A 109,902-nucleotide genomic window follows, 5' to 3' on the forward strand; every position below is an offset into this window, starting at 1 on the left:
GCCGAAAATTTGCAAGAACACGCAATACCAACGGATATCACATACCCAATTCGGGGAAGCGACCTAAACATCGACTCCCCAACCGGATTGCTTGACGACCATAGAGCGTTGGAACCACCTGATCCCATCCCGAACTCAGCAGTGAAACGACGCATCGCCGATGGTAGTGTGGGGTCTCCCCATGTGAGAGTAGGTCATCGTCAAGCTTCTACCAGAAACCCCAGATCTCGACAGAGGTCTGGGGTTTCGTCTTTTCGGCGTGGGAAAACCGGCAGCAGGTCGAACATATGCTGCACAGGCTGCCGGCCACACGTAGGGGCTGGGCTGCGGCCAAGCGCATCGCCGGCAAGGGACAGTGGTGGAAGCGGGACGCGTCTTCCACCCTACGCAGGCGTTGAGGCTCGGTAGACTGGGTTGAGCGAAGCGAAACCCAGGGGCGGTTTGCGGTTCGTTCAAATACCAGCCGCCTACGCACAACGAATGCAGCGAATGCGTTTGCGGCTCGGTAGGCAGCGGCGGAAGGCATCGCTATCATGCGCACCTTATTGCACGGCAGGTTCGGCATGCAGCCTTTATTGCGACTTTTACAAGATGGCCAGTTCCATTCAGGCGAAGAGCTTGGCGCCGCTATTGGTGTAAGCCGCGCGGCCATATGGAAGCGGCTGCAGGCGCTCGAGGCTGAGTTTGATCTCAGTATTCACAAGGTTCGCGGTCGCGGCTATCGCCTCGAGACACCGCTGTCCCTGCTGTCCATCGATGCGCTTGCCCCATCCTCAGGCTGGCCGGTGAAGCTTATGCAGCAGGTCGATTCCACCAATGCGGAAGCATTGCGCCATCTGGTGTCCGGAGCCATACCGCCTTTTCTGATCATTGCCGAACAGCAGACCGCAGGTCGGGGGCGACGGGGGCGCAGTTGGGTCAGTCCGTTCGGCGAGAACCTTTACTACAGTCTGGTTCTGCGTATTTCTGGGGGCATGCGTCAAATTGAGGGTCTCAGCCTGGTCGTTGGTCTCGCCTTGCTGAGTGCCATTCGCGAAACCGGCGTCACCAATGTTGGCTTGAAGTGGCCCAATGATCTGTTGGTAGGGGGGCGAAAGGTCGCCGGCATACTGCTGGAGCTATCTGGTGACCCTGCCGACGTCTGCCATGTGGTCATCGGAATTGGCGTGAATATCAATATGCGGACTGTCTTGGGAGATGCTATCGACCAGCCTTGGATCTCGATCAGGCAGATCCTCGGTGAGCAGGTTGATCGCAATCGCTTCGTTGCTGATCTGAGTGCCCAGCTTGAGCACTACCTGGAGTTGCATCGCCTTCATGGCTTTTCAGCGTTGCGCGAGCAGTGGGAGGTCAATCACCTGTGGCAAGGGCGAACGGTTTCGTTGATGGCAGGCGTGCAGGTAATCGAGGGGCGTGTGTTGGGTGTAGATGATACCGGCGCTTTACGCCTGGAGGTCGATGGTGACGAGCGCGTGTTCAGTGGCGGTGAGCTCAGTTTGAGGTTGCGTGATGATTCTTGAGCTTGATTGCGGCAACAGTTTTATCAAATGGCGTGTCCTGACCGTTCCGGCTGACGCGCATGTGGTTGCCGATGGCGTGGCTGGTGGCGATGAGGAGCTTCTCGATGCCTTGGCCTCTCGCTTTCCTGGAGCGCTGCTCGCCTGCCGCCTCGTCAGTGTGCGTACCGAAGATGAAACGCGGCTTCTGGTGGACGCCTTGAAGGTGCGTTTCGGTATCGATTGCAGGATTGCCGCCCCGGCGAAGGAACTGGCTGGCGTGAGCAATGGCTATGATGACTATCGACGTTTGGGGCTCGATCGCTGGCTTGCAGTGGTCGGCGCTTATAGCCTGGAGCGACGCGCTTGTCTGGTCCTGGATCTCGGCACCGCTATCACCTCCGACTTTATCGATGCGGCTGGTAATCACCTGGGTGGCTTCATCTGTCCCGGCGTGCCGCTGATGCGCAATCAATTGCGCACTCACACGCGGCGTATTCGTTATGACGACGCTGTCGCCGAGCAGGCACAGCACAGTCTGGTGCCTGGCCGCTCGACTGCCGAGGCCGTGGAGCGCGGCTGTCTGTTGATGTTGCGTGGTTTCGTCGATACCCAGGTCGAGCTGGCTCGCCACCAATGTGGGAATGACATGACTGTGTTTCTTGCTGGCGGCGACGCTATGCTCGCTGCGAAGTGGGTGCCTGCCGCCCAAGTGGTGCCGGACCTGGTATTCATTGGATTGGCAATCGCCTGTCCGCTGGCGAGGGAATAGGGTATGCGCTGGATCTTCATGCTCCTGGTGGTGCTGAACGCGTTTTACTATGTCTGGCACCAGCAGCAGGCGCCGATGCATGCCAAGGAAGTTGCGCCGCTTTCGCTCTACCAGGAAAACCGTCGCGACATTCGGTTGCTCAGTGAGTCCGAGCCTCGGCAGCGCCGTGATGCGGCAGCTAAGGAGCCCCTGGCCGAAGAACAGACGGTCTGCCTGTTTCTGGGCAGCTTTGAGGACAATGCCGAGGCTGAGCAGGTCGAGCAGCGTCTTACCAGTCTGGATATCCGCTCGCAGGTGCAACTGGTCGAGTCTGCAGGTGCTGTCGATTACTGGGTCTATCTGCCACCGCTCGCCTCTCGTCAGGCGTCGCTTAGGCAGCTGCGCGAATTGCAGGCGCGCAAGATCGACAGCTACATCATCAGCCAGGGCGATCTGTCCAATGGCATCTCGCTTGGCATCTTTCCTCGCCATGATTCTGCCGATAGCGTGATATCGCGTCTGCGCAGGGCCGGCTACGAGCCGCTACTGCGGGAATTGCCGCGGGCCAATCGCCGCCATTGGGTGCGCATCGCTTCGCAAAGCCGGCGTCTGGTCGATGATTCGCTGCTCGAACGTTTGTCTTTGGACTTCAAAGGCTTACAACATCAATTAATGCCATGCGAGGGGGTTGCAAGCTCCCGTTAGAATGCATAGAATGGCGCCCGCTTCGCAGGGTGGCCACCTTAATCGGTGGGTATGCGAAGTTGCTGTTAGTGTCGCTAAGCTCAGGTTTTTAAATGAGAAAGTGCTTGACAGTAGGGTGGCAGATACTGAGAATGCCGCCTCCTTATGGAGGGATTCCCGAGCGGCCAAAGGGATCAGACTGTAAATCTGACGTCATCGACTTCGAAGGTTCGAATCCTTCTCCCTCCACCAGATTTAAGCGTGAGCTGAAGGCTCCGCGGGCATAGTTCAGTGGTAGAACCTCAGCCTTCCAAGCTGATGATGCGGGTTCGATTCCCGCTGCCCGCTCCAGCTTCGGTCATGCGATGTGTTTTGCTCATGTAGCTCAGTTGGTAGAGCACACCCTTGGTAAGGGTGAGGTCAGCGGTTCAAATCCGCTCATGAGCTCCATTTAATTAAAGGCAGATATGAAAGTATCTGCCTTTGTTTTAATGGCGGTTCGCTAGCTGAATTCTTCGTTCGGAGACGGTCAAAATGGCTAAAGAAAAGTTTGAACGTAACAAGCCGCACGTCAACGTCGGCACCATCGGTCACGTCGACCACGGTAAAACCACGCTGACCGCTGCTCTGACCCGTGTCTGCTCCGAAGTATTCGGTTCGGCCAAGGTCGACTTCGACAAGATCGACAGCGCGCCGGAAGAGAAGGCTCGTGGTATCACCATCAACACCGCGCACGTTGAGTACGATTCGTCCGTACGTCACTACGCGCACGTTGACTGCCCGGGTCACGCTGACTACGTCAAGAACATGATCACCGGTGCTGCCCAGATGGACGGCGCTATCCTGGTTTGTTCGGCTGCCGATGGTCCGATGCCTCAGACCCGTGAGCACATCCTGCTGTCCCGTCAGGTAGGTGTTCCGTAAAAATGACCTGACATGGTCGATGACGCCGAGCTGCTGGAGCTGGTGGAAATGGAAGTGCGCGATCTGTTGAGCACTTACGACTTCCCGGGCGACGACACGCCGATCATCATCGGTTCCGCTCTGATGGCTCTGAACGGCCAGGACGACAACGAGATGGGCACCACTGCCGTCAAGAAGCTCGTCGAAACGCTGGACAGCTACATCCCGGAGCCGGTTCGTGCCATCGACCGTCCGTTCCTGATGCCGATCGAAGACGTATTCTCGATCTCCGGCCGCGGTACTGTAGTGACCGGTCGTGTAGAGCGCGGTATCGTCAAGATCCAGGAAGAAATCGAGATCGTCGGTCTGCGTGACACCACCAAGACCACCTGTACCGGTGTCGAGATGTTCCGCAAGCTGCTCGACGAAGGTCGTGCTGGTGAGAACTGCGGTGTTCTGCTGCGTGGCACCAAGCGTGATGACGTGGAGCGTGGTCAGGTACTGGCCAAGCCGGGCACCATCAAGCCGCACACCAAGTTCGAAGCTGAAGTGTACGTGCTGTCCAAGGAAGAAGGTGGTCGCCACACCCCGTTCTTCAAGGGCTACCGTCCTCAGTTCTACTTCCGTACCACTGACGTGACCGGTTCGTGCGAACTGCCGGAAGGCGTTGAGATGGTAATGCCGGGCGACAACATCAAGATGGTTGTCACCCTGATCAAGCCGATCGCCATGGAAGACGGCCTGCGCTTCGCGATTCGCGAAGGTGGCCGTACCGTTGGTGCTGGTGTTGTAGCAAAGATCGTCGAATAATCGATTGATCTGTCCCCCTCAGGCCGGCATAATGGTCGGCCTGATTTTTGTTCTAGGTCAGTAGCTCAATTGGCAGAGCGGCGGTCTCCAAAACCGCAGGTTGGGGGTTCGATTCCCTCCTGACCTGCCATTTTCTAACGAATTTGGCGTGTCTTCTCACAGGATCCTTTGTTCATGAATGCTAAGGCTGAAGCCAAAGACTCTCGCTTCGATCTGCTCAAGTGGATCGTGGCGGCCCTGCTCGTTGTTGCTGGGGTGGTCGGTAATCAGTACTTCTCTGGTGAGCCGATTCTGTACCGTGTCGTCGTGCTGTTGGTGCTTGCGGTCGTTGCTGCAGCGATCGCTCTGCAGACGGCAAAAGGTCAGGCCTTCTTCGGCCTGGTCAAGGAAGCTCGCGTCGAGATTCGCAAGGTTGTCTGGCCTACCCGTCAGGAAACCACGCAAACCACGCTGATCGTCGTCCTGGTCGTGCTTGTCATGGCCCTGATGTTGTGGGGGCTCGATTCGCTCCTGGGTTGGCTTGTGTCGTTTATCGTTAGTTGAGATAGGGTGTCCCGTGGCTAAGCGTTGGTACGTTGTGCATGCTTACTCGGGTTACGAGAAGCATGTAATGCGTTCGCTCATCGAGCGCGTAAAGTTCGCCGGAATGGAAGATGATTTCGGCGAGATTCTGGTTCCCACCGAAGAAGTGGTGGAAATGCGTAACGGCCAGAAGCGCAAGAGCGAGCGAAAGTTCTTTCCAGGCTACGTATTGGTACAGATGGAAATGAACGAGGCGACTTGGCACTTGATCAAGGATACGCCTCGGGTGATGGGCTTCATCGGTGGTACTGCCGACAAGCCAGCACCTATCACCGAGAAAGAGGCTGACGCGATTTTGCGTCGCGTTGCCGATAGCGGTGACAAGCCCAAGCCCAAGACGCTGTTCGAGCCGGGCGAGATGGTTCGTGTCATCGATGGTCCGTTCGCTGATTTCAGTGGCGTCGTCGAAGAAGTAAATTACGAGAAAAGCCGTATCCAGGTGGCAGTGACCATTTTCGGTCGCTCTACCCCGGTCGAGCTGGAGTTCAGTCAGGTCGAGAAGTCGTAACTGACAACCGCATCCCATACCCCGCAGTCATAGGCTGCGGGGTTTTGTTGTCACTGGGATAAACAGGCAATAGTCGGGGAGCCGCGAGGCGCTAGAACCCGTAACTGGAGTAGCTAATGGCTAAGAAAATCACGGCTTATATCAAGCTGCAAGTAAAGGCCGCTCAGGCCAACCCGTCGCCACCCGTCGGCCCGGCTCTGGGTCAGCACGGTGTGAACATCATGGAATTCTGCAAGGCGTTCAACGCCAAGACTCAGGGCATGGAACCTGGTCTGCCGACTCCAGTGATCATCACGGTATACAGCGACCGTAGCTTCACGTTCGAAACCAAGAGCACCCCGGCCTCCGTCCTGCTGAAAAAAGCAGCGGGCCTGACCAGTGGCTCGGCTCGTCCGAACACGGTCAAAGTCGGCACCGTGACTCGTGCTCAGCTCGAAGAGATCGCCAAGACCAAACAGGCTGATCTGACTGCAGCTGACCTGGATGCGGCCGTGCGTACCATCGCCGGTTCTGCGCGTAGCATGGGCCTCAACGTGGAGGGTGTGTAATGGCTAAGCTGACCAAGCGCCAAAAGGCTATCGCGGCCAAGATCGAGCCAGGCAAAGCCTACAGCTTCACCGACGCAGCTGCGTTGCTGGCTGAAATCTCCGCCGTCAAGTTCTCCGAGTCTGTCGATATCTCGATCAACCTCGGCGTTGACCCGCGCAAATCCGACCAGGTCGTGCGTGGTGCTACCGTTCTGCCGAACGGCAGCGGCAAAACCGTTCGCGTCGCTGTCTTCACTCAAGGTCCAGGCGCCGAAGCGGCTCTGGCTGCCGGTGCTGATCGCGTAGGCATGGACGATCTCGCTGCTGAAATGAAAGGTGGCGACCTGAACTATGACGTCGTCATCGCATCTCCGGATGCCATGCGCGTTGTCGGTCAGCTGGGCCAGGTGCTCGGCCCGCGCGGTCTGATGCCGAACCCGAAAGTCGGCACCGTGACGCCGGATGTTGCCACCGCAGTGAAGAATGCCAAGGCTGGTCAAGTGCGTTTCCGTACTGACAAGAATGGCATCATCCATGGTTCTGTCGGCAAGGTCGGCTTCGAAGCCGACAAACTGAAACAGAACGTGGAAGCGCTGCTGTCCGATCTGAAGCGCCTGAAGCCGTCGACCTCGAAAGGTGTCTACGTCAAGCGCGTGACCCTGAGCACCACCATGGGCCCAGGTCTGCTGATCGACCAAGGTTCGCTGGACGCTTGATGAATGACGGCAGGCGCACCGGGTGCGTCTGCCGCGAAAAATTGGGGTCCCTGCCTGGCGGGGGCTATCCAAGACCGTAGGGGGCGCGAGCCTCAAAACCGAAGAGTGATCTTCCACCCTACGCAGATGGTGCTCCCGATTCTTACCGAATCAGACACCAAAACGCCGTCCGGCTCCGGCTGGGCGAAACGGTAACATCCAGGAGTAAACCCGTGGCAATTAAACTCGAAGACAAGAAGGCCATCGTCGCTGAAGTCAACGAGGCTGCCAAAGCTGCCCTGTCCGCTGTCGTGGCCGATGCCCGTGGCGTGACCGTAGGTGCTATGACCGGACTCCGTAAAGAGGCCCGCGAAGCTGGCGTATACGTACGTGTCGTACGTAATACCCTGCTCAAGCGCGCCGTTGAAGGCACTCAGTACGACGTGCTCAACGACGTGTTCAAAGGCCCGACCCTCATCGCGTTCTCCACCGAACATCCGGGTGCTGCTGCCCGTATCTTCAAGGATTTCGCCAAGGGTCAGGACAAGTTCGAGATCAAGGCAGCTGCGTTCGAGGGTCAGTTCCTCGCAGCCAATCAGATCGATGTACTGGCAACTCTGCCGACCTATGACGAAGCCATTTCCCAGCTGATGAGCGTGATCCAAGGCGCTACCAGCAAACTGGCTCGTACTCTGGCGGCCGTTCGCGACCAGAAAGAAGCCGCTGCCGCCTAAGGCACGTCATTCGTTCTCGCGCTTATTTGTTTAATTTGACGGTCGCGAAGGCTGTCCCCCAATACAGGAATTAGAGTCATGGCTCTGTCTAACGAAGACATCATCGAAGCAATCGGCCAGAAATCCGTTCTGGAAGTCGTTGAACTGATCAAGGCAATGGAAGAGAAGTTCGGCGTTACCGCCGCTGCTGCTACCGTTGCTGCTGCTGGCCCGGCTGCTGCCGTTGCTGAAGAGCAAACCGAGTTCAACGTCATCCTGACCGAAGCCGGCGAGAAGAAAGTGAACGTCATCAAGGCCGTTCGCGAGCTGACCGGTCTGGGTCTGAAAGAAGCTAAAGCAGTGGTTGACGGCGCTCCTGGCGTGGTCAAAGAAGGCGTGTCGAAAGACGAAGCCGAAGCTGCCAAGAAAGCCCTGGAAGAAGCAGGCGCCAAAGTCGAGCTCAAGTAAGCGACGACCTTGCGTCTACAGCCCGAGCGTCTCGCACAAGGCTGACGGCTGGTGGCTTTTGCCACCGGCCTTTTTCCGTTCTAGCTCGGCTGTTCGACAGCCCGGCCCTTGAGCGTGAAAGACCCACCAACGAGGTGGAGCAAACCTAGGGTTTGCACGAGTTTCTGGCTGCTCCCGTCGGAGAAGCCAAATAAGCAGGTGACCAAGCTGGGGAACGCTGATGGCTTACTCATACACTGAGAAAAAACGTATCCGCAAGGACTTTAGCAAGTTGCCGGATGTCATGGATGTGCCTTACCTCCTGGCCATCCAGCTGGATTCGTACCGCGAATTCCTGCAGCAAGGCGCGAGCAAGGAACAGTTCCGCGACATCGGCCTTCATGCGGCCTTCAAATCTGTATTCCCGATCATCAGCTACTCCGGCAACGCTGCTCTGGAATACGTCGGCTATCGCCTGGGCGAGCCGGCGTTCGACGTCAAGGAGTGCGTGCTGCGTGGTGTGACCTTCGCCGTCCCGCTGCGCGTGAAAGTGCGCCTGATCATTTTCGACAAAGAATCGTCGAACAAAGCGATCAAGGACATCAAAGAGCAGGAAGTCTACATGGGCGAAATTCCGCTCATGACCGAGAACGGTACCTTCGTCATCAACGGTACCGAGCGTGTGATCGTTTCCCAGCTGCACCGCTCCCCGGGTGTGTTCTTCGACCACGACCGTGGCAAGACGCACAGCTCCGGCAAGCTGCTGTACTCCGCCCGCATCATTCCTTACCGTGGTTCCTGGTTGGACTTCGAGTTCGACCCGAAGGACGCGGTATTCGTGCGTATCGACCGCCGCCGCAAACTGCCGGCCTCGGTACTGCTGCGCGCGCTGGGCTACAGCACTGAAGAAGTCCTGGATGCTTTCTACACCACCAACGTTTTCCACGTGAAAGGCGAAGGCCTGAGCCTGGAGCTCGTACCGCAGCGTCTGCGTGGCGAGATCGCCAGCCAGGACATCCTGGATGGCAACGGCAAGGTGATCGTCGAGCAGGGCCGTCGTATTACCGCTCGCCATATCAACCAGCTGGACAAGGCTGGCATCAAGGAGCTGGACGTTCCGTTCGACTACCTGATCGGCCGCACCACCGCCAAGGCGATCGTGCACCCGGCTACCGGCGAAATCCTCTGCGAGTGCAACACCGAGCTGTCGGTCGAGTTGCTGGCCAAGATCGCCAAGGCGCAGGTCGTGCGCATCGAGACCCTGTACACCAACGACATCGACTGTGGTCCGTTCATCAGCGACACGCTGAAGATCGACAGCACCACCAATCAGCTCGAAGCGCTGGTCGAGATCTACCGCATGATGCGTCCTGGCGAGCCACCTACCAAGGACGCCGCCGAGACCCTGTTCAACAACCTGTTCTTCAGCGCCGAGCGTTACGACCTGTCCGCCGTGGGTCGCATGAAGTTCAACCGTCGTATCGGGCGTACCGAGATCGAAGGTTCAGGCGTGTTGAGCCGCGAAGACATCGTCGAAGTGCTCAAGACGCTGGTCGACATCCGTAACGGCAAAGGTATCGTCGATGACATCGACCACCTGGGTAACCGCCGTGTACGTTGTGTCGGCGAGATGGCCGAGAACCAGTTCCGCGTTGGCCTGGTGCGCGTCGAGCGTGCGGTCAAGGAACGTCTGTCGATGGCCGAAAGCGAAGGCCTGATGCCGCAGGACCTGATCAACGCCAAGCCGGTTGCGGCGGCGGTGAAGGAGTTCTTCGGTTCCAGCCAGCTTTCCCAGTTCATGGACCAGAACAACCCGCTCTCCGAGATCACCCACAAGCGCCGTGTTTCCGCACTCGGCCCGGGCGGTCTGACCCGTGAACGCGCAGGCTTCGAAGTCCGTGACGTACACCCGACCCACTACGGCCGTGTGTGCCCGATCGAAACGCCGGAAGGCCCGAACATCGGTCTGATCAACTCCCTGGCGGCCTATGCCCGCACCAACCAGTACGGCTTCCTGGAAAGCCCGTACCGCGTCGTGCAGGAAGGCAAGGTCACTGACGAGATCGTCTTCCTGTCCGCCATCGAAGAGGCCGATCACGTGATCGCCCAGGCATCCGCGACCCTGAACGACAAGGGTCAGCTGATCGACGAGCTGGTTGCCGTGCGTCACCTCAACGAGTTCACCGTGAAGGCGCCGGAAGACGTCACGCTGATGGACGTATCGCCGAAGCAGGTCGTATCCGTCGCTGCCTCGCTGATCCCGTTCCTCGAGCACGACGACGCCAACCGTGCACTCATGGGGTCGAACATGCAGCGTCAGGCTGTTCCGACCCTGCGTTCGGACAAGCCGCTGGTCGGTACCGGCATGGAGCGCAACGTCGCCCGTGACTCCGGCGTCTGCGTCGTGGCGCGCCGCGGTGGTGTGATCGACTCCGTCGATGCCAGCCGTATCGTGGTCCGCGTTGCCAACGATGAAGTCGAAACCGGTGAAGCCGGTGTGGACATCTACAACCTGACCAAATACACCCGCTCCAACCAGAACACTTGCATCAACCAGCGTCCGCTGGTGCAGAAAGGTGATGTGGTTGCGCGTGGCGACATCATGGCCGACGGCCCGTCCACCGACATGGGTGAGCTGGCACTGGGTCAGAACATGCGCGTCGCGTTCATGCCCTGGAACGGTTACAACTTCGAAGACTCCATCCTGCTCTCCGAGCGCGTGGTTCAGGAAGATCGCTTCACCACGATCCACATCCAGGAACTGACCTGTGTGGCGCGTGACACCAAGCTCGGCCCAGAGGAAATCTCTGCGGACATCCCGAACGTGGGTGAGGCTGCACTGAACAAGCTCGACGAAGCCGGTATCGTCTACGTGGGTGCCGAAGTCGGCCCTGGCGACATCCTGGTGGGCAAGGTCACGCCGAAGGGCGAAACCCAGCTGACGCCGGAAGAGAAACTGCTGCGCGCGATCTTCGGTGAGAAGGCCAGCGATGTTAAGGACACCTCCCTGCGCGTGCCGACCGGCACCAAGGGTACTGTCATCGACGTACAGGTCTTCACCCGTGACGGCGTTGAGCGTGATGCGCGTGCTCTGTCGATCGAGAAGAGCCAGCTGGACGAGATCCGCAAGGATCTTAACGAAGAGTTCCGCATCGTCGAGGGCGCGACCTTCGAGCGTCTGCGTGCCGCTCTGGTTGGCAAGGTCGCCGAAGGCGGCGCCGGCCTGAAGAAAGGCGCCGCGGTTACTGACGAAGTGCTCGACGGCCTGGAGCGCGGCCAGTGGTTCAAGCTGCGCATGGCTGAAGACGCACTGAACGAACAGTTGGAAAAGGCCCAGGCCTACATCTCCGACCGCCGTCAACTGCTCGACGACAAGTTCGAAGACAAGAAGCGCAAGCTGCAGCAGGGCGATGACCTGGCTCCGGGCGTACTGAAGATCGTCAAGGTCTACCTGGCCATCCGCCGCCGCATCCAGCCGGGTGACAAGATGGCTGGTCGTCACGGTAACAAGGGTGTGGTCTCGGTGATCATGCCGGTCGAAGACATGCCGCACGACGTGCATGGCACGCCGGTCGACATCGTCCTCAACCCGCTCGGCGTACCGTCGCGTATGAACGTCGGTCAGATTCTCGAAACCCACCTGGGCCTCGCGGCCAAGGGCCTGGGCGAGAAGATCAACCTGATGCTCGAAGAGCAGCGCAAGGTCGCTGAGCTGCGCAAGTTCATGCAGCAGATCTACAACGAGATCGGTGGGCGTCAGGAAAACCTCGACGAGCTGAGCGATCAGGAAGTGCTGGCCCTGGCCAACAACCTGCGCAAAGGCGTACCGATGGCGACTCCGGTATTCGATGGTGCCAAGGAAAGCGAAATCAAGGCCATGCTTAAGCTGGCAGATCTGCCGGAAAGCGGCCAGATGCGCCTGATCGACGGCCGCACGGGCAACCAGTTCGAGCGTCCGACCACCGTTGGCTACATGTACATGCTGAAACTGAACCACCTGGTGGACGACAAGATGCACGCGCGTTCCACGGGTTCCTACAGCCTGGTTACCCAGCAGCCGCTGGGTGGTAAGGCGCAGTTCGGTGGTCAGCGCTTCGGGGAGATGGAGGTCTGGGCTCTGGAAGCTTACGGCGCCGCCTATACCCTGCAGGAAATGTTGACCGTCAAGTCGGACGACGTGAACGGCCGTACCAAGATGTACAAGAACATCGTGGATGGCGATCACCGCATGGAGCCGGGCATGCCCGAGTCCTTCAACGTGTTGATCAAAGAGATCCGTTCGCTCGGTATCGATATCGATCTGGAAACCGAATAACACGACGTGAATCGGCAGCGGGGCCATACGCCCGCTGCCTGCTCCGCCAGGAGGAAAGGCCTTGAAAGACCTACTGAATTTGCTGAAAAACCAGGGTCAAGTCGAAGAGTTCGATGCCATTCGCATCGGCCTCGCTTCGCCCGAGATGATCCGTTCGTGGTCGTTCGGTGAAGTTAAAAAGCCGGAAACCATCAACTACCGTACGTTCAAGCCTGAGCGTGACGGCCTGTTCTGCGCCAAGATTTTTGGCCCGGTCAAGGATTACGAGTGCCTGTGCGGTAAGTACAAGCGCCTCAAGCACCGTGGCGTGATCTGCGAGAAGTGCGGCGTCGAAGTCGCCCTGGCCAAGGTTCGTCGTGAGCGCATGGCGCACATCGAACTGGCATCTCCGGTCGCCCACATCTGGTTCCTGAAGTCCCTGCCGAGCCGTATCGGCCTGCTGATGGACATGACCCTGCGTGATATCGAGCGCGTGCTCTATTTCGAGAGCTACGTGGTTATCGACCCGGGCATGACCACCCTCGAGAAGGGTCAACTGCTCAACGACGAGCAGTACTTCGAAGCGCTGGAAGAATTCGGTGACGACTTCGACGCCCGCATGGGCGCAGAGGCCGTTCGCGAGCTGCTGCACGCTATCGACCTGGAGCACGAGATCGGCCGCCTGCGCGAAGAAATTCCGCAGACCAACTCGGAAACCAAGATCAAGAAGCTGTCCAAGCGTCTGAAGTTGATGGAAGCCTTCCAGGGTTCCGGCAACCTGCCAGAGTGGATGGTGTTGACCGTTCTGCCGGTTCTGCCGCCAGATCTGCGTCCGCTCGTTCCGCTGGACGGTGGCCGTTTCGCCACGTCCGATCTGAACGACCTGTATCGCCGCGTCATCAACCGTAACAACCGTCTGAAGCGTCTGCTCGACCTCTCGGCGCCCGACATCATCGTGCGCAACGAAAAGCGCATGCTGCAGGAAGCGGTCGACGCACTGCTCGACAACGGTCGTCGCGGTCGCGCCATCACGGGTTCGAACAAGCGTCCTCTGAAATCCCTGGCTGACATGATCAAGGGTAAGCAGGGTCGTTTCCGTCAGAACCTGCTCGGCAAGCGCGTTGACTACTCCGGCCGTTCGGTCATTACCGTGGGTCCGGCACTGCGTCTGCACCAGTGCGGTCTGCCGAAGAAGATGGCGCTGGAGCTGTTCAAGCCGTTCATTTTCGGCAAGCTGGAAATGCGTGGTCTGGCGACCACCATCAAGGCCGCCAAGAAGATGGTCGAGCGCGAGCTGCCGGAAGTGTGGGACGTTCTCGCCGAAGTGATTCGCGAACACCCCGTACTGCTCAACCGCGCACCGACCCTCCACCGTCTGGGTATCCAGGCGTTCGAGCCGGTACTGATCGAAGGTAAAGCCATCCAGCTGCACCCGCTGGTCTGCGCCGCGTACAACGCCGACTTCGACGGTGACCAGATGGCCGTTCACGTGCCGCTGACGCTGGAAGCCCAGCTCGAAGCGCGTGCGCTGATGATGTCGACCAACAACATCCTGTCGCCTGCCAACGGTGAGCCGATCATCGTTCCGTCCCAGGACGTTGTATTGGGTCTGTACTACATGACCCGTGAAGCCATCAACGCCAAAGGCGAAGGTCGCGTGTTCGCCGACCTGCAGGAAGTCGACCGCGTGTTCCGCGCCGGCGAAGCCTCCCTGCATGCCCGTGTGAAAGTGCGTATCAACGAAGTCATCAAAGACCGTGACGGCACCATCACCAAGAACACCCGTATCGTCGACACCACTGTCGGCCGTGCGCTGCTGTTCCAGGTCGTGCCTGCTGGCCTGTCGTACGACGTGGTCAACCAGTCGATGAAGAAGAAGGCGATCTCCCGTCTGATCAACCAGTGCTACCGCACCGTTGGCCTGAAGGACACCGTGATCTTCGCTGACCAACTGATGTATACCGGTTTCGCTTATTCGACCATCTCCGGCGTGTCGATCGGCGTGAACGACTTCGTCATCCCGGACGAGAAGGCGCGCATCATCGACGCCGCTACCGAGGAAGTGAAGGAAATCGAATCGCAGTACGCCTCCGGCCTGGTCACCCAGGGCGAGAAGTACAACAAGGTGATCGACCTCTGGTCGAAGGCCAACGATGAAGTGTCCAAGGCGATGATGTCGAACCTCTCGAAAGAGAAGGTCATCGACCGCGATGGCAACGAAGTCGATCAGGAGTCCTTCAACTCCATGTACATGATGGCCGACTCCGGTGCTCGTGGTTCCGCCGCGCAGATCCGTCAGCTGGCTGGTATGCGTGGCCTGATGGCCAAGCCGGACGGCTCGATCATCGAGACGCCGATCACTGCGAACTTCCGTGAAGGCCTGTCGGTACTGCAGTACTTCATCTCCACGCACGGTGCGCGTAAAGGTCTGGCGGATACCGCACTGAAGACCGCGAACTCCGGTTACCTGACCCGTCGTCTCGTCGACGTGGCCCAGGATCTGGTGGTGACCGAGATCGACTGCGGCACCGAGCAGGGGCTGCACATGACCCCGCACATCGAAGGTGGCGACGTGGTCGAGCCGCTCGGTGAGCGCGTTCTGGGTCGTGTCATTGCCCGTGACGTGTTCAAGCCGGGCAGCGAAGAAGTCATCGTTCCGGCCGGTACCCTGGTCGACGAGCAGTGGGTCGAGTTCATCGAGCTCAACAGCATCGACGAAGTGGTCGTGCGTTCGCCGATCAGTTGCGAAACCCGCTACGGCATCTGCGCCAAGTGCTACGGTCGCGACCTGGCCCGCGGCCACCAGATCAACATCGGTGAAGCCGTCGGCGTTATCGCAGCCCAATCGATCGGTGAGCCGGGTACCCAGCTGACCATGCGTACGTTCCACATCGGTGGTGCGGCGAGCCGGACCTCGGCTGCCGACAGCGTCCAGGTGAAGAACGGCGGTGCGATCCGTCTGCACAACCTCAAGCACGTCGAGCGTCTGGACGGCAACCTGATCGCGGTATCGCGTTCCGGTGAGCTGGCGGTCGCCGATGAGTTCGGTCGTGAGCGCGAGCGCTACAAGCTGCCTTACGGTGCGGTCATTTCCGTGAAGGAAGGCGACAAGGTCGACGCTGGCGCCATCGTCGCCAAGTGGGATCCGCACACCCACCCGATCGTGACCGAAATGAAGGGTACCGTTACCTTCGTCGGCATGGAGGAGGGGATCACCATCAAGCGTCAGACCGACGAATTGACCGGTTTGACCAACATCGAAGTGCTCGATGCCAAGGATCGTCCGGCTGCTGGCAAGGACATCCGTCCGGCCGTGAAGCTGGTCGATGCAAGCGGCAAGGATCTGATGCTGCCAGGTACTGACGTACCGGCGCAGTACTTCCTGCCTGCCAACGCCCTGGTCGGTGTTGCCGATGGTGCGCAGGTTGCGGTCGGTGACGTTATCGCCCGTATCCCGCAGGAAACCTCGAAGACCCGTGACATCACCGGTGGTCTGCCACGCGTTGCCGACCTGTTCGAAGCGCGTCGTCCGAAAGAAGCTTCGATTCTGGCGGAAATCAGCGGCACCATCGCTTTCGGCAAGGAGACCAAGGGCAAGCGCCGTCTGGTCATCACACCGACCGATGGCAGCGATCCGTACGAAGAGCTGATCCCGAAATGGCGCCACCTGAACGTGTTCGAGGGTGAGCAGGTCAACAAGGGCGAAGTCATCTCCGACGGTCCTAGCGATCCGCACGACATCCTGCGCCTGCTGGGTGTGAGCGCGCTGGCCAAGTACATCGTCAACGAGATCCAGGACGTTTACCGTCTGCAGGGCGTGAAGATCAACGACAAGCACATCGAGACCATCCTGCGTCAGATGCTGCGCAAGGTCGAGATCGCCGAGTCCGGGGACTCCACCTTCATCAAGGGCGACCAGATGGAGCTGACCCAGGTACTGGGCGAGAACGAGCGCCTGGCCATCGATGACAAGTTCATCGCCAAGTACACCCGCGTGCTGCTGGGTATCACCAAGGCGTCGCTGTCCACCGAGTCGTTCATCTCGGCGGCCTCCTTCCAGGAAACCACTCGCGTCCTCACCGAGGCGGCGGTTACCGGCAAGCGCGACTTCCTGCGTGGCCTGAAGGAGAACGTGGTGGTGGGGCGTCTGATCCCGGCAGGTACCGGCCTGGCTTACCACAGCGAGCGCAAGCGTCGCCGCGAGGCCGACAAGCCTGTACGTGTGAGCGCGAGCGAAGTGGAAGCAGCGCTGACCGAAGCGTTGAACTCCAGCGAAAATTGAGCGCGTGCCCCGGCCGCCTGGCGGTCGGGGCCCGTGTCTTGACTGGGGGGGCGAGTCTCTTTAGACTCATGCACCCCTAAATATGGCAGGGCATAAGCCCTGCCATTTATTTATGGTGTAAATAAATAGCGTCGAAAGACGGACAGTGGAGCTAGTAGATGGCAACTATCAACCAGCTGGTGCGTCAGCCGCGCAAGCGTATCGTCGAGAAATCCGACGTACCTGCGCTGCAGAACTGCCCCCAGCGTCGTGGCGTATGCACTCGCGTGTATACCACCACGCCGAAAAAACCTAACTCGGCACTGCGTAAAGTTTGCCGTGTGCGTCTGACCAACGGTTTCGAGGTTTCCTCGTACATCGGTGGTGAAGGCCACAACCTGCAAGAGCACAGCGTCGTGCTGATCCGTGGCGGTCGTGTAAAAGACTTGCCAGGTGTGCGTTACCACACCGTTCGCGGCTCGCTGGATACCTCGGGTGTCAAAGGTCGTAATCAGGGTCGTTCGAAGTACGGTACCAAGCGTCCGAAGTGATCGGTCGTCAGTACTGCATGCAGTTTCTAATTTTATTGAGTCGATAAGAGTAAGGTCGGGCGTAACCAGCTGGTTGCAGTTCCGGGCTAACCTGAAGACCGTTTGAGGGCTTATCAAATGCCAAGACGTCGTGTAGCAGCCAAGCGCGAAGTGCTTGATGATCCAAAATACGGAAGCCAAATCCTGGCCAAGTTCATGAACCACGTGATGGAAAGCGGCAAGAAAGCCGTTGCCGAGCGTATCGTTTATGGCGCCCTGGACAAGGTCAAAGAGCGTAAGAACAGCGATCCCCTGGAAATCTTCGAGAAAGCTCTCGACGCCATCGCTCCGCTGGTCGAAGTGAAGTCGCGCCGTGTAGGCGGTGCTACTTACCAGGTTCCGGTCGAAGTTCGTCCGTCCCGTCGTAACGCCCTGGCCATGCGCTGGCTGGTGGATTTCGCCCGTAAGCGTGGCGAGAAATCCATGGCCCTGCGCTTGGCAGGCGAGCTGTTGGATGCTGCAGAAGGCAAGGGTGCTGCAGTTAAGAAGCGTGAAGACGTGCACCGTATGGCCGAGGCCAACAAGGCGTTCTCGCACTACCGCTTCTAATTTCAGCGTCACTCAATTTGCGAGGGCTTTATGGCTCGTACTACACCGATCAATCGCTACCGTAACATCGGTATCGTGGCTCACGTGGATGCTGGTAAAACCACCACCACCGAGCGCGTCCTTTTTTACACCGGCAAAAGCCACAAAATGGGCGAGGTGCATGATGGCGCCGCGACCACAGACTGGATGGTGCAGGAGCAGGAGCGTGGTATCACCATCACGTCCGCTGCCATCACCGCCTTCTGGAAGGGTTCCGAGAAGCAGTACAAGGACGAGCACCGTTTCAACGTCATCGATACACCCGGGCACGTGGACTTCACCATCGAAGTTGAGCGTTCCCTGCGTGTACTCGACGGCGCGGTCGTGGTGTTCTGTGGTACTTCCGGCGTTGAGCCTCAATCGGAAACCGTATGGCGTCAGGCCAACAAGTACGGTGTCCCGCGTCTTGTTTACGTAAACAAGATGGACCGTGCCGGCGCCGACTTCCTGCGCGTCATCGGTCAGATCAAGCAGCGTTTGGGTCACACGCCTGTGCCTATCCAGCTGGCTATCGGCTCGGAAGACAACTTCCAGGGCCAGATCGATCTGATCAATATGCAAGCCGTGTACTGGAACGATTCCGACAAGGGCATGGTTCCTGTTCGCAAGGATATCCCTGCCGAGTTGCTGGCAGACGCCGAGAAATGGCGCGGCAACATGGTAGAGGCTGCGGCCGAAGCCAACGAAGAGCTGATGAACAAGTACCTCGAAGGTGAAGAACTCACCAACGAGGAAATCAAGTTCGCTCTGCGTCAGCGCACCATCGCTGGCGAGATCGTTCTGGCTGTTTGCGGTTCTTCCTTCAAGAACAAGGGTGTGCCCCTGGTTCTCGACGCCGTCATCGACTTCCTGCCGGCTCCTACCGATATTCCTGCTATCAAGGGTTCCAACCCGGATAACGAGGAAGAGGAAATGGAGCGTCATGCGGACGACAACGAGCCGTTCTCGGCTCTGGCGTTCAAGATCGCTACCGACCCATTCGTGGGTACCCTGACCTTCGTCCGCGTTTACTCGGGCGTGTTGGCTTCCGGCGACGGCGTGATCAACTCGGTCAAGGGCAAGAAAGAGCGTGTGGGTCGTATGGTGCAGATGCACGCGAACGCCCGCGAAGAGATCAAAGAAGTGCGTGCTGGCGACATCGCGGCTCTGATCGGCATGAAGGACGTCACCACGGGTGAAACCCTGTGCAACGCTGACAAGCCAATCATTCTGGTTCGTATGGACTTCCCGGAGCCGGTTATTTCGGTTGCCGTAGAGCCCAAGACCAAGGACGACCAGGAAAAAATGGGTATCGCTCTGGGCAAGCTCGCTCAGGAAGACCCGTCGTTCCGCGTCAAGACCGACGAAGAAACTGGTCAGACGATCATCTCCGGCATGGGCGAGTTGCACCTGGACATCCTGGTCGACCGTATGCGCCGCGAGTTCAACGTCGAAGCCAATATCGGCAAGCCTCAGGTTTCCTATCGTGAGCGCATCACGAAGAACTGCGAAATCGAAGGCAAGTTCGTGCGTCAGTCCGGTGGTCGTGGTCAGTTCGGTCACTGCTGGGTTCGCTTCGCGCCTGCTGACGAAGGTCAGGAAGGTCTGCAGTTCGTGAACGAAGTAGTGGGCGGTGTGATTCCGAAGGAATACATCCCGGCTATCCAGAAGGGCATCGAAGAGCAGATGAAGAACGGCGTTGTGGCCGGCTATCCGCTGATCGGCCTGAAGGCTACGGTGTTCGATGGTTCCTACCACGACGTCGACTCCAACGAGATGGCGTTCAAGGTGGCGGCTTCCATGGCGACCAAGCAACTGGCCCAGAAGGGCGGTGGTGAGTTGCTCGAGCCGATCATGGCGGTAGAAGTTGTTACCCCGGAAGACTACATGGGTGACGTGATGGGCGACCTTAACCGCCGTCGCGGCATGATCCTGGGTATGGAAGACACGATCTCCGGTAAGGTGATCCGTGCTGAAGTACCGTTGGGTGAGATGTTCGGTTATGCGACCGACGTCCGTTCCATGTCTCAGGGGCGCGCAAGCTACTCCATGGAATTCAAGAAATACAACACAGCTCCGTCGCACATCGTCGAGTCTGTAACCAAAAAACAAGGCTGATTCAGCCCCTTTAAGCTAGGAGTTAATTGTCGTGGCTAAAGAAAAATTCGAACGTAACAAACCGCACGTCAACGTCGGCACCATCGGTCACGTCGACCACGGTAAAACCACGCTGACCGCTGCTCTGACCCGCGTCTGCTCCGAAGTATTCGGTTCGGCCAAGGTCGACTTCGACAAGATCGACAGCGCGCCGGAAGAGAAGGCTCGTGGTATTACCATCAACACCGCGCACGTTGAGTACGATTCGTCCGTACGTCACTACGCGCACGTTGACTGCCCGGGTCACGCTGACTACGTCAAGAACATGATCACAGGTGCTGCCCAGATGGACGGCGCTATCCTGGTTTGCTCGGCTGCCGATGGTCCGATGCCTCAGACCCGTGAGCACATCCTGCTGTCCCGTCAGGTAGGTGTTCCGTACATCGTCGTGTTCCTGAACAAGGCCGACATGGTCGATGACGCCGAGCTGCTGGAGCTGGTGGAAATGGAAGTGCGCGATCTGCTGAGCACTTACGACTTCCCGGGCGATGACACGCCGATCATCATCGGTTCCGCTCTGATGGCTCTGAACGGCCAGGACGACAACGAGATGGGCACCACTGCCGTCAAGAAGCTCGTCGAAACGCTGGACAGCTACATCCCGGAGCCGGTTCGTGCCATCGACCGTCCGTTCCTGATGCCGATCGAAGACGTATTCTCGATCTCCGGCCGCGGTACTGTAGTGACCGGTCGTGTAGAGCGCGGTATCGTCAAGATCCAGGAAGAAATCGAGATCGTCGGTCTGCGTGACACCACCAAGACCACCTGTACCGGTGTCGAGATGTTCCGCAAGCTGCTCGACGAAGGTCGTGCTGGTGAGAACTGCGGCGTTCTGCTGCGTGGCACCAAGCGTGATGACGTAGAGCGTGGTCAGGTACTGGCCAAGCCGGGCACCATCAAGCCGCACACCAAGTTCGAAGCTGAAGTGTACGTGCTGTCCAAGGAAGAAGGTGGTCGCCACACCCCGTTCTTCAAGGGCTACCGTCCTCAGTTCTACTTCCGTACCACTGACGTGACCGGTTCGTGCGAACTGCCGGAAGGCGTTGAGATGGTAATGCCGGGCGACAACATCAAGATGGTTGTCACCCTGATCAAGCCGATCGCCATGGAAGACGGCCTGCGCTTCGCGATTCGCGAGGGTGGTCGTACCGTTGGTGCTGGCGTGGTTGCCAAGATCGTCGAGTAATCGTCTGATCTGATGTAAAAAAAGCCCCCGCAATGCGGGGGCTTTTTTATGGGCGCTATCTTCATTGGTTATTTTCTAACCGGGTTGACACCCTCTAGGGGCGTCTATAGAATCACGCCTCCTTTTAACGGGCGTATTGCGTCCGTTGAGTGGGACTCGCAGCTTGGAATCTGAGGTCAAAATGCAAAACCAACAAATCCGTATACGGTTGAAGGCTTTTGACCATCGCCTGATCGATCAATCAACCCAGGAAATCGTGGAAACCGCGAAACGTACTGGTGCTCAGGTGCGTGGTCCGATTCCTCTGCCAACTCGCAAAGAGCGGTTCACCGTTCTGACTTCGCCACACGTCAACAAAGACGCGCGCGATCAGTTCGAAATCCGTACTCATAAGCGCGTACTGGACATCGTCCAGCCAACGGATAAAACCGTTGATGCGCTGATGAAGCTCGATCTTGCGGCTGGCGTGGAAGTGCAGATCAGCCTCGGCTAAAACCTGGCGGTTTTAGTCGTGTAACGCTCTGAAATGGGCGGCCATAGCGGGTGAAAGCCCCGTACACTCATGAGGTTACAACATGACTATTGGTGTAGTCGGTCGTAAATGCGGCATGACCCGTATTTTCACCGAAGAAGGTGTCTCCATTCCGGTTACGGTCATCGAGATCGAGCCGAATCGCGTCACCCAGTTCAAAACTGAAGAGTCCGATGGCTATCGTGCAGTGCAAGTCACTGTCGGTGAGCGTCGTGTTTCTCGTGTCAGCAAGGCGCAAGCCGGTCACTTCGCCAAGGCGAACGTCGCGGCAGGTCGTACCGTTCTGGAATTCCGTCTTGAAGAAGGCGACTACCAGGCTGGCGATCTGATCAACGCTGAAATCTTCCAAGCTGGTCAACTGGTCGACGTGACCGGTCAGTCCAAAGGTAAAGGCTTTGCCGGTACCATCAAGCGTTGGAACTTCCGCGGCCAAGACAATACCCACGGTAACTCCGTGTCCCACCGCGTTCCGGGTTCGATTGGCCAGTGCCAGACGCCGGGTCGTGTCTTCAAGGGCAAGAAAATGTCCGGTCACATGGGTGCTGAGCGCGTGACTGTGCAGTCCCTGGAAGTAGTGCGCGTGGATGCTGAACGCAACCTGCTGCTGGTCAAGGGTGCCGTTCCTGGCGCTACTGGCGGCAACCTGGTTGTACGTCCGGCTGCCAAGGCTCGCGGTTAAGGGGAAGCTGACATGCAATTAAATGTAAATGGCGCTCAAGCGATCGAAGTGTCCGATGCGACGTTCGGTGGCGACTACAACGAGACCCTGGTTCACCAAGCTGTCGTAGCCTACATGGCTGGCGGCCGTCAGGGCAGCAAACAGCAGAAGACGCGTTCTGACGTTTCCGGTGGCGGCAAGCGCCCGTGGCGTCAGAAGGGCACTGGCCGTGCGCGTGCCGGTACCACTCGTGGTCCGATCTGGCGTGGCGGTGGCGTGACCTTCGCAGCTCGCCCGCAGAACCATGATCAGAAGCTGAACAAGAAGATGTATCGCGCTGCGATCCGTTCGATTCTTGCTGAGCTGGTTCGCAGTGACCGTCTGGTAGTGGTCGAAGACTTCGCTGTCGAAGCTCCGAAAACCAAAGAACTGCTGGGCAAGCTGAATGGTCTGGGTCTGAACGACGTTCTGATCGTTTCCGACGCTGTCGACCAAAATCTGTACCTGGCTGCTCGTAACCTGCCGCATGTCGATGTTCGTGACGTGCAAGGTTCCGATCCGGTCAGTCTGATCGCGTACGAAAAGGTGCTGATCACCGTTTCTGCCGTGAAGAAATTCGAGGAGCTGCTGGGATGAACCAGGAACGCGTATTCAAAGTGCTGCTTGGCCCGCACGTCTCCGAGAAGGCCACGACTCTGGCAGACAAGAAAAGCCAGTTCGTTTTCAAGGTTGCGACTGACGCAACCAAGCTGGAAATCAAGAAGGCCGTCGAAAGCCTGTTCAGCGTGAAGGTTCAGCATGTGACGACCCAGAACGTTCTGGGTAAGAGCAAGCGCACCGCTCGCGGTCTGGGCAAGCGTAACGACTGGAAGAAGGCGATCATCTCCCTTCAGCCAGGCCAGGATCTCGATTTCGCCACCAGCAGTGCTGAGTAAGGAAGGGGTGCATCATGGCAATCGTTAAATGCAAACCGACTTCCCCGGGCCGCCGTTTTGTGGTCAAGGTGGTCAATCAGGGGCTGCACAAAGGCGCTCCTCATGCTCCACTGCTCGAGAAGAAGTCGAAGACTGGCGGTCGTAACAACAACGGCCGCATCACCACCCGTCATATCGGTGGTGGCCACAAGCAGCACTATCGTCTGGTCGATTTCCGTCGCAACGACAAAGATGGCATTCCAGCCACTGTCGAGCGCGTTGAATATGATCCGAACCGTACCGCGCACATCGCCCTGCTGAAATACGCAGACGGTGAGCGTCGCTACATCATCGCGCCGAAAGGTGTGAGCGCCGGCGATCAGCTGGTTGCAGGTTCAATGGCGCCGATCAAGGCCGGCAACAGCCTGCCGCTGCGTAACATTCCGGTGGGTTCGACCGTTCACGGTATCGAGCTGAAACCGGGCAAAGGTGCTCAAATCGCTCGTTCCGCTGGTGCTTCGGCTCAGTTGATCGCGCGCGAAGGCGTCTACGTCACCCTGCGTCTGCGCAGTGGTGAAATGCGTAAAGTACTGGCCGAATGCCGTGCGACCCTGGGTGAAGTCTCGAACTCCGAGCACAGCCTGCGTTCGCTGGGTAAAGCTGGTGCCAAACGCTGGCGTGGCGTTCGCCCGACCGTTCGTGGTGTTGCCATGAACCCGGTCGACCACCCACACGGTGGTGGTGAAGGTCGTACCTCTGGTGGTCGTCATCCGGTGTCTCCATGGGGCTTCCCGACTAAGGGCGCGAAGACTCGTGGTAACAAACGCACCGACAACATGATCGTCCGTCGTCGCAAGTAACTAGAGGGATACGACAGTGCCACGTTCTCTGAAAAAAGGTCCTTTTATCGATCTTCACCTACTGAAGAAGGTCGAAGTGGCAGCAGAAAAGAACGATCGCAAACCGGTGAAAACCTGGTCGCGCCGTTCGATGATTCTGCCGCAGATGGTCGGTCTGACCATCGCCGTGCATAACGGTCGTCAACATGTTCCCGTTCTCGTCAACGAAGACATGGTCGGCCACAAACTGGGCGAATTTGCCGGCACCCGTACCTATCGTGGGCACGTGGCTGACAAGAAAGCCAAGCGTTAAGGGGTTAGGAAATGGAAGTAGCCGCTAAGTTGTCGGGCGCTCGCATCTCCGCCCAGAAAGCCCGCTTGGTCGCCGACCAGATTCGCGGGAAGAAGGTGGGCGAAGCGCTCAACCTGCTGGCTTTCAGCAGTAAGAAAGCCGCTGAAATCATCAAGAAAGTGCTGGAGTCGGCTGTAGCCAACGCCGAGCACAACGAAGGCGCAGACGTTGATGACTTGAAGGTCAGCACCGTTTTCGTCAACGAGGGGCGTTCGCTTAAGCGCATCATGCCGCGTGCCAAAGGCCGCGCTGATCGCATCGTCAAGCGGTCTTGCCATATCACTGTCAAGGTTGCGGACAAGTAACGGAGTCGATCAGATGGGTCAGAAAGTACATCCCACTGGCATTCGCCTGGGAATCGTCAAGGAACACACCTCCGTCTGGTACGCAGACGGCCGGACTTATGCGGACTACCTGTTCGCTGATCTGAAGGTGCGTGAGTATCTCCTCGACAAACTAAAAAGCGCGTCCGTAAGCCGTGTCGACATCGCTCGTCCGGCCCAAACCGCACGCATCACCATCCACACCGCTCGTCCCGGTATCGTTATCGGCAAGAAAGGTGAAGATGTTGAGAAGCTGCGTCAGGACCTGACCAAGCAAATGGGTGTGCCTGTGCACATCAATATCGAAGAGATCCGCAAGCCGGAGCTCGACGGTATGCTGGTTGCGCAGAGCGTAGCTCAGCAGCTGGAGCGTCGTGTGATGTTCCGTCGCGCCATGAAGCGCGCTGTACAGAACGCCATGCGTATTGGTGCCAAGGGCATCAAAATCCAGGTGAGCGGTCGTCTCGGCGGTGCGGAAATCGCACGGACCGAATGGTATCGCGAAGGTCGTGTGCCGTTGCACACCCTGCGTGCCGATATCGACTATGCCACGTACGAAGCGCACACCACTTACGGTGTGATCGGTGTCAAGGTTTGGATCTTCAAAGGTGAGGTCATCGGTGGCCTCAAGGAAGAACTGAAACCGCAAGCACCTGCGCCTCGTAAAAAAGCTGCTAAGTAAGGGGTACGCCACATGTTGCAACCAAAGCGTACGAAGTTCCGCAAGCAGATGACCGGCCACAACCGTGGCTTGGCTCAGCGCGGTAGCAAAGTCAGCTTCGGCGAGTTCGCGCTGAAGTCCGTTGCCCGCGGTCGTCTCACCGCCCGTCAGATCGAGTCCGCTCGTCGTGCTCTGACTCGTCACGTCAAGCGTGGCGGGAAGATCTGGATTCGCGTGTTCCCCGACAAGCCTGTTACCAAGAAGCCTCTCGAAGTGCGGATGGGTAAAGGGAAGGGTAGCGTCGAGTATTGGGTAGCCCAGATCCAGCCAGGCAAAGTCCTGTACGAGATCGAAGGCGTTTCCGAAGAGTTGGCGCGTGAGGCTTTCGCCCTGGCTGCTGCAAAGCTGCCGCTCGCCACCACTTTTGTTAAGCGGACGGTGATGTGATGAAGGCGAATGAACTTCGTGAAAAATCAGCACAGCAGCTGAACGAGCAACTGCTCGGCCTGCTGCGCGACCAGTTCAATCTGCGCATGCAGAAAGCAACTGGCCAGTTGGGGCAGTCTCACCTGCTCTCGCAAGTTAAACGCGACATCGCTCGTGTGAAAACTGTGCTCAACCAGCAGGCAGGTAAGTGATCATGGCTGAAGCCGAAAAAACAGTCCGTACGCTGACCGGCCGTGTTGTCAGCGACAAGATGGACAAGACCATCACCGTTCTGATCGAGCGTCGCGTCAAGCACCCGATCTACGGTAAATATGTCAAGCGTTCGACCAAGCTGCACGCTCACGACGAAACCAATCAGTGCAAGATCGGCGACAAGGTTTCGATTACCGAAACGCGTCCGCTGGCCAAGACCAAGTCTTGGGCGCTGGTTGAAGTTCTCGAACGCGCAGTGGAAGTCTAAGGACTAGGGGTCGGAGAAATTATATGATTCAGACTCAATCCATGCTCGATGTGGCCGACAACAGTGGTGCACGCCGCGTCATGTGCATCAAGGTGCTGGGTGGCTCGCATCGCCGCTACGCTGGCATCGGCGACATCATCAAGGTCACCGTCAAGGAAGCAATTCCGCGCGGTAAAGTGAAGAAAGGTCAGGTCATGACCGCAGTGGTCGTTCGCACCCGTCACGGCGTTCGTCGTGCCGACGGTTCGATCATCCGCTTCGACGGCAACGCTGCTGTTCTGCTGAACAACAAGCAAGAGCCGATCGGTACTCGTATCTTCGGGCCAGTGACCCGCGAGCTGCGTACCGAGAAGTTCATGAAGATCGTCTCGCTCGCCCCTGAAGTGCTTTAAGGAGATCCGACATGCAAAAGATTCGTCGTGATGACGAGATCATCGTGATCGCCGGCAAAGACAAAGGTAAGCGCGGTAAGGTGCTCAAGGTTCTCGCTGACGACCGTCTGGTCGTCGGTGGCATCAACCTGGTGAAGCGTCATACCAAGCCGAACCCGATGTCGGGCGTTCAAGGCGGTATCGTCGAGAAAGAAGCGCCACTGCACGCTTCCAACGTTGCCATTTTCAATGGCGAAACCAACAAGGCTGATCGCGTTGGTTTCAAAGTCGAAGACGGCAAGAAAATTCGTGTCTTCAAGTCCACCCAGAAGCCGGTTGGCGCTTGAGAATCATAGGTAAAACACCATGGCACGACTGAAAGAGATTTACCGGAAGGAAATCGCCCCCAAGCTGAAGGAAGACCTGAGGCTGGGTAACGTGATGGAAGTTCCGCGCATCACCAAGATCACCCTGAACATGGGCCTGGGCGAAGCGATCGGTGACAAGAAGATCATCGAACACGCCGTTGCCGATCTCGAGAAGATCACCGGTCAGAAAGTCGTCGTGACTTATGCCCGCAAATCGATCGCTGGTTTCAAGGTTCGTGAGGGCTGGCCGATCGGCGTCAAGGTCACTCTGCGTCGCGAGCGTATGTACGAGTTCCTGGATCGTCTGCTGTCCATCTCCCTGCCGCGCGTGCGTGACTTCCGCGGTCTGAATGCCAAGTCCTTCGATGGCCGTGGCAACTACAGCATGGGCGTGAAAGAGCAGATCATCTTCCCGGAAATCGATTACGACAAGATCGATGCGCTGCGTGGTCTGGACATCACCCTGACCACCACTGCCCGTACGGATGACGAAGGCCGCGCTCTGCTGCGTGCTTTCAAATTCCCGTTCCGCAACTGATTGGAGTAGGAACATGGCCAAGACGAGCATGAAAAACCGCGAGCTGAAGCGTCAGCGCACGGTTGCCAAGTACGCCAAAAAGCGTGCCGAGCTGAAAGCTACCATCGTTAATCCGGAAACCTCTCCGGAAGCGCGTTGGGAAGCCCAGGTCGCCCTGCAGAAGCAACCCCGTGATGCCAGCGCCTCGCGCCTGCGCAACCGCTGCCGTATCACCGGCCGCCCGCACGGTGTCTTCCGCAAGTTCGGTCTGTCGCGCATCAAGCTGCGTGAAGCAGCCATGCGTGGCGACGTACCAGGTCTGGTCAAAGCCAGCTGGTAAGCCGCTGCGGTAAACGCCGGAGTCAGCTCCGGCGGACAAGCAATGTGAATCAAGCCCCTTTTGGGGCTTGATTCATTTTTGATCAGTCTCTAGAATGCCCGGCTCGCCTGAGCCCGGATTTCCGTGAGCGCTGGTGATTCTTAGCCGAGAGGCTAATTCTTTTTGTATCAGGAGCGTCTAGCCCATGAGTATGCAGGACCCGTTAGCGGACATGCTAACTCGTATCCGTAATGCCCAGATGGCTGAAAAGTCCGTCGTAAGCATGCCTTCTTCTACCCTGAAGGTGGCTGTAGCCAAAGTTCTGAAAGACGAAGGTTATATTGCGGGTTATCAGATCAGCGGCGAAGCAAAGCCGCAGCTGTCCATCGAGCTGAAGTACTTCGAAGGCCGTCCGGTTATCGAAGAAGTCAAGCGCGTCAGCCGTCCCGGCCTTCGCCAGTACAAATCCGTCGATGACCTGCCGAAAGTTCGCGGCGGTCTCGGTGTTTCCATCGTCTCCACCAACAAAGGTGTGATGACGGACCGCGCTGCGCGCGCTGCCGGTGTCGGCGGCGAAGTGCTTTGCACTGTGTTCTAAGGGGGGATAAGCATGTCTCGCGTTGCTAAGAACCCCGTCAAGCTGCCTGCTGGTGTAGAGATCAAACTCGCCGGTCAGCAGCTTTCGGTGAAGGGTGCCAAGGGTACTCTGGAACTGAACGTTCACTCGTCCGTTGAAGTGCTGCAGGAATCCGGTGAGCTGCGTTTCGCTGCTCGCAACGGCGACCAGCAGACTCGTGCGATGGCCGGTACTACCCGTGCACTGGTTAACAACATGGTCATCGGCGTAAGCCAAGGCTTCGAGCGCAAGCTCCAGCTGGTCGGTGTTGGTTACAAGGCACAGGCCAAGGGCCAGGTTCTCAATCTGGCGTTGGGCTTCTCTCACCCTATCGACTACCAACTGCCGGAAGGCGTGGTGGCCGAAACCCCGAACCAGACCGAGATCCTGATCAAGGGTGTCGACAAGCAGCTGGTTGGTCAGGTTGCTGCGGAGATTCGTGACTTCCGCCGTCCTGAACCTTACAAGGGCAAAGGTGTTCGTTACGCTGACGAAGTCGTCCGCCGTAAAGAAGCCAAGAAGAAGTAAGGGGCTAGGAAATGACCGACAAAAAAGTTACTCGTCTGCGTCGCGCTCGCAAAGCACGCCTGAAAATGCACGAACTCGAAGCCGTGCGTCTCTGCGTGTATCGCTCTTCGCAGCACATCTATGCCCAGGTCATCTCGGCCGACGGCAGCAAGGTTCTGGCCAGCGCCTCTACCTTGGACAAAGCACTGCGTGACAGCGCCACTGGCAACGTCGACGCGGCCAAGAAAGTTGGTGAGCTGGTTGCCGAGCGCGCGAAAGCCGCTGGTGTGACTCAGGTTGCATTCGACCGTTCTGGCTTCAAGTACCACGGCCGCGTCAAGGCGCTGGCTGATGCTGCTCGTGAAGGCGGGCTGGAGTTCTAAGTTATGGCAAATAACGACCAAAAGCGCGACGAAGGCTATATCGAGAAGCTGGTTCAGGTGAACCGCGTTGCCAAGACCGTCAAAGGCGGCCGTATCTTCACCTTCACCGCGTTGACCGTGGTAGGTGATGGTAAGGGGCGTGTAGGTTTCGGCCGTGGCAAGTCCCGTGAAGTGCCGGCTGCCATCCAGAAGGCTATGGAAGCTGCTCGTCGCAACATGATCCAAGTTGATCTGAACGGCACCACCCTGCAGTACGCCATGAAATCCGCCCATGGCGCTTCGAAGGTGTACATGCAGCCTGCTTCCGAAGGTACCGGCATCATCGCTGGTGGCGCCATGCGTGCCGTCCTGGAAGTCGCTGGTGTTCAGAACGTTCTGGCCAAGTGCTACGGCTCTACCAACCCTGTGAACGTGGTTCATGCCACTTTCAAAGGTCTGAAGGCTATGCAGTCTCCGGATTCGGTTGCAGCCAAGCGTGGCAAGAGTGTCGAGGAGATTCTCTAACCATGGCTAACACCGTCAAAGTGACTCTGATCAAGAGCACCAATGGCCGTCTGGCCAATCATAAAGCCTGCGTCAAGGGTCTCGGCCTGCGTCGCATCAATCATACCGTCGAAGTTCTGGATACTCCGGAAAACCGCGGCATGATCAACAAGGCTTATTACCTTCTCCGTGTGGAGGGTTGATCCATGTACCTGAACGATTTGAGTCCAGCGCCGGGTTCCCGCCGCGAGAAGCACCGTCCGGGCCGTGGTATCGGTAGTGGTTTGGGCAAGACCGGTGGCCGTGGCCACAAAGGTCAGACCTCCCGCTCCGGTGGCACCATTGCTCCGGGTTTCGAAGGCGGCCAGCAGCCTCTGCACCGTCGTCTTCCCAAGTTCGGTTTCGTGTCTCTGAAAGCTATGGATCGCGCAGAAGTGCGTACGTCCGAGCTGAACAAGATCGAAGGCGACGTAGTTACTCTGCAGGCGCTGAAGGATGCCAACCTGATTAATCAAAACGTACAGCGTGTGAAAGTCATGCTGTCCGGTGAGATTACTCGTGCGGTCACCCTTAAAGGTATCGCCGCCACCAAAGGTGCGCGCGCGGCTATCGAAGCAGCTGGCGGTAAGTTCGAGGAATAAATGGCTAAGCAAGGTGCTCTCTCTGCGCTGGCTGGTGGCGGGTTGTCCGAGCTCTGGGCTCGTCTGCGCTTTCTGTTCATGGCGATCATCGTCTATCGAATCGGTGCGCATATCCCAGTTCCAGGCATAAACCCGGATCGTCTGGCTGATCTGTTCCGACAGAATGAGGGGACCATTCTTAGCTTGTTCAACATGTTTTCCGGCGGCGCGCTGGAGCGGATGAGTATCTTTGCGCTGGGGATCATGCCGTATATTTCGGCATCGATCATCATGCAACTGATGACTGCCGTCAGCCCGCAGCTGGAACAGTTGAAGAAGGAAGGTGAGGCTGGTCGTCGCAAGATCAGTCAATACACCCGCTACGGCACCTTGATCCTGGCGTTCGTCCAGGCCATCGGCATGTCCGTTGGTCTGGCGAGTCAGGGTGTAGCGTTTTCGGTCGATTTCGGCTTCCACTTCGTTGCGGTCACCACCTTCGTGGCGGGTGCGATGTTCATGATGTGGTTGGGCGAGCAGATCACCGAGCGTGGTGTTGGCAACGGTATTTCGATGCTGATTTTTGCGGGCATCGTAGCCGGTCTGCCGTCGGCAATCGGGCAGTCTTTCGAGTCTGCTCGTCAGGGCGATATCAATATCTTCGCTCTCATCGCCATCGGTTTGCTGGCAGTAGCGATTATCGGTTTCGTGGTGTTCATTGAGCGTGGCCAGCGTCGCATTGCGGTGCACTACGCCAAGCGTCAGCAGGGTCGCAAGGTCTTCGCTGCGCAGACCAGCCACTTGCCGTTGAAGGTGAACATGGCGGGCGTTATCCCGGCCATCTTCGCCAGCAGCCTTCTGTTGTTCCCGGCCTCGCTGGGTGCCTGGTTTGGTCAGTCCGAAGGTATGGGCTGGCTGCAGGATATTTCGCAGGCTATCGCTCCTGGTCAGCCGTTGAACATTTTGCTGTTTAGTGCAGGAATCGTGTTCTTCTGCTTCTTCTACACAGCACTGATGTTCAACCCGAAAGACGTAGCGGAAAACCTGAAGAAGTCCGGTGCCTTTATTCCGGGTATCCGTCCCGGTGAGCAGTCTGCACGCTATATCGATGGCGTTCTGACTCGCTTGACCATGTTCGGTGCTCTGTACATGACGGCCGTGTGCTTGTTGCCCCAGTTCCTGGTGGTGGCGGCCAACGTACCGTTCTACCTTGGCGGGACCTCGTTGCTGATCGTGGTAGTGGTTGTGATGGACTTCATGTCCCAAGTACAATCGCACCTCGTTTCGCACCAGTACGAATCCCTGATGAAGAAAGCCAACCTGAAGGGCTACGGCAGCGGCATGCTCCGCTGAAGTGTCCATAAGGTTCGAGGAGTTGGTGATGAAAGTTCGTGCATCGGTGAAAAAACTGTGCCGTAACTGCAAAATTATTCGCCGTGAAGGTGTTGTGCGAGTGATTTGCAGCGCGGAACCGCGTCACAAACAGCGCCAAGGCTGAGTGTGATCGAAGCTATAAGCCCGGCAGCTAGTGCGCTGCCGGGTTGATTATTTGTTTCTACAGCGATAATATCTCGCGCCCCATTTCTTGGCTTCCGGGGCGTAGGTAGCTGTCAATTGGAGTTCCACTGAATGGCCCGTATTGCAGGCGTTAACATTCCGGATAACAAGCACACTGTTATCTCGCTGACCTACATCTTTGGTGTCGGTCGCACCACCGCACAGAAAATCTGTGCAGCTACCGGTGTGAATCCGGCAGCGAAGATCAAGGATCTCTCTGACGAGCAGATCGAGCAGCTGCGTGGTGAAGTCGCCAAGGTGAATACCGAAGGTGATCTGCGCCGTGAAGTGAACATGAAAATCAAGCGCTTGATGGATCTGGGCTGCTACCGCGGTCTGCGCCATCGTCGCGGCCTCCCGGTTCGCGGTCAGCGTACCAAGACCAACGCGCGCACCCGCAAGGGCCCGCGTAAGCCGATCCGCAAGTAATCGCGTTCGCGAATCGACAGGAATCTAGTCATGGCAAAACCTGCTGCTCGTACTCGTAAGAAAGTCAAGAAGACGGTGGTTGATGGCATCGCCCACATCCACGCTTCTTTCAACAACACCATCGTGACCATCACCGACCGTCAAGGTAACGCCCTGTCCTGGGCTACCTCCGGTGGTTCGGGTTTCCGCGGTTCTCGCAAGTCCACCCCGTTCGCTGCCCAGGTGGCTGCTGAGCGTGCTGGTCAAGCTGCGCTGGAATACGGCCTGAAGAACCTCGACGTCAACGTCAAGGGCCCAGGTCCGGGTCGTGAGTCCGCAGTCCGTGCGCTTAACGGTTGCGGTTACAAGATCGCCAGCATCACCGATGTGACGCCCATCCCGCATAACGGGTGCCGTCCTTCGAAGAAGCGTCGCGTGTAATCAGGAGACAGTGAGAAATGGCTCGTTACATTGGTCCCAAATGCAAACTGTCTCGTCGTGAAGGCACTGATCTTTTCCTGAAAAGCGGCGTTCGCGCTCTGGAATCGAAGTGCAACATCGAAGCAGCCCCAGGTATTCACGGCCAGCGCCGTGGCCGTCAGTCCGACTACGGCACCCAGCTGCGCGAGAAGCAAAAAGTTCGTCGTATCTATGGCGTCCTCGAGCGTCAGTTCAGCGGTTACTACAAAGAAGCTGCCGGCAAGAAGGGCGCTACTGGTGAGAACCTGCTGCAATTGCTCGAATGCCGTCTGGACAACGTTGTTTACCGTATGGGCTTCGGTGCCACCCGCGCCGAGTCCCGTCAGCTGGTTTCGCACAAGGCAATCAGCGTCAACGGTAAAACCGTAAACGTTCCGTCGTTCCAGGTTAAGGCCGGCGACGTCGTTGCAGTTCGTGAGAAATCGAAGAATCAGCTGCGCATCGTTCAAGCTCTCGAGCTGTGTGCCCAGCGTGGCCGCGTTGAATGGGTAGATGTAGATACCGAGAAGAAGTCTGGCGTGTTCAAAAGCGTCCCGGCTCGCGGTGATCTCTCCGCTGACATCAACGAAAGCCTGATTGTCGAGCTCTACTCCAAGTAAGGGCTAGAAAATAGGTGCATCCATGCAGATTTCGGTAAATGAGTTCCTGACCCCCCGCCACATCGATGTGCAGGTGGTCAGTCCGACCCGCGCCAAGATCACGCTCGAGCCTCTCGAGCGCGGTTTCGGCCATACCCTGGGCAACGCGCTGCGTCGCATCCTGTTGTCCTCCATGCCTGGCTGTGCAGTAGTCGAGGCCGAGATTGACGGTGTACTCCATGAGTACAGCGCCATCGAAGGTGTTCAGGAAGATGTCATTGAAATCCTGCTCAACCTTAAAGGTCTGGCAATCAAGCTGCACGGTCGAGACGAAGTTACACTGACTCTGGCGAAGAAGGGCTCTGGCGTCGTAACCGCTGCCGATATTCAGCTGGATCATGATGTTGAAATCGTCAACGGCGACCACGTTATCGCCAACCTGGCCTCCAATGGCGCGCTGAACATGAAGCTCGTCGTGGCTCGTGGTCGCGGCTATGAGCCAGCTGATTCGCGCCAGAGTGATGAAGACGAAAGCCGCAGCATTGGTCGCTTGCAGCTCGACTCTTCCTTCAGCCCGGTGCGTCGCGTGTCATACGTGGTGGAAAACGCTCGTGTCGAGCAGCGTACCAACCTGGACAAACTGGTTATCGACCTCGAGACCAACGGTACCCTGGATCCTGAAGAGGCCATCCGCCGTGCTGCAACCATCCTGCAACAGCAGCTGGCTGCATTCGTCGACCTCAAAGGTGACAGCGAGCCCGTCGTGATCGAACAGGAAGACGAGATCGACCCGATCCTGCTTCGTCCGGTTGATGACCTGGAACTGACCGTTCGTTCGGCCAACTGCCTCAAGGCAGAAAACATCTACTACATCGGTGACCTGATCCAGCGAACTGAAGTGGAACTGTTGAAAACGCCGAACCTGGGCAAGAAATCCCTGACTGAAATCAAGGACGTTCTGGCTTCCCGCGGTCTGTCCCTCGGTATGCGCCTCGACAACTGGCCGCCGGCAAGTCTGAAGAAAGACGATAAGGCGACTGCCTGATCGTCATCATCACCGAACGTGAAGTTTGGTAAGGAATTGAACCATGCGTCATCGTAAAAGTGGCCGTCACCTCAGCCGCACCAGCGCTCACCGCAAGGCCATGTTTCAAAACATGGCGGTATCGCTGTTCGAGCATGAGCTGATCAAAACTACTCTGCCGAAAGCCAAGGAACTGCGCCGCGTTGCCGAGCCGCTGATCACCCTGGCTAAAGAAGATAGCGTTGCCAATCGTCGTCTGGCTTTCGACCGTACGCGTTCGAAAGCTATCGTTGGCAAGCTGTTCAACGATCTGGGCAAGCGCTACGCCACCCGTCAGGGCGGTTACCTGCGCATCCTCAAGTGCGGTTTCCGCGCTGGTGACAATGCCCCGATGGCTTATGTTGAGCTGGTCGACCGCCCGGTCGGCGGCGCAGTAGAAGCTGCCGAGTAAGGCATCGTTACAGGAAGAACCGGGCTCAGGCCCGGTTTTTTTATGACTCATTTTTAGTTAAAAACTATCACTCTGTAAGCTGTTATTCATTTGTTAGTTCGCTACCGCTCGTCGATACTCAATGCCAATCCCGCTCAGTCGGGAACTGATAATGCCTGGTAAGGAGATAGACGATGAGTGAGAAGACCGAAGGCAAATGCCCTTTCTCGGGAAGCGCTTCTGGAGCAAAGCCGAAGCATACCGCTGGTGGCGGCACCAGCAACCGCGACTGGTGGCCGAACCAGTTGCGTGTCGACCTGCTGCACCAGCATTCCTCCAAGTCCAACCCGTTGGGCGAGACGTTCAACTATGCCGAGGCCTTTGAGTCGCTGGATTACGAAGCGCTGAAGAAAGATTTGCGTACGTTGATGACCGACTCGCAGGACTGGTGGCCAGCAGACTTCGGCCACTATGGCCCGCAATTCATCCGCATGGCCTGGCACGCCGCTGGCACCTACCGTACCGGCGACGGCCGCGGCGGCGCCGGGCGTGGGCAGCAGCGTTTTGCGCCGCTCAACAGCTGGCCGGACAACGTCAATATCGACAAGTCGCGTCGCCTGCTGTGGCCGATCAAGCAGAAGTACGGTCAGAAGATTTCCTGGGCCGACCTGCTGGTACTCACCGGCAATGTCGCTCTGGAGACCATGGGCTTCCGGACTTTCGGCTTCGCCGGCGGGCGCCAGGACACATGGGAACCGGATCAGGACGTGTACTGGGGTACCGAGAAGACCTGGCTGGGCGGCGATAACCGCTACGGCAAGGGCGCGGCCGGCAGTCCTGGCGATACGGGCGTGATCGTGGCAGACGAAGACCTGCATGGCCAGGAACAGGATCGCACCGACAGCCAGGGGCGCAACCTTGAGAATCCGCTTGCTGCCGTGCAGATGGGGCTGATCTACGTCAACCCGGAAGGCCCGGAGGGCAATCCCGATCCGCTCGCGGCGGCCCATGACATTCGCGAGACGTTCGCGCGCATGGCCATGAACGACGAAGAGACCGTTGCACTGATCGCTGGCGGCCATACCTTCGGCAAGACCCATGGTGCCGGTCCGGCGGACAACGTCGGTGCCGAGCCCGAGGCCGCCGGTCTCGAGGAGCAGGGCCTGGGCTGGACGAGTTCGTTTGGTAGCGGCAAGGCCGGCGATGCGATCACCAGCGGCTTGGAGGTGACCTGGACGACCACGCCTGCGCAGTGGAGCAACAATTTCTTCGAGAACCTGTTCAAGTTCGAGTGGGAACTGACCAAGAGCCCGGCAGGCGCTCATCAGTGGGTGGCCAAGGGGGCCGATGCGATCATCCCCGATGCCCACGATCCCTCGAAGAAGCGGCTGCCGACCATGTTGACCACCGACCTGTCGCTGCGCGTGGATCCTGCTTACGAGAAGATCTCGCGGCGTTTCCTGGATAACCCGCAGGCATTCGCCGAAGCATTCGCCCGCGCCTGGTTCAAGCTGACTCACCGTGACCTAGGTCCGAAGTCGCGCTATCTGGGGCCGGAAGTACCGAAGGAAGACCTGCTCTGGCAAGACCCGCTGCCGGCCGTTCACCACCCGTTGATCGACGATGCTGACGTCTCCGGGCTCAAGGCCCAGGTGCTGGCCTCCGGTCTGTCGGTCTCCGAACTGGTCGGCGCGGCCTGGGCCTCGGCTTCGACTTTCCGTGGATCCGACAAGCGCGGCGGTGCCAACGGTGCACGTCTGCGCCTCGCGCCGCAAAAGGATTGGGCCGCCAACCAGCCCGAGCAACTGGCCAAGGTGCTGGCGACGCTCGAGGGCATCCGTGGCGAGTTCAACCGTACCGCCACCGGTGGCAAGCAGGTGAGCCTGGCCGATCTGATCGTGCTGGCCGGTAATGCCGGTATCGAGCAGGCCGCCAGCAAGGCCGGCCACGTGGTAAGCGTGCCGTTTTCGGCCGGGCGGGCGGATGCCTCGCAGGAGCAGACCGATGTCGAGTCCTTCGCCGTGCTCGAACCGATCGCCGACGGTTTCCGCAACTACCTCAAGGGCCGCTACAGCGTACCTGCCGAAGCGTTGCTGATCGACAAGGCACAGCTGCTGACCTTGACCGCGCCGGAATTGACCGTGCTGATCGGTGGACTGCGTTCGATCAATATCAACGTTGGTGGTGCTGGCCACGGGGTGTTCACCGACAGGCCGGGAGCGCTGAGCAATGACTTCTTCGTCAACCTGCTCGACATGGGGACGGCGTGGAAGGCAGTGCCAGGCGACGACAACCTGTACGAGGGGCGTGATCGCCAGAGCGGTGAGGTGAAGTGGACCGGCACGCGTGTCGATCTGGTATTTGGCTCCAACGCCATCCTGCGCGCCCAGGCCGAGGTCTATGCCAGCACCGATGCCCGCTTCATCGAGGACTTCGTGGCTGCCTGGACCAAGGTCATGAACCTCGACCGCTTCGACCTCGCCTGATTCTCTCCGGGCGCTTGCGTCCGGCCTGGTGAGTCGCGGTAACCAACGCCTCCTAACGGGGGCGTTGTGCTTTTTACTTGACCGCGACGGATGATGGGTCGAGCATTCACCTATTCCATCCGCTGCACCAAGGATTTCCCCGCATGAAGGGCCATATCGAAGTCATCGACTACCTCAAAACCCTGTTGAAAGGGGAGCTGGCAGCCCGCGATCAGTACTTCATCCACTCGCGTCTATACGAGGACTGGGGTTTTACCAAGCTCTACGAGCGCATCAATCACGAGATGGAAGAGGAGACGCAGCACGCCGACGCGCTGCTCAAGCGCATCATCTTCCTCGAAGGCGTGCCGGACATGGTCCCTGATGCCTTCACCTTCGGCCAGACAGTGCCCGATGCGCTGAAGCTGGACCTGGCTCTCGAGTATCAGGTGCGTGCAGCGTTGAGCAAAGGCATCGAGCTGTGCGAGCGCCACCAGGATTATCAGAGCCGCGATATTCTGCTGCTGCAGCTCAAGGATACCGAGGAAGATCACGCCTACTGGCTGGAGATTCAGCTGCAACTGATCGGCAAGCTGGGCCTGGAAAAGTACCTGCAGGGCCAGATGTAAGAATCGCAGCAAAAAAACGCCCCGCATCTGCGGGGCGTTTTCGTTTCAGGCCGCTGGGTCAGGCCCGATCACGCTCCAGCAGTGGCTTGAGGAAGTGCCCGGTATGCGACTGCGGCATTTCGGCGATTTCCTCGGGGGTGCCCACGGCGATGATCTGGCCACCCTTGGAACCGCCTTCCGGGCCGAGATCCACCAGCCAGTCGGCGGTCTTGATCACGTCGAGATTGTGCTCGATCACCACCACGGTGTTGCCGTGGTCGCGCAGGCGGTGCAGTACATCGAGCAACTGCTGGATATCGGCGAAGTGCAGCCCGGTGGTCGGTTCGTCGAGAATGTACAGGGTCTTGCCGGTATCACGCTTGGACAGCTCGCGTGACAGCTTGACCCGTTGCGCCTCGCCTCCGGACAGGGTGGTCGCCGACTGCCCCAGCTTGATGTACGAAAGACCCACGTCCATCAGCGTCTGCAGCTTGCGCGCCAGTGCTGGCACCGCATCGAAGAAGGCGCGTGCGTCCTCGATGGTCATTTCCAGCACTTCGTGGATGCTCTTGCCCTTGTACTTGATCTCCAGCGTCTCGCGGTTGTAGCGCTTGCTCTTGCACACGTCACAGGGCACGTAGATATCCGGCAGGAAGTGCATCTCTACCTTGATCAGGCCATCGCCCTGGCAGGCTTCGCAGCGCCCACCCTTGACGTTGAACGAGAAGCGCCCCGGGCCGTAGCCCCGCGAGCGCGACTCGGGGACACCGGCGAACAGCTCACGGATCGGCGTGAACAGCCCGGTATAGGTGGCCGGGTTGGAGCGCGGCGTACGACCGATGGGGCTTTGGTCGATGTCCACCACCTTGTCCAGATGCTGCAGCCCGTCGATGCTGTCGTGGGCCGCCGCTTCCAGCGTGGTGGCGCCGTTCAGTGCAGTGGCGCTGAGCGGGAACAGGGTGTTGTTGATCAGCGTCGACTTGCCCGAGCCCGATACACCGGTCACGCAGGTCAGCAGGCCGATGGGGATTTCCAGGTTGACGTTCTGCAGGTTATTGCCGCGGGCGCCCTTGATCTTCAGCGACAGCTTCTTGTTGCGCGGTGTGCGCTTGGCCGGCACGGCGATCTTGACCCGACCGGACAGGTACTTGCCGGTGACCGAGTCAGGATGGGCCATGACTTCTTCTGCCGTCCCTTCGGCGACGATCCGGCCGCCGTGCACGCCAGCGCCCGGGCCGATGTCGACCACGTAGTCGGCCATGCGAATGGCGTCCTCGTCGTGCTCGACCACGATCACCGTGTTGCCGATATCGCGCAGGTGGCGCAGGGTGCCGAGCAGCCGCTCGTTATCGCGCTGGTGCAGGCCGATGGAGGGCTCGTCGAGGATGTACATGACACCCACCAGGCCGGCGCCGATCTGGCTGGCCAGGCGGATGCGCTGGGCCTCGCCGCCCGACAGGGTGTCGGCGCTGCGATCGAGCGTCAGGTAGTCGAGGCCGACGTTGACCAGGAACTGCAGGCGTTCACAGATTTCCTTGAGAATCTTGCTGGCGATCTCGCCGCGTCGGCCTTCCAGGGTGAGGTTACCGAAGTAGTCGCTGGCCGAACCGATCGGCATGCCGGTCACTGCTGGCAGGGTCTTCTCGCCGACCCATACGTGACGGGCCTCGCGACGCAGACGCGTGCCGCGGCAATCGGGGCAGGGCTGGGTGCTGAGGAACTTGGCCAGTTCTTCGCGCACGCTGGTCGACTCGGTCTCGCGATAACGGCGCTCGAGGTTGGGCAGGATGCCTTCGAACGGGTGCGAGCGCTTGACGATATCACCCCGGTCGTTGAGGTATTTGAAGTCGACCTTTTGCGAGCCGCTGCCAGCGAGAATCACCTGCTGGTGGTCGCCGTCCAGCTCGCCGAAAGGCTTGTCCAGGCTGAAGCCGTAATGCGAGGCCAGCGAGCCGAGCATCTGGAAGTAGTAGACGTTGCGTCTGTCCCAGCCACGTATCGCACCCTCGGCCAGGGTCAGCTCGGCGTTGACCATTCGCTTGGCATCGAAGAACTGCTTAACGCCCAGGCCGTCGCAGGTCGGACAGGCACCGGCCGGGTTGTTGAAGGAGAACAGCTTGGGTTCCAGCTCGCTGATCGAGTGGCCGCACACCGGGCAGGCAAAGCGCGCCGAGAAGATGATTTCTTCGCCTTCTTCGCCTTCCATCGGAGCGATCAGCGCCAGGCCATCGGCCAGTTTGAGTGCCGTCTCGAACGACTCGGCCAGGCGCTGCTGCAGATCGCCACGCGCCTTGAAACGGTCGACCACGGCATCGATGCTGTGCTTCTTCTGCTTGTCGAGTTTCGGCAGTTCGTCCAACTCATAGAGCTTGCCGTTGACCCGTACACGCACGAAGCCCTGGGCGCGCAGCTCGTCGAACACCGCGAGGTGCTCGCCCTTGCGCTCGCGAATCACCGGCGCCAGCAGCATCAGCTTGCTGCCTTCCGGCAGGGCGAGCACCTGGTCGACCATCTGGCTGACCGTCTGTGCCTCCAGGGGCAGGTCGTGATCGGGGCAGCGCGGCGTACCGGCGCGTGCGTAGAGCAGGCGCAGGTAGTCGTAGATCTCGGTGATGGTGCCGACCGTCGAGCGCGGGTTGTGCGAGGTGGACTTCTGCTCGATGGAGATGGCCGGCGACAACCCTTCGATGGTGTCGACGTCGGGTTTTTCCATCATCGACAGGAACTGCCGGGCATAGGCCGACAGCGACTCGACGTAACGGCGCTGACCCTCGGCATACAGGGTGTCGAACGCCAGGGAAGACTTGCCCGAGCCGGACAGGCCGGTGATCACGATCAGCTTGTCGCGTGGCAGGGTCAGGTCGATGTTCTTCAGGTTGTGGGTGCGAGCACCGCGGATCAGAATCTTGTCCAAAAGGAACCTCTAAAAGCTGCCTACGTTGTCATCGCTTCGTAAAAGAAAGGCTCTGGTAGCAGCCTCGCGTGGCGGGCGGATAAACCGCCGAGTATACGGGGGGCGGCAGCCGTGCGGCAAAGCGCCGCTGCTGTGCCAGTGGTGTTTCGACTGGTAGAATCGCCGGCTTGTTTCAACAGGTTATCGACGATGCGAGATTCGCACAGCGAACGCATGAGTGGTGCGGAGACTCGGGCGGCCGGTGGGCTGGCGATGGTGTTCGCGTTCCGCATGCTGGGCATGTTCATGGTACTGCCGGTATTGGCTACCTATGGGCAGGAGCTCGCCGGTTCAACCCCGGCCCTGATCGGTCTGGCCATCGGGGCCTATGGCCTGACCCAGGCCTTTCTGCAGATTCCCTTTGGCGTGCTGTCCGACCGTATCGGTCGGCGGCCGGTGATCTACTTCGGTCTGGTGGTGTTCGCCGCCGGCAGTCTGCTGGCAGCCAACGCCGATTCCATCTGGGGGGTGATCGCCGGCCGCGTGTTGCAGGGCGCCGGGGCGATCTCGGCAGCGGTGATGGCGCTGTTGTCCGACCTTACCCGCGAACAGCACCGTACCAAGGCCATGGCCATGATCGGCATGAGCATCGGTCTGTCCTTCGCCATCGCCATGGTGGTCGGGCCGTTGCTGACCCGCGCGTTTGGCCTGTCCGGCCTGTTCCTGGCCACTGGGGCCATGGCGCTGCTGGGGATCGTTATCGTTGCCGGCATGGTGCCCTCCAGCGCCGGGCCGCTGCAGCACCGTGAATCCGGGGTCGCCAAGCAGGCGCTATGGCCGACCCTGAGGCATTCGGACCTGCTGCGTCTGGACTTCGCCATCTTCGCATTGCACGCCGTCCTGATGGCCAGCTTCATCGCCCTGCCTCTGGCTCTGGTGGAGCAAGGCGGCTTGCCCAAGGAGCAGCACTGGTGGGTGTACCTGACCGCACTGCTCGGTGGTTTTTTCCTGATGGTGCCGTTCATCATCTACGGCGAGAAGAAGCGTCAGATGCGCCGTGTGCTGATTGGCTCGGTGATCGTCCTGCTTTGCTGTGAACTGTATTTCTGGGCGTTCGGCCATGGTTTGCGCAATCTGGTGCTTGGCATCGTGGTGTTCTTCACCGCGTTCAACTTACTGGAAGCCTCGCTGCCATCGCTGGTCAGCAAGGTGGCGCCAGCGGGGGGCAAAGGCACCGCGATGGGGGTCTACTCGACCAGCCAGTTCCTCGGCTCGGCTCTGGGCGGCATCCTGGGGGGCTGGCTGTATCAGCACCATGGCCTAGGCGGTGTATTCGGCGGCTGCGCGTTGTTGACGCTTCTCTGGCTGGGCTTTGCTGTTACTATGCGTGAACCGCCGTATGTCACCAGCCTGCGTTTGCCGCTATCGAACGCGGCCTTGCAGGAAGCAGGTCTGGCCGAGCGAATTCTGGCGGCGCCCGGTGTGGCGGATGCCGTGGTGGTGGCCGAAGAGGCCGCCATCTATGTGAAAGTGGACACCCAACAATTGGATCGCACGTCGCTGCAGCGCTTGATCGAAGCGGCGCCGGTGACGTGCTGAAAGTAGGAGAGCGTTATGGCCCGTGGGGTTAACAAAGTCATTCTGGTCGGTACCTGCGGACAGGATCCGGAAACGCGCTATCTGCCCAGCGGCAATGCCGTGACCAACCTGAGCCTGGCTACCAGCGAACAGTGGACGGACAAGCAGACCGGGCAGAGGGTCGAAAAGACCGAATGGCATCGGGTTTCTCTGTTCGGCAAGGTGGCGGAGATTGCCGGTGAGTACCTGCGCAAGGGTTCTCAAGTCTACATCGAGGGCAAGCTGCAGACCCGCGAGTGGGAAAAGGACGGTGTGAAGCGTTACACCACTGAAATCATCGTCGACATGCAGGGCACCATGCAGCTGCTTGGTGGCCGTCCGGACAACGCTGGCGGTGGCGACTCTGCCCCGCGCCAGTCGCGCCCGGCACCGCAGCGCGAACCGCAGCAACAGGCCCCGCGCCAGTCCGCGCCGCAGCAGCAGAAGCCGCAACCGGCCCAGGACTACGACAGCTTCGACGACGATATCCCGTTCTGAGGCTCACGCCATACTCCCCGCACCGGGAGTCAGCAGTCCGAGAAACCTCAGCGAGCAGCCTGCTCGCTGAGGTTTTTTTTGCCTGGCCAGTCTGGTAAGCCTCGATGCCTCGCTCGCGGGGGATCGCCCTGGCGGCTGCGGCGGCGGTCACGCGTTGTCGGCTGTGCTGATTCTGTTGTGCTTTGCGGCCACGCCATGGGGACAGGTGACAAAATCTGTCCTAATAGCGGCTTTCCGGCCAGCAGGCAGATGACGCCATGATCCGCACCACCTTCGCACTACTCCTTGCCCTGGGGAGCTGCAGCGCCCATGCCGCTGAAGAAGTCCCGCTGTACAGGCATATCAAGGATTGGCTGATCGGTTGCGATAACACGCGCCAGTGCACCGCCATGGGTGCCGTTTCGCCACGCGACGACACCGGTACCATGACCTGGACCCTGCGCGTGACCCGTGAGGCAGGCCCGCAGGGTGACCTGCGGGTGGGCGTGTTCAGTTACAACGCTGCGATCGGTCAGCCTCTGCTCGATGGCAAGCCGCTGAAAACCATGCTGGGGCCAGGCCTGCTCAAGGACGGCGATGTACCTGAGGCTTTCGCCGCGACGGGGGCGACCGCCGAGGCATTGATCGCCGAGTTGCATGATGGCCAGGCCCTGGTGCTGCCGACCGCGGATGGCGACTCCGTCGCCTCGCTCAGCGGCATGAGCGCAGCACTGTTGATGATGGACGCGGTGCAGGGACGGGTGGGAACGTCGACGGCGCTGATCCGCCAGGGGCCGCAGCCTGCCAGCCGGGTGCCTGATGCTGCCGTCGCGCCACCACGACCTGCCTGGCAGGCTTCGCCCGCCTTGAGCGAGGGCGAGGCCAAGCGCGTGCTGGACGCGGTGATGGCTGCCACCCGGCATGCCTGGGAAGCTGACCTGCTCGAGGATATTGCGCCCGAAGGACAGGTCTTTGCCCTGAACGCACGTGATGCCTTGGTGATCATCCAGACTGGCTGCGCCGCCTACAACTGCGCCTACAGTTTGTACCAGGCACCCTTGCAGCATCCTGAACAGGCGCAGCCGTTACTGGTTGCGCAAGTACCGGGCATGCCGGACATGCTGCCGATGGGCAGTATCGAGTTCGACCCGAGCCGCGGTGAGCTGAGCAGCTACGAGATGGCCATGGGCATGGGGGGGTGCGGTACCTCGATGCGCTGGCGCTATGACGGGCATGGTTTCAGCCTGATACGGGTCGCCCGGATGGCGACCTGCATGGGTCTGGACGAGGGCTATTGGCCCATGCTCTGGCGAACCGCCCCGGACCGGTGAGCCGCCGGGAACAGCTTGCCCAGGGTATGCCGTGCCTGGGCCGCGTCCAGGTAGCCGTAGAGGAGGTCGGTCAATGCTGCGAAGTCCAGGCGCTGGCCATCGAGCATCGGGTTCAACAGCCATAGCCTGACCCGCAGGCCTCCCGCTACCCTGGTGGCATCCGGCGCCGCCAATGCCTTGAGCGTCGTCGGTCCGAGCGGTGGGGCGCGGTGGCCCGCCGCGACCGAGAATACCAGGGTCAGGCTAAACGGCCGTTGCTCCAGTTCGAAGGCATCGAAGCTGTGCCACGGGGTGGCGCTGGAAGCATTGGCGAACTGCAGCGTATCGGGGCTGAGCGCCAGCACTGTCTTGCCGTGCCGGCGGCGCAATGCCTCGGCAGCGACAAGGGCGGCCAGGCCGGCGCCGAGTAACAGCCCGCCGGGTATCCAGCACAGCCACTGCCCGGCCTGCATCTGCCACGCTTGTGGCAGGCTGAGCAGCCACAAGCCGCTGGCGATGAGCGCCAGCTATAGCAGGCCGGCCAGCAGGGCCTGGCCCAGCGAGCGTTCGCGGATCTCGCAGGCATGCCGCGGCCCCTCGGCCTGGGCCTGGAGTCGGGTCAGCAGGGCTTCTCCCTTGGCGTCATCCATCCTGGCGCAGCGTGTCGAGCTGCCGCTGGGCATGGGCGGCCTGGACATAGGCATCAAGCAGGGCGGCGGTATCATCGCAGTCGAGCTTGCTGCCGCCGCTCATCAGCCCGGCGGAGTGGATGCGAATGTGCGGCTCGGGTTTCTTGAAGGCCATGGCCTGGTTGCCGAACACCTGCCTGACCGCCCGGTGGGTCGGCAGCGCCGCCGTGGGGCTCAGGGTCAGTTTCTGCAGGGTCAGCAAGCCCTCGTCCTTGACGTAGATGTCGACCACGTCGGCCAGCTCCACCGGGGCGCTCAGCGAATCGACGAACAGCTGGCGACGGGTCAGGCGCATGAACGGCTGCTGACCGGCGTTGCGATGCTGCCAGGTGACCAGGGCGAAAAGCAGCGACATGAAGGCACCGCAGATCAGCAGGCCGGTCTTGCCCTGGACGATGCCGAATGCCAGGAGTGCCAGGGATATCAGGGTCAGGATCGGGCCGAGCACCTGGTAGCGGCGGGTGTTGGTGAATTCGCTCTGTTCGGGGACGCGCTCGATCACCTGCTGGAGTTCGGCGATCACCCGGTCGCGCTGGGCTTCGCGGGACTGCTCGTAGTCGGCGGCAAGGGATTGGGCGAGGTGCGAGAGCGGATCGGGTTGCTTCGGGGTGGTCATGGCAGGCAAGTCCTGGGCGGCTGGGGTGGGTTATGGGGGCTTGGGGCGACGGCAGCATTCACGCCGTTATTGGCCGGCGCGCTGGGCTGCCCGCAGGTCGTGCAGTTCGGCCTCGGCTCGGGTCGCGCCACAGTATGTGTAGAGAATCTGCATGAGCTTTTCCGGCTCGAGTATCTGCCCGTCCAACTCGAGACCGGCCATCTTCAGCTGGATCTGCGTAGGGAGTGGCGTGCTTGATCTGCGCCTTGGGCATCAGCGGCCCGAGGGCGTTGCGCACGCCGGGCAGCGTCGCGCCGTCGTGCAGGTTCAGGGTGATTCGCAGGCTGTGCCGGGCGCGCATGCGTAGCTCGCTGATGTCGCCCAGTTCGACTTCGCGGTCGAGGGCGCGTAACGCCAGGGTGGTAGGGGTCAAGCGCAGCAGCACCGCCTTTCCAGCAGCGCGATGCAGCCACAGGCTCGCCAGAAGGCAGATACCCCCCAGCATCAGCAGCGCACCCAGGTAGGGGACCTTGCCGACTGTCGCGCACAACCCGCCAATGACCAGGAGCAGCACGGCCCTGAGCACCAGTGAGCCGCGTACCTTGCGCGTGCACGGCAACTCGAGCACGGCGGGTACGCTCTGCAACAGGTGCTCGCGCTCTTCGATGGCCGTATGCGACCGTGCGCCGCTGTGGGCATCGAGGTCATCGGTCAGGGACTGTGCTAGGCCGTTCAGGGGATCGTTACTGTCGTTCATTTGCCGGGGTCCCAGGGGCAGTGTACGGCGCGGCTCGAGCAGCGCCGAGCAGGTGGCCAAACCAGTCGCTGTCGCGCTGCTCCGGCACGCGGGTGGCGCGGGCCAGCAGTGCCGTATCCAGGCTCACGCCGAGTCGTTCGAGGCGCTGCGAGGTCGGTGGATGGGTGTCGAACGGGTGGCTGACGGTCCGGCCCAGGCTTGCTTCGTCAAGCGTCAGCGGGCGCTGGCGCAAACGCGCGGCCAACGCCTGGAACCTATCACCAGGGTGACGCTGCCCGATCACCTCGGTGATGGCCTCGGACAGCGCCACCACGCGCAGCAGGGCCTGGCAGAACAGGTGGTGCCCGCTCACCCGCGCGGCGGCGGCGTCGGCGGCGATTTCCTGGTGGCGGCTCCAGTGGTGCACGGCCACCGCGAAGTGGTGCAGGAACAGGCCCGCCACCCAGATGGCCGGCCGCTCGATCCAGGTCGGTTGCTGCTCTTCGCCGGCCAGGCTCCGGTAATGCAGGCTCATCTGGCGGAAGTACGCGGCGCTCGTGCTGCTGCATTCGGTGTCCCGGTTGGCGAAGTGAGCCAGCTCATGGCCGATGATCGCTGCCACTTCTTCCTGGCTCATGGCCGACAGGTAGGTCAGGGGCAGGTACAGGGTACGGCCCTCGAGCACCTGCGCCGATGGCTGCAATCGTACCGGCACGCTGGTGACGAAGAATGACTGGTCGAGCCCGGCCACCAGGTGGTCGGGCATCGGCGCGCCGATACGCTCGGCGAGTTGGCCGATCCAGTTCCACAGGGCCGGCGCGCTGGCGCGATCCAGTGGCCGGCCGAGAAACACCGATGAGCCGGCCTGCAGCTCGTGCCAGCGTTGCCGCAGGCGACGGGTCAGCAGCAGGCCGGCGTACAGCACGGACAGCAGCGGGGCGCAGAACACCAGTGCGGCCCAGGAGCCCTGCTGGCGATTGCTCAATACCCAGCCTGTTTCGTAGAGCAGTATCAGCGTCAGAGCAGCCAGCAGCAGCCCGTTGTAGACCACCAGGCAGTGGCCGAGGCTACGCCAGCTCTGGCCAAGCCTGCGCTGGAAGAAGTCCTGCGAGAGGCGCGCGCGCCAGGCGTCGACGAGTATTTTCAGGCAGGTGGCTGGGCCGCTCAGCAAGGCCAGCAGCGCCAGCCAGAAGGCCAGATGGGCGAGCCACAGGCGCAGTTGCAGGCCGTTGCGGTTGGCGTCCACCCACTCGATCTGTCGCTGGAAATGCGCACGCCGGTCGGCATCGCGTAGCGGCATCGCCCGTTCGTTGGCCGGTAGCTGGGCGAGCAGGGTGTCGGCGGGGCGCGCGATCCACTGCTGCATGATGTGCGCAGTGTCCATCGGGCTGCTGGCGCGCCAGGCCTGCAGGCTGCTCCAGCCCATCAGCAGGAGCGGTAGCAGGCTTACGCAAAGCCCCGCGCGCAAGCCTGCCACGTACTTCATTGTGCCTGGAGGTAATCGGTGAGAAATGCCTGGGCATCGCCCTGGCGAGAGAGGTTCTCGTCGTAGCTGATGCTCATCGTTTGGTCTTCGCCGGGCAGATAGAGTTCGCCCCAGCCATCCTGAAGCACCAGTACCACGTATTTGTTGCCATCGACGCTGGTGAAGTAGCGGGTGCCGCTGGAGGTTTTCTCCATGCTCATTTTCTGAATGCGCAGGTTCCAGTCGTGGTCGATCCCTTCCAGTTGTACCAGTGCCTGGTGTTCGCTGCGTTCGCCGATGCGCAACGTCCAGACTTTCACACCTTGCTCGCCCGAGTAGGCGACCACATCGTGTGCCACGGGGGGACGATCTTCAGCCTGAGCGAGGCCGGCCATGAGTGCCATTGCCATGCCGAGTACGGCTGCCCACTTGCGATAAATCAACATCACTGGTGTTCCTTTACGGTCAGAGGCGGACATTGAAGTCAACGCCCTGCGTATTGGCTAGCGCCGTGGTTGCTGCCCACAACAAAGACGCGCTTTGCCACAATCACTGACGGTCAGCAGCCGATGGCGTTACCATGGATGCCCCCTGTCATCTGGTTCCCACGGACACGCCCCCTTTGATGGACAGCTGGACCCCCTACCTCGATACCCAGTTCTGCTACGACCACCCAGGTGCCATCGCCCAGGCCGGGGTCCTCGACGACAGCGCACGCCGGGTGATCGGCAGCGCCATCGGCCACTACCGGGCACGAACCGTTCGTCCTCACCTGCAGTATTTCGATTGCGACCTGTGTTTTCCCGAGCCCTTGCGCATCGACAAGGTACTGCCTGGTGGCCTGTGTATCGTGCATGTGCTCGATGGCCGGTGGGAGCATCGCGTGGATGGGCAATTGCACAGTTACATGCCAGGTACGCCCCAGGTACTGGGCTTGAACGAGGCCGCCGAGGCGGTGGACCAACTGCCTGCCGGCAGTCACGCGCGCATGGCCGGGTTGCGCATCGCGGGCGACTACCTGCATCAGTTGGTTGAGGAGGATGGCGAGCTGCTGCCACTGCTCGACCTGCTGCAGGCGGATATCCGTTTCACCGAGCTATCGCGTGGTCGGGCGTTGGGTGGCCTGTTACAGCGCTTGTACCAGTCGCCCTATCACGGCGTGATGGAGCGCCTGCACCAGGAGAGCCTGAGCCTGGCGGTGTTGGTCGAGCTGGCCGCACAGCACAAGGGTCGCACGGCCACTGCGCAGCAGCCGGTGCGCGGACAGCTCGACCTGGCCCACGAGGCCCGTCGGTTGCTGGATGACAATCTGGCCGAACCGCCGGGCAGCCAGGCCCTGGCCCGGCAGCTGGGCGTCGGCGAGACCACCCTGCGTCGGGCGTTCGCTCAGGTCTTCGGGCAGTCGATGTTGCAGTACCTGCGCCAACAGCGCATGGAGCTGGCACGTACCCTGTTGCGCCAGCGCAAATGGCAGGTGGCGCAGATCGCCTACCGCCTGGGGTACGCCAACCCCGCCAATTTCAACCATGCGTACAAGGCTCACTTCGGGCACCCGCCGGGCACTGAGTGAGCCCTTGCTGCAGCTGATACGCGGATGGCCCGGGCGAACGGGCAGCGGTTCAGGCCGGCAGTGGCCGGTAGGGGGATTCGTCGGTGGGTGGCCGGGCGAAATGACGTTTGTATTCGCGGCTGAACTGCGAGGCACTCTGGTAGCCGACCCGATGCGCCACCTGTGCCACGCCGAGGCCTTCGCCCATCAGCATCTGCTGAGCCTTGAGCAGGCGAACGCGCTTGAGGTACTGCATCGGCGAAAGCAGCGTGGTGCGCTTGAAATGCTCGTGGAAGGTCGATTGGCTCATGTTGGCGCGGCTGGCCAGTTCATCGATGGTCAGCGCCTCGGCGTAGTGCGTGCGCAGGTGCGTCAGCGAGGCGGCGATGCGCGCGAAGGCGCCCTGCTGTTCGACCAGTGCGCGCAGGGCACTGGCCTGGTCGCCCTTCAAGGCCATGTACAGCACTTCGCGTAGCCGTGCCGACCCCAGCACCCGGCAGTCCTGCTCGTCGTGCAGGCAGCGCAGGAGGCGCTCGACACTCTCGCCCATGGCAGGGGCGAGGGCGACCGAGGTCATCGATTCCGGGGTCTGGGCGCGGATCGCCCGATCCGCTGGCAGGTCCATGCTCTGTACCAGCTCGCCGAGTACCAACGGGTCGATCGCCACCGCCACGCCCAGTAGCGGCGCTTCCTTGGTGGCGAAGGTTTCGCAGAGGAAGGGCACCGACAGCGCCTGCACCAGGTAATGCCCGGCGCCGTATTCCAGGGTGCGTGGGCCAAGACGCGCGAGCTTGCGGCCCTGGGCGAGGATCATCAGGCTCGGTTCGTAGATCTGCGGGCTGCTGGCGACATAGTGATCCCAGGACAGCACCTGCACGCCCGGCAGGCGGGTGTCGACGAAGCCCGGGCGTGTGGCGAGCGGACGGATGAGGGCGCAGAGGGCGGCATTGGTGGCGTCGGACATGGGCTGGTCGCCGGACGATTGGACATGCCTATGGTGGCAGATCTGCTAACTACTTTCGCCGAAACCGATGCATGCCGGAGGATTGGGCATGAGTCGCGGAGAAATGCCCATCGGCACGGGTGTCTTTGGCAGGGACAATGCGCGGCCTTTCCACCCGCGGAGAAGCGCCATGTTCAAAGCCATCGGTTACGCCGCCCAGTCGGCCTCCACCCCTCTCGCCCCGATTACGTTCGAGCGCCGTCAGCCGCGTGCCGACGATGTGGTCATCGAGATCCTCTACTGCGGTGTCTGCCATTCGGACATTCACCAGGCCCGCGATGAATGGGGCATCGCCGTCTACCCGCTGGTGCCTGGCCATGAGATCGTCGGCCGGGTCACCGCCATTGGTGGCGATGTCAGACAGTATGCCGTGGGTGACATGGTGGGGGTCGGCTGCATGGTCGATTCCTGCCGCCAGTGCGAGGCGTGCCGCCGCGACCTGGAACAGTACTGCCTGCAAGGCCCGACGATGACCTATGCCTCGCCGGACCGTATCGATGGCGGCAACACCATGGGGGGCTACTCGAGCAGCATCGTGGTCAGTGAGCATTTCGTGGTACGCATTCCCGAGGGGATGGATCCGGCTGGCGCGGCGCCGATCCTCTGCGCGGGCATCACTACCTACTCGCCACTCAAACTGCATGGGGTCAAGGCGGGGGATCGCGTCGGCATTCTCGGCATGGGCGGGCTGGGGCACATGGGGATCAAGCTGGCCAAGGCGCTGGGCGCGGAAGTGACGCTGTTTACCCGCTCGCCAGGCAAGGCTGACGAGGCGCAACGCCAGGGCGCCGATCACGTCATCGTCTCCACCGACGAGGCGCAGATGCAGGCGGCCGCCGGGCATTTCGATTTCCTGCTGGACACCATCCCGGTGCCCCACGACCTGAATCCCTACCTGGAAACCCTCAGGTTCGACGGTGTGCACATTCTGGTCGGGCTGATCGAGCCGCTGGATACTGCGTTGAAGGCCGAGCTGCTGGTGATGAAGCGACGAGTACTGGCCGGGTCGCTGATCGGCGGCGTCGCAGAAACCCAGGAAGTGCTGGATTTCTGCGCCGCCCATGGCATCAGTTGCGATATCGAGTTGCTCGACATCCGCCGGATCAACGAAGCCTACGCACGCATGATCGCCGGTGACGTGAAGTACCGCTTCGTCATCGACATGGCCACGCTCGGAGACTGAGAGCCAGGCCGGTTCGCGCCGGTCGAGGTGGCTACGGCGTCTCCTTCACGCGGCATCCAGCAGGCGACGGCGCACCTGGTCGTAGGCGATCCACAGGGCCAGGGCGATGCTGATGCCGCACAGGTTGGCGAGGATGTCCAGGTGGCTGAACTCGCGGTGCGGTTGCAGGCTGTGCTGCAGCCACTCCAGCAGCGGCGCCTGGAGGTACAGCAGGCCCCACAGCAGCCAGCCCGGAGTGCGGGCAAAGGCGATGCGGCTGACCAGGGCCAGGCCGGTGAACGCCGCCAGGTGGAGGAATTTGTCCGACTCCTCGAACAGATCCGGCGGCGGTTCCGGGCGGAAAAGGCCGTAGGCCATCACCGCACAGCAGGCCAGGAATAACAGTTTGCTCATGTAGCGTTCCTTTTTCTTCGCGATCCGCGCCGCCGGTTGTTTCGCAGGTGTCTGCAGGCGCCTGTCGGGCGTCAAGATAAAGCCCGTGGGTGACGGCGCCGGGTAAAAACAGCAAAATGCCGGCCATGCCTGGCTGTTGAAAGCCCAAGCGAGGTAGCCAGCGTCAGGCCGGTAACGGCACGAAGGCGCTGGTGGCGAGCGATAAGCAGGTATGTTGGGCCTGTCCTGACACCGATGGCAACGCGCGTTCATGGATGCAGGCGGTAGAGGTAGCGTGGCGCAGGGAGCCAGGGCCGAGGTGGTCTTTCAATGGTTTGTTCGACAGCGAGCCTTATCCGCGCCGCTTGCGTGAGCCTGAACCTGATTGTGGAGTCTTAGTTTCTCTTATGCGCATGCGCCTGTTGTTGCTGGGTGGTGGCAGTACGCTGGGTCGGGCGTTGATTCGCCTGGGAGCCGAAGAAGACATCGGTTTTCTCGCTCCCCGCCCGCCTGCCCAGGGTTGGGATGCTGCCAGCCTGACCCAACTGGTCGACGATACCCGCCCCGACGTGGTGATCAACCTCGCCTATTACTTCGACTGGTTCCAGGCCGAGCAGGTCGGTGAAGAGCGCTTCGCTGCCCAGGAGCGTGCCGTGGAGCGCCTGGCCGAGCTTTGCCAGCACCACGACATTCGCCTGCTGCAGCCGTCCAGCTATCGCGTCTTCGACGGTACCCGTGCCACCGCTTACAACGAAAAGGACGAGGCGCACCCGCTCGGCTTGCGTGGGCAGGTGCTGACGCGCATGGAGCAGAGCGTGCGAGCCTCGTGCCCACGGCATGTGCTGCTGCGTTTCGGCTGGTTGCTCGATGATAGCCCGGACGGCTTGCTGGCCCGTTTTCTGCGCCGTGCGGAAAGCGAGGAGGCGCTGTTCCTGTCTGATGACCGGCGTGGCAACCCGACCCCGGTGGACGACGCCGCCCGCGTCATCCTCGCGGTGCTCAAGCAACTCGACTGTGCCGCGCCGCTCTGGGGCACCTATCACTACGGTGGCCACGAGGCGACCACCTCGCTGGCGCTCGGCCAGGCGATCCTGAGCGAAGCACGGCACCTGCGCCACAACCTGCTCGAGGATATCGCCGGACAGGCTCACGCCGTACGGGCAGACGCCGCCGAGGAGCCACAGCACGCGGTGCTGTCGTGCAAGAAGATCCTTCATACCTTCGGTGTCAAGCCGCGCGCCTGGCGCGCCGGACTACCGAGCCTGCTGGAGCACTATTATCGCCATGTCTGATCGGCCCATCCTGGTTACCGGCGGTGCCGGATTCATCGGCTCCAACCTGGTCGATACCCTGCTGGCGCGCGGACACCGCGTACGCGTGCTGGACAATCTGTCCATGGGCAAGCTGGCCAATCTGCCGGTGAACGATCCGCGGCTGGCTTTCATCGAAGGCGACGTGGCGGACGCCGGGCTCGTCAGTCGGGCCGTGGCCGGCTGTGGCGCGGTGGTGCATCTCGCCGCCGTGGCGTCGGTGCAGGCGTCGGTGGACGATCCGGTCAGCACCCACCAGAGTAATTTCATCGGTACCCTGAACATCTGCGAGGCCATGCGCGAGCACGGCGTGCGACGTATGGTATTCGCCTCCAGCGCCGCGGTGTATGGCAACAATGGCGCGGGCCAGGCGATCGACGAAAGCACCGCCACGGCGCCGCTGACCCCCTATGCGGCGGACAAGCTGGCCAGCGAGCATTATCTGCAGTTCTACGCGCGCCAGCATGGCCTGGAGCCGGCGATCTTTCGCTTCTTCAACGTCTTCGGCCCGCGCCAGGATCCCTCTTCGCCGTATTCCGGGGTGATCAGCATCTTCACCCAGCGGGCCCTGCAGGGCCTGCCGATCAGCGTATTCGGCGACGGCGAGCAGACCCGCGATTTCTTCTATGTCGCCGATTTGGTCGAGTTGCTGCTGCAGGCGCTGGATGCCGAGCAAGTCGCTCAGGGGGCGGTGAATGTCGGCTGGAACGAGACGGTGAGCCTCAAGCAACTGCTGGCGCAGATCGGCGAACTGCTCGGTGGCCTGCCGGCGGTTACCCACCTCGATCCACGCCCGGGCGATATCCGTCATTCCCGTGCAGACAACGGCCGCCTGGCCGAGCACTACCAGTTGCCGGCGCAGACCACGTTGCGCGACGGGCTGGCTGCGTTGCTCAATAGCTGAGCCGCCATATCCCTGAAACGCAGAAAGCCGGCAATGCCGGCTTTCTGCGTTATGGGTCTTTGACAAGACGTAAGGGGGCATTCGATCTGGTGGGCTAAAGCGGATCGCCGCCCGCCCATCCGGGAGCGGGCCGCGCCCGCAATTCGCGCGCATGGCGCGCTCCCACGATGGCGAACGCTGATTGTTCGCTATCGTCTTATGGCGGGCTTGATCAGGTTCTTAGAACTTGTAGCCCAGGCCGACCATGTAGACGAACGGATCGACGTCCACATCGACCTTGGCGCGCACGCCCAGTGCCGTGTTGTTCACGTAGGCGGTGGTATCGATATCGATGTAGCGAGCCTGGGCGTTGATCATGAGGTTGTCGGTCAGCATGTAGTCCGCACCCACCTGCCAGGCCAGGCCCCAGGAGTTCTTCGCCCGGAAGTTGTCGAAGCCGGCCGCGGTGGCGCTGCTGCCCACGTGCTCGTCGTAGATCCAGGTGTAGTTGATGCCGCCGCCGACATAGGGCTGGAAGGCCGACTTGGCATCCAGCGGGTAGTACACCAGGCTCAGGGTGGGCGGCAGGTGTTTGAGGGTGCCGAGTTTGCCGTTGGCGGCGTCCAGCGCCGTACCCTTGATCTTCACGTCGTGCTCGAAGGGGCTGGCGGCGAGGAGTTCGAGGCCCAGGTGGTCGGTGAGCATGTAGGCGAAGTTGAGGCCCAGCTGGGTGTCGCTGCTCATGGTCGCCTTGCCGCCCAGGTCGGCACCGGCGAGACCGCCGCGATCGACCTTGATCGTGGAACTGTCGGCTTCCGGATTGACCGTGATGGCGCCTGCGCGAACCAGAATATCTCCAGCCTGGTGCGCCTGCGCCACAGGGGCCGCCAGCGCCAGGGCGATCAGCGAGGCAGAGAACAGCGACTTGTACATGGTGAGCTCCTAACGGGTCATGCGAGTAATCTCGGATGACTCCAGCTTAGACGCCCTGGTCGGCTATCCCTTGACTCAGCTCAATGCCAGGGGGGGGTACGGGGTGCGACCTTTTGCCACGGTGTCAGTTGGCCGGCAGCTCGTAGGGGTAGATCTTGTCCGCTGCCATCTGGTAGCCGACCTCGGCCAGCTCGCTGCTGCTGTGCTCGACCTTCAGTGGGCCCTCGATCCAGAACGGCTGGTATAGCGCGTCGAGTAGCACGCCCAGTTCGGCGGTGACATGGATGATCTGGTTGGAGGGTGGTGGCGGCACGTGGATGCAGGCGCCGAAGTACGGCACCAGCAGGAACTCGGTGACGCGGCCTTCCTCGGTCACGTCCAGCGGCACGATGTAGCCCGGAATCTTGACCTGCCGGCCGTCCATCGACTGGACCACCGGTGCGGACGGAAACTGCTGCAGAGAAGCGGCGCCCCCTTCGGACAGCGCGTCGCCCAACTGCGACATGTCATGCATCGGCGTCATCTGGGCGATCTGCGGCGGTGCATCCTTGGGGATCAGCTCCTGCCAGTTCAGCGTACGCAGTTCGGCTGCCCACAGCGGAGCCGCCAGGGTCATGAGAAGGGCGATGAGCAGGGCGCGGAACATGGAACTACCTCTTGATTGAAAACGGCCCCGCTGCCGGCTCCGAATATTCAGAACCTATTCACGATTGTGCGAGCTAGAGCCCTGCAAGGCGAAAATAAGCGAGGAAGCGGAGTTTACCGATGTAAATGAGCTTTCCGAGCTTGTTTTCAACGCCGCAGGGCCGACGCGCAGCCGATCGTGAGTAGGTTCTCAGAGGCGGATGGAAAGACCATCTGCTAACGACTGCCGATAGGCCCGCCAGGCCGGTACGCAGCCCATCAGCAGAGCGGCCGCCAGAATAGCGCCGAGCAGCGTCCACTCATAGGGTGTCGGTGCACTCAATGGCAGATACAGCCCGTAGTTGGCCTGCACATAGCCCTGTGCACTGGCGATGCCGCCGTACAGCAGGGCGACACCGGCGACCGCGCCAGCCACGGCCAGGGAGAAGGCTTCGAGGATCAGCAAACTGGCGACATGCCACGGCCGTGCGCCCACCGAACGCAGGATGGCCATCTCCCGGCGCCGCTCGTTGAGGCTGGTGAGGATGGCCGTGAGCATGCCGATCAATCCGGTCAGCACGACGAACAGCGACACCACGAACAGCGCCTTCTCCGCCGTGCCCATCAGGCTCCACAATTCCTGCAGGGCAACGCCGGGGAGAATCGCCAGCAGCGGTTCGCCACGGTACTCGTTGACCTCGCGCTGGACGGCGAAAGTGGCGATCTTGCTCTTCAGACCGAGCATCACCGCGGTGATGGCCTTGGGCTGCAGATTCATCTCGCGGGCCTGTTCGGCACTGATCTTGCCAGCACTGCGGGCGGGGACACCGTTCTGCCAGTCGACGTGCAGCGCCTCCATGCCCTCCAGGGAAATATGCAGGGTGCGATCCACCGGCGTGCCGGTGCGGGCGAGGATGCCGCTGACCACGAACGGCTTGTCATCGTGTTGCTGCAGGCTGATGGCCGCCACCCCATGGGACAGCACCAGTTTGTCGCCGAGCTTGTAGTTCAGGGCCTGGGCCACTTCGGCGCCAAGCACCACATCGAACAGATCATGAAAGCGTTCGCCCTGGGCAACCTGCAATGCCTGGCCACGACCGTAGTGGTAATGGTCGAAATAACCCACGTCGGTGCCCATCACCCGGTAGCCGCGGTGCGAGTCGCCCAGGGAAATCGGGATGGCCCAGTCGACCTGGCGGTGTGCGGCGAGCTTCTCGAAGCTGTCCCAGCGGATGTTGTTGGTGGCGTTGCCGATGCGGAACACCGAGTACAGCAGCAGGTTCACGCTGCCGGAACGGGCGCCGACGATCAGGTCGGTGCCGCTGATGGTATTGGCGAAGCTGGCCCGGGCTTCGGTGCGCACTCGCTCCACCGCGAGCAGCAGACACACCGACAGGGCGATGGCGAAGATCGTGAGCAGAGCGGTGAAGCGGCGGTTGGCCAGGCTGGCCAAAGCGAGTCGTAACAGGAACACCTCAGACCTCCAGGGGCTTGCTGGCGCGGTTGAGTTCAGCCAGCGACAGGCTGCGGTCGAACAACGTGGCCAGGCTCTGGTCGTGGCTGACGAACAGCAGGCTGGCGCCGACATCACGGCATTCGCCGAACAGCAACCCGAGGAAAGCCTGACGTGCATCGGCGTCCAGCGCCGACGTCGGTTCGTCGGCGATCACCAGTTCCGGTTGGCCGATCAGTGCGCGGGCGGCGGCTACGCGTTGCTGCTGGCCAATGGACAGCGAGTCGGCGCGCCGCTCGAGCAGCTCGGGGCGCAGGCCCAGGTGTTCCAGCAGGCGGCTGGTAGCCTGATCCACGCTGCCATAGCGCTGCGCCGCACGTTGTGCGCGGAGCTTGGAGAAGCGGCAGGGCAGCTCGACGTTGGCGCGAACGCTGAGAAAGGGCAGCAAGTTGAATTGCTGGAAGATGTAGCCGGTGTGGTCGACGCGGAAACGATCCCGGCGCGCGGCCGAGAGGGCGGCGAGGTCCTCGCCGAGCAGGCGAATGTTGCCTCGGCCAGGCTTCTGCACGCCGCCGAGCAGGCCGAGCAGGGTGGTCTTGCCACTGCCGCTGGGGCCCTTGAGGAACAGGGTCTCGCCGCGCTGCAGATGAAAGTTCGGAATATCCAGAAGCTCGTCCTGGCCGGGCCAGGCGAAGCCGAGGTCGGTGAGTTCGATCAGTGCTGAGGTCATGGGGGCTGCTGGCGATGGAGATGACGGGGGCAAGTGTGCCAGTCATGGGCGCGAAATGCTGACCCGAGGGGTGTTGCATGGCATGTGCGAATGCGGACGCCTCCAGCAGGAGGCATCCGCCAAGCGGATCAGAACTTCAGCTGTGCATTGGCCGGCGTCGACTCGACGCCCTGCTGGCCGCTTGGGCCGATCAGTTGCACGTTGATCTTCTGGGTCGCCGGGAACTGTTTGTAGAAGGCCGACAGGTCGAGCGTCTTCAGGGCGTCCGGCTGTTTGCAGGTGAAGCTGTAGTCGGCATCGATATCGCTGTGCTCATGATCGTGATCGTGGCCGGCAGCATCTTCATCGTGGTCGTGGTCGTGGTCGTCGTTGCCGAACAGCGGGCTTTTCAGTTCATGCTCGGTGAGGCTGCAACCGGCAGCAGCGGGCAGGCTGAACAGCGCGAGTGGTTTTTCCAGCAGAGCGCGAGCGGCAGCGACGGTTTTCTTGTCGGCCTCGCTGGTTGCCGCGTGCTCGAAGCCGACGATGTTCATGGCCGGGCTTTCCAGTTCGATCTCCAGCTCGCTGCCCTCGAGCGCGACGTTCAGCGTGGCGACGCCGTGCTCATGCTTGCCGAGGCTACCGTGTTCATGGTCGTGATCGTGGTCATGGTTCTGCGCGTGAGCAGCGGCCAGGGGAAGCAGGGCGAAGGGCAGGGCGAGCAGTAGGCGGCGCATGAGAGGGCTCCGGTGCGTGAAAGGTATTGATACGTTATAACAAATTTATGGGCCGAGATAGAGGGGATGCTTGGTTTGCCTGCCTGTGGGAGCATGGCATCCGGAAAGTTCGGAGGTGGTGATGGTGCGTATACGTGGACGGATCGGCGACTGGCCGGTGGATTTGACGGTGGAGCTCGATCCCCAGGACTGGGCGCAGTTGGCGGCCGCCGTTCCGCTGACCGCGCCGAGCCCGGCCGAGGCGCCGGCGCAGGCCGTTCAGCCTGATCAGGACGGGCAATGGCAAACGGTGCTGGAGCTGTTGCGCCGTGCCGGACGCATCGAGGGGCCGCAGTTGCTGGCGCAACTGGCCGCGCTGGCTGGCGGTGAGGTGGCGGGCAAGCGGTTGTTGGTGCGCCTGCGTCATTGCCAGCAGGTGCGCATGGAAACCGGCCCGGATGCGCCGGTTTATTGCTGGGTCGGGCAGCCAGAGGCCTCGAGTTGACGCGGCAAGAGCCGTGTTTACGCACGGCACGGGCCGCATCTGTAGCCCGCGGTTGAGCTCAGCGATACCCGGGAGAATGTTCGGGTATCGCTGAGCTCAACCCAGGCTACGTGCTGGTAGGTGCCCTGGGTATCGCTGCGCTCAACGCCAGGCTACGTCGGCGGGTTACGGTTAAGGGGCTCAGTAGAGCGCCTGATACACCCGGCGGCGGTAGGTGGTCACCAGTGGATGATCGTTGCCGAGCAGGTCGAACACCTGCAGCAACGTCTTGTGGGGCAGGCCGTCGGCGTAGTTGCGGTTGCGCACGAAGAGTTTCAGCAGGGCGTCCAGGGCCGGCTCGTACTGCTGGCGGGCGAGCTGCTGAATGGCCAACTGGTAGGCGGCTTCGTCATCCTCGGCGTTCTGCGCCAGGCGACTCTTCAGTGTGGCGGCATCCGGCAGCTCGGCCGCTTCACGCAAGAAGGTCAGCTGCGCGCGGGCACCGGCCAGGGCCTGTTTGTGTTCATCACCCTGGACCGCATCGAGTACCTGTTGCGCCTCGCCCAGTTCGCCGCGCTCTGCCAGGCAGCGTGCATACAGAATCAGTGCGCCAGCATTGCCATTGTCCTCGCCGAGCTTTTGCTTGAGCAGGGTTTCGGCCTCGCCGATGCGGCCATCGGCGAAGGCTTGCTGGGCGACTTCCAGCAGATCGGCCTCGGGCGCCTGAGGTTCGGGGACATGGGGTTGCAGCAGGGCGCGGATCGCCGACTCGGGTTGCGCGCCCTGGAAGCCGTCGACCGGCTGGCCATTCTTGAACAGCACCACGGTCGGCAGGCTGCGGATGCCGAAGCGCGCGACGATTTCCTGTTCGATATCGCAGTTGACCTTGGCCAGCAGCAGCTCGCCCTGGTAGCCCTCGGTGATCTGCGTCAGCAGCGGCATCAGCGCCTTGCACGGCGCACACCAGTCGGCCCAGAAATCCACCAGGACCGGCTTGCTGAACGAGTTCTCGATCACCAGCTGTTCAAACTGGACGGCGCCATTGATATCGAAGATGTACGGGGTGTCGCTCATGGTCGGTCTCTGTCCGGGCGAAAAGTGGGTATGACTATAAATCCGTGTGCAGGTGCGCGGCTACAAGGGGCCGCCGTCGGCATGATAGAGGCTGACGTGGCGGAAGGTTTCCGGTTCTGCCAGATCCGGCCAGGTGCAGCCCTGCAGGCCGGCGATGCGGTGGTAGGCGGGGTGACTGAAATCCCGCACTCTTGAATCGGCCACCAGCACCTGGCGGGCATGTTCGAGAACGCGGTCGAGCAGGGGCAGATTGGCGCGGTCGTAGAGTACGTCGGCGACGATCGCCAGGTCGTAGTCACGGCGTTCCGCGAACAGATCGCTCGAGTACTCGAGCTGCACGCCGTTGAGTGCGGCGTTGGCCCGGCAGGCCGCCAGGGCCAGCGGATCCAGATCGCAGGCCACCACCTGCGTCGCGCCTGCCCGCGCGGCAGCGATGGCTGCCACGCCGGAGCCAGCGCCGACATCCAGTACCCGCTTGCCACGCACCCACTCCGGGTGCCGGGCCAGCCAGTCCACCAGTACCAGGCCGCTGGCCCAGCAGAAGCACCAGTAGGGTGGCTTCTCGAGGATCTGCCGGGTTTCCTCGGGGCTGAAGCAGCGATCCATGTTCGCCGGGTCGATCAACCACAGGCGCAGGTCGGTGCCTGGCAGGGTTGTCGCGCTCAGGCGGGCGTCGCCGAGCAGCTCGCCGAGTGCCGCCTGCAGGTGGGGCGGTGGGGTCACAGCGCGGGCGTTACGCGTACTTCGCCGAGCGCCTGGCTTTGTGGCTGGCGGATCAGTTGGCTGGGCATGTGCAGCACCAGCGTGCCCGATTGATGGACGCGACCGCGCAGTTCCACGCGGATGCCCTGATCGAAGTTCTCGGGGTTGAACTGCAGGCGGAATGGCAGCGGCGCACCGGTGCCGCGCAGCTGGATGTTGCCCAGCAGCTTGTGCGGCAGACCGCGCTCGTTGATGGTCAGCAGCGCCAGTTCCACATCGGCCCCTGCCGGTACGTCGAGTAGCGTGCCGGTGAGTTCACGCAGGTGTGCCGGTGTTGCCGCAGGCTCCTGTTTCGGCACAGGCGCTGCGGGTGGTGGGGCGGGGGGCGGTGTTTCGCTGGCACAGGCGACAAGCAAGGCGGTGAGACTGAGCAGGGCGAGCGGGCGCAATGGCATGGACAGATCCTCGGGGCGATGCCTGGATTCTCCCCATAGCCACCGGCGAATGCAAAGGAAAGTGGCCCCGCGGCGCTTGGCAGCGAGCCGGGGGGATGCGCTACCATGCGGGCTTTCCCGCCTGGCTGTCCCGACCATGCATTGCCCGTTCTGCTCTGCCAACGACACCAAAGTCATCGATTCGCGTCTGGTCGCCGAAGGCGATCAGGTGCGTCGCCGCCGGGAGTGCCTGGCCTGTGGCGAACGCTTCACCACATTCGAGACCGCCGAACTGGTGATGCCGCGTCTGATCAAGCAGGATGGCAGCCGCCAGCCTTTCGACGAGGAGAAGCTGCGCGCAGGCATGCAGCGCGCCCTGGAGAAGCGCCCGGTGAGCATCGAGCGACTGGAGGCGGCCATCGCCCATATCAAGCACCGCCTGCGGGCCACCGGCGAGCGCGAGATCAAGTCGCTGGTGCTTGGCGAGCTGGTGATGACCGAACTGCAGAAGCTCGACGAAGTGGCCTACATTCGCTTCGCCTCGGTGTACCGGCGCTTCCAGGATCTCAACGAATTCCGTGAGGAAATCGACCGTCTTTCCCGCGAGCCCAGCCAGGACTGAGATGAGCACCAGCGATCAGGCATTCATGGCCCGTGCCCTCGAACTGGCGCGCAAGGGTCTGTATTCCACCCACCCCAATCCCCGTGTCGGTTGCGTGATCGTGCGCGACGGCAAGATCGTCGGTGAGGGCTGGCACGCCAAGGCTGGCGAGCCTCATGCCGAGGTCCATGCGCTGCGTCAGGCGGGTGACAAGGCACGTGGCGCTACCGCCTACGTCACCCTCGAACCCTGCAGCCACCACGGGCGCACGCCGCCCTGCGCCGATGCCTTGGTCGGGGCGGGCGTCGCCAGGGTGGTGGCGGCCATGCAGGATCCCAATCCGCAGGTGGCTGGCCGCGGTCTGCTGAGACTCATGAACGCCGGTATCTCGGTGTACAGCGGCGTGCTGGAAAGCGAGGCGCGGACGCTGAATGCCGGCTTCGTCAAACGCATGGAAAAGGGCCTGCCGCTGGTGCGGGTCAAGCTGGCCATGAGCCTGGACGGGCGCACCGCCATGGCCAGCGGCGAAAGCCAGTGGATCACCGGGCCCGCCGCACGCGCGGCGGTACAGCGACTGCGCGCGCGTTCGAGCGTGGTGCTCAGTGGCGCCGATACCGTGCTGGCTGACGGGGCGCGCCTGACCGTGCGCCCCGACGAACTGGGCCTGGGCGCCGAGCTCACGGCGCTGGCCCAGGCTCGCCCGCCATTGCGCGTGCTGATCGACGGGCGCTTGCGGGTACCGCTGAGTGCACCGTTCTTCCAGGTCGGGCCGGCACTGGTGGCGACCTGCGCGGCGGCGACGTCGCGCGACCGTTATCTCGACGACGGCCACGAACTGCTGGCGATGCCCGGCAACAACGGCCATGTCGATCTGCGCAAGCTGCTGCTGGAATTGGCGGGCCGGGGCGCCAACGAAGTGCTGGTCGAGGCCGGGCCGAAGCTGGCCGGTGCGTTCGCCCGCCTGGGGCTGGTCGATGAATACCAGCTGTTCGTCGCGCCCAAATTCCTTGGCTCCAGCGCCAGGCCCCTGCTCGACCTACCCCTGGCGCGGATGGTCGAGGCCAAGCCATTGAAGATCGTCGACATGCGTGCCGTGGGCGATGACTGGCGCATCATCGCGGTGCCCGATTCCGGCGACTGAGCGTCGCCGCTGGGGCACGCCCACCGTGCACCGCCACGGCAACTGTGGTAAAACGCCTGTCGGCCGCACAGCGTGGCCAAACGTTCTCAGGGCGGGGTGCGATTCCCCACCGGCGGTAATGGTGCGCAACGCACCTAGCCCGCGAGCGCCCGGTACGGCACCAGCCGCCCGGGGTCGAGCAGATCCGGTGCGATTCCGGAGCCGACGGTATAGTCCGGATGAAGAGAGAGCGGGATTGCCTGACAAGGCGCCCTTGCGGCTGCCGACGTCCGTAATGTCCCTATCGATCCAAGCTGCCCTGTTTTAACCATAAACAGGAGTTGAACATGTCCATTGCTTCTCACGTGCGCCGGGTGGCCTTCGTGCAAGCCTGCTGGCACCGCGAAATCGTCGATCAGTCCCGTAACGCCTTCCTCGAAGAAATGCAGCGCCAGGGCTATGCCGCGAGCGAGATCGACTGCTTCGAAGTCAGCGGCGCCTTCGAAATTCCCCTGCACGCCAAGCGCCTGGCCAGGAGCGGCCGCTATGCTGGCATCGTCGCGGCCGGGCTGGTGGTCGATGGTGGCATCTACCGCCACGAGTTCGTCGCCCAGGCAGTGATCGAGGGCCTGATGCAGGTGCAACTGGAAACCGACGTGCCGGTGTTCTCGGCAGTACTCACGCCTCATCATTTCCATGCCGGTGAAGAGCACCAGACGTTCTTCCGCGAGCACTTCCTGGTCAAGGGCGCCGAAGCCGCGCGCACCTGCGCCGATACGCTGCGCAAGCTCAAAGAACTGCCGGTCTGACGAGGAACCCTTATGTTCACCGGAATCATCGCATCCATCGGCAGCATCGCCGCCATCACTCCCAAGGGCGGCGACGTGCGTGTCTATGTCAAGACCGCCAAGCTCGACCTGGGTGATGTCGTGCTGGGCGACAGCATCGCGGTCAATGGCGTGTGCCTGACCGCGGTGGAGTTGCCGGGCGACGGCTTCTGGGCCGATGTCAGTCGCGAAACCCTGGCGCGCACCGCTTTCATCGACCTCAAGAGTGGCAGCCGGGTCAACCTGGAAAAGGCGCTGACGCCCACCACTCGCCTGGGGGGGCACCTGGTCAGCGGCCATGTCGATGGCGTCGGCGAGATCGTCTCCCGTGAGGAGAACGCCCGTGCCATCCAATTCAGGGTTCGCGCCCCGCGCGAGCTGGCCAAGTACATCGCCCACAAGGGCTCGATCACCGTCGACGGTACCAGCCTGACGGTGAACGCCGTGGATGGCGCCGAGTTCGAGCTGACCATCGTGCCGCATACCCTGGCCGAGACCATCATGGCCGACTACCGCCCCGGGCGTCGGGTGAACCTCGAGGTCGATCTGCTGGCCCGTTATCTGGAGCGCCTGCTGCTTGGTGACAAGGCGGCCGAGCCCAGCAGTGCCGGGCTCACCGAAGGTTTTCTCGCCGAACACGGCTACCTGAAGCATTGAGGACACCGCCACCATGGCACTCAACAGTATCGAAGAGCTGGTCGAAGACATTCGCGCCGGCAGGATGGTCATCCTCATGGATGACGAAGACCGCGAGAACGAAGGCGACCTGATCATCGCCTCGGAATGCGTGACCGCCGAGCACATCAACTTCATGGCGCGCTTCGCCCGCGGCCTGATCTGCATGCCGATGACCCGCGAGCGTTGCGAAATCCTCAAGCTGCCCCTCATGGCGCCGCGCAACGGCTCGGGTTTCGGCACCAAGTTCACCGTTTCCATCGAAGCCGCCGAGGGCGTCACCACCGGTATCTCCGCCGCTGACCGCGCTCGCACCGTGCAGGCTGCTGCCGCGAAGAACGCGGTTGCCGAAGACATCGTCAGCCCCGGCCATATCTTTCCGTTGATGGCCCAGCCCGGCGGCACCCTGGCGCGTGCCGGGCACACCGAGGCGGCCTGCGACCTGGCTCGGATGGGGGGCTTTGAACCGAGCGGAGTGATCTGCGAGATCATGAACGACGACGGCACCATGGCGCGGCGCCCGGAGCTGGAAGCGTTCGCCGAGCAGCACGGCATCAAGATCGGCACCATCGCCGACCTGATCCACTACCGGCTGATCCACGAGCGCACGGTGACGCGTATCGCCGAACAGCCGCTGGACAGCGAAGTGGGCCAGTTCAACCTGGTGACCTTCCGTGATTCGGTGGAAGGCGACGTGCACATGGCCCTGACCCTGGGTAGCATCTGTCCGGAACAGCCGACCCTGGTGCGGGTGCACAACATGGATCCGATGCGCGACCTGCTGATGGTCCGCCAGCCCGGCCGCTGGAGCCTGCGCGCGGCGATGACCGAAGTGGCCAGTGCCGGCAGCGGCGTGGTGCTGCTGCTCGGCCACTCGCTGGATGGCGACGAAGTGCTGGCGCACATCCGCGAGGCGGATGGTGCCACCAGCAAGGCGCCGAGTACCTACAGCACGGTCGGTGCCGGGTCGCAGATCCTGCGTGACCTCGGGGTGCGCAAGATGCGCCTGATGAGTGCGCCGATGAAGTTCAACGCGATATCCGGTTTCGACCTGGAAGTTGTAGAATACCTGCCCCCGAAATAACGGGTGACCCGCGCGGTGGGCCATGCCTGCCTCACCGACACCATTTTCAGGGCCTGCCACGGCATGCCCTGGCTCTTTAAAGACAGCTCGAGAACTCGCTATGACACTAGAGACCATCGAAGGTACTTTCATCGCTCCCGAGGGCCGCTTCGCCCTGGTGGTCGGCCGTTTCAACAGCTTCGTGGTCGAAAGCCTGGTCAGCGGCGCCGTCGACGCCCTGGTGCGGCATGGCGTCAGCGAAAGCGACATCACCCTCATCCGCGCGCCGGGCGCTTTCGAAATCCCCTTGGTCGCGCAGAAAGTCGCCCAGCGCGGCGAGTACGCCGCGATCATTGCCCTCGGCGCGGTGATCCGGGGCGGCACGCCGCACTTCGAATACGTGGCGGGCGAATGCACCAAGGGCCTGTCCCAGGTATCCATGGAGTTCGGCGTACCAGTGGCCTTCGGCGTACTGACCGTCGATTCCATCGAGCAGGCCATCGAGCGCTCCGGTACCAAGGCCGGCAACAAGGGCGCCGAAGCGGCCCTGTCCGCGCTGGAAATGGTCAGCCTGCTGGCGCAGTTGGAGGCCAAGTGAGCCAGAACGACAACAAGCCGGTCAAAAAGGGTCCGAGCGCCAAGGTACTGGCTCGCCGCCAGGCGCGCACCCTGGCCATGCAGGCGCTGTACGCCTGGCACATCGCCGGGCAGGCGCTCAACGAGATCGAGGCGCAGTTCCGCGTCGACAACGACTTCAGCGCGGTCGATGGCGCCTACTTCCACGAGATCCTGCACGGCGTGCCGCGTCAGAAGACCGAGATCGACAGTTCCTTCGAGCCCTTGCTCGATCGTCCGCTGGAGGAGATCGACCCGGTCGAGCTGTCCATCCTGCGCCTGTCCACCTACGAGCTGCGTAACCGCCTCGACGTGCCGTACCGCGTGGTGATCAACGAAGGCATCGAGCTGGCCAAGGTGTTCGGTGCCACCGACGGGCACAAGTTCGTCAACGGCGTGCTGGACAAACTGGCGCCGAAGCTGCGTGCTGACGAAGTCCGCGACTTCAACAGCAAGCGCTGAGCGTGTTGGGCGAGTTCGAGCTGATCCGCCATTACTTCGCCGCTGCGGCCTGTGCGCAGGCGGCCGATGGTGTGGCGCTGGGGATCGGCGATGACTGCGCCCTGCTGGAAGTGCCCGCCGGTGAACAGTTGGCGGTCTCCACCGACACGCTGGTCGCAGGCGTGCATTTCCCTGCAGATGCTGCTGGCCGATTGCTCGGCCAGCGCGCCCTGGCTGTTTCGGTCAGTGACCTGGCCGCCATGGGCGCGGCGCCTCTGGCGTTCACCCTGGCCCTGACTCTCCCCGATGTTTCTCCTGACTGGCTGGCGGATTTCACCGCCGGGCTGGAAAGCATGGCGCGCCAGTGCGGCGTGCGCCTGATCGGTGGTGATACCACCCGCGGGCCGTTGAGCCTGACTCTCACCGTATTCGGCCGGGTGCCCAAGGGCCTTGCGCTGACCCGCTCCGGTGCGTGCCCAGGTGATCTGCTGTGTGTCGGTGGCGCGCTAGGCGATGCGGCGGGGGCCTTGCCCTTCGTGCTCGGTGAGCGTGAGGAGCAGAGCGGTAGCCGTGAGTTGCTGGCGCACTACTGGTCGCCGTCACCGCAGTTGGTACTTGGCCAGGCCTTGCGTGGCGTGGCCACGGCGGCGCTGGACATCTCCGACGGCCTGCTCGCCGACTGCGAGCATATCGCCCGCGCATCGGGTGTGGCATTGATCGTCGAACAACAACGCCTGCCTCTGTCGGCAGCCCTGCTGGCCTGTGCTGGCGACGAAACGGCCCGCCAGCTGGCGCTTGCCGGTGGCGATGACTACGTGCTTGCCTTTACTCTGCCTGTCGAGGCACTGGACGGGCTGCGTGCCATGGGGCAGCCTGTGCATGTGATCGGTCGCGTCGAGGCCGGGCAGGGCGTGGTCCTGCTGGGCGCAGACGGCCGAGCCATCCAGCCGCTGGTGCGGGGCTACCAACATTTCGGATCGCAACGTGACTGATCATCCCAAGCAAGTCCCCGCCGAGTTCGTGCCGCCCTCCGTGTGGCGCAATCCCTTGCATTTCCTGGCCTTCGGTTTCGGCTCCGGCACCCTGCCGAAAGCGCCGGGCACCTGGGGTTCGATGGTCGCGGTGCCGTTCATTCCGCTGTGGCAGATGCTGCCCGACTGGGGCTACTGGCTGATGCTGGGGGTCACCATGCTGTTCGGTGTCTGGCTGTGTGGCAAGGTGGCCGAGGATCTGCGCGTGCACGACCACGAAGGCATCGTCTGGGACGAGATGGTCGGCATGTGGATCACCCTGTGGCTGGTTCCGGAAGGGTGGGGTTGGGTGTTGGTGGGGTTCCTGGTCTTCCGCTTCTTCGATGTGCTCAAGCCGTGGCCGATTCGCTGGATCGACCGGCACGTGCACGGTGGTTTCGGCATCATGCTCGACGACGTGCTGGCCGGGGTGTTCGCCTGGCTGGCCATGCAGGTACTGGTGTGGGGATGGAGCAACGGCCTGGCGGCCAACCTGGGCTTCGCCTGAGCCTGGGGGTACGATGATCCGCGGTTTCTGGCTGGCCCTGCTGCTGGCGCTCGGCGCCTGCGCTCAGGCGGGCAGCGCCCTGCCCGGCAACATCCGCATGGCCAGCGATGTCTGGGTTGATCGTATCAATGCCGACGGTACGGGGTTGTCCTGGGACGTGTTGCGTCTGGTGTTCGAGCCTGCGGGCGTCAGGCTGGACATGCAGATCGTGCCCTATACCCGTTCCGTCGGCCTGGTCAAACGCGGCGAGGCGGATGCCTGGGTGGCGTCTTACCAGAACGAAGTCGACGGTAGTGTGGTGTACCCGACCTGGCACTACGATTCGGACCTGATCAGCGCCCTGAGCCTGACCAGCAAGCCCCTGCCGGACCGCGAGACGCTGGCCACTTCGCGTCTGGTGTGGATGCGCGGCTACGAGTACCAGCGCTATATTCCCGGCCTCGGCCACTACGACGAGCTGTTGCGCCGTGGCGGCATCCTGCCGATGCTCGCGTACGACCATGCCGACTATTACATCGACGCCCAGCCCGAGGTCATGGCCGTGCTCGCGGGGGCTGCCGACGCCTCGAAATACCGGGTCACCGACCTGATACGCCTGCCCTTGTACATCGGCTTCGCCGATAATGCGCGGGGCCAGGCCCTGGCGAAGCTGTACGACCAGCGGATGGCCGAGCTGGTCGAACGGGACGCCTTGCGCCCGGTCTTCGAGCGCTGGGGCCAGCACTATCCCTTCGATTAGATGAGAGAGGCAAGGATGCGTCAGGTGTTCTGTGGTCTGGCCGGCCTGCTGGCAGCTTCGTTGGTGCTGGCTGCACCGCAGGTCCAGGTGGTCGGCCTGTTTCCAGGCGCCGCGGTGATTTCGGTGGACGGCCAGCGCAAACTGGTGCGCGTTGGGCAGAGTGGGCCGGGCGGCGTGCAGGTGGTGAGTGCCGACAGCCGCAGCGCCGTGCTGCGGGTCGACGGCGTGGAGCGCAGCTACGGCCTCAGCCGTGAATACAACACCAGCGGTTTCGCCGAAGCGCGCAAGCAGACCCTCAGCATCGCCCGCGGCAACGGCGGGCATTACTGGGCCGAAGGCGCGATCAATGGCCGCTCGCAGCAATTCCTGGTCGATACCGGTGCCACGTCGGTGGCCCTCAATGAAAACCACGCCCGTCGCCTCGGCATCGACTACCGCACGCGTGGCCAGCCGATCCAGGTCAGCACCGCCAGCGGCACTGCCCGTGGCTGGCGCGTGACCCTGGACAAGGTAAGCGTCGGGGCGCTGCAGGTGCTGGGTGTCGAGGCGGTGGTACTGGAGGGCGCCTCGCCGAGCGAAGCGCTGCTGGGCATGAGTTTTCTCAACCGGGTCGGCTGGCGAGTGGAGAACAACCTGCTGGTACTCGAGTCTCGCCTTTGAATTGAGGCTGGCGATAGCTTCATCGCCAGCCTTCCTGGTCAGTGGTGATCGTCGACAGGCGCTCGCGGCACGTCGCGGTACAGCCGGCTGACCAGCGGGCCTATGGACAATCCCTGCAGCAGGATCGAGGTGAGCACGACGATGTAGGTCAGGCTCAGCAGCAGGTCACGCTCCTCGCCCAGCGGCAACGACAGTGCCAGGGCCACCGACACGCCACCGCGCAAGCCGCCCCAGGTGAGGATACGGATCGCCCCGTGGGATACCTGTCGGCGCCCGCCAGCGCTGCGGCGCATGATCACGATGGCCGGTGCCACGGTGAGCAGGCGCGCCACCAACACGGCGGCGCCGAGTACCAGGGCGGCGACGATGTGCAGCCAGGAAAACGGCAGGAGCAGCAGTTCCAGGCCGATCAGGGCGAACAGCAGGGCATTGAGGATTTCGTCGATCAGCTCCCAGAAGCCGTCCACGTAGCGGCGCGATTCGTCCGACATCGCATGCTTGCGGCCCAGGTTGCCGATGATCAGGCCGGCCACCACCATGGCGATCGGCCCGGAAACGTGCAGGCGCGAAGCCAGTGCCGCACCGCCGAACACCAGGGCCAGGGTGAGCATCACTTCGACCTGGTACTGATCGATGCTGCGCAGCATCAGCAACACCCCGTAGCCCAAGGCCGCGCCGAACAGCAGGCCGCCCACTGCCTCGTGGATGAACAGCCAGCTCACCGCGCCGAGCGTCGGTGTGCTGCCCAGTTGCAGGATGCCGAGCAGGATGGTGAACACCACCACCGCCGTGCCGTCGTTGAACAGCGACTCGCCGACGATAGTGGTCGCCAGCGGCTTCGGTGCGCCCGACGACTTGAGAATGCCCATCACCGCGATCGGGTCGGTAGGCGAGATCAGTGCGCCGAACAGCAGGCAGTAGATGAAGTCCACGTGCCAGCCGAACAGGGCGAAGATGGAGTAGGCCAGGGTGCCGATCACACTGGTGGCGATCAACACGCCGACGGTGGCCAGCAGGCCGATGGGCCACTTGTAGCTGCGCAGGTCGCTGAGGTCCACGTGCAGCGCTCCGGCGAACAGCAGTGCCGGCAGGAACCAGGTCATCAGGATGTCGGAGAAATCGATACGGCGAATGATCTGCTGCGCCTCGAGCTCGATCAGCGGGTAACCGAGCTGGCTCAGGCCCTGAGCGATCAGCGAGAAGATCAGCGCGGTGGCCATCACCCCGATGGCAGGCGGCAGGCGGATGAAGCGGTAGTTGACGTAGGTGAGCAGGGTGGTGAGAACGATGAAAGCGGCTACGAGGTCGAGCACGGGGTCTCCTTCGGGGGCTGGTGCGCGCCGTCCCGGCGAACACCCTTGAGGCCTTATGATAGCTGTCTTGTAACCGGATGTGTGGCAGTGCTGCATGGCAGAACAATGGCAAGAAGGTTGAACCAGGGCGGTGCATAAGGGTCGAGTACACGTGGGCCGGGAGGCCGCCGGTGCTGTTTGCAGATGCATGCAGGCTATCTGGCAAACGAGTTTCTCCTTCCGGTATTTGATGGCTGGCGCGCAACGCGTATGGCCAACTCGACGGGCCTCTGCCCGTCGTCGATTGGAGTCAAAACATGCTGAAAAGCTTGGGCAAGGTGCTGCTGGGCGCTGTGGCGCTGGTTGCGGTACTGGCCTTGCTGATCCACTGGATCACCCCCGCAGTGCTCGCTTCGCACCGCGAAGACCTCATCTTCTACCTGCAGGCGCACCTGTACCTGGTGTTCCTGTCGATGTTCGCAGCGTTGGCGGTGGGAGTCCCCGCCGGCATCCTGCTCAGTCGACCGGGGCGCGAGCACAGTGCCGAGCGCATCATGCAGGTGTTCAACGTGGGCAACACCGTGCCGCCGCTGGCGGTGCTGGCGATCGCCCTGTCCATCGTCGGGATCGGCAATGGCCCGGCGGTGCTCGCCCTGTTTCTCGCCTCGTTGCTGCCCATCGTGCGTAACACCTATGAAGGTCTGCGCAACGTGCCGGGTTCGCTGAAGGAAGCGGCCACCGGTATCGGCATGACACCCGGCCAGGTGCTCTGGCAGGTCGAGTTGCCCAATGCCGTGCCGATCATCGTTGGCGGCGTGCGGGTTGCGCTGGCGCTGAATGTCGGCACGGCACCACTGGTTTTTCTGATCGGTGCCAACAGCCTGGGCAGTCTGATCTTTCCGGCCATCGCCCTGGAAGATCAGCCATTGCTGATTCTGGGCGCGGCAGCCACTGCCCTGCTGGCGCTGCTGCTCGACGGCCTGGTGGCCGCGGTCAGCCGTTTCTGGTTCGAGCGAGGCCTGGCCCGCTAATGGAGACCTTGATGAAGTCATTTGTTGTTGGCCTCGGCATGCTGCTGGCCGCTGCCAGCCAGGCAGCGGAAATTCGCATCGGCGCCAAGGTCTTTACCGAGCAGGCGATCCTTTCCGAACTCACCGCACAGTACCTGCAGCCCCACGGCTATCAGTCGCGCATCGTCGGCAATCTGGGCAGCACCATTGCCTGGAATGCGATGAAGAACGGCCAGCTGGATCTGACCTGGGAATACACCGGTACCTCGCTGGTGGCCTACAACAAGGTGACCGAGCGCCTCGACAAGGAAGCGGCCTACGCACGGGTCAAGGCGCTGGATGCCAAGACCGGTGCGATCTGGCTGGCGCCGTCCCGCTTCAACAACACCTATGCCCTGGCGTTGCCGGAAAAGGTCGCCGAGGAACATCCGGATATCAAGCGCATCAGCGACCTGGCAGAGGCTCTGCAGCAGCCGGGCAAGGGCAGTCGCCTGCTGGCGCTGGATATCGAGTTCGCCAACCGCTCCGATGGTCTCGACGGGCTGGTCAAGGAATACGGCCTGACCTTCACCCGCAACGAGATCCGCCAGATGGACCCGGGCCTGGTCTACACCGCGCTGCGCAACGGTCAGGTGTTCGTCGGCCTGGTGTACACCACCGACGGCCGTCTGGACTCCTTTGGCCTGCGCCTGCTCGAGGACGACAAGGGCTACTTCCCTGACTACACCGCAGCCCCTGTGGTGAATGCCGACTACCTGAAGGAGCACCCTGATCTGCAAGCCCTGCTCAAACCCCTGGCCGAGCGCCTGGACGACGCCACCATGCGTCGCCTCAACGCCCGCGTCGATGTCGAGCGCGAGACACCCGCTGCGGTGGCCGTCGATTTCCTTCGTGAACAGAAACTGATCGGGGGGGATCGCTGATATGGATTTCATGACCGCTTTTCAGCATATCGACTGGGCACAAGTCGTCAGCCTGACCGGTGAGCACATCGCCCTGGTCGGCATCGCCGTCGGCCTGGCGATCGTCATCGGTGTGCCGCTGGGCATTCTGATGACCCGCTTCCCATGGATTGCCGGGCCGCTGCAGGGGGCCGCCACCGTGGTGCTGACGCTGCCAGCCATCGCGCTGTTCGGCCTGCTGCTGCCGTTCTACTCGCAGTTCGGTCAGGGCCTCGGGCCGCTGCCGGCCGTCACCGCCGTGTTCCTCTATTCGCTGCTGCCGATCCTGCGCAACACCTACCTGGCGTTGAGCAGCGTCGAGCCGGGCATCCGCGAGGCGGGTAAAGGCATCGGCATGAGTTTCTGGCAGCGCCTGCGCATGGTCGATCTGCCGATTGCCGTGCCGGTGATCCTGGCCGGCGTGCGCACCGCCGTGGTGATGAACATCGGCGTGATGACCATCGCCGCCACCATCGGCGCCGGCGGCCTTGGCGTGCTGATTCTCACGGCCATCAGTCGCAGCGACATGGCCACCCTTTTCGTCGGCGCGGTGCTGGTGAGCCTGCTCGCCATCGTCGCCGACCTGTTTTTGCAGTGGCTGCAGAAAACGCTCACTCCCCGTGGCCTGAAAGCCGCCCACTGAGGACTCGAACATGATTCAACTCGATAGATTGACCAAGAAATTCCACCAGAAAGGCAAGGACGTCGTAGCCGTCAACGAAGTCAGTCTGACCGTCGACGAAGGGCAGATCTGCGTGTTCCTCGGTCCGTCCGGCTGCGGCAAGAGCACCACCCTGAAGATGATCAACCGACTGATCGAACCGACCTCCGGGCGGGTGCTGATCAACGGCGAGGACACCACTGGGATCGACGAGGTGACCCTGCGCCGCAACATCGGCTACGTGATCCAGCAGATCGGTCTGTTCCCCAACATGACCATCGAGGAAAACATCACCGTGGTGCCCAAGCTGCTCGGCTGGGACAAGAAACGCTGCCACGAGCGGGCGGTCGAGCTGATGAGCATGGTGCAACTGGAGCCCAAGCAATACCTGTCGCGCTATCCCCGTGAGCTGTCCGGTGGCCAGCAGCAGCGTATCGGCGTGATCCGCGCCCTGGCAGCCGACGCGCCGGTTCTGCTGATGGACGAACCCTTCGGCGCGGTCGACCCGGTCAACCGCGACGCCATCCAGAACGAGTTCTTCCAGATGCAGCGGGCGCTCAACAAGACCGTGATCATGGTCAGCCACGACATCGACGAAGCCATCAAGCTGGGCGACAAGATCGCCATCTTCAAGGACGGTACGCTGCTCCAGTTCGATCACCCGGATACCCTGCTGGCGCATCCGGCCGACGACTTCGTCAGCGGTTTCGTCGGTCAGGACAGCACCCTCAAGCGGCTGCTGCTGATCCGCGCCGAAGACGCTGCCGACGATGCCCCCTCGGTGCTGCCGGAAACCTCGGTCGCCGATGCCGTGGAACTGATGGAAGAGCACGACCGCCGCCACCTGGTGGTGACCGATGCGCAGAAAAAGGGCCTGGGCTACATCCGTCGCCGCGACCTGCGCGGGCAGGGCGGTTCGGTGCAGCCATTCCTGCAGCCGTTCAACGCCACCGCCTCCCACGACGAACACCTGCGCATCCTGCTGTCGCGCATGTACGAGTTCAATCGCTCCTGGTTGCCGGTGCTCAGCGCCGACAACGACTTCCTCGGTGAGGTCACCCAGGAGTCCATCGCCGACTACCTCAGTTCCGGTCGCTCGCGCGGCAAGAGCAGCATCGTCTCGCCGGCGGAGCAGGTGGCGATCTGAGGAGCGCCGGCACGCCGAGCGAGAACGCTCGCTCGGCGTGCCGGCAGTCGTTCAGGTCATGGCGCGGCCTGGAACACCACGTACACCTTGCGGCACGGCTCCAGTACTTCCCAGGTGCCGACGAAGCCGGCCGGGATCACGAAACGGTCGCCGGCGCGCACGGTTCTGGCGTTGCCTTCTCGGTCGCGCAGCACGGCCACACCCTGAAGGATCTCGCAGTATTCGTGCTCGCTGTAGTCCACCGTCCACTGGCCGATAGCGCCTTCCCAACTGCCTGCGTTGAATTGGCCGCACGGGCTGGCGTAGTGGTTGCGCAACTGTTGCAGCGGGTCGCCCTTGAGGATCTTTTCCGCTGCGGGCCGGTAGTCTTCGGCGCTGCCGCCGCCGTTGGCCAGGTCGACGATCTGTTCGATATTCATGTTCGCTTCCATGGTCCGTCCGAGAGCCTGTTGCGCCCAGCCCATGGCCTACGACGGCCTGGGGCGATGTGGCGGGCGATTGATGGGCGGTCTGCATCGTGCGACGACGAGATGACGATGCGCTTGAGTCTATGTTTAATAAATCGAACGCGGCAAGGGTGTATGCCGACCCAGTGTCAATAATATTGAAAAGTCTGCTGGCGCTGGTTTAGTGTGATCCGCAAATTCCGGCCCGTCAGGGGCCGCCGAGGCGCCCGGCGCTTCATCGACTGAGAGGATGATCGAATGACCCGTTTGACTCGTGCCGACTGGCAGCAACGTGCCAAGGATCTGCAGATCGAGACCCGTGCCTTCGTGCAGGGCGAATACCAGGCTGCTCGCAGTGGCGAGACCTTCGACTGCATCAGCCCGGTGGACGGCCGGCTCCTGGGCCAGGTCGCCAGCTGCGACTTGGCCGATGCCGAGCTGGCGGTGAAATCCGCCCGTGCGGCGTTCGATGCCGGGGTCTGGTCGCGCATCGCCCCGGCCAAGCGCAAGCAGAAGATGATCCGCTTCGCCGAACTGCTGCTGGCCAATGCCGAGGAACTGGCGCTGCTGGAAACCCTCGACATGGGCAAACCGATCAGCGATTCGCTGGGCATCGACGTCCCGGGGGCGGCCAACGCCATCCGCTGGAGCGCCGAGGCCATCGACAAGGTCTACGACGAAGTGGCCCCGACGCCCCACGACCAGCTCGGCCTGGTCACCCGCGAGCCGGTCGGTGTCGTGGCCGCCATCGTGCCGTGGAACTTCCCGCTGATGATGGCCAGCTGGAAACTCGGCCCGGCCCTGGCCACGGGTAACTCGGTGATCCTCAAACCGTCCGAGAAGTCTCCGCTGACCGCCATTCGTGTCGCCGCCCTGGCCGTGGAAGCGGGTATTCCGGCCGGCGTGTTCAACGTCCTGCCCGGCCATGGCCACACCGTGGGCAAGGCGCTGGCCCTGCACATGGACGTCGACACCATCGTGTTCACCGGTTCCACCAAGGTCGCCAAGCAACTGATGATCTACGCTGGCGAATCGAACATGAAGCGCGTCTGGCTGGAGGCGGGCGGCAAGAGCCCGAACATCGTCTTCGCCGATGCGCCGGATCTGCAGGCCGCTGCCGAATCCGCCGCCAGCGCCATCGCCTTCAACCAGGGCGAAGTGTGTACTGCGGGCTCGCGCCTGCTGGTGGAGAACGCCATCAAGGAGCGCTTCGTGCCGATGGTGGTCGAGGCCCTGAAAGGCTGGAAGGCCGGCAACCCCCTGGACCCGGAAACCAACGTCGGCGCGTTGGTCGATACCCAGCAGATGAACACCGTGCTCGGCTACATCGAGGCCGGTCACAAGGACGGCGCCAAGCTGGTGATCGGTGGCAAGCGCACCCTGCAGGAAAGCGGCGGCACCTATGTCGAGCCGACCATCTTCGACGGCGTGACCAATGCGATGACCATCGCCCGCGAGGAAATCTTCGGGCCGGTGCTTTCGGTGATCGGTTTCGACAGCGCCGAGCAGGCCGTGCAGATCGCCAACGACACCGTTTACGGCCTGGCCGCCGCGGTGTGGACGGCGGACATCTCCAAGGCCCACCTGACGGCCCGCGCGCTGCGCGCCGGCAGCGTCTGGGTCAACCAGTACGATGGCGGCGACATGACCGCGCCGTTCGGGGGCTTCAAGCAATCGGGCAACGGCCGTGACAAGTCGCTGCACGCGTTCGACAAGTACACCGAACTGAAAGCCACCTGGATCAAGCTCTGATCCTGCACGGATAAGCTCGCCAGCAGGCGGGCTCGATCGACTCGGCGGCCGGGCTCCATGGAGCCCGGCCGCTGTGCTTTGTCTCTGGAGTCAGCAATGCGTTGGGGAACCTACTTCGCCGTTTGCGCGGCGGTGATCAGTATCGGCCTGGCGATGGGCACCACCATGCCGCTGGTGTCCTTGCGCCTGGAAAGCTGGGGCTACGGTTCGTTCGCCATCGGCATCATGGCGGCGACGCCGGCCATCGGCGTACTGCTCGGCGCGTCGCTGGCCGGTCGGCTGGCCTCGCGCTGTGCCACGCCACGCCTGATGCAGCTATGCCTGCTGGTCGGGGCGCTGTCGGTTGCCGGGCTGGCGCTGATGCAGAATTACGCGGTGTGGCTGCTGCTGCGGCTGCTGCTTGGCGTGACCCTGACCGTGGTGTTTATCCTCGGTGAAAGCTGGATCAACCAGTTGGCCGTGGAAAAGTGGCGTGGCCGTCTGGTGGCGCTGTATGGAACCGGTTATGCGTTGAGCCAGCTGTGCGGGCCGTTGCTACTGAGCGTACTTGGCACCGATACCGACCTGGGCTTCTGGTTCGGCATCAGCTTGCTGATCGCTGGAGCGCTGCTGCTGATCGGCCGTACCGGCGCGCCGGTGGTCGATGCCCACAGCGCTTCGGGACGTGGTTTGCTGGTGTTCTGCCAGCGCATGCCGGCAATCGCCTGGGCGGTGATGCTGTTCGCGGCCTTCGAAGCGATGATGCTCACCCTGTTGCCGATCTACGGCCTGCGTCAGGGCTTCACCCAGGACGTCGCGCTGTTCATGGCCAGCGTGGTGGTGGTCGGTGATGCGGCGCTGCAACTGCCCATCGGCCTGCTCGCCGATCGCATTTCGCGGGTCACGCTGTTCCGCGGCTGCGGGGTGGTTCTGCTGTTATCCAGCCTGGGGATTCCGCTGCTCCTGCATACACCGGTGGTCTGGCCGGTGCTGGTGCTGTTCGGCGCCAGTGCCGGCGGCTTGTTCACCCTGTCGTTGATTCTGATCGGCGAGCGCTTTCGCGATGATCAGCTGGTTCGCGCCAATTCCCACGTTGCTCAGCTATGGGGCATCGGCTGCCTGGTCGGCCCACTGGCTACCGGTGCGGTCAGCCAGTGGGTCAGTGGGCATGCCTTGCCGATGCTCATGGCGCTGGGGGCAGCGGGATTCGTCTGGCTGGCCTGGCGGCGTGACGCATTCGTCACGCCTGCGGCGCTATAGCATCTTTTCCAGCCCGATGGTTTGCGCGAACCAGGCGTTGAAGCGTCGCCAGCGGCTGCCGGGCTCTTTATCCAGCACGAACGCCTTGCCATCGTGCTCACCGACCCAGACCATGCGCGTGCCATGGCCGTCGGGTTGCAGGCGCACTTCATAGCTGACCGACGGCTGCATGCCCAGCAGCGCCAGTTCACGCAGGTAACCGGCCAGTTCGGGACTGTCGACCAGCACGCCCACTTCGGTGTTCCAGAGTACCGAGCGGGGGTCGACGTTGAAGGAGCCGACGAAGGACTTCTGCCGGTCGATCACCAGTGCCTTGCTGTGCAGGCTGGAGTTGGAACTGCCGCTGAAACTGTAGGCCGGGGGGGAGTCATCGCCTGGCTGGCTGCGCAATTCGAACAGGCGGATGCCGTGCTCGAGCATTTCCTGCCGGTAGGGCGCGTAGCCACCGTGCACGGCGGGTACGTCGGTAGCCTCCAGCGCGTTGGTCAGCATACGGATGTCCACGCCCCGGTCGGCCAGGCCGGTGAGGAATTCCAAGCCCGCCTGGGCTGGCACGAAGTAGGCAGAAACCATCACCAGATCACTCTTGGTGGCCTGCAAATGGGGGCCTAATTGGGTGGTCAGCAGCAGGTGCGGGTCCGGCTCGCCGCTGGCCAGCACCTTGCTCGGTGCATCCCACAGGGCGGTGGCGGGGGCCCAGATCAGCTCTCCCAGCCATTTCTGCAACTGTGGCTCCTGTTGGTAAGCGAGCAGGCGCTTGTAGAGCGTCGGTTGCTCCACACGGGCGGTGTCCAGGTAATCGCGCAGCCCCTTGCGTGCCTTGTCCAGGTCCTTTTGCGAAGGTCGCTGCCAGACGAACTGCCCGATGGGTCTGCTCAGGGAGCTGTTCCAGTACTGGTCGAAACTCTGCGACAGATCCCGCGCCACCGGGCCGACGGCAAGCAGGTCGATGTCGGTGAAGTTCATGTTCGGCTCGGCGTCGAAGTATTCGTCACCCAGGTTGCGGCCACCGACGATGGCCGCGGCGCTGTCGGCCAGCCACAGTTTGTTGTGCATGCGCCGGTGTTGCCGTGACAGGTTCAGGCCCCTGCCGAGCAGACGCGTGACGCCGGTCATGCGGCCGAGTTGCAAGGGGTTGAACACCCGCACCTGGATATTCGGGTGGGCCGCCAGCAGGGCGATCTGGTAATCCTTGCCATCGCTGCTGGTGTCGTCGAGCAGAACGCGTATGCGCACGCCACGGTCCGCCGCCTGCAGCAGCTCCTTGACCAGTGCCCGGGTGCTCAGCCCGTCATGGACGATGTAGTACTGCAGGTCGAGGCTGCGCTGCGCGGCACGGATCAATTCAGCCCGGGCAGCGAAGGCCTCGTTGCTGGCGGGCAGCAGGCGAAACCCCGAATGCCCCTGGTGTTCGGCGGCCTGTGCTGCAAGCGCCGCGCCGAATGAAGAGTCAGCCGCGGCAATGGCCTGGCTGGGTACGATGGGCGACTGGTTGGCGCAACCGCCGAGGCTCAGTAAAACGATAAAGAGCAAGCGCAAGTGCACGGGGGCAGCCTCCATCGGCTGTCAGGGAAGTGCTGATAGGACGCCGTTGCACTGGAAAAGATTCAGCCGCCGCAAGGTGTCGACTCCGCCAGCATGGCCAGCACGGTTTCGCCGACCTTGCGAACAGCCGCCTCGATGCTCGCGGTATGCCGTGAGGCGAAGTTCATGCGCAGGCAGTTGCGGTATTTGCCGGCTGCGGAAAAGATACTGCCCGGCGCGATCTGCACCTTGTGCACCGCCAGTTCGCGGTTCAGGCGCTGGCTGTCGAAGCCTTCCGGCATTTCCACCCAGATCATGAAGCCGCCCTGGGGCCGGCTGACCCTTACCGAAGGAGGAAAGTAGCGGCTCACCCAGTCGCTCATCTGATCCAGACCACGGGCGTACTGCGCGCGCATGCGGCGCAGATGGGGCTCGTAATGACCGTCCTCGATGTACTCGGCCAGGGCCAGCTGCGGCAACTGGGCGGTGGCGCCGGTGCCCATGTACTTCATGTGCAGCACCTGGTCCAGATAGCGCCCGGGCGCTATCCAGCCGATGCGCAGGCCTGGCGCCAGGGTCTTGGAAAAGGAGCTGCACAGCAGCACCCGGCCGTCGTCGTCATAGGATTTGATGGTGCGCGGGCGCGGGTAGTGAAAGGCCAGCTCGCCATACACATCGTCTTCGATGATCGCCACGTCGTGGCGCTGGGCGAGGGCCAGCAGGGCGCGCTTGTTGGCCTCCGGCATGATGTAGCCCAGCGGGTTGTTGCAGGTCGGGGTGAGCTGTATGGCCTTGATCGGCCATTGCTCCAGGGCCAACTCCAGGGCTTCCAGGCTGATGCCGGTCAGCGGGTCGGTGGGCAGCTCCAGGGCCTTCATGCCGAAGCCTTTGAGCGCTTGCATCACACCATGGAAACTCGGCGAGTCGACGGCGACGATATCGCCCGGTTCGCAGATCGCGCGGATCGCTGCCGATAGCGCTTCGTGGCAGCCGGTGGTGACGACGATGTCTTCATGGCTCAACTGGCAACCCGAATCCAGCGTCAGGCGGGCGATCTGCTCGCGCAGGCGCTGGTCGCCGTGGATGCTGCCGTAGGTCAGGGTCTGCAGATCCTGCTTGCGACTCAGGCGCGACAGCGAGCGCAGCAGTGGCTTGAGGGTCGGGCTGTCGATGTCCGGTCGGCCGCGACCAAGCTGGATGAAATCGTTGCGCGGTGCAAAGGCGATCTGCTCCAGCACTTGATCCCACTGCGACACCTCCACTGGGCGCTGCGGTGCCCGGCTGATCTTCGGCAGCGCCGGTTTGGCGCGGCCCTGGGGGACGAAATAGCCGGATTTCGGCTTCGGCAGGGCGAGGCCGCGATCTTCCAGATGCCGATAAGCCTGCTGCACGGTACTCAGGCTGACCCCGTGTTCCTGGCTGAGGGCGCGTACCGATGGGAGGCGATCCCCCGGGCGATACAGGCCCTGTTCGATACGCTCGCCAATCAGCTCGGCCAGGTTGGTATAGAGGGTCATGGTCAGCACCTGTATGCAGAAAGTGAATCGGAGACCGGTACAGATAGCAGCGTAACCGACCATTCAGTTGGGTTTCGCCGATATCTGTATGGATTTAATTCCGTTTTTTTGGATCTGTCATGCATTTTTCTCCCTTGCCATCATGATCTCCCATGACCAGCCGGTGCAGGAGAGCGAGATGAACGGATTGAGCGATGTGCGATTGACCCTGAAGAGCCGCGAGCTGAGTGGCTCGGCACGGCAGCGTGTGGCGGCGCTGGAGCCAGCGCGTGAGGCACTGGCCCATCGCTGGACGCTGTTCTTCCGCCGCCTGGTGACCCGTCGCGCGCTGCTCGAGCTGAGCGATGTGCAACTTCGTGATATCGGCCTTAGCCGTGACCAGGCCAGAGAGGAGGCTTCGCTGCCGTTCTGGAAGCTCTAGATATGGGCCACTAGCCCGGCGTTGAGCGATACCCTGAATCGGATGCCCTGGGTATCGCCGCGCTCGAGCGCAGGCTACGTGGCGGCATCAGGCCAGCTCTTTGAGCCGGTGCCAGAGCATGCCCAGTGCCAGCAGTGGCGAGCGCAGGTAGCGGCCGCCGGGGAAGGTCATGTGCGGCACCTTGGCGAACAGTTCGAAGCCGCCGCCAGCCTGCCCGGCGATGGCCTCGGCGAGCAGCTTGCCGGCCAGGTGCGTGGCGTTCACGCCGTGGCCCGCGTAGGCCTGGGCATAAAAGACCTTGGGCTGATCCTTCAGTTGGCCAATCTGCGGCAGGCGGTTGGCGCCGATGCCGATCATCCCGCCCCACTGATAATCGATGCGCACGTTCTGCAATTGCGCAAACACGGCGAGCATCTTCGGCCGCATGTAGGCGGCGATATCCGAGGGATCGCTGCCGGAGTAATGACAGGCGCCGCCGAACAGCAGGCGACGGTCGGCGGACAGGCGGTAATAGTCCACCGCCACACGTTGGTCACAGAGCGCCATGTTCTGCGGGATCAGCGCGCTGGCCTGCTCCTCGCTCAACGGCTCGGTGGCGATGATGTAACTGCCGGCCGGCAGCACCTTGCCACCCAGGGTCGGGTTCAGGTCGCGGATGTAGGCGTTGCAGCCCAGCACCAGTTGCCCGGCACGCACCACGCCCTGAGCCGTGCGCACACGGATTTCACTGCCGTAATCGATGCGTGTGACCGCTGACTGCTCGTGCAGACGCACGCCCAGGCTGTGCGCGGCAGCCGCCTCGCCCAGGGCCAGGTTGAGTGGGTGCAGGTGCCCCGAGCCCATGTCGATAAGGCCACCGACATAGCGGTTGGAACCGACCACTTCGTGCATCTGTTCCGGTTGCAACAGGCGCAATTCGTGGCGGTAGCCAAGGCTCTGCAGCTCGGCGGCGTCCTCGGCGAAACCGGCGAGGTCGCGGGGCTTGTTGGCCAGGTCGCAATAACCCCAGGTCAGGTCGCAGGCGATGGCGAACTGCTCGACCCGGCGGCGCACGATCTCCACCGCTTCGAGGCCCATCAGTTTCAGCTCGCGTACGCCGCCGGTGCCGATCACCGATTCGAACTGCTCGACGCCGTGGCCGACGCCGCGAATCAGCTGTCCGCCGTTGCGCCCGCTGGCGCCCCAACCGATCCGATGGGCCTCCAGCAACACCACCGAGAGGCCCTTCTGGGCAAGCTCGATGGCCGTGTTCAGGCCGGAGAAGCCACCGCCAACGATGCACACATCGGCACGCTGCTCACCCTGCAGCGGCGGATAATCGACCTGCAGGTTGGCGCTCGCGGCGTAGTAGGACGGGGCATGCTCGGCGCTATGAACCGGTGGGTGGGCACGGGCGGTCATGGGCGAAGTCCTGAATGGTCTGGCGGTGAAAGCTGCGAAGCATAAGCGCTGGCTTTACGCGGTGCCAACTGACGATGGCCTGCCAGGAGGGCCGCTGCCGGATCCTTTGCCGGACGGCGGCGCGCCTGTACCATGCGCGGCACTTGCTTTACGAGCCATGACCATGAGCTGTACCAGCCGCAAGATCGACCTGCTGCGCCGACAGATCCCGCGCTTCGATTGCGTGCCCGGCTGTCATGACTGCTGCGGCCCGGTGACCGCATCGTCGGAAGAAATGTCGCGCCTGCCGCGCAAGACCGCCGCCGAGCAGGAAGCAGCCCTGGCCGAGTACAACTGCGTGCACCTGGGCCCGCAAGGCTGCCAGGTGTATGACCAGCGCCCGTTGATCTGCCGCCTGTTCGGTACCACTCCCAACCTGCCGTGCCCCCATGGGCGTGCGCCCGAGCAGCCTATCGAGGCGAGCGTCGAGCGCCAGGTGCACCAGCTCATCGCGAGTACGCGGCAGGTGCTGGTCTAGGTGTTTGGTCCCGGGGAGAACTTCAACCGGGGGGGCGCTGCGTCCGACATCGAGTAGGGTGGATAACGCGAAGCTTATCCACCCATCACGGCATAAGGCTGTGCCGGCGTTGAGCCAACCGGTGGAAAACGCTTCGCGGTTTTCCACCCTACGGGCTGTATCCCCACGCAGCGCGTGGGAACCATCAGGTAGTTATTCCGGCACCGGCAGCGCCAGGCTCTCCTTCACCTCTTCCATCACGATATAGCTCTTCGACTCGCGCACATGGGGCAGCTTGAGGAGGATGTCACCGAGCAGCTTGCGGTAGCTGGCCATTTCGCTGATACGCGCCTTGACCAGGTAGTCGAAGTGCCCGGACACCAGGTGGCACTCGAGTACGTGCGGCAGCTTGAGCACGGCACGGCGGAACTCTTCGAAGGTGTCGCCGGACTTGTAGTCGAGGCTGATCTCCACGAAGACCAGCAGGCTGGCCTTGAGGTGCTGCGGGTTGAGGCGGGCGTGGTAGCCCATGACGATGCCCTCGCGCTCGAGGCGGCGCACGCGTTCGGTGCAGGGCGTGGTGGACAGGCCGACCCGCTCGCCCAGTTCGGTGAAGGAGATGCGTCCGTCCTCCTGAAGGATGCGCAGGATGTTGCGATCGATCTTGTCCAGCTCGCGGCGGCTCTGGTGTTGCGTACGCATGATCGGCGCCCCTCCATGAAAGGCTGTTAAACCAAGAGTTCTCTTCAAATATAGGCGTGTATACAGTGAAAAGCACTGCTATTCACTTTCTATACTGTGCGCATCGACTTCTCAAATCGTAATACGCCAGTGCATCGTCGCGGCGAGGAGAAACTATGCGGGTTCTGGTGCTTGGCAGCGGCGTGATTGGCACGACCAGTGCGTATTACCTGGCGAGGCAGGGGTTCGAGGTGGTGGTGGTGGATCGTCAGAATGGCCCCGGTCTGGAAACCAGCTTCGCCAACGCCGGCCAGGTGTCGCCAGGCTATGCCTCTCCCTGGGCGGCGCCGGGCGTGCCGCTGAAGGCCATCAAGTGGCTGTTGCAGAAGCACGCGCCGCTGGCCATCAAGATGACTGGCGACATCGATCAGTACCTGTGGATGGCGCAGATGCTGCGCAACTGCACCGCCAGCCGCTACGCGGTGAACAAGGAACGCATGGTGCGCCTGTCCGAGTACAGCCGTGACTGCCTCGACGAGCTGCGTGCGGAAACCGGCCTTGCCTATGAAGGGCGTCAGCTCGGTACCACGCAATTGTTCCGTACCCAGGCCCAGGTGGATAACGCGGCCAAGGACATCGCGGTTCTGGAGCAATCCGGCGTGCCTTACCAACTACTCGACCGCGCCGGCATCGCCAAGGTCGAGCCGGCGCTGGCCGGCGTCACCGACAAGCTTGCTGGTGCGCTGCGCCTGCCCAACGACCAGACCGGCGATTGCCAGATATTCACCCGGCGGTTGGCCGATATGGCTCGCGATCTGGGTGTCGAATTCCGTTTTGGCCAGAATATCCAGCGCCTGGATTTCGCCGGAGATCGGATCAACGGGGTGTGGATCGACGGCAAGCTGGAAACCGCCGACCGCTACGTCCTGGCGCTGGGCAGCTACAGCCCGCAACTGCTCAAGCCGCTGGGCGTGCGCGCGCCGGTGTATCCGCTCAAGGGCTATTCGCTGACCGTGCCGATCGGCAACCCGGCCATGGCACCGACCTCGACCATTCTCGACGAGACCTACAAGGTCGCGATCACTCGCTTCGACCAGCGCATCCGCGTTGGCGGCATGGCCGAGATCGCCGGCTTCGACCTCAGCCTCGATCCGCGTCGCCGGGAAACCCTGGAGATGATCGTCGATGATCTCTATCCCCAGGGCGGTGACCTGAGCCAGGCAGAGTTCTGGACGGGCCTGCGCCCGGCAACCCCGGATGGCACGCCGATCGTTGGCGCAACGCCGTATCGAAACCTGTTTCTGAACACCGGACACGGTACCCTAGGCTGGACCATGGCCTGCGGCTCCGGGCGGTTCCTTGCGGACATCATCGCCCGGAAGCGCCCACAGATCAGCAGCGAAGGCCTGGATAGTTCCCGTTATGGCACAACCAAGGAGTCGAACACCCATGTCCATACAGCGCCTGCGAACTGAACCGCGTCTGAGCGAAATCGTCATTCACAATGGCACCGTTTACCTGGCCGGCCAGCTGGATGAAGATCACAGTGAAGGCATCGAGGCACAGACCAGGGCGACCCTGGACAGCATCGACGCCTTCCTGGCTGAAGCCGGCACCGACAAGACGCGTATCCTGTCGATCACCATCTTCCTCAAGAACATCGATGATCGCGAAGGCCTGAACAAGGTCTGGGACGCCTGGGTACCGGCTGGCCAGTCTCCGGCCCGCGCCTGCGTCGAAGCCAAACTGTATTCGCCGGACGTGCTCGTGGAGATGACCGTGATTGCTGCTTTACCCTAAAGGCCGGCTCACGATCTACACGAGATGTTCCGACTGCAATAAGGCGCTAGCGGAGATTCCCCCCCCCGTAGGGTGGACAACGCTCTTTTTGTCCACCTTTGCAATTGCAGAGCGGTGGACGGATGAAGCGTCGTCCACCCTACGAAAGACTGCTCCCGCCTTAGTAGCGTGTCTTTTTCCGTCAACCGAGATAATCATGCGTCCCGCCCGTGCCCTGATCGACCTGCAAGCTCTGCGTCACAACTATCAATTGGCTCGTGAACTGTCCGCTGCCCGCGCGCTGGCAGTGGTCAAGGCCGATGCCTATGGACATGGCGCGGTACGTTGCGCCCAGGCGTTGAAGGACGCCGACGGGTTCGCCGTAGCCTGTATCGAAGAAGCGCTGCAGCTGCGTGAAGCGGGGATCGGCGGGCCGATTCTGCTGCTCGAAGGGTTCTTCGAGGCAGCCGAGCTGGCGTTGATCGACCGGCACGGGCTGTGGTGCGTGGTGCATGCGCAGTGGCAGATCGATGCCATCGAGCAGGCGACTGTCGAGCGGCCGTTGAACGTCTGGCTGAAACTCGACAGCGGCATGCACCGGGTCGGTTTTCATCCCGACCACTACCAGGCGGCCTACCGGCGCCTGCTGGCCAGTGGCAAGGTGGCGAAGATCGTGTTGATGAGCCACTTTTCCCGTGCCGACGAACTCGACAGCAGCCGCAGCGACGAGCAACTGGCAGTGTTCCAGCAGGCCCGCGAAGGGCTGGCCGCCGACGTCAGCCTGCGCAACTCGCCAGCGCTGCTGGGCTGGCCGAGCATTCCCAGCGATTGGTCGCGCCCCGGCATCATGCTCTACGGCGCCACGCCCTTCGAGCAGGCGCACGAGGTCGCCGCCCGCCTGCGGCCGGTGATGACGCTGGAGTCACGGGTGATCAGCGTGCGTGACCTGCTGGCGGGCGAGCCGGTTGGCTATGGGGCATGCTTCACCAGCGAACGTGCCAGCCGTGTGGGGGTGGTCGCCATGGGCTATGCCGACGGCTATCCGCGTCATGCCCCCACCGGCACACCGGTGTTGATCGACGGCCAGCCGTCGCGGATCATCGGTCGCGTCTCGATGGACATGCTCACCGTGGACCTCAGCGACCTGCCCGCTGCCGGACTGGGCAGCCGTGTCGAGTTCTGGGGCTCGGGCGTGCTGGCCAGCGATGTCGCCATCGCGGCAGGTACCATTCCCTACCAGCTGTTCTGCAACGTGCGGCGCGTGCCACTGGTTTACAGCGAAGGCTAGGGTGTTCAGACTGTTGTAAATACTGAACACTGTTGCCATGATACGGCCAATTCCATGTCTTCCCGGGGGCATCCTGCATTGGACGTCGGTCTACGCCTGCAATCGATCCGTAAGCTCAAGGGGCTTTCTCAGCGCGAACTCGCCAAGCGGGCGGGGGTTACCAACAGCACCATCTCGATGATCGAGAAAAACAGCGTCAGCCCCTCGATCAGTTCGCTGAAGAAGGTGCTGGCCGGTATCCCGATGTCGCTGGTGGAGTTCTTTTCCCTGGAGGCCGAGCAGGACAACCAGGTGCAGGTGGTCTATCGGGCCAGCGAGCTGACCGATATCCACAGTGGTGCGATCACCATGAAGCTGATTGGCAAGGCCCACCCGAGCCGAGCCATTTCCTTTCTCGACGAAACCTATCCGCCGCACAGCGACACCGGCCTGGAGATGTACGCCCACGAAGGCGAGGAGACCGGCATGCTGGTCGAGGGGCGTCTTGAACTCAGCGTCGGCGGCGAGGTGTTCATTCTCGAGAGCGGCGACAGTTACTACTTCGAGAGCAGCAAGCCGCATCGCTTTCGTAACCCCTTCGATCAGCCGGCCCGGTTGATCAGCGCCACCACGCCGGCGAACTTCTGAGGGCAGCGGCAGGCGGTAGCCACGCGTCCGACAAGCCCCCCGGCGCAACGCCTTGGGGGCTTTCTAACCTCCCGTTGATCTGCGTCATGGGATCAATAACCCCGTGACCCGTCGGGTCATTCCGGCCGCCTGGGCCAGTCGTTATAATTCGCGGGCTTGCGAAACCGTGCCGCGAGCGTGACTAGCCACCCATGAGGGCGTACGTGTGAACCCAATCAGAAGCAGGCTCGTAGTGCCGGCAATTGCCCTCGCGCTATGGGCCGGGAATGCCCAGGCGGCCACCGACCAGGCGATTGCCGAACGGATCAGGCCGGTAGGGCAGGTGTGTATCGCCGGGCAGGAATGCAAGGGCGTCGAGGCGGTTGCCGCCACCACCGGTGGTACCGCGCGCAGCGCTGACGATATCGTCGCCAGGCACTGCAACGCATGCCATTCCTCGGGGCTGCTTGGCGCACCGAAGATCGGCGATGCAGCGGCCTGGAAAAGCCGCGCCGACGAGCAGGGCGGCATGGACGGCATCCTGGCCAAGGCGATTGCCGGCATCAATGCGATGCCGCCGAAGGGCACCTGCGGCGATTGCTCGGACGACGAACTGCGTGCTGCCATCGAGAAGATGTCTGGGCTCTAGGGCCTGTTAACACTACCGCACGACCGCGCCGGAGCCCGTTTTGCCGCGATGCAAGGCACGAGCCGCGAAGTTTAGCGGGCTAAATGAGCCGGCGAGAAACGCCGTATCGCGGCAAAACGGGCCCGGCCCTATGGGTGGGGCCGCCTAGGTTGCGCGAAAAATCTCGCCATGCGTTGTTGGAGGACTTGGCAAGGGAAAACGCGGACGGCTAGTCCATTCCCTGCGTCCTCCGCCTAGCGGATCGCCGCCCGGCCTGGCGAGATTTTGCGCAGCAACGCGGCTTGCGCGGTAGCGTTAACAGGCCCTAGCTCCCATCCCTGCCATACCAGAGCCGCCTTCGGGCGGCCTTGTCGTTTCAGGGTGATGACAAAATTGCAGCAAAAGGCCAGCTCGGGCAGTCGAACACAGACTGCCGTGACCATTCCGCCTGGAGAGCTGCATGCCCCAACAGTGTTCCATCGAGCAAGCCGTCGACCGCGTTTTGGATGAGATCGATGGGCCTATCCGTCTGGGCCTGCCACTGGGGCTGGGCAAACCCAATCGCTGGGTCAACGCCCTGTACGCGCGTCTGCGCGACCTTCCAGAGCGCCAGCTGACCATCTACACGGCCTTGTGCCTGGGACGGCCGCGTGCGGGTCAGGATCTGCAACGGCGCTTTCTCCAGCCCTTCGTCGAGCGTGTGTACGGCGATTATCTGGAACTGGATTTTCTCGCCGATCTGCGTGACGACGCGCTGCCGCCCAACGTACAGGTCGAGCAGTTCTTCCTGCAGCCCGGCAGCCTGCTCGACAGCGCCTCGGCACAGCAGCACTACACCAGCAGCAACTACAGCCACGTTGCCCGCGACATAAACGCCAGGGGGGTCAACGTGGTGGCGCAACTGGTGGCCCAGGAGGCAGCCCGGCCCGGGCATTTCAGCCTGAGCTGCAACCCGGACATCACCCTGGATCTGTTGCCACTGTTGCAGGCACGGCGTGAGCGCGGCGAAACCGTCCTCTGTCTGGCTCAGGTACACGACCATCTGCCCTACATGCCCGGCGATGCCGAGCTGCCCCGGGAAACCTTCGATATCCAGTTGCAGGAAGCCGACGCCAGCACGTTGTTTTCCACCCCGAACATGCCGGTAACGGTGCAGGATCATTGCATCGGCCTGCACGCCAGTACGCTGGTGCGCGATGGCGGTACCCTGCAGATCGGCATCGGCGCCATGGGCGACGCGGTCAGCGCTGCCTTGCTGAGGCGTCACACCGAGAACGCCGGCTACCGTGACGTGCTGGCCGACCTGCAGGCCGCTGGTGCTCACCCGTTGACCCAGCGGCTTGGCGATCAGCGGCCGTTCGACATCGGGCTCTACGGCTGCAGCGAGATGCTCGTCAACGGCCTCCTGGCCTTGACCGACGCCCGGGTGATCCGTCGCATCGTTTACCCCGACGTGCGGGTACAGCGTCTGGCCAGCGCCGGAGCGCTGGATACCCATGGCCACCCACGCAGCGTGCAGGCCATGCTCGACGCCGGCCTGCCGGAACGCCTGGATGAAGCGACGCTGAACTGGCTGCAGGAGGCTGGGCTGCTGGATGCCAACCTCAAGCTGCAGGGCGAGAACCTGTTGCTGCCGACCGACCAGCAATGCTCCACCGAGCTCTCCGACCCACTCAGCCAGGCGGCCCTGCGCGATTACCTGACGCCTGCCAGGCATGGCGTGTGGGTACATGGCGGCTTCTTCCTGGGCCCGCAATCGTTCTATCAGCGTCTCGCCGATATGGATGCCGGGCAGCGCAGTCGCTTCGGCATGACCGGCATCGGTTTCATCAACGAGCTGTACGGCGAGGAGGAGCTCAAGCGCCTGCAGCGCGTCGAGGCGCGTTTCATCAACAGCGTGTTCACCGTCACCCTGCTTGGCGCGGCGGTGGCCGATCAGCTTGAAGACGGTCGCGTGCTCAGCGGCGTGGGCGGGCAGTACAACTTCGTCGCCCAGGGGCATGCGTTGCCGGACGCGCGCTCGATCCTGCTGCTGCGCAGCTGGCGCGAATCCGCAGGCGAGGTGAGTTCGAACATCGTCTGGGAATATGGTCACGTGACCATCCCGCGGCATTTGCGCGACGTGGTGATCACCGAATACGGCATCGCCGATCTGCGCGGCAAGAACGATGCGCAGGTGATCGAGGCCCTGCTGGGCGTCAGCGATTCGCGCTTTCAGGCGCAGCTGATCGAGCAGGCCATCGAGGCCGGCAAGCTTCCGAAGGATTTTCGGCTCGATCCGCACTTCACAGACAACACCCCCGAGCGCTTGCAGGCGATTGCCGATCGGCATGGCGCGTCATTCGCGGAGTATCCGCTGGGCAGCGATTTCAGCCCGGAGGAGCAGGATCTGTTGCGCGCCCTGACCTGGCTGAAGGGCAAGTTCCGGCTGAGCGAAGTGCTGGAACTGGGCAAGGCGGCGCTCGATCCACCGCCTGCCGAAGACTTTCCCGCGCACCTGCAGCGCATGGGGCTGGAACAGCCCGACGGCTTGCGCGAGGAGCTGTACCAACGGTTGCTGTTGAGTGGGCTGAAGGCAACGGGCCCTAATCGAGAAAGGTGACCTTGCCACCCGCCAGGGACTGGATGCGTGCCAGGGACTCGATGCGGTAGCCCTCGGCGTCCAGCGCGGCCCGGCCGCTCTGGAACGACTTCTCGATGACCACGCCGATACCGGCGATGCTGGCGCCGGCCTGGCCGACCAGGTCGATCAGTGCCTTGGCGGCATGGCCGTTGGCCAGGAAGTCATCGACCAGCAATACGTGATCGGCGGCGTTCAGGTGCTTGGCGGAAATGGCCAGGGTGCTCTCCGTCTGCTTGGTGAACGAGAACACCTTGGAGATGTAGAGGTTGTCGGTGAGCGTCAGCGATTGATACTTGCGGGCGAAGATCACCGGCACGCCCAGTTCCAGGCCCGCCATCACCGCGGGGGCGATGCCCGAGGCCTCGATGGTGACGATCTTGGTGATGCCCTGATCCTTGAAGCGTTCGGCGAACTCGTGGCCGATCTGCTGCATCAACTGTGGGTCGATCTGGTGATTGAGAAAGGCGTCGACCTTGAGCACCTGCTCGGACAGGACGGTACCTTCACTGCATATCTTCTGTTTCAACGACTCCACGATCGATCCTCTGGGCTGAAGAGCAAAGCGGCGGATTTTCCCTCAAATTGCCGATCTTTTGTAGCGAAACCGCACACCTTGCCACCCGGTGTCCGACGGCTGACTCGCAGGCGCTGCCTGCGCAGGCGAATAATCGCCGCTAGGCACGGCCCCAGCGCTCGAACAGGACCTGTGTGAACGCGGTGATCCGCGGCGAGCGCTGTCGTGAAGGGGGGTAGACGATGGCGATTTCCCGCTGGCGGCCAGCGAAGGGTTGCAGCACTTCAACCAGGCGTCCGGCGGCCAGGTCATCGGCCACCGCGAAGTCCATCAACTGGGCGACCCCCAGCCCAAGGCGAGCGGCTTCGAGCAGGGCGTCACCGTTATCGACGATCAGCCGGCCGCTGGCCTCCACATCCCGTGGCCGGCCAGCGTCGAGCAACTGCCAGGCGACCAGTCTTCCATCCCGTGGATTGCGCACGGCCAGGCAATCGTGACCGGTCAGGTCGTCGAGGTTCTGCGGTACGCCGCGACGAGCCAGGTAAGCAGGCGTGGCCACGCATGTCCAGCGCGCGGCCCTGAGCGGGCGGGCGATCATTCGCTGATCGTCGATACGCCCGGTGCGCACGGCAAGATCGAAGCCATCCTCGACGATATCCACCACCCGGTCGCTCAGGGTACTTTCGATATGCAGCTGTGGATAACGTTGGCTCAACTCGCCCAGCAGCGGCAGCAGCACGATGCGTCCAAAGGCCGAGGGCGCGGTAAGGCGTAACACACCGCTGGGCTCGCAGCGGCGGTCGAGCAGCGCCCGTTCGGCATCCTCAAGGCCCGCGAGCAGGGGCGCACACTGATCGCGCAACAGGGTGCCGTCGGGCGTCAGACTCACGCTGCGAGTATTGCGGTTGAGCAGGCGCGTGCCCAGTTCGCGTTCCAGGCGAGCGATGGCGCGCGACAGCCCGGACTGGGTCAGGCCCGTGGCATGCGCGGCAAGGGTGAAGCTGCGCAGCTCGGCAACCTTGAGCAGCAATTGCACGGCGTTGAGATCCATGATTTTTATCATCGCTGAAAGGATTTATAGGGTATTTATCATCTGTGGCGCATGAATGAAACTGCAGAGCCGTCCATCAGCAGAGTCCTGCGCATGCCGTCTTCCCAACCCCGCCTGATGCTGGCGCTACTCGCCTGCGCCCAACTGATCATCGCCCTGGATGCGACCATCCTGTTCGTTGCCCTGCCGAGCATCGGTGACGAGCTGAGGTTTTCCACGCAGCAATTGCAATGGGTGATCAGCGCCTACAGCGTGACGTTTGGTGGTTGCCTGTTGTTCGGCGGGCGCTGCGCCGACTTGCTGGGTCGCCGCCGCATGTATCGCATCGGCCAGACCCTGTTCGCCGTGGCGTCGCTGGCCGGTGGTTGCACCGATTCGCCACTGCTGCTGGTACTGGCCCGGGCGCTGCAAGGGGTTGGCGCGGCGCTGCTGTTCCCCGCCACGCTGGCCCTGATCAATGGCAACTTCGCCGAAGGAGCCGCGCGTAATCGGGCGCTGGCGATCTGGAGTGCGGCATCGGCTGCCGGCCTGGCATTGGGGGCATTGCTGGGCGGTGCGCTGACCCAGGGCTTTGGCTGGGAGGCGGTATTTCTCGTCAATGTGCCGCTGGCTGGCGGTTGCGCCTGGGCGGCGGGGCGCTGGATCAGCGCAGACGTCGCGCTCGATGGGGGCCGCAGCTTCGATCTGCCTGGGGCGTTCTGCGTCACCGCCGGTGGCAGCCTGCTGGTGCTGGCATTCATCCAGGGGCCGGAGTGGGGCTGGGCGACACCTGGAGCTGTCGGTGCCTTCGTGGCGGCAGTGCTGTTGCTGGGGCTGTTCGTATGGATCGAACGCAGGGCGGCCGATCCCTTGATGCATCTGCAGCTGTTACGCCGCCGCAGCCTGTGGCTGGCGATGCTGATCACTGCGGTGTTCATGAGTAGCTTTGGGGTGCAGTACTACTTCCTGGCCATCTACTACGAGCAGGTGTACGGCTTCAGTGTTCTGCAGACCGGCCTGGCGTTTCTGCCGGCGACCCTGGTGTGTACCCTGGGTATCGCGCTGGCCGAACCGATGCTGGCCCGCTTCGGCCCACGCCTGACACTGATTCTGGGGCTGCTGGCCGGCGCCCTGGGAATCGCCTGGCAGACGTTCGGGCTGGTGCGGGTCGATGGCTATCTGCAGCTGCTGCCGGCCATCACGCTGCTGAGCCTGGGCCAGGGCATGACCTGGACGGCGATGTGGGTGTGCGCTGGGCAGGGCATCCCCGCCGGCCAGCAGGGTGTGGCCTCAGGCATGACGTCTACCGTGCAGCAGATCGGTGGAGCGCTGGGCCTGGCCATTCTGGTGTCGGTTGCCAATGCCACCGAGGATCCGGTGCAGGGGTTGAACCGGGCCCTTTTCTTCAGTGCCCTGATTGCCGTGTCTGGCGCGTTGCTGGCTATGGGCTTGCGCCAGCCGGCGGTGCAGCCGGGGTATCAACCGCAACGTTAGGGTCTGTTGACGTTTCAGCGCGAGCCGCGTTGCCGCGAGAACTCTCGCCAAGCTAGGCGGAGGACGCAGGGAATGGCATTCCCTTTTCAAGTCCTCCAACGACGCATGGCGAGATTTCCCGCGCAACCCGTAGGGCCGGGCCCGTTTTTGCGCGAGACGGCGTTACTCAATGGCTCATTTGGCCCGCCAAACTTCGCATCTCGTGCCTTGCCTCGCGCAAAAACGGGCTCCGGCGCGGCCGTGCGTGAAACGTCAACAGACCCTAGCAGGCCATCCGGCTCAGGCGCTTTTGGTCAGCCGCCGCAGGATGTCCCTGGGGATGCCACGGGTGTCCAGCGGCAGTTTGTCCGGCGCCGGTTCCAGGCCCAGTTCGAACAGCCAGTTGAGGGCGTATTCGCGCAGCTGTTTCTGTTCGTAGTCTTGCCATTGCTGGCGCAGCACGGGGAAGTAGTCGATTTCGTAATCGAAGGCGCGCAGCGGTTTGCGACCGGTCAGGGCGGCGCTGAGCAGGGGGTGCGCGTTGAGGTCGTCGAGGGTGAATAGAAACGACTCGCGCATGGCCACGCGCTGGGCCACATCGAGGTTGGGCACAGCGGCGTAGCGCTCGGGATTCAACTGGAGCTGCTGGCGTTCTTCGCTGTCCTGATCTTCCCGCGACAGGCTCAGTACGCTGCCGGCCTCCAGATCGAGCCAGTGCTCCAGGGTTTCGCGACCGTTGATCAACTGGGTCAGGGTATCGAGGTCGAGAGTGAGCGTGCGCATGGTTCCGGGCCTCTTGGGATATTGGCGTGATGGTGACGGATGGCCGCCAGTAGCGGCCGGCCTCTCACTCTGACTACGAAATGGTTCGCAGGTGCCGGCCGAGGATGAACGCTGGTGATGCGGGCATTGCGCTCGGCTCTGGAGCCGTGCATGACACCCGGGTGTCGCTGCGCCCGCCCCCTCACCTAGGGTCGGGGCGGCTTAGCGCTTGAGCAGGGCGCGCATACTGGCCAGGGCGTCGTTGCCGCGAGCGGCCTTGACCTCCACCGGCGCCTCTTCCATGCCTTCCCAGGTAAGGTCTTCGGGTGGCAGTTCGTTGATGAAGCGGCTCGGCGAACAGTCGATGATCTCGCCGTACTGCTTGCGCTTGGCGGCGAAGGTCAGGGCCAGGTTACGCTTGGCGCGGGTGATGCCCACGTAGGCCAGGCGCCGCTCTTCTTCGATGGTGTCGGCTTCGATGCTGGAGCGGTGGGGGAGGATCTCCTCCTCGAAGCCGATGATGTACACCGAGGGAAATTCCAGCCCCTTGGAGGCGTGCATGGTCATCATCTGCACCCCGTCGGCGCCGTCCTCTTCCTCCTGCTGACGCTCGAGCATGTCGCGCAGTACCAGCTTGCCGATGGCGTCCTCGATGGTCATGTCGCCCTCTTCGTCCTTGTCGAGGGTGTTCTTCAGGGCATCGACCAGGAACCAGACGTTGCCCATGCGCGCGTCGGCGACCTTGTCGCTGGAGGCGTTCTGGCGCAGCCAGTTCTCGTAGTCGATGTCCATCACCATGCTGCGGATGGCGGCGATCGGTTCGTTGACCACGCACTGTTCGCGCACGCCATCCATCCAGCGCTTGAAGCGCGCCAGGCGCTCGGTGTAGCGGCTGTCCAGGTGCTCGCCGAGGCCGATCTCGTCGCTGGCGGCGTACATGCTGATCTTGCGTTCGTTGGCGTAGTTGCCGAGCTTTTCCAGGGTCGTGGAGCCGATTTCCCGGCGTGGCACGTTGATCACCCGCAGGAAGGCGTTGTCGTCGTCCGGGTTGACCAGCAGGCGGAAGTAGCTCATCAGGTCCTTCACTTCCTGGCGGGCGAAGAAGCTGGTGCCGCCGGATAGACGATAAGGAATCTGGTGGTGCTGCAGCTTCAGCTCCATCAGTTTGGCCTGGTAGTTGCCGCGATAGAGGATGGCGAAATCGCTGTAGGGGCGCTGGGTGCGCAGGTGCTCGGTAAGGATCTCCAGGGCCACGCGCTCGCACTCGGCGTCTTCGTTGCGGGTACGGATCACGCGGATCTCGTCGCCCATGCCCATCTCGCTCCACAGCTGCTTCTCGAACGCGTGGGGGTTGTTGGCGATCAGCACGTTGGCGCATTTGAGGATGCGGCTGGTGGAGCGGTAGTTCTGCTCGAGCATCACCACCTTGAGCGACGGGTAGTCTTCCTTGAGCAGGTTGAGGTTCTCCGGCCGCGCACCGCGCCAGGCGTAGATCGACTGGTCGTCGTCGCCGACCACGGTGATCTGGTTGCGCATGCCCACCAGCAGCTTCACCAGCAGGTACTGGCTGGAGTTGGTGTCCTGGTACTCGTCGACGAGCAGGTAGCGGATGCGGTTCTGCCACTTCTCCAGAATGTCGGTGTGTTCCTGGAACAGCTTCACCGGCAGCAGGATCAGGTCGTTGAAGTCCACCGCGTTGTACGCCTTGAGCGTGCGCTGGTAGTGCAGGTAGACGATGGCGGCCGTCTGCTCCTTGGGGCCGCGAGCATTGGCCAGGGCCTCGTCAGGCAGGATCAGGTCGTTCTTCCAGCTGTCGATGGTGTTCTTGACCTCATCGGCACCGTCGTCGCCTGCGTACTCCTTCTGCATGATGTCGGTCAGCAGCGCCTTGATGTCGCCGTCGTCGAAGATCGAGAAGCCGGGCTTGTAGCCCAGGCGCGCATATTCCTTGCGGATGATGTTCATGCCCAGGTTGTGAAAGGTCGATACGGTCAGGCCGCGGGCCTCGGGGCCCTTGAGCAGGGTGCCGACGCGCTCCTTCATCTCGCGGGCGGCCTTGTTGGTGAAGGTCATGGCGACGATGTGCTGGGCGCGGATGCCGCAGTTCTGCACCAGGTGAGCGATCTTGCGGGTGATCACGCTGGTCTTGCCGGAGCCTGCGCCGGCGAGCACCAGAAGAGGGCCGCCGACGTAGTTCACGGCTTCCTGTTGCCGGGGGTTGAGTCGGGACATCGTGTCTATCGCGCAGGGAAATGGCCGCGCATTTTAGCTGAAAGTCGCACCTCGTTCGTGGCTTTGATGGGGCAGCCGACAGCCGCGACCTGCGGGGCTACGGCGGTAATCGATCATTTGCCATTCTGTGACCGGGTAGGCGGCGAGTTTCGCCAATGCACTTGTCGGCTCTGCGCGTTTGTCGCAGGATGTTCCGCGGTTTACACGGAAGTGCTTGATTTGATGCCGGATATGGCGCATCCAGGGGCGAGTTGTCGCCTGTACTTTCGTGCCGCAGGAGAGTTTGCTTGAGCGCATCCGTCGAGCCATTGCGCCTGATCCTGCTGGCTGACACGCCGCAGTGGGGCGAGCTGCTGCACGAGCGCCTGGAGTCCCTGGGCGGTCCGGCACCCCTGACCTGCGCGAGCAGTTGGCCAGCCGCCGAAGCCCTGCTGGGGGACAACCCCGATGTGGTCCTGCTGGCCACGCCAGCCCAGCTGCCAAGCCCTGAACAATGCAGTGTGCCGATCATCCTGTTGCTCGAGTGCGAGCCCGAACAGGCACCGGAGCAGGCCTGCGACTGGCTGGTGCGCGATCAACTGAGCGATGACGTGGTGCGTCGCTGCCTGCGTTACGTGCGTGAGCACGGCCGCCTGCAGGCCACCCTGCAACGCCTCACCGAACAGGATGCGCTGACCGGCATCGCCAACCGCCAGGGCTTCCAGACGCTGCTGGCGGCGCGCCTCGGCGATCATGGCCGGCGGGGCCTGACACTGGTGCATCTGGACTTGGATAACTTCCGCCAGGCCAACGACACCCTTGGGCACCGGGCCGGGGATCAACTGATCCAGCAGGTGGTGGCGCGCCTCAAGCACCACCTGGGCCGAGGCGACCAACTGGCGCGGCTGGGCGGTGATGAATTCGCCCTGCTGCTCGACACCCGTGACGATCCACCGCGCGCCTCGTCCTGGGTACGGCGTGTGGCCGACGCCCTGGGCGAACCCTATTGGGTGGACGGTGAAAGCCTGCTGCTCGGCTGCAGCCTCGGTGTGGCCGAGTCCAAGCCGGCGGGCAATGCCGACACGCTGATGTGGCACGCCCATGTCGCCATGCAGCAGGCCAAGAGTCGCCAGGGCTGCACCTATCACCTGTATGACGAACACCTGGATCGCGGCATGCGCAGCCAGGCCGATCTGCAGCGCGAGTTGCGCCGGGCGCTGCGCCGCGATCAATTGCAGTTGCACTATCAGCCACGGCTCTGTCTGCACAGCGGCGAGATCGTCGGGCTGGAAGCGCTGGTGCGCTGGAAACACGAGAAACAGGGTTTGCTGATGCCCGGCTCGTTCGTGCCGCTGGCCGAGGAGTGCGGGCTGATCGTGCCGCTCGGCTACTGGGTGATCGACCGCGCGCTGCGCGACATGCAATGGTTCAACGGGCGTGGCCAGCCGGCGCTGCACATGGCGATCAACCTGTCTTTCCGCCAGTTCCAGGACAGCCAGTTGCTGCCGACCCTGGAACGCCTGATCGAGAGCTGCGGCATCGACAGCAGCTGGCTGGAGTTTGAACTCACGGAAACCGCCGTGATGCGTCGCAGCGACTACGTGCAGCAGACCATGCGGCGCCTCGGCCACCTGGGCGTGCGCTTTTCCCTGGACGATTTCGGCACCGGGTTCTCGTCGTTCGAACACCTTAGCAACCTGCCCATCGGGTTGCTGAAGATAGACCGCAGCTTCGTCACCGGAATGGAGTCGCGTCCGCAGGCCCAGCAACTGGTGCAGGCGATGATCAACCTGGCTCACAACCTCGACCTGCAAGTGGTGGCCGAAGGGGTGGAGAACACCGAACAACTGCAGTTGCTGCGCCAGTTCGGCTGCGATCAGGTACAGGGCTATCTGGTCAGCCGCGCCGTACCGCGTGACGAACTGGATCGCCTGCTCAGCCGTGGGCGGCTATCACTGCCCGGCTTGCGGGAGGGCTGAGCCGCCTCGCCCAGCATGCGCCCGGCCTTGACCTCGAAGGTCAGGGTCAGGGCGATGGCCGCACAGGCCAGACCGCTGGCCAGCCCCCACCAGACGCCATGGGCACCCCAGGCGAAATGGAAGGTCAGCAGCCAGGCCATCGGCGCACCGATCAGCCAGTAGCAGCCCAGGCCGACGAAAAAGGTGATGTTGGCGGCCTTCAAGCCACGGATCGCGCCCATGGCGATATTCTGGATGCCGTCGAACAGTTCGAACCAGGCCGCAATGGCCAGCAGGCTCACCGCCAGGCTGACCACCTCCGCGTAGGCCGGGTCGAAGCGGTCGATGAACAGGCCGACCACCCAGTGAGGCGCGAGCCAGAACAGGCCGGCGAAACCCAGCATGCATAGCGCGCCGATGGCGATGCCCAGGCGCCCGGCCCAGCGCGCGTGGAGCAGCCGACCGGCGCCATAGTGCTGGCCGATGCGGAAGGTCACCGCGTAGGAAATGCCCACCGGCACCATGAAGGCCACGTAGACCGACTGGATGGCGATCAGGTGAGCGGCCAGTTGCGTGCTGCCCAGCGCGCCCATGCACAGCACCGCGAAGGCGAACAGCGCGGACTCCACGGCATAGGTGCCACCAATCGGCAGGCCGAGGCGCAGCAACTCCCGCAGCTCGGCAGCGGCCGGGCGACGCAGGCCCTGCAACCAGGGGTAGGCGGCGTAGGCCCGGTGACGCAGGGTGTGCGCGGCGAGCAGGAGCGCCATCAGCGTACTGATCAGCGCGGTGACCAGGCCGATGCCGGCCAACCCGAGTGCTGGCAGGCCGAACCAACCCTTGATCAGTACATAGTTGAGGACGAAGTTGGCCAGCGCGCCGCCCAGGCTGATGGCCATCACCGGGCCGGGGCGGCCGATGGCGGCGGTGAAGCCGCGCAACGCCATGAACGTCAGGTAGCCGGGCAGGGCGAACAACAGCGCCTGCAGGAAGGTCATCGCCTTGTCGACGTTGTCCGCTGACTGCCCGGCCCAGAGCAGCGCGGGTGCCAGGTTCCACAACAGTATGCCGGCACCGAGAGCCAGCGCCGAGGCGAGCCACAAGCCGGTGCCGAGCAGGCGGGTGACGCCCGCTGTATCCCCGGCGCCGTGCCGGATGGCCGCCAGGCTGCCAACCGCAGCGATCACCCCGACGCAGAAGACCGACACGAACGAATAGCTGGCTGCACCCAGGCCGCCGCCCGCCAGCTCCTGTGGGCCGAGCAAGCCCATCATCAGCGTATCGGTGAACACCATCAGCACATGGGCCAGTTGCGCGGCGATCAACGGGCCGGATAGGCGCAAAATGGCGATGAGTTCCAGGCGAAGGGTGTGGCGATCCATGAGTTATGCTCAAAGTTTGCAGCTTCCGGGGCTACCCGAAGCCAGGCGTAGAGAACCGCAGGTGATGATCAAGTGCGTGTTTGGCGTGTGTGGAGTCGTTATTCTGGACACACCTGCACACTGCCACAAAAGGAAAAAAGCCATGCAAGGCATGAGTAAAACTCATGGTTCAAGATCGTGAGTCGGCGTTTGCCGGCGTTGTATGCATTGCGTGCCTTCGAAGCGGCTGCGCGACATGGGTCGTTCACCCGTGCCGCCGATGAGCTGGCGATCACCCAGAGTGCGGTGAGCCGGCACATCCGCACCCTGGAGGGGCATTTCGCCTGCCGGCTGTTCGAGCGCCGCGGTCGTTCGCTGCAACTGACCGAGCCGGCCCGGCTGTTGCTGCCCGGCGTGCGAGACGGCTTCGACTCACTGGAGCGGGCCTGTGCCACGCTGCGGGTCGATGACAGCATCCTGCGTCTCAAGGCACCGTCGACGCTGACCATGCGCTGGTTGCTGGCGCGTCTGTCGCGCTTTCGTGCCCAGCACGGGGATATAGAGGTGCAACTCACCAGCGCCTGGATGGACATCGACCGTGTCGATTTCCTCCACGAGCCCTTCGATTGTGCGGTCCTGCTGGGCGACGGCGTGTTCAATGACGACTGGTGCAGCGCCATGCTGTTCGAGGAGTGGCTGATACCCGTCTGTGCGCCGGCGGCCGCGGAGGCTGGGGGCTGGGATCTGCCACGCCTGCAGCAGGCGGAGCTGGTACACCCCACCCCGGATCGTCGCGACTGGCGCCGCTGGCTGCAGGCCATGGGCCTGGAAGACAGCGTGTCGCTCAAGGGCGGCCAGGTCTTCGATACCCTGGAGCTGGGTATCGTGGCCGCGGCCCGGGGCTACGGCGTGTCGATCGGGGACCTGGCGATGGTCGCCGAAGATGTCCTGCAAGGGCGCCTGGGTCTGCCTTGGTCGACTGCGGTGGCCAGCGGCGACAGTTATTACCTGGTCTGGCCGCGGGCGCGGCGCGGTCAGGAACGCTTCGAGCGGCTGCGCGACTTTCTTCTGGAGGAGGTCAGGGCGATGCAGTTGCCAGAGGTCGATATGCGTCGCTGATGTCTGCTGCGCAACATTTTCGTGTCGCCAGGTAAAAAACGCGCCACCGCACCCTTATGGCCATTGACGCACTAAAGTACTCAAGTATTCTCCGCGCTCGTCGAAACACGCGGCTTATCACTCACTCCATTCAAGGGTGATTTGCAGCCCTGGAGATGCTTCATGACACAACCTCGTTCCCGGATCGCCTGGCAACTGGCGACGGCCCTCGCCGCGATGCTGGTGCTGTTGATCAGCGTCAGCACGCTGTTCGCCCTGCGCTCGCTGAACAGCGCCAACCTCGTCACCCGTGAAGAACACCTGGGCAGCGAAGCGCGCTTGCTGGCTGACCAGTTGAGCACCTTCCACGACAGTCTGCGCGAAAGCACCCAGCGCTTGGCGGGGTTGTTCGAACGACGCTTCAGCAGTGGATTGAGCCTCAGCCCGAGCGAGCGGGTAACGGTCGGTTCGCTGCAGGCTCCTGCCCTCTACCTGGGCAGTACGCGGTTGAACAACGAGTTCACCGAGGTCGACGAGTTTCGCCAGCTCACCGCTGGCGTGGCGACCCTCTTCGTGCGCGACGGCGATGATTTCGTTCGCGTGACCACCTCGCTGACCAAGCAGGATGGTGGCCGTGCCATCGGCACCGTGCTCGACCGCCAGCACCCTGCCTACGCACGGCTGCTGGCCGGCAACAGCTACGTGGGCCGGGCGCTGCTGTTCGAGCGTTTCTACATGACCCAGTACACCCCGGTGCGTGACGCTGGCGGTCGGGTCATCGCCGTGCTGTTCGTCGGCTTCGATTACACCGACGCGCAGAACGCCCAGTTCGCCAACCTGCAGCGCTTCCGCATCGGCAGCACCGGTTCCCTGGCGCTGCTCGACGATCAGCACAAGTGGCTGGTGCCTCCCTATGGCGCGCAACGTCCCGAGCAACTGACCGCCACCATGTCCGGCGTGCTGGGCACACCGGGCAAGGGCGGGTTCTGGAGTGATGGCGAGCAGCGTTTCTACAGCGTCGCCGTGCCGTTCGCCGGCGGCCCGTGGACGGTGGTGGCGAGCATGCCGGAAACGGAAATCCAGGCCGTGACCTGGCACGTCGGCAGCCAGCTGGCGATCGGCAGCCTGGTGACCCTGGTGCTTGCCGTGCTCGCGGTGATCTGGCTGCTGCGCCGCAAGCTGCGCCCGCTCGGCGAGCTGGTCCGTCAGGCCCAGGCCCTGGGGGCCGGTGATTTGAGCGTACGCCTGGAGGTGGCCAGCAACGACGAGATCGGCGACCTGTCGCGCAGCTTCAACCAGATGAGCGCCGCGCTGTCGACCATGGTCGAACGCATCCGCGCCGCCGCCGGGCACGTCAGCCAGCGTGCCGAAGCGCTGTCCGGCCTGTCTCGTGGTGCCTACGAGGGGATCGAACAGCAGTCCGGCGAGATCGGCAGCATGGCCGGTGCGGTGGAAGAATTCAGTGCCACCTCGTTGAACATCGCCGACAACATGCGCAGCACCGAACGCATGGCCAGCGAGAATGCCAGCCAGACCCGCATCGGCCGTACCTCCATGGAAGAGGCATCCAATGCGCTGGAGCAGATTTCCTCGTCGTTGAACAGCGCCGCCAAGGTCATCGACAGCCTCGGTCAGCGCTCCCAGGAGATCGGCGGCATCCTCAGCGTCATCACCTCGATCGCCGACCAGACCAACCTGCTGGCGCTCAATGCCGCCATCGAGGCGGCCCGGGCCGGTGAGCAGGGCCGTGGCTTCGCCGTAGTCGCCGACGAAGTGCGCAGCCTCGCCGGGCGTACGCGTGAGGCGACCACCGAGATCTCCAGCATGATCGGCAGCATCCAGGGCGAAACCAGCAGTGCCATCAGCACCATGGAACAGGGGCGCCAGCTGATGCACAACGGCCTGGAGCTGAACGCCAAGGTGGCGGCGGCGTTGACCCAGATCGCCGAACAGAGCAGTGCCGCTGGCGAACAGTTCGCCGCCATCACCACCGCGACCAGCGAGCAGAGCAGCACGGCGACGGTACTCAGCAGCAACCTGCAGAGCATCGCCCAGGCCAACGGCGAGCAGCGCGAAGTGATCGCCAACCTGGCCCATACCTCCAATGAGCTGGAGACCCTGGCCGCCGATCTGCACCGCGAAGTCGAGCGCTTCCGCTAACAGGCCGTTGAAAAACGTAGGCGAGGCAGCGGCAACGCAGGTAGTTTTCAATAGCCTGCCAAGCCCTCTCAGCAGCAGGCGCAACTGACTGACAGTCGTGCCATGGCCGCCTGGCTGACCCACCCGGGGCAATCGAAAGCCCTACTGTCATCGTCATGAAAGCACCCTGTGCCAGGCTCGAGGTCGGGCAGGGCGCGCGCGCGTGGGGTTGCGGCTGTGCAGCATTTCACCGCGTTTCGTGTGGAATCAAAAACGCTCGGCAAGCGCGAGTGCCCTCGAGGGCAATTTTTGATTGATCTGTGCGGGGCATGGTCTTAAAGTCCGCGGCCGAACGTCCATGCTGGCAACGATCCATCCGGCTCAAGTACTGACGACGAGAGGTTGCCGCGCCTGATGCCAGGCCGGTGATTCTCGGCGACATGCCTTGGGAAGTAGGCGAACCAAAGTGGGGAAACTGATCAGACGTTCCAGGCCTGGCAGCAGGCCTTCCGGCCGATTGTCGATGGCCGCCCCTAAGGTTGAACCTGTGCCCGGTTCAACTGCCCGAATCCTAGTGTTCATGGTTTAGCCATCTGGAGCCCCGCATGCCGATCAAGGTCGAAGATTACTACCCACGCGAAACCTTCAACAAAATGAAGGCCTTCGCAGACCAACAGGAAACCCCGTTCGTGGTGATCGACACCGCGATCATCAGCCAGGCCTACGACGACCTGCGCGCCGGTTTCGAATTCGCCAAGGTGTACTACGCCGTGAAGGCCAACCCGGCAGTCGAGATCATCGACCTGCTCAAGGACAAGGGCTCGAACTTCGACATCGCCTCGATCTACGAACTGGACAAGGTGATGGAGCGCGGCGTCGGTCCGGAACGCATCAGCTACGGCAACACCATCAAGAAAGCCCGCGACGTTCGTTACTTCTTCGACAAGGGCGTGCGCCTGTTCGCCACCGATTCGGAAGCCGACCTGCGCAACATCGCCAAGGCCGCCCCGGGCTCGAAGATCTACGTGCGCATCCTCACCGAAGGCTCGACCTCGGCAGACTGGCCGTTGTCGCGCAAGTTCGGTTGCCAGACCGACATGGCCATGGACCTGCTGATCCTCGCCAAGCAGTTGGGCCTGGTGCCCTACGGCATTTCCTTCCACGTCGGCTCGCAGCAGCGCGACATCGATGTGTGGGATGCCGCCATCGCCAAGGTCAAGGTGATCTTCGAGCGCCTCAAGGAAGAAGACGGCATCGTGCTGCAGATGATCAACATGGGCGGCGGCTTCCCGGCCAACTACATCACCCGTACCAACAGCCTGGAAACCTACGCTGAAGAAATCATCCGCTTCCTCAAGGACGATTTCGGCGACGAACTGCCGGAAATCATCCTCGAGCCAGGCCGTTCGCTGATCGCCAATGCCGGTATCCTGGTCAGCGAAGTGGTGCTGGTGGCGCGCAAGTCGCGTACCGCCGTCGAGCGCTGGGTATACACCGATGTGGGTAAGTTCAGCGGCCTGATCGAAACCATGGACGAAGCCATCAAGTTCCCCATCTGGACCGAGAAGAAGGGCGAGATGGAAGAAGTGGTCATCGCCGGGCCGACCTGCGACAGCGCCGACATCATGTACGAGCACTACAAGTACGGTCTGCCACTGAACCTGGCCAGTGGTGATCGCCTGTACTGGTTGTCCACCGGTGCCTACACCACCAGCTACAGTGCGGTGGAATTCAACGGCTTCCCGCCGCTGAAGTCCTTCTACCTGTAAGCCTGTCGCTGCATCGGACGCCCGCACTGGTTGCGGGCGTTTTCGTTTCTGCGGGGCAGCCGATGCCGGTCGGCACCGGTGCCTTGCCAGAGGGAAGCGGGCAGCGCGAGAATGCAGGCACTTCTCTGCGGTATTTAAGGATCCCCGATGCCCGATCCCGTTGCAGCCGGCCTGCGCCTGGCGCCCGATGCACTCACCCGTCCCTTCTCGCCTCAGCAGTTCGCCTTCACCACCACCGATGATCTGGAGCCCTTCCGCGGCGTGCTTGGCCAGGAACGTGCCGTGCAGGCACTGCAGTTCGGCGTGGCCATGCCGCGCCCCGGTTACAACGTATTCGTCATGGGCGAGCCGGGCACCGGTCGGTTCTCTTTCGTCAAACGCTACCTGCGGGCCGAGGGCAAGCGCCTGGAGACCCCGCCGGACCGGGTCTACGTCAATCATTTCGACGAGCCCCGCGAGCCCCGCGCGGTGGAGCTGGCCGCCGGTACCGCTGGCCAGTTCATCGCCGACATCAATGTGCTGATCGACAACCTGCTGGCGACTTTCCCGGCCGTGTTCGAGCACCCGTCGTTCCAGCAGAAGAAGAGCGCCATCGACCGCGCCTTCAACAAGCGCTACGACCAGGCGCTGGATGTGATCGAGAAGCTGTCCCTGGAGCGTGGTATCGCCCTGTACCGTGACAGCAGCAACATCGCCTTCACGCCCATGCTCGAAGGCAAGGCCGTGGACGAGACCGAGTTCGCCCAGTTGCCGGAAGCGGATCGCGAGCGCTTCCATGCCGATATCGCCACGCTGGAGGAGCGCCTCAACGAGGAACTGGCCAGCCTGCCGCAGTGGAAACGCGAGTCGAGCAACCAGTTGCGCCAGCTCAACGAGGAAACCATCACCGTCGCATTGCAGCCGCTGCTGGCGCCGCTCTCGGAAAAGTACGCCGAGAATGCCGGGGTCTGCGCCTATCTGCAGGCGATGCAGGTGGACCTGCTGAAAAGCGTGGTCGACCTGCTCATCGAGGTGGAAAAGGCCGATGCCCAGACCCGCAAGTTGCTCGAGGAGTTGTATGTCCCCAGCCTGATCGTCGGCCACCATGTCGATGGCGGCGCACCGGTGGTGTTCGAGCCTCACCCGACCTACGACAACCTGTTCGGCCGCATCGAGTACAACACCGACCAGGGCGCGCTCTACACCAGCTACCGGCAGTTGCGTCCAGGTGCCCTGCACCGTGCCAATGGCGGCTTCCTGATCCTCGAGGCGGAGAAATTCCTCAGCGAACCGTTCGTCTGGGAGGCCCTGAAGCGTGCCCTGCAGTCACGCAAGCTGAAGATGGAGTCGCCGCTGGGCGATCTGGGTCGTATCGCCACGGTCACCCTCAATCCGGAAACCATCGCGCTGCAGCTCAAGGTGGTGATCATCGGCTCGCGTCAGCTCTATTACGCGCTGCAGGACGCCGATCCGGATTTCCAGGAGATGTTCCGGGTACTGGTCGATTTCGACGAGGACATCCCCCTGGCGGACGACAGCCTGGAACAGTTCGCCCAGTTGCTGAAGACGCGTACCAACGAAGAAGGCATGGCACCGCTGAGCGCAGCGGCGGTGGCACGGCTGGCCACCTACAGCGCACGCCTGGCGGAGCACCAGGGGCGGTTGTCGGCGCGCATCGGTGATCTGTTCCAACTGGTCAGCGAGGCGGACTTCATCCGCAACCTGGCCGGCGAGAGCGTGACCGACGCCGACCATATCGAGCGCGCCCTCAAGGCCAAGGCCACGCGTACCGGGCGGGTCTCGGCGCGGATCATTGACGACATGCTGGCCGGTATCATCCTCATCGATACCGCGGGTGCGGCCATCGGCAAATGCAACGGCCTGACCGTGCTCGAGGTCGGCGACTCGGCCTTTGGCGTGCCGGCGCGGATTTCCGCGACCGTCTACCCGGGCGGCTCGGGCATCGTCGACATCGAGCGTGAGGTCAACCTCGGCCAGCCGATCCACTCCAAGGGGGTGATGATCCTCACCGGTTTCCTCGGCAGCCGGTATGCCCAGGAATTCCCGCTGGAAATCTCCGCCAGCATCGCCCTGGAGCAGTCCTATGGCTACGTGGACGGCGACAGCGCTTCGCTGGGCGAGGTCTGCACGCTGATTTCCGCCCTGTCGCGCACGCCGCTCAAGCAGTGCTTCGCGATCACCGGCTCGATCAATCAGTTCGGCGAAGTGCAGGCCGTCGGCGGGGTCAACGAGAAGATCGAGGGTTTCTTCCGCCTTTGCGAGGCGCGTGGGCTGACCGGCGAGCAGGGGGCGATCATCCCGCATTCCAACGTCGCCACCCTGATGCTCGACGAGCGCGTGCTGCAGGCGGTACGCGCCGGGCAGTTCCACGTCTATGCGGTGCGCCACGTCGACGAGGCGCTGAGCCTGCTGGTCGGCACGGACGCCGGCACGCCGGACGATAAGGGCCGCTTCCCGAACGGCAGCGTCAATGCACGCGTGGTCGAGCGCCTGCGCGAGATCGCCGAGATCGACCTCGGCGAGGAGGACAAGCCCGAACAGGCCAAGGAAGCGCTGACCGCCGCTCTGCCAGCCAAGACGCCGAAAAAACCGCGGGAGAAAAAACCGTCGGTCGAATGATCGGCGGCGGGTGAATCGACCACGTGATGAGCGCCTCGCCTGCGGCGACCCGGTATGCCGGATGCGGGCGCTTGCTCACCTTTCATGCACAGCGTTATCCACAGCTTCTGTGCATAACCCCGCCTTTGCCGATAACGCCTGCGGGTGTAGGCTGCAAGTCTGTTCCCGCGAGGATTGCCGCCATGTCGCGTAGCCTCTGCCTGATTCGTGAATGCCTGGGGGTGACCACCCGTATCGAGTGCGCGGTGTTGCCGCTGGCTGGCGAGCAGGGCCTGTGGACATTGATCTGCATCGCCGGCATGTCGGCCGAACAACCCTCGGCCGTCAAGGCGCAAGGCCCATTCCGTGGGCCTTCGGTGGTCGAGGGGCTGCTCGACGAGATCGCCGAGAGTCTTGCGCTGCAGGGTTACGGGACCTGCAACGAGCCGCCGATCTGGCGCCTGCATGCCCAAGCGGAACTGCGCCGTCTCAATGGCGGCGGCGGTCGCCCGGGCATGTCCCACCTGTCCTGTCCGGATCGCTGAACGCAAGGCCTGCCCCGACGCCGTCCGGGCGCGCAGGCGAGTGTGCTGCGGCGTTGCGTCGCAGGTTATACACAATCTGCATGATGACCACGGTTTACCGGTTGCCGGTGCTTTTCAGGCCGTCAGTGACAGCTTGCCTGCGTGCTGGCGCTGGGTATACTCGCGCGCTGTTTCAATCACTGGTGAGAGCCCATGGAACGCTTTATCGAAAACGCGATGTACGCATCGCGCTGGCTGCTTGCCCCCATCTACCTGGGGTTGTCGCTCGGCCTGCTGGCGCTGGCATTGAAGTTCTTTCAGGAAGTCTTCCATGTTCTGCCCAATGTCTTCGGCATGGCCGAAGCCGATCTGATTCTGGTGCTGCTGTCGCTGGTCGACATGGCCCTGGTCGGAGGGCTGCTGGTGATGGTGATGATGTCCGGCTACGAGAACTTCGTTTCGCAGCTGGACATCGACGAAGGCAAGGAAAAACTCAGCTGGCTGGGCAAGATGGATTCCAGCTCCCTGAAGATGAAGGTCGCGGCGTCCATCGTGGCGATTTCCTCGATCCATCTGCTGCGGGTGTTCATGGACGCGCGCAATCACCAGGCCGATCACTTGATGTGGTACGTGATCATCCACATGACGTTCGTCGTCTCGGCTTTCGCCATGGGCTACCTGGACAAGCTCACCAAGCACTGATCGGCATGCCGATGCGGCCAAGACGCCCGACTTTCTCCTGGAAAGCCGGGCGTTTTGTTATCTGCCTGGCAGCGAACGTATAGTGGTCGCTCCCGCCGTCGAGGACATGCCATGACTCTGCCCGAATTGCTGCGCGCAGCGCGCGAGGGAGCGATAAGCGAGCTGCAACTGATTTCCCTGGAAGGCGGCATCTACCTGCTGCAGATCATTGGCAGCCTGCGGCGCTGTCATCTCGTCGATGATGCCGGCCGCAACGTGCACCTGCGTTCGGTGGAACACGCCAGGGATCTGCTGCAGGAGCTGCCTGAGGTGCCGCTGTTCCTGATGCATGCGTCGGCCTACGACGAGATGTGTGGCCTGGCGGGCGGTAGCCGCGCGGCGCTGCGTGTGCCCGTCAGCCTGCGCAGCCGCTGGTGAGGCGGAGCCGTTGCCGCGCAGCTTGCGCTGAAACGTCAACAGGGCCCAAGCTAGCCGGCCTTTTTTTCCTAACTTGCGGAGCGGCGATATGCCCGAACTCGATCTTTCCACTGACGAAGCACGTGTCAGCTACGGCATTGGCCGTCAACTCGGTGGCCAATTGCGCGACAATCCACCGCCGGGCGTGAGCCTGGATGCCGTTCTCGTTGGTCTTGCCGATGCGTTCGCCGGCCTGGAAAGCCGAGTCAGTGAAGCCGAGCTGTCGGCGAGCTTCAAGGTGATCCGCGATGTCATGCAGGCCGAAGCCAAGGCCAAGGCCGACGCCGCCGCCGGAGA

Annotated in this window: 116 protein-coding genes, 4 tRNA genes, 1 rRNA gene, 1 pseudogene and 1 riboswitch (1 of these 123 only partly in view); of the genes and pseudogenes, 94 read left to right on the forward strand and 28 right to left on the reverse strand. The window is 62.4% G+C overall.

All coding sequences use genetic code 11. From position 1 onward, the window contains the following. Positions 1-90: 90 nt before the first annotated feature. The 51 genes and pseudogenes from rrf to bfr all read left to right on the forward strand — a co-directional run bounded on the left by rrf (position 91) and on the right by bfr (position 38,109). Positions 91-206, forward strand: a 5S ribosomal RNA gene (rrf, locus tag BLR94_RS14935). A gap of 357 nt (positions 207-563) precedes the next feature. Further along, the gene (gene birA / locus BLR94_RS14940) at positions 564-1,520 is read left to right on the forward strand and encodes a bifunctional biotin--[acetyl-CoA-carboxylase] ligase/biotin operon repressor BirA (protein ID WP_084307145.1); all 957 of its coding nucleotides are present in this window, start codon (positions 564-566) and stop codon (positions 1,518-1,520) included. Next, positions 1,510-2,268, forward strand: a complete 759-nt coding sequence (locus BLR94_RS14945) for a pantothenate kinase (protein WP_084307137.1) — start codon at positions 1,510-1,512, stop codon at positions 2,266-2,268. The genes birA and BLR94_RS14945 overlap by 11 nt, the downstream gene beginning before the upstream one ends. A 3-nt stretch (positions 2,269-2,271) precedes the next feature. Further along, positions 2,272-2,952, forward strand: coding sequence for an SPOR domain-containing protein (locus BLR94_RS14950; RefSeq protein WP_084307136.1), 681 nt, complete (start codon positions 2,272-2,274; stop codon positions 2,950-2,952). Between the two features lie 146 nt (positions 2,953-3,098). Continuing rightward, a tRNA-Tyr gene (locus BLR94_RS14955) sits at positions 3,099-3,183 on the forward strand. A 25-nt stretch (positions 3,184-3,208) separates the two neighbouring features. Then, positions 3,209-3,282, forward strand: a tRNA-Gly gene (locus tag BLR94_RS14960). 23 nt (positions 3,283-3,305) lie between these two features. After that, positions 3,306-3,381: transfer RNA gene (locus BLR94_RS14965), tRNA-Thr, on the forward strand. Between the two features lie 84 nt (positions 3,382-3,465). Further along, positions 3,466-4,644: pseudogene (gene tuf / locus BLR94_RS14970) on the forward strand (elongation factor Tu). 54 nt (positions 4,645-4,698) lie between these two features. Next, positions 4,699-4,774: transfer RNA gene (locus BLR94_RS14975), tRNA-Trp, on the forward strand. A 44-nt stretch (positions 4,775-4,818) separates the two neighbouring features. Beyond that, on the forward strand, positions 4,819-5,187 hold the full coding sequence (secE, locus tag BLR94_RS14980) for a preprotein translocase subunit SecE (protein WP_084307135.1): 369 nt from the start codon (positions 4,819-4,821) through the stop codon (positions 5,185-5,187). 13 nt (positions 5,188-5,200) lie between these two features. Continuing rightward, a complete protein-coding gene (gene nusG / locus BLR94_RS14985) occupies positions 5,201-5,734 on the forward strand; it encodes a transcription termination/antitermination protein NusG (protein WP_084307134.1) in 534 nt (177 codons plus the stop codon). A gap of 116 nt (positions 5,735-5,850) precedes the next feature. After that, positions 5,851-6,282 carry a 50S ribosomal protein L11 gene (gene rplK, locus BLR94_RS14990; protein WP_084307133.1) on the forward strand — a complete coding sequence of 144 codons (432 nt, stop codon included), beginning with the start codon at positions 5,851-5,853 and terminating at the stop codon, positions 6,280-6,282. Then, on the forward strand, positions 6,282-6,977 hold the full coding sequence (gene rplA / locus BLR94_RS14995; protein ID WP_084307132.1) for a 50S ribosomal protein L1: 696 nt from the start codon (positions 6,282-6,284) through the stop codon (positions 6,975-6,977). The genes rplK and rplA overlap by 1 nt, the downstream gene beginning before the upstream one ends. Before the next feature lie 212 nt (positions 6,978-7,189). Then, on the forward strand, positions 7,190-7,690 hold the full coding sequence (gene rplJ, locus BLR94_RS15000) for a 50S ribosomal protein L10 (RefSeq protein WP_084307131.1): 501 nt from the start codon (positions 7,190-7,192) through the stop codon (positions 7,688-7,690). Positions 7,691-7,768: 78 nt separating this feature from the next. Beyond that, the gene (gene rplL, locus BLR94_RS15005; RefSeq protein ID WP_084307130.1) at positions 7,769-8,137 is read left to right on the forward strand and encodes a 50S ribosomal protein L7/L12; all 369 of its coding nucleotides are present in this window, start codon (positions 7,769-7,771) and stop codon (positions 8,135-8,137) included. Positions 8,138-8,357: 220 nt separating this feature from the next. Beyond that, positions 8,358-12,431 carry a DNA-directed RNA polymerase subunit beta gene (gene rpoB, locus BLR94_RS15010; RefSeq protein WP_084307128.1) on the forward strand — a complete coding sequence of 1,358 codons (4,074 nt, stop codon included), beginning with the start codon at positions 8,358-8,360 and terminating at the stop codon, positions 12,429-12,431. A 61-nt stretch (positions 12,432-12,492) separates the two neighbouring features. Beyond that, positions 12,493-16,692: a DNA-directed RNA polymerase subunit beta' gene (gene rpoC, locus BLR94_RS15015; RefSeq protein WP_084307126.1), complete on the forward strand. Its 4,200-nt coding sequence runs from the start codon at positions 12,493-12,495 to the stop codon at positions 16,690-16,692. 158 nt (positions 16,693-16,850) lie between these two features. Then, a complete protein-coding gene (rpsL, locus tag BLR94_RS15020) occupies positions 16,851-17,222 on the forward strand; it encodes a 30S ribosomal protein S12 (RefSeq protein ID WP_003186084.1) in 372 nt (123 codons plus the stop codon). 117 nt (positions 17,223-17,339) lie between these two features. Continuing rightward, positions 17,340-17,810: a 30S ribosomal protein S7 gene (gene rpsG, locus BLR94_RS15025; RefSeq protein ID WP_010490886.1), complete on the forward strand. Its 471-nt coding sequence runs from the start codon at positions 17,340-17,342 to the stop codon at positions 17,808-17,810. Between the two features lie 30 nt (positions 17,811-17,840). Continuing rightward, positions 17,841-19,946 (forward strand): elongation factor G, encoded by a 2,106-nt coding sequence (gene fusA, locus BLR94_RS15030; RefSeq protein WP_084307124.1) that lies wholly within the window; start codon positions 17,841-17,843, stop codon positions 19,944-19,946. Between the two features lie 31 nt (positions 19,947-19,977). Continuing rightward, positions 19,978-21,171, forward strand: a complete 1,194-nt coding sequence (tuf, locus tag BLR94_RS15035) for an elongation factor Tu (protein ID WP_084307122.1) — start codon at positions 19,978-19,980, stop codon at positions 21,169-21,171. Between the two features lie 181 nt (positions 21,172-21,352). After that, a complete protein-coding gene (rpsJ, locus tag BLR94_RS15040; RefSeq protein ID WP_010486970.1) occupies positions 21,353-21,664 on the forward strand; it encodes a 30S ribosomal protein S10 in 312 nt (103 codons plus the stop codon). An 82-nt stretch (positions 21,665-21,746) separates the two neighbouring features. After that, on the forward strand, positions 21,747-22,382 hold the full coding sequence (gene rplC, locus BLR94_RS15045) for a 50S ribosomal protein L3 (protein ID WP_013789757.1): 636 nt from the start codon (positions 21,747-21,749) through the stop codon (positions 22,380-22,382). 12 nt (positions 22,383-22,394) lie between these two features. After that, positions 22,395-22,997: a 50S ribosomal protein L4 gene (gene rplD, locus BLR94_RS15050; protein ID WP_084307120.1), complete on the forward strand. Its 603-nt coding sequence runs from the start codon at positions 22,395-22,397 to the stop codon at positions 22,995-22,997. Next, the gene (gene rplW / locus BLR94_RS15055) at positions 22,994-23,296 is read left to right on the forward strand and encodes a 50S ribosomal protein L23 (protein ID WP_084307118.1); all 303 of its coding nucleotides are present in this window, start codon (positions 22,994-22,996) and stop codon (positions 23,294-23,296) included. Before rplD ends, rplW begins: the two co-directional genes overlap by 4 nt. A gap of 14 nt (positions 23,297-23,310) precedes the next feature. After that, entirely contained in the window at positions 23,311-24,135 is an 825-nt protein-coding gene (rplB, locus tag BLR94_RS15060) for a 50S ribosomal protein L2 (protein ID WP_084307116.1), read from the forward strand. A gap of 16 nt (positions 24,136-24,151) precedes the next feature. Beyond that, the gene (gene rpsS, locus BLR94_RS15065) at positions 24,152-24,427 is read left to right on the forward strand and encodes a 30S ribosomal protein S19 (RefSeq protein ID WP_013789761.1); all 276 of its coding nucleotides are present in this window, start codon (positions 24,152-24,154) and stop codon (positions 24,425-24,427) included. Positions 24,428-24,438: 11 nt separating this feature from the next. Further along, positions 24,439-24,771 carry a 50S ribosomal protein L22 gene (gene rplV / locus BLR94_RS15070; RefSeq protein ID WP_003210077.1) on the forward strand — a complete coding sequence of 111 codons (333 nt, stop codon included), beginning with the start codon at positions 24,439-24,441 and terminating at the stop codon, positions 24,769-24,771. A gap of 13 nt (positions 24,772-24,784) precedes the next feature. After that, the gene (rpsC, locus tag BLR94_RS15075) at positions 24,785-25,471 is read left to right on the forward strand and encodes a 30S ribosomal protein S3 (RefSeq protein WP_070882613.1); all 687 of its coding nucleotides are present in this window, start codon (positions 24,785-24,787) and stop codon (positions 25,469-25,471) included. Between the two features lie 12 nt (positions 25,472-25,483). After that, positions 25,484-25,897 carry a 50S ribosomal protein L16 gene (rplP, locus tag BLR94_RS15080; protein WP_042552939.1) on the forward strand — a complete coding sequence of 138 codons (414 nt, stop codon included), beginning with the start codon at positions 25,484-25,486 and terminating at the stop codon, positions 25,895-25,897. Beyond that, positions 25,897-26,088 (forward strand): 50S ribosomal protein L29, encoded by a 192-nt coding sequence (rpmC, locus tag BLR94_RS15085; protein WP_002555481.1) that lies wholly within the window; start codon positions 25,897-25,899, stop codon positions 26,086-26,088. Before rplP ends, rpmC begins: the two co-directional genes overlap by 1 nt. Positions 26,089-26,090: 2 nt before the next feature. After that, positions 26,091-26,357: a 30S ribosomal protein S17 gene (gene rpsQ / locus BLR94_RS15090; protein WP_023534981.1), complete on the forward strand. Its 267-nt coding sequence runs from the start codon at positions 26,091-26,093 to the stop codon at positions 26,355-26,357. A gap of 23 nt (positions 26,358-26,380) precedes the next feature. Further along, complete coding sequence (gene rplN, locus BLR94_RS15095) at positions 26,381-26,749, forward strand: 50S ribosomal protein L14 (RefSeq protein WP_002555479.1); 369 nt, start codon at positions 26,381-26,383, stop codon at positions 26,747-26,749. 11 nt (positions 26,750-26,760) lie between these two features. Further along, positions 26,761-27,075 (forward strand): 50S ribosomal protein L24, encoded by a 315-nt coding sequence (gene rplX, locus BLR94_RS15100; protein WP_042552938.1) that lies wholly within the window; start codon positions 26,761-26,763, stop codon positions 27,073-27,075. Positions 27,076-27,094: 19 nt separating this feature from the next. Next, entirely contained in the window at positions 27,095-27,634 is a 540-nt protein-coding gene (gene rplE, locus BLR94_RS15105) for a 50S ribosomal protein L5 (RefSeq protein ID WP_084307114.1), read from the forward strand. Positions 27,635-27,647: 13 nt separating this feature from the next. After that, on the forward strand, positions 27,648-27,953 hold the full coding sequence (gene rpsN / locus BLR94_RS15110; protein ID WP_042552936.1) for a 30S ribosomal protein S14: 306 nt from the start codon (positions 27,648-27,650) through the stop codon (positions 27,951-27,953). 184 nt (positions 27,954-28,137) lie between these two features. Next, positions 28,138-28,530, forward strand: a complete 393-nt coding sequence (rpsH, locus tag BLR94_RS15115) for a 30S ribosomal protein S8 (RefSeq protein ID WP_013789766.1) — start codon at positions 28,138-28,140, stop codon at positions 28,528-28,530. A gap of 12 nt (positions 28,531-28,542) precedes the next feature. Beyond that, positions 28,543-29,076: a 50S ribosomal protein L6 gene (gene rplF / locus BLR94_RS15120; RefSeq protein WP_042552935.1), complete on the forward strand. Its 534-nt coding sequence runs from the start codon at positions 28,543-28,545 to the stop codon at positions 29,074-29,076. 11 nt (positions 29,077-29,087) lie between these two features. Then, positions 29,088-29,438 (forward strand): 50S ribosomal protein L18, encoded by a 351-nt coding sequence (gene rplR, locus BLR94_RS15125; RefSeq protein WP_042552934.1) that lies wholly within the window; start codon positions 29,088-29,090, stop codon positions 29,436-29,438. A 3-nt stretch (positions 29,439-29,441) separates the two neighbouring features. Further along, a complete protein-coding gene (gene rpsE / locus BLR94_RS15130) occupies positions 29,442-29,942 on the forward strand; it encodes a 30S ribosomal protein S5 (protein WP_013789768.1) in 501 nt (166 codons plus the stop codon). Positions 29,943-29,944: 2 nt separating this feature from the next. Next, positions 29,945-30,124 (forward strand): 50S ribosomal protein L30, encoded by a 180-nt coding sequence (gene rpmD / locus BLR94_RS15135; protein ID WP_013789769.1) that lies wholly within the window; start codon positions 29,945-29,947, stop codon positions 30,122-30,124. A 3-nt stretch (positions 30,125-30,127) separates the two neighbouring features. Next, positions 30,128-30,562: a 50S ribosomal protein L15 gene (rplO, locus tag BLR94_RS15140; protein ID WP_013789770.1), complete on the forward strand. Its 435-nt coding sequence runs from the start codon at positions 30,128-30,130 to the stop codon at positions 30,560-30,562. Further along, on the forward strand, positions 30,563-31,891 hold the full coding sequence (gene secY / locus BLR94_RS15145) for a preprotein translocase subunit SecY (protein ID WP_042552933.1): 1,329 nt from the start codon (positions 30,563-30,565) through the stop codon (positions 31,889-31,891). A gap of 28 nt (positions 31,892-31,919) precedes the next feature. After that, positions 31,920-32,036, forward strand: a complete 117-nt coding sequence (gene rpmJ, locus BLR94_RS15150) for a 50S ribosomal protein L36 (protein ID WP_002555468.1) — start codon at positions 31,920-31,922, stop codon at positions 32,034-32,036. 131 nt (positions 32,037-32,167) lie between these two features. After that, positions 32,168-32,524 carry a 30S ribosomal protein S13 gene (gene rpsM / locus BLR94_RS15155; protein WP_010487012.1) on the forward strand — a complete coding sequence of 119 codons (357 nt, stop codon included), beginning with the start codon at positions 32,168-32,170 and terminating at the stop codon, positions 32,522-32,524. 30 nt (positions 32,525-32,554) lie between these two features. After that, positions 32,555-32,944 carry a 30S ribosomal protein S11 gene (rpsK, locus tag BLR94_RS15160; RefSeq protein WP_013789773.1) on the forward strand — a complete coding sequence of 130 codons (390 nt, stop codon included), beginning with the start codon at positions 32,555-32,557 and terminating at the stop codon, positions 32,942-32,944. Positions 32,945-32,961: 17 nt separating this feature from the next. After that, positions 32,962-33,582: a 30S ribosomal protein S4 gene (gene rpsD / locus BLR94_RS15165; RefSeq protein ID WP_084307110.1), complete on the forward strand. Its 621-nt coding sequence runs from the start codon at positions 32,962-32,964 to the stop codon at positions 33,580-33,582. Positions 33,583-33,604: 22 nt separating this feature from the next. Continuing rightward, positions 33,605-34,606 carry a DNA-directed RNA polymerase subunit alpha gene (locus tag BLR94_RS15170; protein ID WP_042552931.1) on the forward strand — a complete coding sequence of 334 codons (1,002 nt, stop codon included), beginning with the start codon at positions 33,605-33,607 and terminating at the stop codon, positions 34,604-34,606. 43 nt (positions 34,607-34,649) lie between these two features. Further along, complete coding sequence (rplQ, locus tag BLR94_RS15175) at positions 34,650-35,036, forward strand: 50S ribosomal protein L17 (protein ID WP_042552930.1); 387 nt, start codon at positions 34,650-34,652, stop codon at positions 35,034-35,036. Positions 35,037-35,209: 173 nt separating this feature from the next. Next, positions 35,210-37,501: a catalase/peroxidase HPI gene (gene katG / locus BLR94_RS15180; RefSeq protein WP_084307108.1), complete on the forward strand. Its 2,292-nt coding sequence runs from the start codon at positions 35,210-35,212 to the stop codon at positions 37,499-37,501. 143 nt (positions 37,502-37,644) lie between these two features. Next, the gene (gene bfr, locus BLR94_RS15185) at positions 37,645-38,109 is read left to right on the forward strand and encodes a bacterioferritin (RefSeq protein WP_084307106.1); all 465 of its coding nucleotides are present in this window, start codon (positions 37,645-37,647) and stop codon (positions 38,107-38,109) included. Between the two features lie 58 nt (positions 38,110-38,167). On the opposite strand, the gene uvrA is transcribed toward bfr, so the two are convergent. Next, on the reverse strand, positions 38,168-41,002 hold the full coding sequence (gene uvrA, locus BLR94_RS15190) for an excinuclease ABC subunit UvrA (RefSeq protein WP_084307104.1): 2,835 nt from the start codon (positions 41,000-41,002) through the stop codon (positions 38,168-38,170). A 189-nt stretch (positions 41,003-41,191) separates the two neighbouring features. Here uvrA and BLR94_RS15195 point away from each other — a divergent pair, with 189 nt between their 5' ends. The 3 genes from BLR94_RS15195 to BLR94_RS15205 all read left to right on the forward strand — a co-directional run bounded on the left by BLR94_RS15195 (position 41,192) and on the right by BLR94_RS15205 (position 44,406). Then, positions 41,192-42,580 (forward strand): MFS transporter, encoded by a 1,389-nt coding sequence (locus BLR94_RS15195; RefSeq protein ID WP_084307102.1) that lies wholly within the window; start codon positions 41,192-41,194, stop codon positions 42,578-42,580. Positions 42,581-42,595: 15 nt separating this feature from the next. Next, positions 42,596-43,096 (forward strand): single-stranded DNA-binding protein, encoded by a 501-nt coding sequence (locus BLR94_RS15200; RefSeq protein WP_075931523.1) that lies wholly within the window; start codon positions 42,596-42,598, stop codon positions 43,094-43,096. 257 nt (positions 43,097-43,353) lie between these two features. Next, the gene (locus tag BLR94_RS15205) at positions 43,354-44,406 is read left to right on the forward strand and encodes a DUF1176 domain-containing protein (RefSeq protein WP_084307100.1); all 1,053 of its coding nucleotides are present in this window, start codon (positions 43,354-43,356) and stop codon (positions 44,404-44,406) included. On the opposite strand, the gene BLR94_RS15210 is transcribed toward BLR94_RS15205, so the two are convergent. From BLR94_RS15210 to BLR94_RS15230, 6 genes are read right to left on the reverse strand one after another with little or no spacing between them, the layout of a single operon-like run. Next, the gene (locus BLR94_RS15210) at positions 44,367-44,858 is read right to left on the reverse strand and encodes a hypothetical protein (RefSeq protein ID WP_244158187.1); all 492 of its coding nucleotides are present in this window, start codon (positions 44,856-44,858) and stop codon (positions 44,367-44,369) included. The genes BLR94_RS15205 and BLR94_RS15210 overlap by 40 nt on opposite strands. A gap of 54 nt (positions 44,859-44,912) precedes the next feature. Then, positions 44,913-45,035: a hypothetical protein gene (locus BLR94_RS28195; RefSeq protein WP_279615864.1), complete on the reverse strand. Its 123-nt coding sequence runs from the start codon at positions 45,033-45,035 to the stop codon at positions 44,913-44,915. Continuing rightward, positions 45,028-45,690 (reverse strand): hypothetical protein, encoded by a 663-nt coding sequence (locus tag BLR94_RS15215; RefSeq protein ID WP_175154238.1) that lies wholly within the window; start codon positions 45,688-45,690, stop codon positions 45,028-45,030. Before BLR94_RS15215 ends, BLR94_RS28195 begins: the two co-directional genes overlap by 8 nt. 58 nt (positions 45,691-45,748) lie before the next feature. Continuing rightward, positions 45,749-46,426: a hypothetical protein gene (locus BLR94_RS15220; protein ID WP_084307098.1), complete on the reverse strand. Its 678-nt coding sequence runs from the start codon at positions 46,424-46,426 to the stop codon at positions 45,749-45,751. Continuing rightward, entirely contained in the window at positions 46,413-47,891 is a 1,479-nt protein-coding gene (locus tag BLR94_RS15225) for a M48 family metallopeptidase (RefSeq protein WP_084307096.1), read from the reverse strand. Before BLR94_RS15225 ends, BLR94_RS15220 begins: the two co-directional genes overlap by 14 nt. Next, positions 47,888-48,316 (reverse strand): hypothetical protein, encoded by a 429-nt coding sequence (locus BLR94_RS15230; RefSeq protein ID WP_084307094.1) that lies wholly within the window; start codon positions 48,314-48,316, stop codon positions 47,888-47,890. The genes BLR94_RS15225 and BLR94_RS15230 overlap by 4 nt, the downstream gene beginning before the upstream one ends. Positions 48,317-48,495: 179 nt before the next feature. Between BLR94_RS15230 and BLR94_RS15235 the strand changes: the two genes are divergently transcribed. Then, positions 48,496-49,440 (forward strand): helix-turn-helix transcriptional regulator, encoded by a 945-nt coding sequence (locus BLR94_RS15235; protein WP_084307092.1) that lies wholly within the window; start codon positions 48,496-48,498, stop codon positions 49,438-49,440. A 49-nt stretch (positions 49,441-49,489) separates the two neighbouring features. Here the strand turns inward: BLR94_RS15235 and BLR94_RS15240 are convergent, their stop codons facing one another. After that, on the reverse strand, positions 49,490-50,383 hold the full coding sequence (locus BLR94_RS15240) for an AraC family transcriptional regulator (protein WP_084307090.1): 894 nt from the start codon (positions 50,381-50,383) through the stop codon (positions 49,490-49,492). A gap of 169 nt (positions 50,384-50,552) precedes the next feature. On the opposite strand from BLR94_RS15240, the gene BLR94_RS15245 reads away from it, so the two are divergent. Further along, positions 50,553-51,605: an NAD(P)-dependent alcohol dehydrogenase gene (locus BLR94_RS15245; protein ID WP_084307088.1), complete on the forward strand. Its 1,053-nt coding sequence runs from the start codon at positions 50,553-50,555 to the stop codon at positions 51,603-51,605. A gap of 45 nt (positions 51,606-51,650) precedes the next feature. Here BLR94_RS15245 and BLR94_RS15250 read toward each other — a convergent pair whose 3' ends face one another. Beyond that, on the reverse strand, positions 51,651-51,998 hold the full coding sequence (locus BLR94_RS15250; RefSeq protein WP_084307086.1) for a VanZ family protein: 348 nt from the start codon (positions 51,996-51,998) through the stop codon (positions 51,651-51,653). A 386-nt stretch (positions 51,999-52,384) separates the two neighbouring features. On the opposite strand from BLR94_RS15250, the gene BLR94_RS15255 reads away from it, so the two are divergent. Further along, complete coding sequence (locus BLR94_RS15255; RefSeq protein WP_084307084.1) at positions 52,385-53,269, forward strand: sugar nucleotide-binding protein; 885 nt, start codon at positions 52,385-52,387, stop codon at positions 53,267-53,269. Then, on the forward strand, positions 53,262-54,191 hold the full coding sequence (locus BLR94_RS15260; protein ID WP_084307082.1) for an NAD-dependent epimerase/dehydratase family protein: 930 nt from the start codon (positions 53,262-53,264) through the stop codon (positions 54,189-54,191). The genes BLR94_RS15255 and BLR94_RS15260 overlap by 8 nt, the downstream gene beginning before the upstream one ends. 219 nt (positions 54,192-54,410) lie before the next feature. Here the strand turns inward: BLR94_RS15260 and BLR94_RS15265 are convergent, their stop codons facing one another. From BLR94_RS15265 to BLR94_RS15285, 5 genes are all read right to left on the reverse strand, one after another. After that, positions 54,411-55,103: an OmpW/AlkL family protein gene (locus BLR94_RS15265; protein WP_084307080.1), complete on the reverse strand. Its 693-nt coding sequence runs from the start codon at positions 55,101-55,103 to the stop codon at positions 54,411-54,413. Between the two features lie 124 nt (positions 55,104-55,227). Beyond that, positions 55,228-55,749 (reverse strand): DUF3299 domain-containing protein, encoded by a 522-nt coding sequence (locus BLR94_RS15270; protein ID WP_084307078.1) that lies wholly within the window; start codon positions 55,747-55,749, stop codon positions 55,228-55,230. A 189-nt stretch (positions 55,750-55,938) separates the two neighbouring features. Further along, entirely contained in the window at positions 55,939-57,201 is a 1,263-nt protein-coding gene (locus BLR94_RS15275) for an ABC transporter permease (RefSeq protein ID WP_084307076.1), read from the reverse strand. Position 57,202: 1 nt separating this feature from the next. Then, the gene (locus tag BLR94_RS15280) at positions 57,203-57,910 is read right to left on the reverse strand and encodes an ABC transporter ATP-binding protein (RefSeq protein ID WP_084307074.1); all 708 of its coding nucleotides are present in this window, start codon (positions 57,908-57,910) and stop codon (positions 57,203-57,205) included. Positions 57,911-58,038: 128 nt separating this feature from the next. Continuing rightward, complete coding sequence (locus tag BLR94_RS15285) at positions 58,039-58,626, reverse strand: DUF2796 domain-containing protein (RefSeq protein ID WP_084307072.1); 588 nt, start codon at positions 58,624-58,626, stop codon at positions 58,039-58,041. A gap of 121 nt (positions 58,627-58,747) precedes the next feature. Here BLR94_RS15285 and BLR94_RS15290 point away from each other — a divergent pair, with 121 nt between their 5' ends. Further along, a complete protein-coding gene (locus BLR94_RS15290) occupies positions 58,748-59,110 on the forward strand; it encodes a hypothetical protein (protein WP_084307070.1) in 363 nt (120 codons plus the stop codon). 180 nt (positions 59,111-59,290) lie between these two features. On the opposite strand, the gene trxA is transcribed toward BLR94_RS15290, so the two are convergent. From trxA to BLR94_RS15305, 3 genes are read right to left on the reverse strand one after another with little or no spacing between them, the layout of a single operon-like run. Further along, positions 59,291-60,163, reverse strand: coding sequence for a thioredoxin (trxA, locus tag BLR94_RS15295; RefSeq protein ID WP_084307068.1), 873 nt, complete (start codon positions 60,161-60,163; stop codon positions 59,291-59,293). A gap of 60 nt (positions 60,164-60,223) precedes the next feature. Continuing rightward, a complete protein-coding gene (locus BLR94_RS15300; protein ID WP_084307066.1) occupies positions 60,224-60,886 on the reverse strand; it encodes a class I SAM-dependent methyltransferase in 663 nt (220 codons plus the stop codon). Next, a complete protein-coding gene (locus BLR94_RS15305; protein ID WP_084307064.1) occupies positions 60,883-61,320 on the reverse strand; it encodes a YbaY family lipoprotein in 438 nt (145 codons plus the stop codon). Before BLR94_RS15305 ends, BLR94_RS15300 begins: the two co-directional genes overlap by 4 nt. Positions 61,321-61,456: 136 nt before the next feature. Here BLR94_RS15305 and nrdR point away from each other — a divergent pair, with 136 nt between their 5' ends. The 11 genes from nrdR to BLR94_RS15360 all read left to right on the forward strand — a co-directional run bounded on the left by nrdR (position 61,457) and on the right by BLR94_RS15360 (position 69,558). Beyond that, positions 61,457-61,921, forward strand: coding sequence for a transcriptional regulator NrdR (gene nrdR, locus BLR94_RS15310; RefSeq protein WP_084307062.1), 465 nt, complete (start codon positions 61,457-61,459; stop codon positions 61,919-61,921). A gap of 1 nt (position 61,922) precedes the next feature. Next, positions 61,923-63,041 (forward strand): bifunctional diaminohydroxyphosphoribosylaminopyrimidine deaminase/5-amino-6-(5-phosphoribosylamino)uracil reductase RibD, encoded by a 1,119-nt coding sequence (gene ribD, locus BLR94_RS15315; RefSeq protein WP_084307060.1) that lies wholly within the window; start codon positions 61,923-61,925, stop codon positions 63,039-63,041. Between the two features lie 78 nt (positions 63,042-63,119). Then, positions 63,120-63,276, forward strand: a riboswitch (FMN riboswitch). A gap of 91 nt (positions 63,277-63,367) precedes the next feature. After that, positions 63,368-63,829 (forward strand): 6,7-dimethyl-8-ribityllumazine synthase, encoded by a 462-nt coding sequence (locus BLR94_RS15320; RefSeq protein ID WP_084307058.1) that lies wholly within the window; start codon positions 63,368-63,370, stop codon positions 63,827-63,829. Between the two features lie 12 nt (positions 63,830-63,841). Then, positions 63,842-64,504, forward strand: coding sequence for a riboflavin synthase (locus BLR94_RS15325; protein ID WP_084307056.1), 663 nt, complete (start codon positions 63,842-63,844; stop codon positions 64,502-64,504). A 13-nt stretch (positions 64,505-64,517) separates the two neighbouring features. Continuing rightward, the gene (gene ribBA / locus BLR94_RS15330) at positions 64,518-65,606 is read left to right on the forward strand and encodes a bifunctional 3,4-dihydroxy-2-butanone-4-phosphate synthase/GTP cyclohydrolase II (RefSeq protein ID WP_084307054.1); all 1,089 of its coding nucleotides are present in this window, start codon (positions 64,518-64,520) and stop codon (positions 65,604-65,606) included. 100 nt (positions 65,607-65,706) lie between these two features. After that, entirely contained in the window at positions 65,707-66,183 is a 477-nt protein-coding gene (ribH, locus tag BLR94_RS15335; RefSeq protein WP_084307052.1) for a 6,7-dimethyl-8-ribityllumazine synthase, read from the forward strand. Continuing rightward, entirely contained in the window at positions 66,180-66,662 is a 483-nt protein-coding gene (nusB, locus tag BLR94_RS15340) for a transcription antitermination factor NusB (RefSeq protein WP_084307050.1), read from the forward strand. The genes ribH and nusB overlap by 4 nt, the downstream gene beginning before the upstream one ends. 5 nt (positions 66,663-66,667) lie before the next feature. Continuing rightward, the gene (gene thiL, locus BLR94_RS15345; protein WP_084307143.1) at positions 66,668-67,633 is read left to right on the forward strand and encodes a thiamine-phosphate kinase; all 966 of its coding nucleotides are present in this window, start codon (positions 66,668-66,670) and stop codon (positions 67,631-67,633) included. Further along, positions 67,626-68,159 (forward strand): phosphatidylglycerophosphatase A family protein, encoded by a 534-nt coding sequence (locus BLR94_RS15350; protein WP_084307048.1) that lies wholly within the window; start codon positions 67,626-67,628, stop codon positions 68,157-68,159. The genes thiL and BLR94_RS15350 overlap by 8 nt, the downstream gene beginning before the upstream one ends. 13 nt (positions 68,160-68,172) lie before the next feature. Continuing rightward, positions 68,173-68,898: a type 2 periplasmic-binding domain-containing protein gene (locus BLR94_RS15355; RefSeq protein WP_084307046.1), complete on the forward strand. Its 726-nt coding sequence runs from the start codon at positions 68,173-68,175 to the stop codon at positions 68,896-68,898. Positions 68,899-68,913: 15 nt separating this feature from the next. Beyond that, positions 68,914-69,558, forward strand: coding sequence for a retropepsin-like aspartic protease family protein (locus BLR94_RS15360; RefSeq protein WP_084307044.1), 645 nt, complete (start codon positions 68,914-68,916; stop codon positions 69,556-69,558). Positions 69,559-69,596: 38 nt separating this feature from the next. Here the strand turns inward: BLR94_RS15360 and BLR94_RS15365 are convergent, their stop codons facing one another. Next, a complete protein-coding gene (locus BLR94_RS15365) occupies positions 69,597-70,871 on the reverse strand; it encodes a cation:proton antiporter (protein ID WP_084307042.1) in 1,275 nt (424 codons plus the stop codon). A 296-nt stretch (positions 70,872-71,167) separates the two neighbouring features. On the opposite strand from BLR94_RS15365, the gene BLR94_RS15370 reads away from it, so the two are divergent. From BLR94_RS15370 to BLR94_RS15385, 4 genes are read left to right on the forward strand one after another with little or no spacing between them, the layout of a single operon-like run. Then, complete coding sequence (locus BLR94_RS15370) at positions 71,168-71,881, forward strand: ABC transporter permease (RefSeq protein ID WP_084307040.1); 714 nt, start codon at positions 71,168-71,170, stop codon at positions 71,879-71,881. An 11-nt stretch (positions 71,882-71,892) separates the two neighbouring features. Continuing rightward, positions 71,893-72,783, forward strand: a complete 891-nt coding sequence (locus BLR94_RS15375; protein ID WP_084307038.1) for a glycine betaine ABC transporter substrate-binding protein — start codon at positions 71,893-71,895, stop codon at positions 72,781-72,783. A 1-nt stretch (position 72,784) separates the two neighbouring features. Next, on the forward strand, positions 72,785-73,444 hold the full coding sequence (locus BLR94_RS15380) for an ABC transporter permease (protein WP_084307036.1): 660 nt from the start codon (positions 72,785-72,787) through the stop codon (positions 73,442-73,444). Between the two features lie 10 nt (positions 73,445-73,454). Further along, positions 73,455-74,609, forward strand: coding sequence for an ABC transporter ATP-binding protein (locus tag BLR94_RS15385; protein WP_084307034.1), 1,155 nt, complete (start codon positions 73,455-73,457; stop codon positions 74,607-74,609). A 56-nt stretch (positions 74,610-74,665) separates the two neighbouring features. Here BLR94_RS15385 and BLR94_RS15390 read toward each other — a convergent pair whose 3' ends face one another. Further along, positions 74,666-75,028: a cupin domain-containing protein gene (locus BLR94_RS15390; protein ID WP_084307032.1), complete on the reverse strand. Its 363-nt coding sequence runs from the start codon at positions 75,026-75,028 to the stop codon at positions 74,666-74,668. 285 nt (positions 75,029-75,313) lie between these two features. Here BLR94_RS15390 and BLR94_RS15395 point away from each other — a divergent pair, with 285 nt between their 5' ends. Beyond that, positions 75,314-76,807, forward strand: a complete 1,494-nt coding sequence (locus tag BLR94_RS15395; RefSeq protein ID WP_084307030.1) for an aldehyde dehydrogenase — start codon at positions 75,314-75,316, stop codon at positions 76,805-76,807. 96 nt (positions 76,808-76,903) lie between these two features. Beyond that, entirely contained in the window at positions 76,904-78,046 is a 1,143-nt protein-coding gene (locus tag BLR94_RS15400; RefSeq protein ID WP_084307028.1) for an MFS transporter, read from the forward strand. Here the strand turns inward: BLR94_RS15400 and BLR94_RS15405 are convergent. Both BLR94_RS15405 and BLR94_RS15410 read right to left on the reverse strand, forming a co-directional pair. Beyond that, positions 78,041-79,606 carry a phospholipase D family protein gene (locus tag BLR94_RS15405; RefSeq protein WP_084307026.1) on the reverse strand — a complete coding sequence of 522 codons (1,566 nt, stop codon included), beginning with the start codon at positions 79,604-79,606 and terminating at the stop codon, positions 78,041-78,043. The genes BLR94_RS15400 and BLR94_RS15405 overlap by 6 nt on opposite strands. Before the next feature lie 47 nt (positions 79,607-79,653). Beyond that, a complete protein-coding gene (locus tag BLR94_RS15410) occupies positions 79,654-81,087 on the reverse strand; it encodes an aminotransferase-like domain-containing protein (RefSeq protein WP_084307024.1) in 1,434 nt (477 codons plus the stop codon). Between the two features lie 178 nt (positions 81,088-81,265). Here BLR94_RS15410 and BLR94_RS15415 point away from each other — a divergent pair, with 178 nt between their 5' ends. Beyond that, a complete protein-coding gene (locus BLR94_RS15415) occupies positions 81,266-81,508 on the forward strand; it encodes a DUF1127 domain-containing protein (protein WP_084307142.1) in 243 nt (80 codons plus the stop codon). An 87-nt stretch (positions 81,509-81,595) separates the two neighbouring features. Here the strand turns inward: BLR94_RS15415 and BLR94_RS15420 are convergent, their stop codons facing one another. Beyond that, entirely contained in the window at positions 81,596-82,909 is a 1,314-nt protein-coding gene (locus BLR94_RS15420) for an NAD(P)/FAD-dependent oxidoreductase (protein WP_084307022.1), read from the reverse strand. Between the two features lie 163 nt (positions 82,910-83,072). Here BLR94_RS15420 and BLR94_RS15425 point away from each other — a divergent pair, with 163 nt between their 5' ends. Continuing rightward, positions 83,073-83,426 (forward strand): YkgJ family cysteine cluster protein, encoded by a 354-nt coding sequence (locus tag BLR94_RS15425; RefSeq protein ID WP_084307020.1) that lies wholly within the window; start codon positions 83,073-83,075, stop codon positions 83,424-83,426. A 192-nt stretch (positions 83,427-83,618) separates the two neighbouring features. On the opposite strand, the gene dadR is transcribed toward BLR94_RS15425, so the two are convergent. Further along, a complete protein-coding gene (gene dadR / locus BLR94_RS15430; protein WP_084307018.1) occupies positions 83,619-84,107 on the reverse strand; it encodes a transcriptional regulator DadR in 489 nt (162 codons plus the stop codon). Positions 84,108-84,262: 155 nt separating this feature from the next. On the opposite strand from dadR, the gene dadA reads away from it, so the two are divergent. From dadA to BLR94_RS15460, 6 genes are all read left to right on the forward strand, one after another. After that, entirely contained in the window at positions 84,263-85,561 is a 1,299-nt protein-coding gene (gene dadA, locus BLR94_RS15435; protein WP_084307016.1) for a D-amino acid dehydrogenase, read from the forward strand. Beyond that, on the forward strand, positions 85,536-85,886 hold the full coding sequence (locus BLR94_RS15440) for a RidA family protein (protein ID WP_084307014.1): 351 nt from the start codon (positions 85,536-85,538) through the stop codon (positions 85,884-85,886). The genes dadA and BLR94_RS15440 overlap by 26 nt, the downstream gene beginning before the upstream one ends. Before the next feature lie 196 nt (positions 85,887-86,082). Next, complete coding sequence (alr, locus tag BLR94_RS15445; protein WP_084307012.1) at positions 86,083-87,153, forward strand: alanine racemase; 1,071 nt, start codon at positions 86,083-86,085, stop codon at positions 87,151-87,153. Between the two features lie 78 nt (positions 87,154-87,231). Next, complete coding sequence (locus tag BLR94_RS15450) at positions 87,232-87,780, forward strand: cupin domain-containing protein (protein WP_084307010.1); 549 nt, start codon at positions 87,232-87,234, stop codon at positions 87,778-87,780. Between the two features lie 205 nt (positions 87,781-87,985). Then, the gene (locus BLR94_RS15455) at positions 87,986-88,408 is read left to right on the forward strand and encodes a c-type cytochrome (protein WP_084307008.1); all 423 of its coding nucleotides are present in this window, start codon (positions 87,986-87,988) and stop codon (positions 88,406-88,408) included. Between the two features lie 439 nt (positions 88,409-88,847). Further along, the gene (locus BLR94_RS15460; protein ID WP_084307006.1) at positions 88,848-90,989 is read left to right on the forward strand and encodes an acetyl-CoA hydrolase/transferase C-terminal domain-containing protein; all 2,142 of its coding nucleotides are present in this window, start codon (positions 88,848-88,850) and stop codon (positions 90,987-90,989) included. On the opposite strand, the gene BLR94_RS15465 is transcribed toward BLR94_RS15460, so the two are convergent. Then, complete coding sequence (locus BLR94_RS15465) at positions 90,973-91,545, reverse strand: xanthine phosphoribosyltransferase (protein WP_084307004.1); 573 nt, start codon at positions 91,543-91,545, stop codon at positions 90,973-90,975. The genes BLR94_RS15460 and BLR94_RS15465 overlap by 17 nt on opposite strands. Before the next feature lie 139 nt (positions 91,546-91,684). Beyond that, a complete protein-coding gene (locus BLR94_RS15470; RefSeq protein WP_084307002.1) occupies positions 91,685-92,575 on the reverse strand; it encodes a LysR family transcriptional regulator in 891 nt (296 codons plus the stop codon). 117 nt (positions 92,576-92,692) lie between these two features. Between BLR94_RS15470 and BLR94_RS15475 the strand changes: the two genes are divergently transcribed. After that, a complete protein-coding gene (locus BLR94_RS15475) occupies positions 92,693-94,048 on the forward strand; it encodes an MFS transporter (protein WP_084307141.1) in 1,356 nt (451 codons plus the stop codon). A 279-nt stretch (positions 94,049-94,327) separates the two neighbouring features. Here the strand turns inward: BLR94_RS15475 and BLR94_RS15480 are convergent, their stop codons facing one another. Then, a complete protein-coding gene (locus BLR94_RS15480; protein ID WP_084307000.1) occupies positions 94,328-94,810 on the reverse strand; it encodes a UPF0158 family protein in 483 nt (160 codons plus the stop codon). Between the two features lie 201 nt (positions 94,811-95,011). Continuing rightward, on the reverse strand, positions 95,012-97,021 hold the full coding sequence (rep, locus tag BLR94_RS15485; RefSeq protein ID WP_084306998.1) for a DNA helicase Rep: 2,010 nt from the start codon (positions 97,019-97,021) through the stop codon (positions 95,012-95,014). A 287-nt stretch (positions 97,022-97,308) separates the two neighbouring features. On the opposite strand from rep, the gene BLR94_RS15490 reads away from it, so the two are divergent. Continuing rightward, positions 97,309-98,979: a putative bifunctional diguanylate cyclase/phosphodiesterase gene (locus BLR94_RS15490; RefSeq protein WP_084306996.1), complete on the forward strand. Its 1,671-nt coding sequence runs from the start codon at positions 97,309-97,311 to the stop codon at positions 98,977-98,979. Here the strand turns inward: BLR94_RS15490 and BLR94_RS15495 are convergent. Continuing rightward, positions 98,889-100,340, reverse strand: a complete 1,452-nt coding sequence (locus BLR94_RS15495) for a NorM family multidrug efflux MATE transporter (protein ID WP_084306994.1) — start codon at positions 100,338-100,340, stop codon at positions 98,889-98,891. The genes BLR94_RS15490 and BLR94_RS15495 overlap by 91 nt on opposite strands. A 177-nt stretch (positions 100,341-100,517) precedes the next feature. Here BLR94_RS15495 and BLR94_RS15500 point away from each other — a divergent pair, with 177 nt between their 5' ends. The 8 genes from BLR94_RS15500 to bamJ form a co-directional block, all read left to right on the forward strand. Then, the gene (locus BLR94_RS15500; protein ID WP_084306992.1) at positions 100,518-101,438 is read left to right on the forward strand and encodes a LysR substrate-binding domain-containing protein; all 921 of its coding nucleotides are present in this window, start codon (positions 100,518-100,520) and stop codon (positions 101,436-101,438) included. Positions 101,439-101,600: 162 nt separating this feature from the next. Then, the gene (locus BLR94_RS15505; RefSeq protein ID WP_084306990.1) at positions 101,601-103,577 is read left to right on the forward strand and encodes a methyl-accepting chemotaxis protein; all 1,977 of its coding nucleotides are present in this window, start codon (positions 101,601-101,603) and stop codon (positions 103,575-103,577) included. Between the two features lie 584 nt (positions 103,578-104,161). Continuing rightward, a complete protein-coding gene (locus BLR94_RS15510; RefSeq protein ID WP_084306988.1) occupies positions 104,162-105,325 on the forward strand; it encodes a type III PLP-dependent enzyme in 1,164 nt (387 codons plus the stop codon). Between the two features lie 147 nt (positions 105,326-105,472). Further along, positions 105,473-107,944 (forward strand): Lon protease family protein, encoded by a 2,472-nt coding sequence (locus BLR94_RS15515; protein WP_084306986.1) that lies wholly within the window; start codon positions 105,473-105,475, stop codon positions 107,942-107,944. Positions 107,945-108,126: 182 nt separating this feature from the next. After that, positions 108,127-108,468 (forward strand): PA4575 family protein, encoded by a 342-nt coding sequence (locus tag BLR94_RS15520; RefSeq protein ID WP_084306984.1) that lies wholly within the window; start codon positions 108,127-108,129, stop codon positions 108,466-108,468. Positions 108,469-108,660: 192 nt separating this feature from the next. After that, positions 108,661-109,149 carry a TIGR00645 family protein gene (locus BLR94_RS15525; RefSeq protein WP_084306982.1) on the forward strand — a complete coding sequence of 163 codons (489 nt, stop codon included), beginning with the start codon at positions 108,661-108,663 and terminating at the stop codon, positions 109,147-109,149. 111 nt (positions 109,150-109,260) lie between these two features. Further along, positions 109,261-109,566, forward strand: a complete 306-nt coding sequence (locus BLR94_RS15530) for a DUF6482 family protein (protein ID WP_084306980.1) — start codon at positions 109,261-109,263, stop codon at positions 109,564-109,566. Between the two features lie 88 nt (positions 109,567-109,654). Next, a protein-coding gene (bamJ, locus tag BLR94_RS15535; protein WP_084306978.1) for a BamJ family beta-barrel-assembly machinery protein crosses the window boundary here: on the forward strand, positions 109,655-109,902 show its beginning. The gene runs 370 nt beyond the window's last position; the window shows 248 of its 618 coding nt (coding positions 1-248); it begins with the start codon at positions 109,655-109,657; the stop codon falls past the right edge of the window.

It is taken from the genome of Phytopseudomonas flavescens (assembly GCF_900100535.1).
GTDB classification, from domain to species: Bacteria; Pseudomonadota; Gammaproteobacteria; order Pseudomonadales; family Pseudomonadaceae; genus Aquipseudomonas; species Aquipseudomonas flavescens.

What these genes read in the sequence shown, in the direction of transcription:
- birA (WP_084307145.1), top strand. Translation starts at nt 564, where the DNA reads ATGCAGCCTTTATTGCGACTTTTACAAGATGGCCAGTTCCATTCAGGC.
- BLR94_RS14945 (WP_084307137.1), top strand. Translation starts at nt 1,510, where the DNA reads ATGATTCTTGAGCTTGATTGCGGCAACAGTTTTATCAAATGGCGTGTC.
- BLR94_RS14950 (WP_084307136.1), top strand. Translation starts at nt 2,272, where the DNA reads ATGCGCTGGATCTTCATGCTCCTGGTGGTGCTGAACGCGTTTTACTAT.
- secE (WP_084307135.1), top strand. Translation starts at nt 4,819, where the DNA reads ATGAATGCTAAGGCTGAAGCCAAAGACTCTCGCTTCGATCTGCTCAAG.
- rplK (WP_084307133.1), top strand. Translation starts at nt 5,851, where the DNA reads ATGGCTAAGAAAATCACGGCTTATATCAAGCTGCAAGTAAAGGCCGCT.
- rplA (WP_084307132.1), top strand. Translation starts at nt 6,282, where the DNA reads ATGGCTAAGCTGACCAAGCGCCAAAAGGCTATCGCGGCCAAGATCGAG.
- rplL (WP_084307130.1), top strand. Translation starts at nt 7,769, where the DNA reads ATGGCTCTGTCTAACGAAGACATCATCGAAGCAATCGGCCAGAAATCC.
- rpoB (WP_084307128.1), top strand. Translation starts at nt 8,358, where the DNA reads ATGGCTTACTCATACACTGAGAAAAAACGTATCCGCAAGGACTTTAGC.
- rpsL (WP_003186084.1), top strand. Translation starts at nt 16,851, where the DNA reads ATGGCAACTATCAACCAGCTGGTGCGTCAGCCGCGCAAGCGTATCGTC.
- rpsG (WP_010490886.1), top strand. Translation starts at nt 17,340, where the DNA reads ATGCCAAGACGTCGTGTAGCAGCCAAGCGCGAAGTGCTTGATGATCCA.
- fusA (WP_084307124.1), top strand. Translation starts at nt 17,841, where the DNA reads ATGGCTCGTACTACACCGATCAATCGCTACCGTAACATCGGTATCGTG.
- rpsJ (WP_010486970.1), top strand. Translation starts at nt 21,353, where the DNA reads ATGCAAAACCAACAAATCCGTATACGGTTGAAGGCTTTTGACCATCGC.
- rplC (WP_013789757.1), top strand. Translation starts at nt 21,747, where the DNA reads ATGACTATTGGTGTAGTCGGTCGTAAATGCGGCATGACCCGTATTTTC.
- rplD (WP_084307120.1), top strand. Translation starts at nt 22,395, where the DNA reads ATGCAATTAAATGTAAATGGCGCTCAAGCGATCGAAGTGTCCGATGCG.
- rplW (WP_084307118.1), top strand. Translation starts at nt 22,994, where the DNA reads ATGAACCAGGAACGCGTATTCAAAGTGCTGCTTGGCCCGCACGTCTCC.
- rplB (WP_084307116.1), top strand. Translation starts at nt 23,311, where the DNA reads ATGGCAATCGTTAAATGCAAACCGACTTCCCCGGGCCGCCGTTTTGTG.
- rplV (WP_003210077.1), top strand. Translation starts at nt 24,439, where the DNA reads ATGGAAGTAGCCGCTAAGTTGTCGGGCGCTCGCATCTCCGCCCAGAAA.
- rpsC (WP_070882613.1), top strand. Translation starts at nt 24,785, where the DNA reads ATGGGTCAGAAAGTACATCCCACTGGCATTCGCCTGGGAATCGTCAAG.
- rplP (WP_042552939.1), top strand. Translation starts at nt 25,484, where the DNA reads ATGTTGCAACCAAAGCGTACGAAGTTCCGCAAGCAGATGACCGGCCAC.
- rpmC (WP_002555481.1), top strand. Translation starts at nt 25,897, where the DNA reads ATGAAGGCGAATGAACTTCGTGAAAAATCAGCACAGCAGCTGAACGAG.
- rpsQ (WP_023534981.1), top strand. Translation starts at nt 26,091, where the DNA reads ATGGCTGAAGCCGAAAAAACAGTCCGTACGCTGACCGGCCGTGTTGTC.
- rplN (WP_002555479.1), top strand. Translation starts at nt 26,381, where the DNA reads ATGATTCAGACTCAATCCATGCTCGATGTGGCCGACAACAGTGGTGCA.
- rplX (WP_042552938.1), top strand. Translation starts at nt 26,761, where the DNA reads ATGCAAAAGATTCGTCGTGATGACGAGATCATCGTGATCGCCGGCAAA.
- rplE (WP_084307114.1), top strand. Translation starts at nt 27,095, where the DNA reads ATGGCACGACTGAAAGAGATTTACCGGAAGGAAATCGCCCCCAAGCTG.
- rpsN (WP_042552936.1), top strand. Translation starts at nt 27,648, where the DNA reads ATGGCCAAGACGAGCATGAAAAACCGCGAGCTGAAGCGTCAGCGCACG.
- rpsH (WP_013789766.1), top strand. Translation starts at nt 28,138, where the DNA reads ATGAGTATGCAGGACCCGTTAGCGGACATGCTAACTCGTATCCGTAAT.
- rplF (WP_042552935.1), top strand. Translation starts at nt 28,543, where the DNA reads ATGTCTCGCGTTGCTAAGAACCCCGTCAAGCTGCCTGCTGGTGTAGAG.
- rplR (WP_042552934.1), top strand. Translation starts at nt 29,088, where the DNA reads ATGACCGACAAAAAAGTTACTCGTCTGCGTCGCGCTCGCAAAGCACGC.
- rpsE (WP_013789768.1), top strand. Translation starts at nt 29,442, where the DNA reads ATGGCAAATAACGACCAAAAGCGCGACGAAGGCTATATCGAGAAGCTG.
- rpmD (WP_013789769.1), top strand. Translation starts at nt 29,945, where the DNA reads ATGGCTAACACCGTCAAAGTGACTCTGATCAAGAGCACCAATGGCCGT.
- rplO (WP_013789770.1), top strand. Translation starts at nt 30,128, where the DNA reads ATGTACCTGAACGATTTGAGTCCAGCGCCGGGTTCCCGCCGCGAGAAG.
- secY (WP_042552933.1), top strand. Translation starts at nt 30,563, where the DNA reads ATGGCTAAGCAAGGTGCTCTCTCTGCGCTGGCTGGTGGCGGGTTGTCC.
- rpmJ (WP_002555468.1), top strand. Translation starts at nt 31,920, where the DNA reads ATGAAAGTTCGTGCATCGGTGAAAAAACTGTGCCGTAACTGCAAAATT.
- rpsM (WP_010487012.1), top strand. Translation starts at nt 32,168, where the DNA reads ATGGCCCGTATTGCAGGCGTTAACATTCCGGATAACAAGCACACTGTT.
- rpsK (WP_013789773.1), top strand. Translation starts at nt 32,555, where the DNA reads ATGGCAAAACCTGCTGCTCGTACTCGTAAGAAAGTCAAGAAGACGGTG.
- rpsD (WP_084307110.1), top strand. Translation starts at nt 32,962, where the DNA reads ATGGCTCGTTACATTGGTCCCAAATGCAAACTGTCTCGTCGTGAAGGC.
- BLR94_RS15170 (WP_042552931.1), top strand. Translation starts at nt 33,605, where the DNA reads ATGCAGATTTCGGTAAATGAGTTCCTGACCCCCCGCCACATCGATGTG.
- rplQ (WP_042552930.1), top strand. Translation starts at nt 34,650, where the DNA reads ATGCGTCATCGTAAAAGTGGCCGTCACCTCAGCCGCACCAGCGCTCAC.
- katG (WP_084307108.1), top strand. Translation starts at nt 35,210, where the DNA reads ATGAGTGAGAAGACCGAAGGCAAATGCCCTTTCTCGGGAAGCGCTTCT.
- bfr (WP_084307106.1), top strand. Translation starts at nt 37,645, where the DNA reads ATGAAGGGCCATATCGAAGTCATCGACTACCTCAAAACCCTGTTGAAA.
- BLR94_RS15195 (WP_084307102.1), top strand. Translation starts at nt 41,192, where the DNA reads ATGCGAGATTCGCACAGCGAACGCATGAGTGGTGCGGAGACTCGGGCG.
- BLR94_RS15200 (WP_075931523.1), top strand. Translation starts at nt 42,596, where the DNA reads ATGGCCCGTGGGGTTAACAAAGTCATTCTGGTCGGTACCTGCGGACAG.
- BLR94_RS15205 (WP_084307100.1), top strand. Translation starts at nt 43,354, where the DNA reads ATGATCCGCACCACCTTCGCACTACTCCTTGCCCTGGGGAGCTGCAGC.
- BLR94_RS15210 (WP_244158187.1), bottom strand. Translation starts at nt 44,858, where the DNA reads ATGCAGGCCGGGCAGTGGCTGTGCTGGATACCCGGCGGGCTGTTACTC.
- BLR94_RS28195 (WP_279615864.1), bottom strand. Translation starts at nt 45,035, where the DNA reads ATGGATGACGCCAAGGGAGAAGCCCTGCTGACCCGACTCCAGGCCCAG.
- BLR94_RS15215 (WP_175154238.1), bottom strand. Translation starts at nt 45,690, where the DNA reads ATGACCACCCCGAAGCAACCCGATCCGCTCTCGCACCTCGCCCAATCC.
- BLR94_RS15220 (WP_084307098.1), bottom strand. Translation starts at nt 46,426, where the DNA reads ATGAACGACAGTAACGATCCCCTGAACGGCCTAGCACAGTCCCTGACC.
- BLR94_RS15225 (WP_084307096.1), bottom strand. Translation starts at nt 47,891, where the DNA reads ATGAAGTACGTGGCAGGCTTGCGCGCGGGGCTTTGCGTAAGCCTGCTA.
- BLR94_RS15230 (WP_084307094.1), bottom strand. Translation starts at nt 48,316, where the DNA reads ATGTTGATTTATCGCAAGTGGGCAGCCGTACTCGGCATGGCAATGGCA.
- BLR94_RS15235 (WP_084307092.1), top strand. Translation starts at nt 48,496, where the DNA reads ATGGACAGCTGGACCCCCTACCTCGATACCCAGTTCTGCTACGACCAC.
- BLR94_RS15240 (WP_084307090.1), bottom strand. Translation starts at nt 50,383, where the DNA reads ATGTCCGACGCCACCAATGCCGCCCTCTGCGCCCTCATCCGTCCGCTC.
- BLR94_RS15245 (WP_084307088.1), top strand. Translation starts at nt 50,553, where the DNA reads ATGTTCAAAGCCATCGGTTACGCCGCCCAGTCGGCCTCCACCCCTCTC.
- BLR94_RS15250 (WP_084307086.1), bottom strand. Translation starts at nt 51,998, where the DNA reads ATGAGCAAACTGTTATTCCTGGCCTGCTGTGCGGTGATGGCCTACGGC.
- BLR94_RS15255 (WP_084307084.1), top strand. Translation starts at nt 52,385, where the DNA reads ATGCGCATGCGCCTGTTGTTGCTGGGTGGTGGCAGTACGCTGGGTCGG.
- BLR94_RS15260 (WP_084307082.1), top strand. Translation starts at nt 53,262, where the DNA reads ATGTCTGATCGGCCCATCCTGGTTACCGGCGGTGCCGGATTCATCGGC.
- BLR94_RS15265 (WP_084307080.1), bottom strand. Translation starts at nt 55,103, where the DNA reads ATGTACAAGTCGCTGTTCTCTGCCTCGCTGATCGCCCTGGCGCTGGCG.
- BLR94_RS15270 (WP_084307078.1), bottom strand. Translation starts at nt 55,749, where the DNA reads ATGTTCCGCGCCCTGCTCATCGCCCTTCTCATGACCCTGGCGGCTCCG.
- BLR94_RS15280 (WP_084307074.1), bottom strand. Translation starts at nt 57,910, where the DNA reads ATGACCTCAGCACTGATCGAACTCACCGACCTCGGCTTCGCCTGGCCC.
- BLR94_RS15285 (WP_084307072.1), bottom strand. Translation starts at nt 58,626, where the DNA reads ATGCGCCGCCTACTGCTCGCCCTGCCCTTCGCCCTGCTTCCCCTGGCC.
- BLR94_RS15290 (WP_084307070.1), top strand. Translation starts at nt 58,748, where the DNA reads ATGGTGCGTATACGTGGACGGATCGGCGACTGGCCGGTGGATTTGACG.
- trxA (WP_084307068.1), bottom strand. Translation starts at nt 60,163, where the DNA reads ATGAGCGACACCCCGTACATCTTCGATATCAATGGCGCCGTCCAGTTT.
- BLR94_RS15305 (WP_084307064.1), bottom strand. Translation starts at nt 61,320, where the DNA reads ATGCCATTGCGCCCGCTCGCCCTGCTCAGTCTCACCGCCTTGCTTGTC.
- nrdR (WP_084307062.1), top strand. Translation starts at nt 61,457, where the DNA reads ATGCATTGCCCGTTCTGCTCTGCCAACGACACCAAAGTCATCGATTCG.
- ribD (WP_084307060.1), top strand. Translation starts at nt 61,923, where the DNA reads ATGAGCACCAGCGATCAGGCATTCATGGCCCGTGCCCTCGAACTGGCG.
- BLR94_RS15320 (WP_084307058.1), top strand. Translation starts at nt 63,368, where the DNA reads ATGTCCATTGCTTCTCACGTGCGCCGGGTGGCCTTCGTGCAAGCCTGC.
- BLR94_RS15325 (WP_084307056.1), top strand. Translation starts at nt 63,842, where the DNA reads ATGTTCACCGGAATCATCGCATCCATCGGCAGCATCGCCGCCATCACT.
- ribBA (WP_084307054.1), top strand. Translation starts at nt 64,518, where the DNA reads ATGGCACTCAACAGTATCGAAGAGCTGGTCGAAGACATTCGCGCCGGC.
- ribH (WP_084307052.1), top strand. Translation starts at nt 65,707, where the DNA reads ATGACACTAGAGACCATCGAAGGTACTTTCATCGCTCCCGAGGGCCGC.
- BLR94_RS15355 (WP_084307046.1), top strand. Translation starts at nt 68,173, where the DNA reads ATGATCCGCGGTTTCTGGCTGGCCCTGCTGCTGGCGCTCGGCGCCTGC.
- BLR94_RS15360 (WP_084307044.1), top strand. Translation starts at nt 68,914, where the DNA reads ATGCGTCAGGTGTTCTGTGGTCTGGCCGGCCTGCTGGCAGCTTCGTTG.
- BLR94_RS15370 (WP_084307040.1), top strand. Translation starts at nt 71,168, where the DNA reads ATGCTGAAAAGCTTGGGCAAGGTGCTGCTGGGCGCTGTGGCGCTGGTT.
- BLR94_RS15375 (WP_084307038.1), top strand. Translation starts at nt 71,893, where the DNA reads ATGAAGTCATTTGTTGTTGGCCTCGGCATGCTGCTGGCCGCTGCCAGC.
- BLR94_RS15380 (WP_084307036.1), top strand. Translation starts at nt 72,785, where the DNA reads ATGGATTTCATGACCGCTTTTCAGCATATCGACTGGGCACAAGTCGTC.
- BLR94_RS15385 (WP_084307034.1), top strand. Translation starts at nt 73,455, where the DNA reads ATGATTCAACTCGATAGATTGACCAAGAAATTCCACCAGAAAGGCAAG.
- BLR94_RS15390 (WP_084307032.1), bottom strand. Translation starts at nt 75,028, where the DNA reads ATGAATATCGAACAGATCGTCGACCTGGCCAACGGCGGCGGCAGCGCC.
- BLR94_RS15395 (WP_084307030.1), top strand. Translation starts at nt 75,314, where the DNA reads ATGACCCGTTTGACTCGTGCCGACTGGCAGCAACGTGCCAAGGATCTG.
- BLR94_RS15400 (WP_084307028.1), top strand. Translation starts at nt 76,904, where the DNA reads ATGCGTTGGGGAACCTACTTCGCCGTTTGCGCGGCGGTGATCAGTATC.
- BLR94_RS15405 (WP_084307026.1), bottom strand. Translation starts at nt 79,606, where the DNA reads ATGGAGGCTGCCCCCGTGCACTTGCGCTTGCTCTTTATCGTTTTACTG.
- BLR94_RS15410 (WP_084307024.1), bottom strand. Translation starts at nt 81,087, where the DNA reads ATGACCCTCTATACCAACCTGGCCGAGCTGATTGGCGAGCGTATCGAA.
- BLR94_RS15415 (WP_084307142.1), top strand. Translation starts at nt 81,266, where the DNA reads ATGAACGGATTGAGCGATGTGCGATTGACCCTGAAGAGCCGCGAGCTG.
- BLR94_RS15420 (WP_084307022.1), bottom strand. Translation starts at nt 82,909, where the DNA reads ATGACCGCCCGTGCCCACCCACCGGTTCATAGCGCCGAGCATGCCCCG.
- BLR94_RS15425 (WP_084307020.1), top strand. Translation starts at nt 83,073, where the DNA reads ATGAGCTGTACCAGCCGCAAGATCGACCTGCTGCGCCGACAGATCCCG.
- dadR (WP_084307018.1), bottom strand. Translation starts at nt 84,107, where the DNA reads ATGCGTACGCAACACCAGAGCCGCCGCGAGCTGGACAAGATCGATCGC.
- dadA (WP_084307016.1), top strand. Translation starts at nt 84,263, where the DNA reads ATGCGGGTTCTGGTGCTTGGCAGCGGCGTGATTGGCACGACCAGTGCG.
- BLR94_RS15440 (WP_084307014.1), top strand. Translation starts at nt 85,536, where the DNA reads ATGTCCATACAGCGCCTGCGAACTGAACCGCGTCTGAGCGAAATCGTC.
- alr (WP_084307012.1), top strand. Translation starts at nt 86,083, where the DNA reads ATGCGTCCCGCCCGTGCCCTGATCGACCTGCAAGCTCTGCGTCACAAC.
- BLR94_RS15460 (WP_084307006.1), top strand. Translation starts at nt 88,848, where the DNA reads ATGCCCCAACAGTGTTCCATCGAGCAAGCCGTCGACCGCGTTTTGGAT.
- BLR94_RS15470 (WP_084307002.1), bottom strand. Translation starts at nt 92,575, where the DNA reads ATGGATCTCAACGCCGTGCAATTGCTGCTCAAGGTTGCCGAGCTGCGC.
- BLR94_RS15475 (WP_084307141.1), top strand. Translation starts at nt 92,693, where the DNA reads ATGCTGGCGCTACTCGCCTGCGCCCAACTGATCATCGCCCTGGATGCG.
- BLR94_RS15480 (WP_084307000.1), bottom strand. Translation starts at nt 94,810, where the DNA reads ATGCGCACGCTCACTCTCGACCTCGATACCCTGACCCAGTTGATCAAC.
- rep (WP_084306998.1), bottom strand. Translation starts at nt 97,021, where the DNA reads ATGTCCCGACTCAACCCCCGGCAACAGGAAGCCGTGAACTACGTCGGC.
- BLR94_RS15495 (WP_084306994.1), bottom strand. Translation starts at nt 100,340, where the DNA reads ATGGATCGCCACACCCTTCGCCTGGAACTCATCGCCATTTTGCGCCTA.
- BLR94_RS15505 (WP_084306990.1), top strand. Translation starts at nt 101,601, where the DNA reads ATGACACAACCTCGTTCCCGGATCGCCTGGCAACTGGCGACGGCCCTC.
- BLR94_RS15510 (WP_084306988.1), top strand. Translation starts at nt 104,162, where the DNA reads ATGCCGATCAAGGTCGAAGATTACTACCCACGCGAAACCTTCAACAAA.
- BLR94_RS15515 (WP_084306986.1), top strand. Translation starts at nt 105,473, where the DNA reads ATGCCCGATCCCGTTGCAGCCGGCCTGCGCCTGGCGCCCGATGCACTC.
- BLR94_RS15520 (WP_084306984.1), top strand. Translation starts at nt 108,127, where the DNA reads ATGTCGCGTAGCCTCTGCCTGATTCGTGAATGCCTGGGGGTGACCACC.
- BLR94_RS15525 (WP_084306982.1), top strand. Translation starts at nt 108,661, where the DNA reads ATGGAACGCTTTATCGAAAACGCGATGTACGCATCGCGCTGGCTGCTT.
- BLR94_RS15530 (WP_084306980.1), top strand. Translation starts at nt 109,261, where the DNA reads ATGACTCTGCCCGAATTGCTGCGCGCAGCGCGCGAGGGAGCGATAAGC.